We start from the raw sequence: 107939 nt of genomic DNA, 5'->3' as shown, positions 1-107939 counted from the left end.
TAGTTGCTGACCCGCTCATAGCGGAGCGAGGTCCAGCCGTTGGCGTCGGAGAAGATCTGGCCGACTGTCGCCGTCCCCGTGGCATCGACCCGCTGGGCCTGGAGCCGGATCTTCGTCGGCTTCTTCACTTTGATCAGCTCGCTGATCGGTGCGGTCTGGTTGCTGCCCGTCTCCGCGTCACCCGTGTTGAGGTCGATGATCTGGTTGACGAGTCGCTCGCTCTCCGGCACGGCTGTGCCGGACGTGACGTTCCACAGCCGTGCGGTGATGAACGTGTTGATCGGGGGAACACCTGAGAGACGCCCGCGGACGTCTGCGTCGAGTGCGTAGGTACCGCGTCTGGGGAGGGTGACCTCCAGGGGAGTGTCGGTCCAGGCGCCGGCAGGCAGGTTGACCTGGGTGTGCAGATGTCTGATTCCTGTGACCGCTGATGATGCGCCACTCGTGCCGGTGTCGCTCTGCGCGGCTACCGCGGCACTGGCGCCCACAAGCAGTGTTGCCACTGCGACGGTGGTGAAGCGGGTACGCATGGTCGGCATGGTTCCTCCTCGATAGAGGCCGATGGGATGTGCCTCTGACAAGGTAGAAATCCATACATAAAGGAGATAGAGACCAAAAGCGTGAAAACGGCTCCCGAGCCGGCAGCTCACGCGCGGGCGCGCGCCCCCTGAGCCCAGTCCGCTGACCGAGCGGGCACATCGATCGCCCGGTCGACGATGCTGGACGAGCCACTGGCATCACGGGCACCGGACCCGAGGAACGGAGAGTTCATCCGTGCGTCACCCGCCCGGGACCCACCGCTTCCGCCGCCGCAGCCCCGCCCCCGTCAGCCTCCGCACCAGCTCCCGCGAACCGACCTCCACGGCGCCCGCGCGCACCGCGTCCCCGTAGCGGTGCGCCGGTATGTCGTAGTGGTCCCGCTCGAACGCCCGCGCCGGGCACCCGATGCCCGACGCGAACGCGTGCAGTTCCTCGTACGACACATCGCTCACCAGGTGCGACCACATCCGCCCGTGCCCCGGCCACGTCGGCGGATCGATGTATACGGCCATGTCACCCGGCCCCCAGAACCGCGCCCAGCGACCCCACCGGAGCCACCACCACCGCCGCCTTCCCACACACCCAGTGCGGATCGGCACCCAACTCGGGCTCCACCTCCAGCGCGTGCGGCCCGCCCTCGGCCGCCAGCTCCGTGCGGGACTCTCCGCAGACGGGGCAGAGCGGCCACCGCCCGTGGGTCTCCAGGAGGGCGTCCTGTACGTCCTGGGCGATCAGCCCGACCACGTACTCGACCCCCTCCGGCCACTGCTCCACCCACCAGCGCCGATGCGCCACGGCGTCCTCCACCAGTGAGACGACCTCGGCGCGCGCGACGTCACCCGCCGCGAGATCGGCGAGGACCAGGGCGCGTGCGGTGTGCAGCGCCTGTTCCAGAGGGTTCATGTCTTCCATGCCCCCATTGTCGTACGAGGCACCGACAGGACCGGCAGCACGGGCAGCACCGGCACCTCGCGCCCCCTGCGGTCTTGACGCCCCCACGCCCTGAAATTATCTTTCACCTGTGACCAGTGACGTGAAGGAAATTTACAGCGGCGGCGCCCCTCCGGCCCCCGCCGCCCTCGCGGCTAAGGTGCGCACCCTCGCACCCTCCATGACGCGTTCCATGCAGCGCGTCGCCGAAGCCGTGGCGGCCGACCCCGCGGGCACGGCCGCCCTCACCGTCACCGGACTCGCCGAACTCACGGGTACGAGCGAGGCCACCGTCGTCAGGACCGCCCGCCTCCTCGGCTACCCCGGCTACCGCGATCTGCGTCTCGCCCTCGCCGGCCTCGCCGCCCACCAGGAGTCCGGTGCGGCCCCGGCGGTCACCGCCGACATCGCCGTCGACGACCCGATAGCCGATGTCGTCGCCAAGCTGGCCTACGACGAGCAGCAGACCCTCGCCGACACGGCGGCCGGACTCGACACCGTCCAGCTCGGCGCCGTCGTCAGCGCAGCCGCCGCCGCGCGCCGTATCGACATCTACGGCGTCGGCGCGAGCGGTCTCGTCGGCATGGACCTCGCTCAGAAGCTCCTGCGTATCGGCCTGATAGCCCACGCGCACAGCGATCCGCACCTCGCCGTCACCAACGCCGTCCAGCTCCGGCCGGGCGACGTCGCCATCGCGATCACGCACTCCGGCTCCACGGGGGATGTCGTCGAGCCACTGCGCGTCGCGTTCGACCGGGGTGCGACGACGGTCGCGATCACCGGCCGCCCGGACGGCACGGTGTCGCAGTACGCGGACCACGTCCTCACCACGTCCACGGCCCGCGAGAGCGAGCTGCGGCCGGCTGCGATGTCCAGCCGTACAAGTCAACTCCTCGTCGTGGACTGCCTGTTCGTAGGCGTCGCACAACGGACGTACGAGACGGCCGCACCCGCTCTCGCCGCGTCCTACGAGGCACTGGCGCACCGCCACGCGCCGCGTACGCGCTGACCGCGCACAACGCACAACGCACAACCGCACCACACACAACGGGGCTTCCTCAGGTTTCTGCCAGCTCGCCAGAAAGAGCCGCTTCTCCATGACCTCCATGCCCACTGACGCCTCCTCCTCGTACGGCGAACTCCGCGCCGAACTCGCGACCCTCACCACCGAGGCGTTCCGCCCCGAACTCGCCGAGATCGACCGCCGTTCCACCGAGGACATCGCCCGCGTCATGAACGGCGAGGACCAGACCGTCCCGGCCGCCGTCGCCGCGCACCTCCCCCGTATCGCCGCTGCCATCGACGCCACCGCCGAGCGGATGGCCCGTGGCGGCAGGCTGATCTACGCGGGCGCGGGCACGGCCGGACGCATGGGCATCCTGGACGCCAGCGAGTGCCCTCCCACCTTCAACACCGACCCGTCGGAGGTCGTCGGCCTGATCGCGGGCGGCCCCGGCGCGATGGTCAAGTCCGTCGAGGGCGCCGAGGACTCCAAGGAACTGGCGGCCTCGGACCTGGACGAGCTGAAGGCGGACGTGAACGACACGGTCGTCGGCATCTCGGCGTCGGGCCGCACCCCGTACGCGGTCGGCGCGGTCGAGCACGCGCGCGCACTCGGCGCGCTCACCATCGGCCTGTCCTGCAACGCGGACAGCCCGCTCGCCGCTGCCGCCGAGCACGGCCTGGAGATCGTCGTCGGCCCCGAACTGCTCACGGGATCAACGCGGTTGAAGGCCGGTACGGCGCAGAAGCTGGTCCTCAACATGATCTCGACGATCACGATGATCCGCCTCGGCAAGACGTACGGAAACCTGATGGTCGACGTCCGTGCGTCCAACGAGAAACTGCGGGCCCGCTCCCGCCGCATCGTCGCGCTGGCGACGGGCGCGCCGGACGAGGAAATCGAGGCGGCACTGGCGGCGACGGACGGCGAGGTGAAGAACGCGATCCTCACGATCCTCGGCGCGGTCGACGGCACCACGGCGGCGGACCTGCTGGCGGAGTCGCACGGCCACCTGCGGGCGGCGCTCCAGGCGTCCCGCAACTCGGACAACCAAGGACACACGCGCACATGACCACTACCGACACACCTCCCATATCCCGCGCCGAGCTGCGCGGTCGCGCGACCGGCGCCGGCGTGATGGCCTTCTTCGGCCTGGGCTGGCTGGCCTGCGGCGTCACGGACATGCCGCTCACGGCTGGCCGGGCGGTGTTCGCGGTCGGCGTGGTCGTCTCGATCACCTTCGCCGTACTGGGCTCCCGTATGAGCCGCAGGGCGGCCGACGCCCCGACGACGGGCGAGCCGACGGCGGCCCGCAAGAAAAAGGTGGGCGTGCGGTTCGCCCTGGTGGTCGTGGCGGAGTGGGTGGCGATTTTCGCGATCGCCCGCGTCCTGGTGTCCACGGACCACACGGAGGCGATCCCGGCGTTCGTCGCGGCGGTGGTGGGCATCCACTTCTTCCCGCTGGCCCGCCTGTTCGGGGTCCGGGCGTACCACGTGACGGGCGCGGCGATGTGCACGTCGGCGCTGGCGGCGGCGGTACTGGCCCCGCTGACGTCAACACCCGCCCTGTGGACGGCACTTCCGGGCTTCGGCTCGGCGGCGGTGCTTTACGGGACGGGCGTGCACCTGCTGCGGGCGGGCCACGGTGTCGGACGTGACGGAGACCAATAACCCACTCGCGGATGCCCTGGAGGTTCGGGAGGCAGAGGCCCTGGCCGCCTACCGGGAGAGCCAAGCCAACAGCGTTTCGCTCGGCGTCCCGCACGACGAGGCGTTCCGCCGCGTCTTCGGCGAGGACGCCACGTGATCCGCCTCAGCCGGGAAAGGTCGCGGTCTCCAGCGTCGTCCCGAACGGCTCGGGCAGGTACGCGGCGGATGCAACTGGAGTACGCGGTGAAGTTCGACGAAATCCTGGGCACGGCGGGCTTCTTCGAGCGGAACTGCGGTGCGGCGACGAAGTCGAAGTACCCGGATCACTTCGCCGACGCGGCGGAGGCCGAGGCGATCGCGACGGCGATCAAGGAGTACTCCCCGCTGCTGATTCCAGGTCTGTTGCAGACGGAGGCATACGCGCGAGCGGTGTTCCACGCGTATCAGCCGACGGCAATGGAGGAAGTGATCGACCAACTGGTGGCGGCGAGGCTGGATCGAGTCAAGTTGCTGTCCGATCCAACGACTCCCCTGTTTTGGGCAATTCTGGACGAGGCGACGCTGCGACGCCAGGTCGGAGACGCAGCGGTGATGGCGGAGGCGTTGCGCCACGTGGCGAATCTGATGCGACAACGCCGAGCCATCGTGCAGGTACTTCCGTTCAACGCAGGTGCACACGCTGCGATGGAAGGCAGCCTGAAGCTAATGAACTTCTCCGACGCCCCACCGCTCGCCTATCTCGACGGCCTGGGCTCAGGCCAACTACTGGACGATCCAGCCTCGGTGGCGCGGTACGAGCTGATTTACCATCTGCTCGGTGCCAGTGCCTTGTCACCGCAAAAGTCTCTGGCCCTGATCGAGCGGTTGGCGGAGGATTGCGACCATGAAGTCGAGCAGCAATGAGTACGACCTGAGCGCGGCGACCTGGCACAAGTCCACCTACAGCGGCGGCAGCGGCGGCAACTGCCTGGAGATGGCCACCTGGCACAAGTCCACCTACAGCGACGCCAGCGGCGGCGACTGCCTCGAAGTCGGCACCTGGCGCAAGTCCACCCACAGCGACGCCAGCAGCGGGAACTGCCTCGAAGTCGCCGACGGCCACGCCGACATCGTCCCCGTACGCGACTCCAAGTCCCCCGAGATCCCCGGCGTCATCTTCCCCGCCCCGGCCTGGTCCGCGTTCGTAGCAAGCCTCAAGACCGGTTCTCCGGTGCGTTAGGACCTCCCGTGCCCAGGCGGTCCTCCATGACCGCTTCGTCCCCAGGGACTGGCGGTGCGCCGGCGCGCCGCCTGGGAGAGGTCTGCGGCCATGGCTGAGAACACCGCTGAAACCTGGCCCGAACCACCCATCCCCCGTCCGCTCGCCCTGGGACACCGTCGACTGGGAGAGCGTCCCCGACTGGGACTACCGCGAGGACCCTCCGAGGTAGGGCTCACTCAGGTAGCGCTCGGCGTGTCCGTGAGCAGTTCGGTGGCCGTACGCGCCAGGCGGGTGAGGGTGGCCCGATCGGCCGCGGGCCAGGTGGCGAACGGCTCCGCGACGGTTGTGGTCACCGCGTCGCGGAAGCGTGTCATCAGGGCCGCCCCCTCGTCGGTGAGGACGACGTGGGTGACCCGGCGGTCCCTCGGGGCGGCCTGGCGTCGTACGAGCCCGCGCCGTTCGAGGCGGCCGACCAGGCCCGTGATGTTTGTCTTGTCGCAGTGCAGGAGGCTCGCCAGCTCGCCGTGCGTGCGTGCGCCGGGTTCGATCACGCAGAGAAGTTCGGCCTGTTGCGGTGTCAGTCCGAGCCGCCGGCTCTCGGTCGCCTTGACGCCTTCGATCAGGTGGCTCAACCCGGCCAGTGTGTCCGTCAGTTCTCGGTCTTCCGGTGTGGGGCCCATGGACCCGACCTTACCTTGACAGTTGATGACCTCTACTATTTAGTCGATGATGTCGATTGTAGATGTACTCAACCTTTTGGAGCGTCATGCCGTACGCGTCGGGCAGGGCCGCACTCGTCACCGGGAGCTCGCGCGGCATCGGCCGGGCCATCGCGCTGCGCCTGGCCGCCGACGGTTTCGGCGTGGTCGTCAACTACCGCAGTGACGCGCGGGCGGCATCCGACGTCGTCCGCGCGATAGAGGCCAAGGGCGGGCGGGCCACCGCCGTCCGGGCCGACGCCACCGATCCCGCTCAACTGCGCACGCTCTTCGACGCCGCCCACCGTCACCACGGCGGCATCGACGCGTTCGTGCACAACGCGGGCGGCTATGTGGGAGGCGCCGTCGCCGAGTCCACCGACGAGGACTACGAACGCGCCTTCGCCGTCAACGCCCGAGCCGCCTTCACCGCCTTCCGGGAGGCCGCGCACAGCGTGCGCGAGCACGGCCGCGTCGTCTACATCTCCTCCGCGGCCACCCGCGTGAGCCCGGCGGGCCAAGCCCTGTACGCGGCGGCCAAAGCGGCCGGCGAGCAGTTGATCCGTACGTTCGCGCGCGAGGTCGGCGCACGCGGGATCACCGCCAACAGCGTGCTGCCCGGCCCCACCAATACCCGGACCTTCGCCGCGTCGTCCGCCCCTGTGGACCAACTGGTGGCTCGGACGCCGCTCGGCCGGCTCGGCGAGCCCGAGGACATCGCGGACGTAGTCGCGTTCCTGACCTCCGACGACGCGCGGTGGGTCACCGGGCAGAGCATCACCGTCGACGGCGGCCTCAGCTGAGCGGAGACCCCGCGCCGTTACGCCACCGAGCGAGCCAGGCGGTCGACCGGTTCCAAGCCTGGTCGGCGTTCGTAACGGGTCTGAAGACCGAGTCCCCCCTCGGCTACCCTCTGGCCCATGGCACTTGAATGGGAACAGGTCATCATCGACTCCACCGACCCCGTCGGCCTCGGTCAATGGTGGCGCGAGGCGCTCGGCTGGAGCGTGGTGTACGAGTCGGCCGAGGAGTACGAGATCAGGCCGACGCCCGACCGGATGCCCGGCCTGCTGTTCGTACCCGTACCGGAGGGAAAGACGGTCAAGAACCGCCTCCACTTGGACTTCCGCCCCGACAACCGGGACGCGGAGGTCGAGCGCCTGCTGGCACACGGCGCCCGCCACGCGGACATCGGGCAGAAGGGCGACGAGTCGTGGGTGACTCTCATGGACCCTGAGGGGAATGAGTTCTGCGTGCTCGGGGCGCGTACCGGGGGCTAGCCCAGCGCACCGACCGCGTACTCATCGAGGTGGCGCTCCTCGAACTCAGCTGCGTACCGGCGGCCTGCCTGCGCGCACTGCGGGCATGTATGCGCGCGAAGCACATTCGCCGACCGGACGTCTCAACTCCACCGGACTGTACGGGGTTCCGATGTGTGGAACGGTAGGATCGGCGCCGCACGCGAGGGAAAGAAGCCACGTGACGGGCAAGAAGGTTTTGGCGTTAGGCGTGGTGACGTTCCTCGTCGGCGCCGGGGCGATGTTCGCGGTGACGGTCGTGGTGGACGACGATCCGAAGATGACGGTCCAGTCGGAGTCGGACATGCCGGAGACCCGTGAGGGGCTCATCGCCGCCTGGACGGCCGAGCTGGAGAAGGCGGGCAAGGAGAAGCCGGACGGCTGGGAGATGCTGACCACGGGAGAGATCCGCGGCCGGTACCTGTCGCAGATCTTCATCAACGCACCCGACGCCGAAGACATCGACCCAGACATGGTGGTCCAGCGGGACTGACCTGCGCAACGACGAAGGGGCCCACAGCCGCCGGGACTGTGGGCCCCTTCGAGGCACGATGCGCCCTATACGTCTCAATACGCAGGCCGTACTCTGTGCGGAAATCGGAACCCGCCGTTGGCTGTTGGCACGTGAGCCCACACTCAGGGAGCTGTTCATGCGCATCTCTCGTCTGATCCCGACCGTCTTGGCCGCCATCCTCATGAGCACCACCGCAGGACTCACCACCGCCACCGCAGCGGCGGCCGAAGACCCCTGCGGTTACTTCGAGAGGACCGGTGCGGCCCTCTACAACCACTGCACCAACGACGGTTCATGGATTGTCATCCAGGTGAACGCGACGTTTCCCATCCCGGACTCCAAGAGATGCGTCTCTCCCGGCACGACGACACTCGGTCCGACCACCAGGATCCAAGGCGCTTGGTACATCAATCTGCTGTGCACGCCTTAGCCAGGACTCTGCGGACACGCCGACCCCGCAGAGATGAAGGATCCCCTGCGGGCCGCGGTCCTCGACGCGGGATGGACCTGGCGCGGAGTGCTGTTCAAGCTGTCCACGTGTCCGAGCCGTCGGATACGTATTCGGCCCGCCGTTCGGCCGAACAACAACGTCGGCCTTCAGGACCAAAAACAGGTCTTGAAAGCCGACGGGCCCAGCGGCTGAGCGTTGTGCCGAAGCTGTCGCTCAGGCGGTGATCGGGCCCAGGGGGATGTCCGAGACGGTGATGCTGAGCTTGTCGATACCGCCGCCGGTGAGGACGGGCACGCCATTGGCGCCCGGTTCGAACGTGGCGGTCAGGCCTTCCAGGGAGCCACCGACGGAGAGGCCACCCGCGACGCCGTCGAGGTCGGCGTCGGATATTTCGCGGGTGTCAATGCGGGAGGTGTTGCTCATGATGACGAGCGTCCTTCGTTAGTCGGTTGCAATGCGTAACGCAGCGCAGCGGGAACCCTTGCACGACCCCGCCGCGCATCAGATTGCACGTTCGCGTTGGACATGATGAATCAAACGCCCCGCCCTTCACTCGCCTCACACACCCGGTCCGACTTCTCCCTGAGTCCCTAACGCAACTACACGGCAACGGCCGGGCAAGCGCTGACATCCCCGGTGAGGGGGAAGGGCGCATTCCTGGCATCGGCGCGGGGCGCTGCGTACGGGGTTGCACCTTCCGTAGCGGCATGTGGTCCGGTGGACCTACGTCCCGGTCCCTTGAGGAAAGGTCCCTGCCTCATGCATTCGTCTTTCATGTCACCCCGCCAGGTCAAGATCGGTGACGCGGCTGCCTTCGCCGGCAGCACGCCACGGGCGATTCGCCACTACCACGCGATCGGCCTGCTCCCCGAGCCTGAGCGGGGCGGCGACGACCGCCGCCGCTACGGGTACGAGGACATGATCCGCCTGCTGTGGATTCGCAAGATGGCCGACGCCGGGATCGCCCTGGACGACATCCGTGACGCCTTTACCGCCGGCACGGCTTCCGCCGGTGCGGACAGCGGAGACAGCGACGGTATCGCGGGCACCCTGGAGCGGTTGGAGGAAACCCTCGCCGAGCAGGAGGCGGAATCGCGGCGGCAGCGGACCGCCGTGCAGCGGATGCGTACCGAAGGCAGCCGGATGGGTCTGCTCTCCGACTTCGTCACCGAACGCCTCAAGAGCCTGCCCGAGGGCTCCTTGCGTCAGGCGGACCTGGACACCCTGCTGGTCACCGAGCGGATCTTCGGCCCTCTCGGCGCGGCCGTCCAGGCCACCCGCCTCATCGTCCTGGCCACGCATCCCACTCTGCGGGAGGACTCCGACCGCATCGACGACGCCGAGGAGGCACTCGACGACAGCATCGCCGTCGATGATCCACGGGTAGCTCAAGTAGCCGCCGAGCGGCACGCCTTCGAAAGCGCCCTCCACGCCGCCATCGAGGAGTCCGGCCCGGACAAGGACGACGACGCCCTCTTCGACGCCTGGGACACTTTGCACCCTGCCACCGCCGATGACGGCGGGCGGGAGGCTGACTCCATGAGCGCGTTCGAAGCCATCGGCAAGATGCCCTACGACTTCTCCCCAGCCCGCCTGCGCTGTATGGAACTGGCCGAAGAGTTGTCCGCCCAAGACTCACCGGCTTGATACAGACCCGACCCGTACGACCCGCGAGAACCCGATCTCCGCGTCAGTCCCATTGGGCGTCCACGTAACCGAGCCGGCGGTTCATCGCGATGGCGGGCACGTTCGCCAGGTGGTGGAACGTACGGATCGTGTCCACGCCGCAGAGGTGGGCGAAGCCGATGCCGTACGTCTTCATCGCGAAGGAGATGCCCCGGGGGTCGTAGGAGGGGACGGCTATCCGGCGTTCGAGGTATTCGTCGAAGGTGTAGAACTCGCCGCGGTCCGGGATGTCGGCGGAGCACTCCTTGTTGAGGTCGTAGAGCTGACGCCGGTGCCGAGCGGTGTCCCCCAACTCGGCCAGCGTGGTCAGGCGGATGCCGGTGTCTCGGCAACGTTCCACGTACGTGTTGAAGCGCGCCGCGTCGAAGGTGCGTATGTCGAGTTCGAGCTTGACCCAGTGAACGGTCATGTTGCTGGAACCTAGCAATCACCGCGTGCGCGGGGCAGGCAACTATCCGGCCGGGTCCGTCGTCCTCCGGGTATGACACACCCGAACCCCGATCCGCCCCGGTGGCCGCACTGCGGCGATGGCCGTACCGCCGCGGACCCGGTGGGCTGCCGCGGTCGGCAGATCTCGCCGCACGCCCCGTGTCTCGCGCACGCGCTGGACATGGACCGCGACGCCTACCTGGCCGGTCTGGACGCCGGCGCCGACGTCGACCACCGCGCGACCGCCTTCAGCGGGGACCTGTTGGACCGCCTGCTCATCGCCCTGCGCGACCCAGTGACCAGACACCCGCGCCTGGGCACCGCGCGGTTCGAGGAAGCCATCTTCGAGGGTGGCGCCAGGTTCCGGGAGGTGACGTTCGAGCGTGCCAGCTTCCGGGCAGCCACGTTCAAGGGGGACGCCGTGTTCGGGGCGGTGGTCTTCAAGGGCCGCGCCGGGTTCGAGTCCGCGACGTTCGAGCGCACCTCCCACTTCGGAGCGGCCACCTTCGAGGGCCACGCCGAATTCGGGTCGGCGACGTTCGGGAACACCGCCATGTTCAGGATGTCCACCTTCAAGCGCGAGGCGGGGTTCGGGGCGGCCGTCTTCAAGGCCGCCGCCATGTTCGGGACGGCCACCTTCGAGGGCGACGCCAACTTCGTTGAGGTCACGTTCAAGGGCGACGCCAGCTTCCGGGCGGCTGACTTCAGGAGCGAGGCCGGTTTCGGGGCAGCCACCTTCGAGCGCACCGCCGTGTTCCGCGTGGCCACCTTCAAGGGCGACGCCAACTTCGTTGAGGTCACGTTCAAGGCCAACGTCAGGTTCGGGGCGGCGGACTTCGCGCGCGACGCCACATTCGTGCGGACCCTCTTCGAGCGGGTGGTCGACCTCGGGCCGTTCCGGTGCGCCGGGCAGGTGGATCTGTCCGAGGCGGAGTTCAGCGGACCCGTATCCCTCCAACTCGCCGCCCGCCACCTCGTGTGCCGACGCACCCGCTGGTCGTCGACCGCCGAGTTGCGGCTGCGGTACGCCACCGTGGACTTCGCACACGCCGTCTTCGAATACCCCCTCACCATCGCCGCGGAGGCCGACCCCTTCCCCGACACTGCCGATGTGCCCGGCGACCCAGCCGTACGACTCACCTCGTTACGTGGCGTGGACGCCGCCCATCTCGTCCTCGCCGACGTCGATCTGTCCGAGTGCGTGTTCACCGGGACCGTGCACCTGGACCAGCTGCGGTTGGAGGGGAACTGCTCCTTCGGCGGTGTCCCGCCCCTCCGGAGCCGGCGCCGTACCCTCGCCGAGGAGCACCACTGGCGCGCACGCCGGGCGCGAGCGGCGGCCCGGGGCTGGAACGGCGGCGCGGCCGAGTCCGGCTCCCCCAACGTCGGACCCGCCCAACTCGCCCCCGTCTACCGCGCCTTGCGCAAGGCCCTGGAAGACGGCAAGGACGAGCCCGGCGCCGCCGACTTCTACTACGGCGAGATGGAGATGCGCCGCCACGACCGCGCCGGTACCAGCCGTGGGGAGCGCGGACTGCTGCACGGGTACTGGCTGTTGTCCGGTTACGGCCTGCGGGCCTCCCGCGCGCTGGCATGGCTCGGCGCCGCGATGCTCATCACGGTGCTGCTGCTGATGGGGACCGGGCTGCCCCAGGACTCCCCGAAGCAGGAAGCGGTCGGCACCGTGCCGGCCGGGGGCGGGAGGGTCACCTTCGAGATCGACAAGGCGGACCCGCGGAACCCCACCGGGGACAGGTTCACCACCGAACGCTTCGAGAAGGCCCTGAACGTCACCCTCAACTCCGTGGTGTTCCGCTCCAGCGGACAGGATCTGACCACGACCGGCACCTACATCGAGATGACGTCCCGCGTGGCGGAGCCCGTACTGCTTGGCCTCGCTGTCCTTGCCGTACGCAACCGCGTCAAACGCTAACGCAGCGGCACGGCAACGGCGTTGTACGTCGTCTCCGGCGTCGGCGGCGTCGTGAAGCGGGCGTTGACGAGGTAGAGGCGATTGCCGAGGCGGGCCGCCGTCGTCGGGACGTCGAAGCGGGGGTCGGTGATCGAGCGCCGGAGCGTCGCCGTACGGGCGCCGGCGTCGAGGTCGAACACGGTGATGAGATTGAGCCGGTTCTGCACCACGTACAGCGTGCTGCCCACGCGCAGCAGGCCGTCGCCGTTGACGACGTCGGCCGCGCCCCGCAAGGCGATGTGCGTGGCGTGCCCGGTCTTCGGATCCACCCGGAACAGCTTGCCCGCCGGGCTGTTGACGACGATCAGCGCGCGGCCGTCGGGGGTCGTCTCGATGCCGTTGGCGCTGATGCCGGTGGGCGCCTGCTCCCAGTCGCCGCCGAGGGGGACGGTGCGCAGGTCGTCCGTTTCACGGTGTCGGCCTCCGCGCGGCACCGTGTAGAGGACGGGGGCGTACGAGTTGGTGAACCAGGCCCGGTCGCCGTACAGGATCACGTCGTTGACGAATCCGGTGGTGGTCGGTTGATACGTGGCGGTGAGCCGGTTCGTACGGGTGTCGAGCACCCGGATGGAGCCGCTCACGCCGCCCGAGATGTAGAGCAGCCCGTCGCGGTCGAGCTTCAGACCGGTGGCGGCGCCGCCGGTCGCGCCCGCCAGGACGGTCCGGCCCTCGCCGGTGCGCAGGTCGGCACGGCGGATCGAACCGTCCGCGAGGGAGCCCATGTAGGCGTACGGGCCGCTGCCGATGGCGATGCCCTCGGGGCGGAAGCCGTTGGGCAGCGGGAAGTCGGCGGGCCAGGAGGTGCGAGCGCGTGCGGTGCCCGTACCGAGCGCGAACGTTGCCGCTACCGCACCACCGAGCAGGGCGCGGCGTGAGGGCAGAGAAGGTGTCAGAGACATGACGTCGAGCCTCCGGGGCTTCGGGGGTGCCTGGGGACAGGGACAACTCCGGTGCGCTATGCGCACGTAACGCGCCGCACCGGCCGCCGAGTTCCCCGAGCGGGAATCGGCTCCGGCCCGGCTGTAGCCTCGGCGGCATGTCAGCGAATGATCGGGAGACCGTGTCCGGCGAGGCGTCCGACGAGGTGACGGCGTGGCTGTCGGCGAACGCCGTACCCCTGAGCGGCGGCCTGACCGCCGGCGCGCCCACCACCGACCTCCAGCCGCTCGGGAAGGTCCTCGACGGCGTACGGGTCGTGGGGCTCGGCGAGTCCACGCACGGCACACGTGAGTTCTTCCAGCTCAAGCACCGGCTGCTGGAGTACCTGGTCACCGAGCTGGGTTTCACGGTGCTGGCGATGGAGGCGAGCGCGTCCGCCGGGCCGGCCGTCGACGCGTACGTACGGGGAGGTGTCGGCGACCCCGCGAAGGTGCTGGCCGGGCTGGGGTTCTGGACCTGGCGGACCGAAGAGGTCCTGGACATGCTCAAGTGGATGCGCGCGTACAACGACGGGCGCCCGGAGGCCGAGCAGGTCCGTTTCGTCGGCATCGACCCGCAGCGCTCCGGTGATTCGCTGGCGGTGCTCGAAGCGTTCCTCACCAGCGTGGCGCCGGAGCGGCTGCCCGCCCTGCACTCGAAGCTCGGCGTGCTCGCCACCGCGTATCCGGGCTCGCGGCCCGACCCGCAGCAGAAGTTGATGCACGAAGCGGTGAACCTGCTGGAGTACGTGCGCGACTACGACGAGCCCGGCACCCCGGCCGGGGCCGTGGCGGTGCGGCACGCGCGGATCCTGGTCCGGGCGGCCGATCTGGTGACCCGCAACGGACAGCACCCCGACCCGGAGCGGACGGTCTCCGCCGCGCGCGACCGGTACATGGCGGAGGCGGTCGGGGACATCCTGGACGACGCGGACCACCCCGACGCGAAGGTGGTGCTCTGGGGCCACAACGGCCATGTCGCGAAGGGCCGTTCGGCCGACTCCACGACCGCGCCCGCGCCCGCGTCCCTCGGCGGGCACCTGCGCGAACGCTACGGCGACGCGTACTACGCCCTCGGCCTCCTCTTCGGCGAGGGCTCCTTCCGCGCCCACCGCATCTGGCCGGGCCCCTGGAGCGGCGTCGGCGGTCTGACGGGCCGTATCGCCGAGGGCAACCCCATCGGCCCCGCCCCCGCGAACACGGTGGAGGCCCAACTCGCCACCGCCACACCGGCGGACCACCTGCTGGACCTGCGCCACGCCGGCGGCGAGGACGCGCCGCGCGCCGTACGGGAGTGGGTCGACGCGACGCACGAGACGCGGACGTTCGGCGCGCTGGTGACGCGGTGGGTCTACCGCCGGAGCGTCTCGCCGGTGCGTCTGTCGAAGGAGTACGACGGTGTGGCGTACGTGGCGGTCTCGACGGACTCGCGCCCGATCGCACCGTAAGGCCCGAGGCTCAAGTCCCGCGCTCCGAGCCCTTTTCCAATAAGGAAGTGGGAGGAGGTCCCTCCTACCTACCCCGTCTCAACTGAGCCGCATACCAGGCGTGATGACTTTTCGTGACCGGCTTGCCACTTGACGTGTCGACGGTCTAGCGTTCCGGATAGCGAACAAAAAACGGCCCCCGCGGTGCTACCAACACCAGCGAGGGCCTGACCGATCAGATCGAACACCCAATGAAAGCGATCCAATGGCTGGACCTCAGCTTAGTGCTGCCGCGCGCACCGCGCACATGACACCGCCGACCACTCACCCGTCGGCGAACCCCGGCTACGGAAAGCGTTCGACCCCCGGCCAACAGCCCGCCGCCCCCGGCGACTTCGCGCACCTGCCCGACCGCGAGGCGGGCATCGCGCTCTACCTCGACCGGCTGCCTGACGGCGCGGACATCTCCGTCAAAACGCTGGCGCAGATCCTCCCGTACGGCCAGTGCGCGCTCCGCACCGCGCTCCGGTGCCTGCGGCGCACGGGCCATCTGCGGATCGGCCGCGAGCACGTACGGGGCTCTGGGAGCCCGCGATGGGTCACGCGTACGTGGTTCTCCCGTACGCCCCGCGACAACGAGTGGTGGGCGGCGTTCGCGTCGGGCGACATCCCGTCGTTACCGGCCGACCCGGCCCCGCGCCCGACGCGCTCACGCGCGTACATCCTGCTGGCGGCCCTGCGGCGCACCGCGCCCGTACTCGCGCTCTCCGCGATCGACTGCGCGGCGCTGGAGCCGCTGGCGGCGGAGTGGTTCGCGCGGGAGGCGACGGAACGGGAGGTGCTGCACGCCCTGGCATCGGGCCTGCCGCCCGCGGTCCACAGCCCGGCGGCCTTCACGCGGGCCCGCCTGATCTCAAAGCTCCCGCCGGAACCGGTCCGCCTCCCGAAACCGGCGCTGCGCATCCTCGAATGCGCGAGGTGTGGTGCCCCCGGCCGCCCGGAAGCCCTCCCGAACGGCGAATGCGCCCCCTGCCGCGGCGAGCCCACCCCCGTACGCCCACAGCCACGCGCGCCGCTCCCCCCGCAGAACGTCCGCGCCTGGGCCGCCGAGGCCCGCGCGGCGGCACTGCGCCCACCCGAAAGGACACAGGTATGACCCTTCAACCCACCCGTCCGAGAAGCAAGGCACGATGTAGGGGAGGAGGCGACGCCATGACCCCCAGCAGCACTGAAGACGCCCAGATGTCCGTCAAGGAGTTCGAGCAGATCGCTCACCACACCCCTGAGACGGTGACGCTCGAATTCATCAACGGAAAGTTGGAGGTCAAGCACGTGCCGGACGGGGCTCACGACGAGATCATCATGTGGGTCGCCGACCAATGCATGCAGTCCAGGGCGGAACTCCGGCTGTACCGTGAGCGCGGGCTCAAGGTCGAGACGTACCGCAATGGTCGAGCCCGTCCTGATGGAGCCCTCGCGCCGCGCGGGCACTTCGCCAACCACGGCGAGTGGTCCGATCCGGGCGGCGTGCTCATGGTCACCGAAGTGACCTCGTACGACGGCGACACCCACAGCCGCGACCGCAAGGAAAAGCGCGACGGCTACGCGGCAGCCGGCATCCCCGTCTACCTCCTCATCGACCGCGACTCCAACGAGCTTGTCGTCTACACGGAACCGCGAAACGGCGCATACAAGGCCCGTCGCTCGCACCCGTTCGGCGCCACCGTCACGCTCCCCGACCCCGTCGCCATCACCCTCGACACCGACGAGCTGAAGAACTACATCAGTTGAACGCCCCGAGGGCGGCACCCCCTCTCGGGAGTGCCGCCCTCGGTTCGTCAATCCGTGCTGGACCGTCGATCAACCAGAGGCTGATCAGAAGTCCATGTCACCGCCCGGCATGCCGCCCGGCGCGCCGCCCGCCGCGGCCTTCTCCGGCTTGTCCGCGATGACGGCCTCGGTGGTGAGGAACAGCGCCGCGATGGACGCCGCGTTCTGCAGGGCGGAGCGCGTGACCTTCGCGGGGTCGATGATGCCCTCGGCGATCATGTCCACGTACTCGCCGGTCGCGGCGTTCAGGCCGTGACCGATCTTGAGGTTGCGGACCTTCTCGACGATGACGCCACCCTCAAGCCCCGCGTTGACCGCGATCTGCTTGAGCGGGGCCTCCAGCGCGAGCTTGACGGCAGCCGCGCCCGTCGCCTCGTCGCCGTCCAGCTCCAGCTTCTCGAACACCGAGGAAGCCTGGAGCAGAGCCACGCCACCACCGGCGACGATGCCCTCCTCGACGGCGGCCTTGGCGTTGCGCACCGCGTCCTCGATGCGGTGCTTGCGCTCCTTCAGCTCGACCTCGGTCGCGGCACCGGCCTTGATGACGGCCACGCCGCCGGCCAGCTTCGCCAGGCGCTCCTGGAGCTTCTCGCGGTCGTAGTCCGAGTCCGAGTTCTCGATCTCGGCGCGGATCTGGCTCACGCGACCGGCGACCTGCTCGCTGTCACCGGCACCGTCGACGATGGTGGTCTCGTCCTTGGTGATGACGACCTTGCGGGCGCGGCCCAGCAGGTCGAGACCGGCGTTCTCCAGCTTGAGGCCGACCTCCTCGGAGATGACCGTGCCGCCCGTGAGGATGGCGATGTCGTTCAGCATCGCCTTGCGGCGGTCACCGAAGCCCGGAGCCTTGACGGCGACGGACTTGAAGGTGCCCTTGATCTTGTTGACGACGAGGGTGGACAGCGCCTCGCCCTCGACGTCCTCGGCGATGATCAGCAGCGGCTTGCCCGACTGGATGACCTTCTCCAGGAGCGGCAGGACGTCCTTGACGCTGCCGATCTTGGAGTTGACGATCAGGATGTACGGGTCGTCGAGCGACGCCTCCATACGCTCCATGTCGGTGGCGAAGTACGCCGAGATGTAGCCCTTGTCGAAGCGCATGCCCTCGGTGAGCTCAAGCTCAAGACCGAAGGTCTGCGACTCCTCGACGGTGATGACGCCTTCCTTGCCGACCTTGTCCATCGCCTCGGCGATGAGCTCGCCGATCTGGGTGTCGGCGGCGGAGATGGAGGCCGTCGAAGCGATCTGCTCCTTGGTCTCCACGTCCTTGGCCTGCTCAAGAAGCGCACCGGAGACGGCCTCGATGGCCTTCTCGATACCGCGCTTGAGGGCCATCGGGTTGGCGCCGGCGGCCACGTTGCGCAGGCCCTCGCGGACCAGGGCCTGGGCCAGGACGGTCGCGGTGGTCGTACCGTCACCGGCGACGTCGTCCGTCTTCTTGGCGACTTCCTTGACCAGCTCGGCGCCGATCTTCTCGTACGGGTCCTCGAGCTCGATCTCCTTGGCGATGGACACACCATCGTTGGTGATCGTGGGGGCGCCCCACTTCTTCTCGAGGACGACGTTCCGGCCCTTGGGGCCAAGGGTGACCTTGACGGCGTCGGCGAGCTGGTTCATCCCGCGCTCGAGACCGCGCCGTGCCTCCTCGTCGAACGCGATGATCTTGGCCATGTGAAGTGGTCCTCCCGGACAGGGGGTGGATTTCTCCGGACCGTGCCCGCGCCCGCGACGGACGGCCTGAGAGCCTTGCGGTTCCTTGCCCCACAGACTCCCGGACCTCGCTGACCCGGTCCATAAGTTGTCACTCTCACCTGCAGAGTGCTAACGCCAATGATTAGCACTCGACCCCCGAGAGTGCAAGCGGCTCCCGGGCAACCACGACCACGCGCGGACCCACGCGCACGCACGAGGGGTCCGTATCCCCTGCCGGGATACGGACCCCTCGTGTGTGAGTGCGTCGCTGGCCGATCGCGCCGGGATCAGACGGCGAGCTTGACCATGTCCGCCTGCGGACCCTTCTGGCCCTGCGAGATCTCGAACTCAACTCGCTGACCTTCTTCAAGGGTGCGGTAGCCGTCCATCTGGATCGCGCTGTAGTGGACGAAAACATCCGCACCACCGTCGACCGCGATGAAGCCGTAGCCCTTCTCCGCGTTGAACCACTTGACGGTGCCCTGAGCCATGCCCAACTCCCCTATTACTGGCCCCTGCGCGGGACCGCACTTCGCGCCGGAACGCGTCGACCGCGGCTGAATGTATCTGCCCAACTGCCCTCTGCAACAGGTCAATCGGACGAGAATTCTGGGCAGGCCGGAACACGCAAAGGGGTGAATTGCCGGGCGACCAGGGCAAGTCGGGCCGGGCAAAGCGCAAGGAACCGCGCAAACAACGTCGACACTTCGACCGCATCTTGTCGCGATCGCATATGCGCGAGGCACATTCGGAGCGCGGGCGGTGGCGGGGCTACCCCGACTGTATCGCGTTCAACCTCATGGAATTACCCCCTCCGCTTCTCTTGCGGAGGAGGCAACGCCGTTCACTGTGCGTGGTGCTGAGCCGCGTTCAGCCGCCGGCGACAGCCGGGATGATCGAGATGCCGGCGCCGTCCGGCGTGGCGGTCTCCAGTCCCTGCTCGAAGCGGACGTCGTCGTCGTTCACGTACACGTTGACGAACCGCCGCAGCTTGCCCTGGTCGTCCAGGACGCGGGCGGCGATGCCCGGATGGTTCGCCTCCAGGGACTCGATGACCTGGGAGACGGTCGCACCCTCGGCCGGAACCTCGGCCTTGCCGTCGGTGTACGTACGGAGGATGGTGGGGATACGGACGTTCACGCTCATCGGTTTCTGCCTTCCGGGAAGTTGCGGGTCGGTGAGCTGCTCAACGCGCCAGACCCGCCGCGCGGAACGCGTCGAGGCTCGGCGGAATCGTCGCGGTCGGCCCGGTCGTCGGCGCGACGGCGTCCAGCGTCTTGAGCCCGTCACCGGTGTTCAGCACGACCGTGGTGAGCGAGGGGTCGAGCAGACCCGCCTCGATCAGCTTGCGCGTCACCCCCACGGTCACCCCGCCCGCCGTCTCGGCGAAGATGCCCTCGGTCCGCGCGAGCAGCTTGATCGCGTCCACGACCTGCTCGTCGTTCACGTCCTCCACGGCGCCGCCCGTGCGGCGGGCGATGTCCAGGACGTACGGGCCGTCGGCCGGGTTGCCGATCGCCAGCGACTTGGCGATCGTGTTCGGCTTCTGCGGCCGTACGACGTCGTGGCCGGCCTTGAAGGCGACCGACACCGGCGAACAGCCCTCGGCCTGCGCGCCGAAGATCTTGTACGGCTTGTCCTCGACCAGGCCGAGCGCGATCAGCTCCTTCAGCCCCTTGTCGATCTTCGTCAGCTGCGAGCCCGACGCGACCGGGATGACCAGTTGGTCGGGCAGCTCCCAGCCCAGCTGTTCGCAGATCTCGTACGCGAGGGTCTTGGAGCCCTCGCCGTAGTACGGGCGGAGGTTGACGTTGACGAAGCCCCAGCCCTCACCCAGCGGGTCGCCGATCAGCTCGGAGCAGAAACGGTTCACGTCGTCGTAGTTGCCCTCGATACCGACGAGTTCGCCGCCGTAGATCGCGGCCATGACGACCTTGCCCTGCTCCAGGTCGTGCGGGATGAAGACGCAGGAGCGGAAGCCGGCGCGGGCGGCGGCGGCGCCGACGGCGCCCGCGAGGTTGCCGGTGGAGGAGCAGGAGAGGGTGGTGAAGCCGAAGGCGCGGGCCGCCTCGACGGCGATGGCGACGACGCGGTCCTTGAAGGAGTGCGTCGGGTTGCCGGAGTCGTCCTTCACGTACAGGCCGCCGGTGACGCCCAGTTCACGGGCGAGGTTGTCGGCCTTGACGAGCTTGGTGAAGCCGGGGTTGATGTTCGGCTTCGACGCCACGTCGGCGGGGACGGGCAGCAGCGGGGCGTAGCGCCAGATGTTGTCGGGGCCGGCGGCGATGCGCTTCTTCAGGTCCTCGGGGTCGCCCGTCGGCAGGTCGTAGGCCACTTCGAGCGGGCCGAAACAGCTCTGACAGGCGAAGATCGGGCCGAGTTCGAAGCGTTCCCCGCATTCGCGGCACGAGAGGGCGGCGGCGGGTCCGAGGTCGACGGTGCCGACGGCGGCATCGGCGGTGGTGTTCTGAGCAGTCTGCACAGCCATGAAGGCGAGGCCCTTTCCTCATCTTCCTCGCGACGCGTCTCGCCGCAAGACGGAATTGGCACCTTCCCCACCGTGACCTCGCGGTCGGCGGGAGGGTTGCCGGGGCTTCAACGGGCCGTTCCCTCTGCCCCTCTGGATGAGCGGTATTCGATTGTCAGCGTGAGGACCCCCGACATGCGACGGTCATCCGCGTTGTTCAAGACTGTAACCGAACCACCGGACGGTTGAAGGGCTCGTCCGATCCGCGAGATGGAGATCACGTGCTGCAAGAGGTGGAGCGCTGGCTGGCCCGGCGGTCCTGGTCGGCGGCCGACCGGCCGGTCGACGCGCTGGTCGCGGCCAAGAAGTGCGCGCAGGTCAGCGTGGTGCTCCCGGCCCTGAACGAGGAGGCGACGGTCGGCCGGATCGTGTCGGTGATCCGGCGTGAACTGATGGCGGGCCCGGCGCCGCTCGTCGACGAGCTGGTGGTGATCGACTCGGGCTCCACCGACCGCACAGGGGAGGTCGCGGCGGCGGCCGGGGCGCGGGTGGTGCACCGGGACGACATCCTGCCGAGGCTGCCGGCCGTGCCGGGCAAGGGCGAGGTGCTGTGGCGCTCGCTGCTGGTGACGAGCGGCGACATCGTCTGTTTCGTGGACGCGGATCTGAAGGACTTCTCGGCGGATTTCGTGTCGGGGATCGTGGGGCCGCTGCTGACCGAGCCGCAGGTGCAGTTCGTGAAGGCGATGTACGACCGCCCGCTCGGCGACGAGCCGGGGCAGGGCGGCCGGGTGACGGAGCTGGTGGCACGTCCGCTGCTGAATCTGCACTGGCCGCTGCTGGCGGGGTTCGTGCAGCCGCTGGGTGGTGAGTACGCGGTACGGCGCTCGCTGCTGGAGCGGCTGCCGTTCCCGGTGGGGTACGGGGTGGAGCTGGGGCTGCTGGTGGACGCGCTGCACACGGTGGGGCTGGACGCGCTGGGCCAGGTCGACGTCGGGGTGCGCAGGCACCGGCACCAGGACGGGCAGGCGCTGGGGCGGATGGCGGCGGCGATCTACCGGACGGCGCAGCTGCGGCTGTCGCGGGGGCATCTGGTGCGGCCGGCGCTGACGCAGTTCGAGCGGGGCGAGGGGGGCTTCGAGCCGCGTACGCACGCGGTGGACACGGAGGAGCGGCCTCCGATGCGGGAGATGGCGGAGTACGAGGCGCGGCGCGCGGCATGACCGCTTCATTCGTATGATTTACGTATCGATTTGCCTATATTGCCCGGTATGTCAATGACTGCGACCGCTGCGATGACTGTGCTGGCCGTGAGCCCCCTGAACCCGGAGCAGCTGTGGCTCCTCGGCGGTATGGCGCTCGCCCTCGTCGGTGCGGGGGTGGTGGCGGTGGCTGCGGCGCGTGGCCGGGGGCGTGGCTGAGCCACGCTGATCCACGCCGTCCTGAACCGTACGTTTGAGCGTTTCCGCGAAGGGCTAGGTTTCGCCTCATGGTCTCCGAGAACGTCTCCGAGTTGGTCCCTGAGCAAGCCGCACAAGCCGCCCAGGTCCTTGTCGCGTCCAACCGCGGCCCCGTCTCGTACAAGCTCGGCGACGACGGCACGCTGACCGCCGGGCGCGGGGGCGGCGGACTCGTCTCCGGCCTCTCGGCCATCGGGTCCGACACGAACGCCGTGTGGGTGTGCGCCGCCCTCGGCGACGGCGACCGCGAGGCCGTACGGCGCACGGGCGGGCGGCTCGACACCGCCGACACGGGCGGGCAGCGGGTGAGGATGCTCGGCATCCCGCCGGAGGTGTACGCGGACGCGTACAACGGCGTCGCCAACTCCACGCTCTGGTTCGTCCACCACCTGCTCTACCAGACACCGCTGGAGCCGGCCTTCGGCACGGAGTTCCGGGCCCAGTGGGCGTCGTACGAGACGTACAACCGCGCTTTCGCGGAGGCCCTGGCCGACGAGGCGGCCGACGGCGCGGCCGTGCTGATCCAGGACTACCACCTGGCGCTGGTGCCCGGCATGCTCCGGGCGCTCCGCCCCGATCTGCGGATCGGGCACTTCTCGCACACGCCGTGGGCGCCGGTCGACTACTTCCGGCTGCTGCCCGACGACATCGCGCGCCAGCTGCTGCGCGGCATCCTCGGCGCCGACCGCGCCGCGTTCCTGACCCACCGCTGGGCCGGCGCGTTCCTCGCGTGCTGTACGGAACTGCTGGGCGGGGCGGGCAACACGGCCGTCGGGGTGCACGGCCTGGGGGCCGACGCGGACTTCCTGCGGGAGCGCGCGCACCGGCCCGACGTGGACGAGCGGCTGGCCGAACTGCGCGAGCAGATCGGCGAGCACGACGGGGCACCCCGCATGGCGATCGTGCGGGTGGACCGCACGGAGCTGTCGAAGAACATCGTGCGCGGGATGCTCGCCTACCGGCAGCTGCTGACCGACCGGCCGGAGTGGCGCGAGCGGGTCACCCATGTGGCGTTCGCCTATCCGTCCCGGCAGGACCTCGCGGTCTACCGCGACTACACGGCGCGGGTCCAGGAGGTGGCCGACGAGATCAACTCCACGTACGGCACGCCCGGTTGGACGCCCGTCGTGCTGCACGTGAAGGACGACTTCGCGCGCTCGCTCGCCTCGTACCGCCTCGCGGACGTGGCGCTGGTGAACCCGATCCGTGACGGCATGAACCTGGTCGCGAAGGAGATCCCGATCCTCTCGGAGGGCGGCTGCGCGCTGGTGCTGTCGCGCGAGGCGGGCGCGTACGAGGAGCTGGGCGAGGACGCGCTGGTGGTGAACCCGTACGACGTGACGGCCACGGCGGCGGCGCTGCACGAGGCCCTGACGATGGACGACGACGACCGCACGGCCCGTACGAAGCGCCTGGCCGCCGCTGCGACGGCGCTGCCGCCGCAGCGGTGGTTCCTGGACCAGCTGGAGGCGCTGCGCGCCCTGTGAGCGGCGGCGGCTCACCAGGCGACGGGGCGGTAGTCCTTGAGCAGTACGCCGTGGACCGGGCTGCCCGCCTGGCCCTGGACGATCGGGTGGTAGACGCGCGCCGCGCCGTCCACGATGTCCAGCGGCGGGCGCCAGCCGGTGGCGGCGTGCCGCTCCCTGGCGGGCAGGGGTTTCTCGTCCGTGACCCAGCCGGTGTCGACGCTGCACACGTGGATGCCGCGCGTCGCCAGGTCGGCGGCGCTGGTGCGGGTGAGCATGTTGAGTGCGGCCTTGGCCATGTTGGTGTGCGGGTGGCGGCTCGTCTTCTTGTGGACGGTGAACCGGCCCTCCACGGCCGACACGTTGAGCACATACCGCCGTGGGTGCGGTGACGCCGCGAGCAGGGGCAGCAGACGGTCGGCGAGCAGGAACGGGGCCACGGCGTTGACGAGTTGGACCTCCAGCAACTCGGCCGGGTCGACATCGCCGAGCCGGGCGGTCCAGGAGTTCTCGGCGGCGGTCTCGGTGAGCAGACCCGCCTCGTCCACGGCCGGCAGCACGGCGGTGGCAGGCAGCACGGCGGTGGCTGTCGCGCGCCGTACGAGCCCGGCGGCCCAGGGCCCGGCCTCGACCTCGGTGTTCCCGGTGCCGGGGACGGCGAAGTCGGGCGCGGTCCAGACGGCGGGCAGGGCCGCGTGCCGTTCGGGCGCGGCCTCACCTGCCGCCAGGGCGGAGTAGGCGCGCGGCGAACGGCGCAGAGTCTGGGCCGCGTTGTTGATCAGGATGTCCAACGGCCGTGCCTCGGCCAGCAGATGGTCGGTGAAGGCCAGCACCTGCCGGGGGTCGCGCAGGTCCAGCGCGGCGACGCGCAGCCGGTCCCACCAGTCGGCGGCGTCGGGGGCCGCCGCGAAGCGCCGCACCGCGTCCTGCGGGAAGCGGGTGGTCACGGTCAGGTCGGCGCCGTCGCGCAGCAGCATCAGCGCCAGCTGGTACCCGATCTTGACGCGCCCGCCGGTCAGCAGCGCGCGGCGCCCGGTCAGGTCGGTGCGGGCGGCGCGCCGGGCGAGGTTGTCGCGGGCGCAGCCGGGGCAGAGCCGGTGGTAGAAGTGGTGGATCCGCAGGTAGTGGTCCTTGCAGATGTAGCAGCGTTGCGGACGGCCCAGCTCACCGACGAACAGGTCGGCCTGCTCCGGATCCCCGCCGGGCGGCGGGGCGTCCATCGTGCGGTCCGTGGCGCCCATGACGGTGCCGGCCTGGATCTTGGCGTCCGCGGCGGCGCGTGCTCCGCGCGTGGCGGAACGGCGCTTGCGCCGCCCGTCCCGGAAGAGCCCGCTCGCGGCCCGCTCCAGCTGCTCGCGCCGGGGATCCTCGATCGACAGGTCCCGCGCCTCGTCCAGCAGCTCCAGCGTCGCCCGTATCCGGTCGTCGTCCATCGAACCCTCGCCCCCGTTCACACCGAAGGACCATGATGCGCGAGCCGGACACGCGGTGTCTTCCGCGTTTCGGGCCGGGCCGCGCGGTCGGTCCTCAGAGGCGGGCGGCCACCGACGCGAGGAAACCGGTCAGCGCTCCCGGACCCGGCAGCACCAGGTCGGCCTTCTCGGCGAGTTCGGGGACCTCTCCCGCACCGCTGCACAGCAGCAGTCCCGGATGGCCCTTCGCGCGCAGGGAGTTGACGGCGGCGTAGGCCGCCAGGTCGCCCAGGTCGTCGCCGCCGTACACGACCGTCTCGGCGCCGATCTCGCGGACGTACTCCTCCAGGGCCACGCCCTTGTCCATGCCCGGTGGGCGCAACTCCAGGACGAGGCGGCCCGGTTCGAGCAGCAGCCCGTGCCGCCGCGCCAGGTCGGCGAGCGGTTCGCGCAGATCGTCGAACGCGCCCTGGGGGTCGGTGGCGCGGCGGGTGTGGACGGCGACCGCCTGGCCCTTGTCCTCGATCCACGCACCGTGCCAGGACTCGAACCGTTCGAGGAGTCCGGGGAGTTCGGTGCGGGCGGCGGCGACTCCGGGGTGCGGCGGCGGGGTGCGTACGGTGCCGCTGACCGCGTCCCAGCGCTCCGCGCCGTAGTGGCCGAGCACGACGAGGTGTTCCAGGCCGGGTACGCCGGCGAAGCCGCCGTACCGCACCGCGACAGCGGCCGGGCGGCCGGTGACCACCGCGACGGACGCGACGTGCGGGGCGAGGGCGACGAGGGCGGGGACCGCGCCGGGGTGTGCGCGGGCGCGTTCGGGGTCGGGGACTATGTCGGCGAGCGTGCCGTCGAAGTCGAGCGCGACGACGGCCTTGCCGGGCCGGGCGAGAAGCGCGGCCAGGCCTTCGGCGCCGGCGGCGGTGACGGGGGTCGGCAGGGGGTTCGCGTGGCTGCCCATGCTCCGACCCTATCCGCGTGACGCGTCCGGCGGCGGCGAAAGCCTCCGCGCAGCCGCTCAGCGGCTCAGCGGCGGGCGCGGCGCGCGTCCCTGATCCGGCGGAGGCGGTTGACGGTCACCGGGTCGTGGACAAGGGCCAGCGGATCGTCGATGAGCACGCCCAGCAGTTGGTAGTAGCGGGTCGGTGAGATGCCCAGCTGCTCGCGGATGACGCGCTCCTTGGCGCCGGGGCCCGGCCAGGTGCGCTGCTCCACGGCGAGGACGGCGCGGTCCCGGTCGGTCAGTTCCGACCGTCCGGGGGAACCGCGCCCGTCGTCCGCCGTGTTTTCTTGCGTGGTCATATGAATTGACACGCTACTCGGCGTTCTCCGCCGTGGTCGCGTCTCTCCCGATCCTCGCCAGAATCTCCGACGGCACCGCGCCGGGCTGCACCGTCTTGCCGATGTTCTTCTTGATGTCGTCGCTGACGCCCGCCCACGACGTCTTGCCGAACGGGTACAACTCGGCGGTCGGCAGCGCCTCCAGAAACTGGCGCAGCTCCTTGTGCTCCTCGTCCGCCACCATCGTCTCGGAGGCGGAGTAGGTGACCGGCAGCAGGTCGTACTGCCCGACGAAGTCCATCACGTTCTCGTCCTCGAAGGTGAAGTCGAGGAATTTGCCCGCCTGTTCGCGGTGGCCGGGCTGCTTGAAGGCCATGATCCAGTCGGCGACACCCATCGTCGCCTTGGACTTGCCGTTGATGCCGGGCAGCGGCACCATGCCCAGCTCGATGCCGGCCTTCTCGGCCTCCTGCATCATCGTCGGGTGCCCGTTGAGCATGCCGACCTTGCCGCTCGTGAACGCCTTGAAGGCGTCGGCGCGGTCCAGTTCGCCGGGCGGTACGGGGCCGGTGAGGCCCTTGCCGACCAGCTCCTTCTGGAGCCATTCGAAGGTCGTGGTGTTCGCGTCCGACTCGACCGCGTACGAGCCGTCGACCGGGTCCGTGTAGCCGCCGCCACCGCTGAGCATCCACATCATGGTCTCGGCCTGCGCCTCCTCGGCGCCGAGCGGGAGGGCGAACGGGGTGGGTACGTCCTGGTCCTTGAGCGCCTGGGCGTCCGACTTGATGTCGGCCCAGTTCTCCGGCGCGGAGAGACCGGCCGCCGCGAAGAGGCCCTTGTTGTAGAAGAGCAGCCGCGTGCTGGCGACGAACGGCATCCCGTACTGGGTCTGGTCGACCTTTCCGGCGTCGGCGAAGCGGGAGAGGAAGTTCGCCTGTGTGGGGACGGAGAGCAACTCGTCGGCGCTGTACAGCTCTTGCTTCTTCACGTAGTCGGCGTAGGCGCCGATCTGCGCGATGTCGGGGGCCTCGCCCTCCCTGACCATCGTCGCCACGTCGGCGTCCACGGTCTTCCAGGAACGGACGTCGACGTCGACCTTGATGCCCGGGTTGTTGGCCTCGAACTCCTTGGCCAGGCCGTTCCAGTACTTCTCCGAGCTGTTGGCGGCACTGTTGCCGTAGTCCGCCGCGACGACTTTCAGGGTGACGTCACCTGAACCGCCGGAGCTGCCACAACCGCTCAGCGCCAACGTCATGCCCAGTGCGGCCATCGCCGCGGTATGCCCGAGGAAGCGCTGCTGCACAGCTCTGTTCCCACCCTTGTATTCATACGGCCGTCTCCACGGCGTCTGCTGTCCTGGTCGCTCCCCCGCGACGTGCTGCGTTGACGAGCAGCGATTTTTCCCCATGGGTTGTCGGAGGTCTACACCAGCTCCGTATCTCTTCGGCAACTTCCCGTTTGCCGTGGGTTTGACGAAGGCTTTGTATGGCCGGGCAACAATCGCACACAGTGGACTAGACCTTTCTTGGGTTTTCGCGCGAGAATGCACGTGTGAGACATGTCATCGCCCTGGATGTGGGCGGCACCGGTATGAAGGCCGCCCTGGTCGGGACGGACGGCGCGCTGCTGTACGAAGCGCGCCGGGCCACCGGCAGGGAGCGCGGCCCCGACGCGATCGTCGAGACGGTCCTCGACTTCGCGGCGGACCTGCGCGCCTACGGCATCGAGCACTTCGGCGAGAGCGCGGTCGCCGCCGGGGTCGCGGTGCCGGGCATCATCGACGTCCGGCGCGGGATGGTCCTGTACGCGGCGAACCTCGGCCTGCGTGACGTACCCCTGCGGGATCTGCTCCGCGAGCGGCTGGGCGACGTACCGGTCGCGCTCGGGCACGACGTACGCACCGGCGGGCTCGCCGAGGGGCGGATCGGCGCGGGCAAGGGCTCGGACCGGTTCTTCTTCGTACCGCTCGGCACCGGCATCGCGGGCGCCATCGGCATCGACGGCGCGATCGAGGCGGGCGCGCACGGCTACGCGGGTGAGATCGGGCATGTCGTGGTCCGACCCGACGGGCCCGTGTGCGCGTGCGGGCAGACCGGCTGCATGGAGACGATCGCGTCGGCGGCGGCCGTGACGCGGGCGTGGGCGGCGGCCAGCGGCGATCCCGAGGCCGACGCGGCCGACTGCGCGAAGGCGGTCGCGTCGGGCGACCCGAGGGCCGAGGCGGTCTGGGCGAACGCGGTCGACGCGCTCGCCGCCGGGCTGGTCACCGCGCTCACGCTGCTCGACCCCCGAAGGCTGATCATCGGTGGCGGTCTCGCCGAGTCCGGGGAAACGTTGTTCACACCCCTGAGGGCCGCGGTCGAGGAGCGGGTCACGTTCCAGAAGCTGCCCGAGATCGTCCCGGCGGCCCTCGGGGACACCGCCGGATGCCTGGGCGCGGGGCTGCTCGCCTGGGATCTTCTCTCCACGGAGGTATCCGCCTGATGGCCGCACGCGCCGAAAGCACCGTTCTCGCCGGCAGCACTGTTCTGACCGGCGGCCGGGTGGTGCTGCCGACCGGGGTCGTGGAGAACGGACGGGTGGTCGTCGAGGGCGGCCGTATCTCCTCCGTAGGAGGAGACGCGGACGCGGACGCGGTCACGGTCGCACCGGACGCCGAGGCCGGGGCGATGGACCTGACCGGCCACTGGGTGGTGCCCGGCTTCGTGGACATGCACAACCACGGCGGCGGCGGTGCCTCCTTCACCTCGGGCAGCGCGGAGGACGTCCTCAAGGGGGTCCGTACGCACCAGGAGCACGGCACCACGACGCTCGTCGCCTCCACCGTCACCGGCGAGATGGACTTCCTGGCCCAGCGCGCCGGATTCCTCTCCGAGCTGGTCGAACAGGGCGACCTGGCGGGCATCCACTTCGAGGGCCCGTTCATCTCACCGTGCCGCAAGGGCGCGCACAGCGAGGAGCTGCTGCGCGACCCGGAACCGGCGGAGGTGCGCAAGCTCCTCGACGCGGCGCGTGGCACGGCGAGGATGGTGACGCTCGCGACTGAACTGCCGGGCGGCATCGACTCCGTACGGCTGCTGGCCGAGCACGGCGTGATCGCCGCGATCGGGCACACGGACGCGACGTACGAGCAGACCGTCGCGGCCATCGACGCGGGGGCGACCGTCGCGACGCACCTGTTCAACGCGATGCCGCCGCTCGGGCACCGCACGCCGGGACCGATCGCGGCGCTGCTGGAGGACGAGCGGATCACCGTCGAGCTGATCAACGACGGCACGCATCTGCACCCGGCGGCGCTGGAGCTGGCATTCCACCGCGCGGGCGCGGACCGGGTCGCCTTCATCACGGACGCGATGGACGCGGCCGGTTTCGGCGACGGGGTCTACCAACTCGGCCCGCTGGAGGTCGAGGTCAAGGACGGCGTCGCGCGGCTCGCGGTGGGCGGCTCGATCGCGGGCTCGACGCTGACCCTGGACACGGCGTTCAGACGCGCGGCAACGATCGACCACCTCCCGATCCCCGACATCGTCCGCTCGATCTCCGCCAACCCGGCAAAGCTGCTGGGCGTCTACGACCGAGTGGGCTCCCTGGAACCGGGCAAGGACGCGAACCTGGTGATCCTGGACGCGGACTTCGCGGTGGTCGGTGTGCTACGCCGGGGCGAATGGGTGGTCAGGCCCCAACTGGGCTGAGACGGGGACGGGTTGCGGGGTGACTCCGAGGAGGACGGGCACCACACCCGGCGCGGACCCTGCGGGCCCGTCGGCGGGCCGAGGATTCCGCCCCGGCAGGCCCGAGCGTGGCACGTTTGGCATGATCAGGGCGGTAGTCCGGTTTCGGACGCATCCCCGAGGGAGGGCACGGCGCATGATTCTCACCGTCACGCTCAACACCGCCCTCGACATCACCTACCGCACCGCCGGCCTCACCCCGCACACCACCAACCGCGTCGCCGAGGTATCCGAGCGGCCCGGTGGCAAGGGCATCAACGTCGCCCGTGTGTTGTCGGCTCTCGGGCACGAGACCGTCGTGACCGGGTTCGCCGGTGGGCGGACCGGGGACGCGCTGCGCGAACTGCTCGCCGCCGAGAGCCCGTCCGACGCGCTCGTGGGCATCGCGGGCACCACGCGCCGCACCATCGCCGTCGTGGACGAGGCGACCGGCGACACCACGCAGCTGAACGAGCCCGGCCCGACCGTCACGCCGGCCGAGTGGGCCGCGTTCCTCGCCTCCTACGAAGGGCTCGCCGCCCGCGCGGACGCCGTCGCGCTGTGCGGCAGCCTGCCGCGCGGCATCCACGTAGGGGCGTACGCCGATCTGGTGCGCGTCGCGCGGGCCGCCGGGCTGCCCGTGCTGCTCGACACCAGCGGCGAACCGCTGCGCCGGGGCATCGCCGCCCGTCCCGACTTCGTGAAGCCCAACGCCGACGAGCTGGCCCAGCTCACCGGCTCGCGCGAGCCGCTGCGCGCGACCCGTGACGCGCGCCGGCGCGGCGGCCGGGCCGTGATCGCCTCGCTCGGCGCCGCCGGGATGCTCGCCGCGACACCGGACGGTTCGTGGCAGGCGGCCCCGCCGAGAGCCGTACGGGGCAATCCGACCGGCGCGGGCGACTCGGCGGTGGCCGGGCTGCTGTCGGGGATCGTGGAGCGGCTGCCGTGGCCGGACAGGCTCGCGAGGGCGGTCGCGCTGTCAACGGCGACGGTCCTGGCTCCGGCGGCGGGCGAGTTCGACCGCGAGGCGTACGCGGACCTGCTGCCCCAGGTCGCCGTGACGGAACAGTCGAGCAGTTGAAGCAGTCGGAACAGGGGGCACAGTCACATGCCACTCGTCAGCACCGGTGAACTCGTCTCGGCCGCGGCGGCCGAAAGACACGGCATCGCCGCGTTCAACGTCATCACGCTGGAGCACGCCGAGGCCATCGCCGCCGGCGCCGAACAGGCCGGCCACCCGGCGATCCTCCAGATCTCCGAGAACGCCGTGAAGTTCCACGGCGGCCGGCTGTCGCCCGTCGCCGCCGCCACGGCCGCCGTCGCGCGCGCCTCAAGCGCCCCGCTCTCGCTCCATCTCGACCACGTCGAATCCCCCGACCTGCTGCGCGCCGCCGACGGCGAGGGCTTCAGCTCGGTGATGTTCGACGCGTCCAAGCTGACCTACGAGGCGAACGTCGCCGCCACCGCCGAGGCCGTCGCCTGGGGCCACGCGCGCGGCATCTGGATCGAGGCCGAACTCGGCAAGGTCGGCGGCAAGGACGGCGAACCGCCCCTGGGCGCCCACGCCCCCGGCGTCCGTACGGACCCGGCCGAGGCGAGCGCGTACGTACGCGCCACCGGCGTCGACGCGCTGGCCGTCGCCGTCGGCTCCTCGCACGCGATGACCGACCGCACCGCGGCCCTGGACCACGAACTGATCGGCGCGCTTCGCCGGGCCGTCCCCGTACCGCTGGTGCTGCACGGCTCGTCGGGCGTCCCCGACGCCGAGATCCGGCAGGCGGTCGCGGCGGGCATGGTCAAGATCAATGTCGGTACGGCGCTGAACACGGCCTTCACCGGCGCCGTCCGCACCCACCTCGACGCCGACCCGAAGACGGTCGACCCCCGGAAATACCTCGTCCCGGCTCGCGAGGCGATGACCGGGACGGTGGCGGCGTTCCTGAAGGTGATCAGCGGCTGGGAGACCGGCCGGGGAGCGCTGGAAGGGCAGTCGGTCCCGGCCCCGCTACCTGGGCGGTGAGACCTCAAGCCAGTCGAGGATGGCATCGCACTGATTGCCCTGCTCGCAGGAGATCTTGATCTCGTTGGTCCCCTTCTGGAGGTTGACCGGCGCCCAGGTGGTCTGCCAGTTCTTCTCCCAGTCGGGGTCGTCCGACTTGATGAAGTTCTTCAGGCCGAGCGGCGAGCTGTTGGCCTTGCCGTTGACGGTCAGCGTCGCGTTGGCGTCCTTGGCCGGGATGGAGTAGCGCACGTTGAGCGCGTACTCCCCGGCCGTGTCGATGTCGGCGGTCCAGGTGACCGAGGCACCGACGGCGTTGAAGCCGGTCACATACGCGCCGTCCGCGCCCTTCGCGCCCTTGATGTCCTTCGCCAGCACCGCCGGCGCCCCGAGCTTCAGCGTCGCCGCGTCCTGCTTCGGCAGCTCGACCTGCTTGTCCTTGTCCTTCGGCTTCTTGCCGCCGTCCTCGCTCGGAGCCGCCGACTCGCCCGTGGTCGGGCCGTCCGTCGGGCCGCCGTCCGCGTTGTCGGTGCCGTCACCGTTGGAGAGCAGCGCGGCAGCGATTCCGATCACGACGACCGCCACGACGGCGACCGCGCCGATCAGCAGGCCCTTCGTGTTGGGTCCGCCGCCGTTGCGCCCGCCACCGCCGTCGCGCTGCGCGGGGACCGAACGGGTGGGGGCACCGCCGGTCTCGGGGGCCGCGTAGTGCGCGTCGGGGGACTGGCCATAAGCGGCCTGGCCGTACTGCTGCTGGCCTCCGTACTGAGGCTGCTGCCCGTGCTGCCCGTAGGGCTGCTGTTGCTGCGGGACCTGACCGTACTGGCGCTCGCCGACCGTCCTGACCTGGTTGTACGACGTTCTGGGCACACCGGGCTGAGAAGCGGGACCGGGGTAGCCGTAGCCGCCGCGCCGGGCCTGCGCACCGTTGGCGGCCGTCTGTCCGTCCTCGTACAGATAGCCGAACGGATCGTCGTCCTCGGGCTTACCCGCGCCGCCGTTGTTCCCGGCCGTCATCCCTGGGTCACTCCTTACCATCTCGCCAGCGTCGCCGACCGGCCGAGCCTACCTCGATTGGGCAAGCATACGGACGGACCTTGACCGGAGTGGGCGGTTGCCCGGTCCCCCGGTGAACATCGCTGGACATCGTTGGACATCGGGGAATCGCCGTACAGAGAGATTGGACACGGCGCGGCGGGCCCCGCCCCGGCACCCCGCCGACGTTATCCCGCCCGGCGGTGGACCGTTTTCCGCGAGCGCTTCTCGATGTACATCCGCTGGTCCGCGGATTTGAGCACTTCCTCGACCGTCATGCCGCAACTCGCCCAGCCGATACCGAAGCTGGCGCCCACGCGGACCGCCCTGCCGTCCACCCTGATGGGCGGGATGATCGCGTTCCGCAGTCGAACGGCCAGGTCAGCGGCGTCCGTCGCGCCCAGGCCGTCGGCCAGGACGACGAATTCGTCGCCACCGAGGCGCGCGACGGTGTCGCCGTCCCGTACACCGGTGTTCAGTCGGCGGGCGACCTCGATGAGGACGGCGTCACCGGTGTTGTGGCCGAAACGGTCATTGATCGACTTGAAACCGTCGAGGTCGCAGAAGAGGACCGCGAGGCCCTTGCTCCCGTCGTCGGGGTCGGCGCCCGGCGCGACGATGTGCACGTGGTGGTCGAGCGGCGCGATGGCGGAGGACGGATCGTAGCCGTCTCCTTGGAAGGCGCGCTCGGGGACGGGGTCTCCGTAGGAGTCGTACGCCGGCTCGTAGGGCTCGTACGGCTCATAGCCCTCGTAGGGCTCGTACGCCTCGTAGCCGGGCCCGTAACCCGGCTCGTAGCCCGCGCCGGGGTGGGGTACGGGCGCGTACGCGGCGCCGCTCGTCCCGTTGTAGCCGGTGCCGGGCCCCTGGCCGTACGGGACGACGCCGCCGTAACCGCCCTCGTCGTAACCGCCGTTGCCCGCCACGCCGTTGACGCCGTTGGTGCCGTACGCGCCCTCGTATCCGCCGAACGCCTTGTCCACGGCCTGCGCCGCCGACTCCCGCATCGCTACGGCGCCGGGGCGCTCGCAGAGGCGGGCGCTGAGACGGGCGCGCAGCTCGGCGCTGTTGGGCAGGCCGGTCAGGGAGTCGTGCGAGGCGCGGTGCGCGAGCTGGAGTTCGTTGCGCTTGCGCTCCTCGATGTCCTCGACGTGGGTGAGGAGGAAGCGGGGGCCGTCGGTGGTGTCGGCGACGACGGAGTTGCGCAGCGACACCCACACATAGCTGTTGTCCCGCCGGGCCAGCCGCAGTTCGGCGCGACCGCCCTCGGCCGAGGTGCGCAGCAGGGTGCCGATGTCCTCGGGGTGGACGAGGTCGGAGAAGGAGTAGCGGCGGATCGCGGAGGCGGAGCGGCCGAGCAGCCGGCACAGCGCGTCGTTCGTCCGCAGCAGCCTGCCGTGCTGGTCCCCGCCCATCTCGGCGATGGCCATCCCGCTGGGCGCGTACTCGAAGGCCTGCCTGAACGACTCCTCACTGGCCCGCAGCGCCTGCTGCTCACGCTCCAGCCGGACCAGTGCGCGCTGCATGTTTGCTCTGAGGCGGGCGTTACTTATCGCAATGGCGGCCTGGGACGCGTACATCTGGAGCGCTTCACGCCCCCAGGGCCCCGGACGGCGCCCCCCGCGCGGCCGGTCGACGGATATGACCCCGAGGAGCTCCCGTCCGCCCCCAGGGGCGTACATGGGGGCGTAGAGGCGGTCCTGGGGGTGCCACTCGTCCTCGAAGCGCGGATCGGGTCCCTCGGTGTACCACTGGGGGACGTCGTCCTCCAGCAGGATCCAGCCCTCGGTGTGGGGGATGTACCGCAGGTCGCCCCAGCTCTCGCCCATGCTGAGCCGGCGCTCCCAGGAGGCGCGCGCGCCGACGCGGCCGGTGATCAGCGCCTCGGCGGCGGCGTTGCCCGCGAAGGCGGCGACGACCAGGTCACCGTCGGGCTGTACGAGGTTCACGCAGGCCAGCTCGTAGCCGAGACCTTTGACTATGCCGTCGGCAACTGTCTGCAGGGTGTCTGCCAGGCTGCGCGCGGTGTTGAGCTCGCCGACAACGTCGTGCAGCTGCCGCAGGGTCGCAAGGCGGACGTACGGCTCCGACTCGGTCTCCATCGTTCGCTCTCCCCGAGACCTCGACAGCAACTCCAGAATTCTCATCGGCTCGCTTGATGCGGTATCCCGGCCACTGAATCACAGCGAGCTGTGCACTCGGTACACAGGGTCAACAATTCTTCGGCCCTGTGAGCCAAGTCACATAAGGGGAGGGCGAGTTGGATGGGGGCGTGGGAGCGCTCCAGAGCTTTCATGAACGCAAATAGCAAGGTCGGAGTCGTGCGGAAGGAGGCGCGCGGAGGAGCGCACTGTCAGCGCGCACTCCGGCGCACGACGCTGTGCGGGGCCCCTGGATGTCCCGCTGGACCTAGGTCTCGACTGGTCCCGTGGCCCGATGCGGGCCTGCTGCCGCCGCAGCTAGCGTGGGCGCCGTGCTGCAGAAGACAACCCCCTCGCGTACCGATGCCGTCCCCCATCCTGAGGGGGTGAGTAACGACGAGTTCCGTGCGGCGCTCTCCCGGCTGGCCGCGGGAGTGGTGCTGGTCACCGCGTACGACCCGGACGACGGCCCCAAGGGCGCCGACGCGGGGATGACGGCCACCGCCTTCATGTCCGTGTCCCTGGACCCACCTCTGGTGGTGGTGAGCCTGCGCACCGGCTCCCGTATGGACGACCTGCTGGACGAGCAGCCGATGTGGGCGGCGTCGATGCTCTCCGAGCACCAGGTGCAGATCGCCGGGCGCTTCTCGATGAAGGGCCGGATCAGCGACCGGCTGCTGTTCGAGGACATGTCCTACCGGCGCGGCGAGGTGAGCGGGGCACCGCTGATCGACGGCGCGCTGACGGTGCTGGAGTGCCGTACGGAACAGCGGATCGTGACCGGTGACCACACGCTGGTCGTGGGACGGGTGCTGACGGCGGCCGTGCCGGGCGGGACGGGGGACGCGGGGCCGCTGACGTACTTCCGGGGGAAATACCGGCAGTTGGGGCAGGGCTGAGCAAGTCCGGGCAGGCCGGGCAGGCCGGGCAAGTCTGAGCAGGGCTGGGGCGAGCTGAGCAGGTCTGAAGCGGTTCCGGCGGGCGGTCCCGGCCGGCCGACTACGACCAATCCCGGCCGGTGCGCCCGCGCTTGGTCTCCGCGCGCTGCTTCTTCTGGCGCAGCCTGCGCTCGTTGATACCGCGCGGGATCTTCGTCGCCCGGCGCGGACGCGGCGGCGGAGCCGTCGCCTCGGCGAGCAGCGATGCCATCCGGACCAGGGCCGTCTCGCGGTTGCGCCACTGGGAGCGGTGCTCCGACGCCCGTACGGTCACGACGCCGCCCACCAGCCGGTTTCCCAGGCGCTCCAGCGCCCGCTCCTTCCACACCGGAGGCAGCGCCTCCGTCCTGCCGAGGTCGAAGCGCAGCTCCACCTGCGAGTCGCTGGTGTTGACGTGCTGTCCGCCGGGTCCCGACGAGCGCGAGAAACGCCACATCAGCTCGGCCTCCGGAAGGGAGACGGAGCCGCGAATGACGTGCGGGGACCCGGACATGTGTCCATGGTCCCGTGTCCGCACAGACAAATCAAAGGCGTTAAGGAACCTCTGACTCCTCTGTCTGCGTTATGCCGGGTGACGGTAGCTTCGGAAGCCGATCGAAGCCCGCACACGAAGCTCGTAGCAACGAAAGGGACCATCCCCATGGCTGTAAGCCTGTCCAAGGGCGGCAACGTCTCGCTCACCAAGGAGGCACCGGGCCTGACAGCCGTCACGGTCGGCCTCGGCTGGGACGTCCGCTCCACCACCGGTACGGACTTCGACCTCGACGCCTCGGCGATCGCGGTCAACGCCACCGGAAAGGTCGTCTCCGACGGCCACTTCGTCTTCTTCAACAACAAGTCGACGCCGGACCAGACCATCGTCCACACCGGCGACAACCGCACCGGTGAGGGCGCGGGCGACGACGAGGCGATCAACGTCAACCTGGCGGGTCTGCCGGCTGACGTCGACAAGATCGTCTTCCCCGTCTCCATCTACGACGCGGAGACCCGCAGCCAGAACTTCGGCCAGGTCCGCAACGCGTACATCCGCATCGTGAACCAGGCCGGTGGCGGCGAGATCGCCCGCTACGACCTGAGCGAGGACGCCGCCACCGAGACCGCGATGGTCTTCGGCGAGCTGTACCGCAACGGCGCGGAGTGGAAGTTCCGCGCGGTCGGCCAGGGTTACGCGTCGGGTCTCGTGGGCATCGCCACGGACTTCGGCGTCAACCTCTGAGTCTTCTGAGCTCTCCGAGTTCTCTGAGTTCTCCGAGTCCGCTGACTCGCTGACTCGCCGTCTGAGCGCGAGAGGCCTCCGGCTGCTGCCGGGGGCCTCTCGCGTGAGACGCGTCCGCGCGGCGTCGTGACACCATCGGGCGCGTGCTTGACATCGGCTACTCCCTCTCCCGTCGCTTCCCCGATCCCCCGCAGACCGACTACCGCCTCGCCGACGTCCGGACCCTGCGGCACGATCTCTTCTGCGGCGACGTGTACCTCGCCGACACCAAGGCCGACCGCGAGGTGTCCACAGGCTGGGGATGGGTTCCGGTGCTGGACTTCGCCTGGGCGCTCTGCGACATCGTGGAGCAGGTCGACCGCGACCCGCGCGGCAACCGGTCGGCCAACAGGCAGTACGCGGAGCTGGACTTCACCGAGTCGACGGACCGGCTGCTCTTCGAGCGGCGGTTCGGCTGGGTGGACGTGACCGCCGACTGGATGCCTGCCGACGAGGCCCCTCTCACCTTCGGACACCGGCTGCTGCGCCGCGAGTCGCGCGACTTCCTGCATGACCTGCTGGCCGATCTCGGGGACATGCACGAGGGTCTGATGGACAACCCGGTGATCTGGGACCTCCAGGCCCGCTTCCCCCGCGTCTGACCACGACCGCTCTGTCCGGTCCACCGCAAGAAACATGACATAGGACGGCATCGTCCTACGTGGGGTGAGATGAGCGAATCCTCGCTCCCCAGTTGGATGTTTTCGGATTGGCGGGAGTACATCAGTGGGAACCGGGCAGGCGCAGCTCTGCCGGGTCGCCACCAGGAACCGATGCCAGGTTCACCCCCCACATGGCTGAGCCCCCGGAGCACATTGAAGGCCCCGACCCGCCCCCCACGGTCGGGGCCTTCCACTCGCCCGGCCCCGGCCCCCGACACTTAACCCCCCGGCGCGTCCTCCACCCGTACGCCGATCTGCGCCGCGAACGCGGGCGCCAGATCGAGCAGTTGCGCCGTACTGATCACCGCCCCCGCCAGTCGGTCGACCCCGCGTGCGATGCCCAGCTCGGCGACGGCCCGAAGGTCCACGTCCTTCATCCGCACGCCGCTGAGGTCCGCCTCCTTCAGGACGCAGTCACGGAACTCGACACGCTCCAACTCCGCTCCCCCGAAGTCCGGTTCGGCGAGGACGCAGCCGTCGAACACCACGTCCTTCAGCTTCGCCTTCCGCAGATTCAGATAGTCGATCTTGCCGCCCCGGATCAGCACCCGCTCGAACACCGCGCCATGCAGCTGCACCCCGCCCAGCCGCGCGTCCACCACCTCGACATCGCGCAGCGAGGCACCCCCGAGATCCGTGCCCACCCCCCGGATGGCCTCAAGAACGCAGTCGATGAACCGGGCCCGGCCCAGCTCCGTCCGGTCGAGCCCGCACTCGCGCAACGCGCAGTCGATGAACCGGGCCCCCGGTCCCTCCTGGTCAGCCAGATCCAGTCCGGCGAACTCCTGCCCGTCGTAGTCCCCGTCGGGCTCCAGCTCCCCCTCGTACGGCACCAGCGGCGGCAGCCGCACCTCCGGCCGCCGGGCCGCCACACTCCTGCCCTTCGTCCCCGTCTCGACTGTCTTGCCTGTCTTCGTCCTCCGCACCATGCCCCCATCGTGACGTACGCCACTGACAACGCCCCGGATCCGGGCTCCCCGCTGTCACAATCCGCCCCCTCTACTCCGTCCACTACTAAGGAGACCCATGCACAGAGAGACCGTGAACGAGCGAAGGGGCAACAGCCATGGACCACATCACCGTCGTCGGCGGCGGCTTCGCCGGACTCACCGCGGCCATCTCGGCGGCCGAGTCGGGCGCCAGAGTGACCGTCTTCGAGGCCCACCACACCTTCGGCGGGCGGGCCCGTACCTCCGAGGGGCCGTACCGCGCCAACGAAGGTCCGCACGTCTTCTACCATCGCGGCCCGCACTGGGCCTGGCTCCGGCAGCGTGACCTCCTCGGTCCGATGGCGCGCGTACCGGCGATCGAGGGCGCCCGCCTCCGCTTCCACCGCGACGGCGCCCTGCGCAAGGCCCCGCCCTTCGGGCTCCTGAAGGCGAGCCGCAGCAGGGCCGAACGGGCGCCCGTGGACGTCGACTTCCACACCTGGGCCACCGAGCGCCACGGGCACGACGCGGCCGTCGCCGCCGCCCGTTACGCCGCGGTCGCCCTCTTCCACCACGACCCCGGCTCGCTCTCCGCCGCCTTCGTCCAGGAACGGCTCCGGCGCGCCGCCACCATCCCGCCCGAGGCCCATATCGCGATCGGCGGCTGGAGCCAGGTCATCGAGCGGATGCTCGCGCGGGCCTGGAATCTGGGCGTACGCGTCGAGACCGTCGCCCGCGTCGACACCCTCCCGGAGGACGGGCCGGTGATCGTCGCGACGTCCCTCGACTCGGCCAGGCTGCTGCTGCGTGACGACGGCCTGCGGTGGGAGAGCGGGCGCACCGCGCTGCTGGACCTCGGGCTGACCACGCGCAGGGGCGACCCGTTCATCATCTGCGATCTCGACGCGCCAGGCTGGCTGGAGCGGTTCACCGCCGCTGCCCCCTCGCTGGCACCGGCCGGTGAACAACTGCTCCAGGGTCAATTCCCGGTCGGACCCGGTGAGTCGGGGACCAAGGGCATCGCGCGCGCGGAAGCCCTGCTCGACCTGGGCTTCCCCAACTGGCGCGAACGGGCGGTGTGGCGGCGCCAGTCACTCGCCGCCGGTCGTACGGGCGCGGTCGACCGGCCGGGCACGACCTGGCGCGACCGGCCGCGCATCGACCGGGGCGACGGCGTCTTTCTCGTCGGCGACCAGGTCGCGGCGCCGGGCGTGCTGTCCGAGGTGTCGTTCAACAGCGCCATCGAGGCCGCCTCGCTCGCGGTGCGCAGGATCGACGCCGTACGGCTCCGCCACTCCGCTTGACCTCAAGTCCGCTTGAGGTCGGAGGCTGGCTCCCGTACCGACCGCCGGAACGCGACGCACCCGGACACCACGAGGGAGCCAGCCATGCACGCCATCCGCCTCCATGCCTTCGGGCCTGCCGAGAACCTGGTCCACGAGCGGACCGACGACCCCGTGCCCGGCCCCGGCCAGGTCCGGATCGCCGTCGCCGCGGCCGGGGTCCACGTCCTCGACACCGCCCTGCGCCAGGGCATGACGGGGCCGTACCCCACGCCGGTCGAGCTGCCCACCATCCCCGGCCGCGAAGTGGCGGGCACGGTCGACGCGCTGGGCGAGGGCACCGACCCGAGCTGGCTCGGCAGGCGGGTCGTCACCCACCTCGGCATGGTCCCCGGCGGTTACGCGGAACTCGCCGTCGCCGATGCCGCCCGGCTCCACGAGATCCCCGGCAACCTCGACGCCGCCGAGGCCGTCGCCATGATCGGCACCGGCCGCACCACCATGGGCATCCTCCAGTTCACCACCCTCGGCCCCGAGGACGTCGCGATCGTCCCCGCCGCCGCGGGCGGCATCGGCACCCTCCTCGTCCAGTACGCGAAGAACGCGGGCGCCACCGTCATCGGCCTCGCCGGGGGGCCCGTCAAGGTCGCGCGCGTCACCGAGAACGGCGCCGATCTCGCCGTCGACTACACCCGGCCCGACTGGCCCGAGACGGTCCGCGCCCACCTCGCGGGCCGCCCCGCCACCGTCGTCTTCGACTCCGTCGGCGGCGACACCGCCCGCGCCGCCGTCGACCTCCTCGGCAAGGGCGGCAGGCACATCGTCTTCGGCTGGTCCGGCGAAGGCATCCTCGACGGCGAGCCGCTGAGCTACACGGAGGAGGAGCAGGCGGCGCGCGGCATCACCTCGGAGGGTGTCCTCGGTCCGGTGATGATCCAGAAGGCGGGCGGGGACGTACGCGCGCTGGAGGACCGAGCCCTGTCCGAGGCCGCGGCGGGCCGCCTCCGCCCCGCCGTACATCGCTTCCCGCTCGCCGACGCGGCCGGCGCGCACCGCGCGCTGGAGACGCGCGCCACGATGGGCAAGGTGGTCCTGGAGCCGCCGTCGCCCCGGTCCGACGCCGACGACGACGCAGGCGCAAGCGCCTGAGGACGTACGGGCCACAGCGCGGCCGGGCCGGCAACCGAACAGGAACCGGCCGACAGCCCGGCAGGTCTCAACCGGATCAGACCTGATCGGACCGCGATCGAACACCGACAGGACCGCGACCGGAACCGATCAGACCCCGCTCAGGCCGACGAGGGGCCGGGCCCCTCCGGCCTGTCGTCCACCCGCTCGGCCACCCGCCCGGCCAGCCGGTCGAGTCCGCCCCTGATCAACTGCCCGTACCCGTCGTCGCCCAGCGTCCCCACGGCGTCGAGCCCGCGCGCCAGATGCTCACGAGCCAGGTCCCACTCACCGAGCCGCCGGTACACATCCCCCAGGTTGAGATGCAGCGACGGGTAGAACGCGGCCACCGGGCTCGCCACCCCCGCGCGCCGCGCCCGCTCGTCCGAGACCAGGTCCGCCGCCTCCAACGCCCGCAGGTCCCAGACCAGTTCCTCCCGCGGATCGTCCTGGACGTCGGCCATGGAGTGGGCCAGCGCGCATATGTGGAACGGGTCGCCGTCCTCGCTCAGCCCGTCCCAGACTCCGGCGAACACCCGCCGGGCGGCGTCCCGTTCGCCGCGCTGCCCCAGCTCCATGCCACGACCTATCGCGGCCATCACGGGATCGGGCTGCTGAATCGTCTCGGACATGTGGTCCCCCAGATGGATCGGAGTCATCCTCACTCGTCACCGAGCGTAACGGCACCCACTGACAATGCCGCTGACGATCCCCACCTCACGCACCAGCGGCACCGGTCGCACCCGCCGCCCCGCCCAGGCTCGCCAACTCCCCGTCCGTCAGCCGGAACACCGTCCACCCGTCCTGCGGCCGTGCCCCCAGCGCCCGGTAGAAGGCGATCGACGGTTCGTTCCAGTCCAGCACCGACCACTCCAGCCGCTCGTACCCGCGCTCCACGCAGATCCGCGCCAGCTCCGTCAGCAGCGCCTTCCCGTGACCGCCGCCGCGCAGCTCCGGACGGACGTACAGATCCTCCAGGTAGATGCCGTGCACCCCGCGCCACGTCGAGAAGTTCAGGAACCACAGCGCGAACCCCGCCACCACACCCCCGTCCGTCTCCGCGATGTGCGCGTACGCGGCCGGCCGCTCCCCGAACAGCGCCTCACGCAACTGCTCCTCGGTCGCCCGCGCCTCATCAGGGGCCTTCTCGTATGCCGCCAGTTCACGGATCATCGCGTGGATCACCGGAACGTCAGCGGCCGTCGCCGTACGAATCATGACCGCAGCCTGCCCTTTCGACGGCTACCGCGCCAACAGCGCCCGGCCCACGGCCGTCTGCGTCGGCGACAGCGCCCGCTTTCCCTCGCGAAGGTCCCAGAGGCAGTTCTGCAGCACCCGCCCCAGCGTCCACGCCCGCGCGCGCCCCCGGTCCAGCCCCATGACCTCCGTCATCAGGTCGAACCTCCAAAGGATGTCGCCCGCACTGCCGCCCGCAAAGCCGCCCGCACCGCCGCCCTCGTCGAACCGGTTGACGATCGCCGGCAGCAGCTCGAACCCCGGATCCCCCGCCAGCGGCTTCGGGTCGATCGCCAGCCACGGCTCACGGCCCTCGCACCCGGCCACCGGTACGGGAGCCAGCACGTTCTCGAAGTGCAGGTCCCAGTGCAGCAGCCGGTCCCCCGGCTCGCCCACCACCTCCCGTACAGCGCCCGCGCAGCCCAGGAGCAGCCGCCGCTCCGCCCCGTCGGCAAGCGCCCGCGCCGACACCGGCGCCTCGTCGAGCATCGCCCCCGCGATCTCCCCCAGCCGGCGCAGACCCGCCGGTGCGGGCACCGCCGTCAACCGGGCCAGCAGCCCGGCGATGACCGCCACCCCGTCCCCTACGGGGACCAGGCTCAAGTCCCGTGCCGGGTCCAGCCGCTCCAGCAGCAGCGTGCCCGACTCCTCCTCGTACTCCAGCAGCCGCACCGCGCCGTCGCCGTCCCACACCCGCAGCGCCACCGGCTCTCCGGCCGTCTCCGCGTCGAGGTTCTGCAACTTCAGCACCGCGGGCGTACCGTCCACCCGCTCGACCGGCAGCACCAGCGCGCACATGCCGTGCATCGCGGAGCCCGTACGCCGCAGCCCCCACCTCTTCAGGAAGTGGGCCGCTCGCGCAGGGAGCGCGGCGATGAACGCACGGTCCTGTGTCCTCGCCAACTCCGCCGGGATCTCCACGACACCAAGCCTACGAGCGCGCCGCGGCCGGCAGGCCGCCCCCGCACCCCTGACCTGGACACAGGCGCGGAGCGCGGTGTACGAACACCCTCATGAGCAGCACGATCAACGGCGGCATCTCCTTCTGGTACGCCCAGGACGGCATACCGGCGCCCCGCGAACCCCTCCCCGGCGACACCACGGCCGACGTCTGCGTCGTCGGCGGCGGCTTCACCGGCCTGTGGACGGCCTACTACCTGAAGAAGGCCGTGCCCTTCCTCAACATCACCGTCCTGGAAGGCAAGTTCTGCGGGTACGGCGCCTCCGGGCGCAACGGCGGCTGGCTCTACAACGGCATCGCCGGCCGCGACGCCTACGCCCTCAAGCACGGCCACGACGCCGCCGTCCGCCTCCAGCGGGCCATGAACGACACCGTCGCCGAGGTCATCCGCGTCGCCGCCGACGAGACGATCGACGCCGACATCCACCAGGGCGGCGTCCTCGAAGTCGCGTACAACCCCGCACAGCTCGCCCGGCTCAAGGACTTCCACACCACCGAGATCGCCTTCGGCGAGAGTGACCGCACCCTGCACGGCGCCCGCGAGACCGCGGAGCGCGTACGGGTCACCGGAGCCGTCGGCTCCACCTGGACCCCGCACGGCGCCCGGCTGCACCCCGTCAAACTCCTCAAGGGCCTCGCCGAAGCCGTCGAAGCACTCGGCGTCACCATCCACGAATCGACGCCGGTCACCGAGATCAAGCCCAAACACGCCATCACCCCGTACGGCACGGTCCGCGCGCCCTACATCCTGCGCTGCACCGAGGGCTTCACCGCCGCGCTCAAGGGCCGGCGCCGTACCTGGCTCCCCATGAACTCCTCGATGATCGCCACCGAACCGCTGCCCGCCAGGATCTGGGACACCATCGGCTGGGAGGGCCGCGAAGCCCTCGGCGACATGGCACACGCCTACATGTACGCCCAGCGCACCGCCGACGACCGCATCGCCATCGGCGGCCGTGGCGTCCCCTACCGCTACGGCTCCCGCACCGACAACGACGGCCGCACCCAGCCCGCCACCATCGCCGCCCTGCGCGACATCCTGGTCCGCCTCTTCCCCACCACGGCGGGCGCCCGCATCGACCACGCCTGGTCCGGCGTCCTCGGCGTCCCCCGCGACTGGTGCGCCACGGTCACCCTCGACCGCGCCACCGGCCTCGGATGGGCGGGCGGCTACGTCGGCTCGGGCGTCGCCACGACCAACCTGGCGGCCCGCACCCTGCGCGACCTCATCCGACAGGACTCGGGCCAGTCCGGCCCCACGGACCTCACGACCCTGCCCTGGGTCAACCACAAGGTCCGCAAGTGGGAACCGGAGCCCCTGCGCTGGCTGGGAGTCCACGCCCTCTACGCGGCCTACCGCACGGCGGACCGCCGGGAGGCCAGATCCCACACCCCCACCACCCCGCGCCTGGCCCGCACGGCCAACCGCGTCTCGGGCCGCCACTGACCCGACACGAGTCGTCAGGGCTGCTTCATCAGGGCTGCTTCATCAGAGCTGCGTCGTCAGAGGTGCGAGGAGACAGCGGGCATCAGGTCCTGGAAGGTGCGGCCGTGGGCGGGGGCGCCGATGGCCGTCATCTGCCAGCCGGCGCCGGAGCGTTGCACCTTGGCCATGATCTGCGCGGTGTGGTGCCCGCCTCCGGTCAGGGTGTAGCGCGCCAGTTCCTGCCCGGTCGTCTCGGTCGGTCGATGACGTACGGGTACGGAGGGGCGGCGTTCGAGGGGCAGCGTTCAGAGGTTGACGCCGAAGTCCTGGACGATGCCGCTCAAGCCGGAGGCGTAGCCCTGCCCGACCGCGCGGAACTTCCACTCGGCGCCGTGCCGGTACAGCTCGCCGAAGAGCATCGCGGTCTCGGTGGACGCGTCTTCGCTGAGGTCGTAGCGCGCTATCTCCGCCCCGCCCGACTGGTTGACGACGCGGATGTACGCGTTGCGTACCTGCCCGAAGCTCTGGCCCCGGGTGTCGGCGTCGTGGATCGACACCGGGAAGACGATCTTCGCCACGCTCGCGGGTACGGCGGCGAGGTCGACCTTCACGGTCTCGTCGTCGCCCTCGCCCTCGCCGGTGAGGTTGTCGCCGGTGTGCTCGACGGAACCGTCCGGGCTCCTGAGGTTGTTGTAGAAGACGAAATGCCCGTCGGAGAGCACCTTGCCGGTCTGATCGCAGAGCAGCGCGCTCGCGTCCAGGTCGTGGTCGGCCCCGGTGGTGGTCCGGACGTCCCACCCGAGGCCGACAAGGACCGCGGTCAGGCCGGGGGCCTCCTTGCTCAGCGAGACATTTCCGCCCTTGCCGAGGCTCACACCCATCGTGTTCCCTCTCTCCGCTCGTCGTGTACCGGCAGCCGTCCGCGTCGTCGCGTTCGTGCCGCATCCTGAAATCTACAACACTGTAGAGATGGGTTGCTGCGGGATCCGCCGCGATCGGCGAGAGTGGAACGTCTTCCGGACTCGCGGGCGCCATGCACCGGAGGTCCTGGTGGAACAGCTGAACTCGGGAAGGAGATCAAGTCGTGGCCGGAGAGCGGGACGATCACGGGCAGGCGCCACGCGCCAGGAGGCGTGCGCAGGGCGAGCTGGAGGCGCTGGTGCTGTCGGCGCTGGGGGACGCGACCACCCCGGTGCCCGTCGGCTGGGTGCAGCGGCGGCTCGGGGAGGACCTCTCGTACAGCACGGTCATCACGATCCTGACGCGACTGCACGAGAAGCGGGCGGTGACCCGCACCGGCCCCGGGCGGCCCGTCCTGTGGCAGTCGGTCGCGGTGGACGAGGCCGACCTCACGGCGCTGAGCATGCGCCGACTGCTCGACCGGCAGGACAACCGTGACGCGGTGCTGTCCAGTTTCGTATCGGCGTTGTCCTCCGACGACGAGGACCTTCTGCGGTCCCTGCTGAACGACGCAGGAACCGGCTCGTCCGCCGCGCCCACGGCCGAACCGGACGAATGATCCATGGGCGTCTTCGTCTTTCTGCCGCTGGTGCTTCCGCTGACCGCGCTGCCCATCGCGCGCCTCGCCGAGCGGCATCTGCACCCGCGCCGCGCGGCCCGGCTGCTGACGACCGTCGCGGTGATCCTCGCGTCGTGCAGCACGCTGTGCCTGGGACTGCTGATGGTCGTCGGCACCGCGCAGCTGCCCGGCAACCCGCTGCCCGACGGCTGGTCGGACCCCGAGGTGCGAGAGGCCGTGCCGCACGACCAGTTCTTCGGCAAGGCGGCCATCGTCGCTCTGCTGGTGGTGGCGACGGCGTGCGCGTGCGTCGTGGTACGGCAGCACCGGTTCCACGCCCTCGCGCATCGCACACTCGGCTCCTCGCCGACCCGGTCCGAGGTCGCGGTCCTGCGTGACGCGTCCCCGTACGCGTACGCGCTGCCCGGCGCTCCGGGCCGGATCGTGGTGTCCACCGGCATGCTGGCGTGCCTCGACCCGGCGGAGCGCGAGGCCCTGCTCGCGCACGAGCGCGCGCACCTCGCGGGCCGCCATCACCGCCTGCTGCTCGCGGTTCGGCTCGCGGGCTGCGCCAACCCCCTGCTGCGCCCGCTGATGTCCGCCCTCACCTACAGCACCGAACGCTGGGCGGACGAGGAGGCCGCCCGCGTCACGGGCGACCGGCGGACGACCGCCCACGCCGTGGGCAAGGCCGCGCTCGTCTCCCGGCGCGCTTCTCACCCGCCCCTGCCCGCGTTCGCGGCCGGACCCGTCCCGCGCAGGGTGGCCGCCCTGCTGGGCCCGGTGCCGCCGGAGCGGCGCTGGCCGCCGGCGCTCACCCCGGCCGGGGTGGCCGCGTACGTCGCGGCGGCGGGTACGGCGCTCTCCGCGCTCTCCGCGCTCGATGCCTCGATCGCACTCTTCCTCGTACTGAAAGCGGCGACCCCGCTCTAGGCCGTGTCCGGGGCTCCTCTACAACTATGTAGAGTTTCGCGAGGTGCGGTTCGGTCCGGTGGTCGGGCGGGCCGCGGCCGGACGCTGGAGGGTCGGCATGGGTGGGGAACGCAGGAAACCGCGGGTTCGCGCGGCGCGGAACGCCGGAGGAGAGCCGGCCGCGCGGCTCACCCGGCGCGGCAGGCTCCTCGTACGCGGTGGCGCGGTGCTGGCCGTTCTGCTGGTGGCCGCGGGCGGTGCGGGTCTCTGGGCGTATCAGAGCCTGGACGGGAACATCCACTCGGCCGACATCGACAGCAAGCTCGGCGGCGACCGGCCGGCCAACAGCAGTCCGGGATCGAAGAACATCCTCGTGGTCGGCTCGGACTCGCGCGACGGCGACAACGGGAAGTACGGCAAGGGCCTCACCACCATGCAGTCGGACACCCTGATGGTCATGCATGTGGCGGCGGACCGGGAATGGGCGACCGTGGTGTCCCTGCCCCGCGACTCCTGGGTCCGGATACCCGCCTGCGACCGCGGCGACGGCACCATGTCGACGCCGCACCAGTTCAAGATCAACGAGGCGTTCGCGGTCGGCGGCACCACCGGCGAGGTCGCCGGAGCCGCGGCCTGCACCATCAAGACGGTCGAGGAGAACACGGGCCTGCGCATCGACCACTTCATGTCGGTCGACTTCCAGGGCTTCAAGGGCATGGTGAACGCTCTGGACGGCATAGAGGTGTGCCCCGAGGCGGCGATCCACGACACCAAGGCACATCTCGACCTGGAGGCGGGATGCCAGACCGTCAAGGGTGAGAAGGCACTCGGCTACGTCAGGACCCGCTACAGCGTGGGAGACGGTTCCGACATCGGCCGCATAGGCCGCCAGCAGGAGTTCATGGAGGCGCTCGCGGCCAAGGCGCAGAAGAAGCTGACCAGTCCGACGGCTCTGTACGGCTTCCTCGACTCGGCGACGGAGTCGCTCACCACGGACAAGGAACTCGCCGGCATCAAGCCCCTGACGGCCCTCGCCTCCGAACTCAAGGGGATTCCGGGCGACCGGCTGACCTTCCTGACCGTGCCCAACTACCCCCGCGAGGCCGACGTACCCGCCGACAAGGCGAATGTGGTGTGGCAGTACCCCCAGGCCGCCGACCTGTTCTCCGCTCTGGCGAAGGACCGCGAAGTGGACAAGAAGGCGGTCGAGTCCGACAGCGAGAACCCGCTCTACGCGGCGGCGGTCCGGGTCCGCGTACTCAACGGAACGGGCCGGGCGGGCGAGGCGGCGAAGGCCGCTGATCTCCTGCGCGCGGCCGGCTTCACCGTCGTGGGGACCGGCAACGCGCCCGAGGACACCGACGACACATCCGTCACGTTTCCCGGCGGGCTGGAGCGGCACGCGCGGGCGCTGGCCTCCCGACTGCCCGGAACAACCGCCTCCGGGGACGCCGAGGCCGCGCAGGGTGAAGTGACTCTCACCATCGGCGGCGACTTCGAAGGGGTCCGCTGAACTCCCTCGGTCCCTCCGTCCTCCTCAGGTCTGCCGACACCGACCCACCCGACAGAAAGCTGTGGTCCGTCATGGATGAACCTCCCGGCGCAAGCATCGCCGTCGCAGGCCCACCCGGCCGCAGGACGGAGGCGTCGCGATGAGCGCCGTACTCCTCCTGCTGCTCGCCCTGGCGCTCACCCTCGCCTGCGCCGTCTTCGTGGCCGCCGAATTCGCCCTGACGACCGTCGAACGCGGCGAGCTGGAGCGTGCCGCCGAGGCCGGTGAGCGCGGAGCGGGCAGCGCTCTCAAGGCCGCGAAGCGGCTGACCTTCCAGTTGTCCGGCGCCCAACTGGGCATCACCGTGACCTCGCTGATCATCGGCATGCTGGCGGAACCGTCGCTGGCCGTACTGCTGCGCGGCCCGCTGGAGGCCGTCGGCCTGCCTTCGGGCGGAGTGTCGACGACCGCCACCCTGCTCGGCGTCGCCGTGTCCACCGTGGTGCTCATGGTGATCGGCGAGCTCGTGCCGAAGAACTGGGCGATCTCCAGTCCGCTCGCCGTCGCGAAGGTGGTGGCGACCCCGCAACGGGGCTTCACCGCCGCCTTCGCCCCGCTGATCCGGCACCTGAACAACGCCGCGAACCGTCTCGTACGCCGCATCGGCCTGGAACCCGCCGAGGAGCTGGCCTCGGCCCGTACGCCGGACGAACTTGTCGCGCTCGTGAGGCACTCCGCCCGCGAAGGCGCCATCGAGAAGGACTCCGCCGAACTCTTCGTCCGCACACTCCACCTGGGCGAGCTGACCGCCGAGAACGTGATGACCCCGCGCGTCGACGTAAAGGCCCTGGACGCCCATGCCACCGCCGCCGACGCGGCGAACCTGGCCCTGGCGACAGGACTGTCCCGTTTCCCCGTGCACCGCGACGGCCTGGACGAGATCGTCGGCACCGTGGACATCCGTGACGTGCTCGCGCTGGACGAGGAGGTACGGGGCAGCACCCCGGTCACCGCGCTGGCGACCGAGCCGCTGCGCGTACCCGACTCCCTGCCCGTGGACCGGCTGCTGCGCCGGCTGAGGCAGAGCCGCACCATGGCCCTCGTCATCGACGAGTACGGCGGTACCGCGGGCATAGCCACGGTGGAGGACATCGTGGAGGAGGTCATCGGCGAAGTCCGCGACGAGCACGACCCGCACGAGCGCCCCGATCTGGTGGAACGCGAGCCCGCCGCGGACGGCCGCGCCGTCTGGGAGGCGGACGGCGGCATCCGCCTGGACGAGCTCGAACGCATCGGGTTCGAGGCGCCCGAGGGCCCTTACGAAACCCTCGCCGGGCTGATCGCCGACCGGCTGGAACGAATCCCCACGCTCCAGGACCGGTTCGAAGTCCAGGGCTGGCAACTGGCCGTGCTCCACGTCGAGCGCCACCGTGCGGACCGCGTCCGCGTCACCGCCCCCCAGCCCCCCGAGCCGCACCAAGCGCATCAGCCGCACCAGCCGCCCCTGGCCTCACCGAACGACACGGAATCGTCATGACAGCCATTCAGCTGGCCATCGGAGCTTTCACCCTTCTCACCAACGCCTTCTTCGTCGGGGCCGAGTTCGCCCTCATCTCCGTAAGGCGCAGCCAGATCGAACCGGCCGCCCTCAAGGGCAACGCGCGCGCCAGGAACACCCTGTGGGGGGTGGAGCATCTGTCGGCGGCGATGGCGACGGCCCAGCTCGGCATCACCATCTCCTCCCTCGTGCTCGGCGCGGTGGCCGAGCCTGCCATCGCCCATCTCCTGGAGCCGCCGTTCGAGTCCATAGGTGTGCCCGACGGCCTGGTCCACCCCATCGCCTTCGTGATCGCGCTGACCCTGGCCACCTATCTGCACATGCTGATCGGCGAGATGATCCCCAAGAACATCGCGCTCGCCGCCCCGGCGCGCACCGCGCTGGCCCTGGCTCCGTCGCTGGTCGCCCTGACCCGCGCCCTGCGGCCGGTCATCTTCGGTATCAACGCCTTCGCCAACGTGCTGCTGCGGCTGATGAAGGTCGAACCGAAGGACGAGGTCGCCGCGGTCTTCACCGACGACGAACTCGTACGGATGGTCGAGGGCTCCCGCAACGCGGGCCTGATCGACCGGGCCGGCGGGGAGCGGCTGCGCGACGCCCTGGAGCTCGGCACCCGGCCCGTCGGCGCGGTGATGGTGCCTCTCGGCAGCACGGTCACGGTCGAGCACGGCATCACGCCTCGCCAACTGGAACGTGCCGCGGCCGGCTCGGGTTTCTCCCGTCTCCCGGTCACCGGGCCGAAGGGGGAGGTCCAGGGATATCTGCACGTCAAGGACGTGCTCGGGGTGGTGGAACGCGACCGGCCGCTGGCCCCCACCGCCCTCCGCCCGGTGGTCGTCGTGGAAACCGACACACCTCTCGACGACGCCATGACCGCGATGCGGTCCGCCGGAACCCACCTGGCGGCTGTGACCGGCGGCGACAAGGGCGCCGTGCTCGGCTTCGTCACCATGGAAGACCTGCTGGAAGAACTCGTCGGCCCCGCGACGAGCGACGCCTGAGCGCCCGCACGAGAGAAGAAGCGACATCGCGATGTCCGAACGGACCTCCTCCCACTTACGCCGTGCCGTGGCGGTCCGCACGCGCCGTATCACCGAGTCGGCGGCGTTCACCGCCGCGGTCTTCGGTCTGATCCTCGGCAACGCCGTACTGCTGGGAGCCGAGACGTACACCGGTGCCGTGGAGCAGTGGCACAGCACGCTGAAGACGGCCGAGCACGTCTTCCTCGCGGCCTTCACCGCCGAGATCCTGCTGCGCGCCGCCGCCTCGGCCGACCGGCCGAAGCAGTTCTTCCGCGACCCGTGGAACATCTTCGACCTCGCGGTGGTCGGACTGGCGTTCCTGCCCTTCGCGCGCGAGAACGCGACCGTACTGCGGCTCCTGCGGCTGGCCCGTGTCGTACGCGCGGCCCGCTTCCTCCCGCAGCTGCGCATCGTCATCGTGGCCGTCGGCAAGAGCCTGCCGGGCACGCTGAGTTTCGTACTCGTCGGCGCACTGCTCCTGTACGTCTACGCGATGACCGGCTGGGTCTTCTTCGCCGCCGAGGACCCGGAGCACTACGGCTCGCTGGGCCGCGCGGCCCTCACCCTGTTCCTCCTCATCACCCTCGACGGCCTCGGCGACGCGGTACGGGCGGGCCTGGAGATCTCCCGCTGGACCATCCTCTACTTCGCGTCCTTCGTCCTGCTCGGCTCGTTCCTGCTCGTGAACCTGCTCATCGGCGTCGTCATCAACTCCCTTCAGGAAGCACGGGAGATGGAAGCCGGGAGAGGGTCGGCGCCGCCACGGCGCGCAAGCACCCCCGACACGGCGGACGACCTCCGGGAACAGCTCGCCACCGCGAGACGAGCCCTGGACACCATCGAGGCCGAACTCGAAAACCCCAGGTCACGATCAAGGTGACCTGGGGTTCCTGTGGAGCCCCCTGTCGGATTCGAACCGACGACCTACGCATTACAAGTGCGTTGCTCTGGCCAGCTGAGCTAAGGAGGCGTGCGGTGAAACTATAACCGGCGCCGATCACCGGTCGGCCGGGAATTTCACAGCGGTCCACCTACTGACAGATCTTGAAACGCGAGGTAGCGTCACCTCAAGTTCATCCAGGTGGACTAGACCCATCCCGCGCCCTCCGGCGCGGGAGCCATTCCTTTACTCGGATCGTCCGGCACGTTCCTGCCGGTGAAGGGACCACATCACCATGGCCACTGTTCAGTTCGACAAGGCGACCCGTGTGTATCCGGGTTCCACCAAGCCCGCCGTCGACCAGCTCGACCTCGACGTCGCGGACGGCGAGTTCCTCGTGCTGGTCGGGCCCTCCGGCTGCGGCAAGTCGACCTCCCTGCGCATGCTCGCGGGTCTTGAGGACGTCAACGGCGGAGCCATCCGCATCGGTGACCGCGACGTCACGCACCTGCCGCCCAAGGACCGGGACATCGCGATGGTGTTCCAGAACTACGCGCTCTACCCGCACATGTCGGTCGCCGACAACATGGGCTTCGCGCTCAAGATCGCCGGTGTCAACAAGGCCGACATCCGTAAGAAGGTCGAAGAGGCCGCGAAGATCCTCGACCTCACCGAGTACCTGGACCGCAAGCCGAAGGCGCTCTCCGGTGGTCAGCGCCAGCGTGTGGCCATGGGTCGCGCCATCGTGCGTGAGCCGCAGGTGTTCCTCATGGACGAGCCGCTGTCGAACCTCGACGCCAAGCTGCGTGTGTCGACCCGTACGCAGATCGCCTCGCTCCAGCGCCGCCTGGGCATCACGACGGTGTACGTCACGCACGACCAGGTCGAGGCCATGACCATGGGCGACCGCGTCGCCGTCCTCAAGGACGGTCTGCTCCAGCAGGTGGACTCGCCGCGCAACATGTACGACCGGCCCGCCAACCTCTTCGTCGCCGGCTTCATCGGCTCCCCGGCCATGAACCTGGTCGAGGTCCCGATCACCGACGGTGGTGTGAAGTTCGGCAACAGCGTCGTCCCGATCTCCCGCGAGGCGCTTTCCGCCGCGGCCGACCGTGGTGACAGCACCGTCACCGTCGGTGTCCGCCCGGAGCACTTCGACATCGTGGAGCAGGGCGGCGAGGCCGCGAAGACGCTGTCGAAGGATGCCGACGACGCCCCGGCCGGTCTGGCCGTCACCGTCAACGTCGTCGAGGAGCTGGGCGCCGACGGTTACGTCTACGGCGACGCGCAGGTCGGCGGCGAGCACAAGGACCTGGTGGTCCGCGTCAACGGCCGTGCCGTTCCCGACAAGGGCGCCAAGCTGCACGTCGTGCCGCGGCCGGGCGAGACGCACGTCTTCGCCTCGTCCACGGGTGAGCGCCTCAGCGACTGACCTGAAGAACGTACTAACGGCCCCGCACTTCGGTGCGGGGCCGTTTGCTGTGTGCCGCTCAGACGGTCAAATCCCCCGGCACACAGGCCATTTCGAATCATGTACGTCAACACCCGATTCGAAAAACCCTCTCGAACCATCCCTCGGCCGAGTGACTAAATGTCGCCAAATCATCACTGACCGCTACGCTCGCCTCCGTGACCCACTCTGCCCGCCGAATCGGCCGAAGTCTCGCCCTCGTACTGCCCGTCGTCCTCGTGCTCTCCGGAACCCTGGCGGTCGCGACCGTCCCGTGGGCGGCGAAGAACCCCGAGGCACAGATCCTCACCGCGTCCTCGGACAAGGCGTCCGTACGCGCCAAGTCCCGCGCCCCGCAGGACGTTCTCCGCGACAAGCTGCTCGTCGAGCTTCAGGAGAAGGACCCGGGGATCGCCCTGACCCACCTCCAGCGCCAGATCGAGGAACGCCCCTCGCTCGCCAAGCACTGCATGTCCCTGGCCCGCGCGCTCGGCCGCGCCGCTGTCGCGCACTACGGACCCACCCGCGCGCAGTCGTTCTCCCGCCCCGTCTGCGACACCTCGTTCGCCTACGGGGTGTCCCAGCAGACCGCGGGGCACTGACCACCGGCTCCCCGACCGCCCCGCCTATCGTTCACGGCATGATGACGTTTCCGACGCAGGCCGTGGTCCTCGCGGGCGGCCAGGGGTCGCGGCTGCGCCCGTACACCGACGACCGTCCCAAGCCGATGGTCGAGATCCCCGGCACGGGGACCCCGATCATCGGCCATCAACTCGCCTGGCTGGCCGCCGAGGGCGTCACGGACGCCGTGGTCTCGTGCGGCCATCTCGCCGAAGTGCTCCAGGAGTGGCTGGACGGCTCCCAACTCCCGCTGCGTGTCACGACCGTGGTGGAGAAGGAACCGCTGGGGCGCGGCGGCGGCCTCAAGTACGCCGCCGCCCGGCTGCCGGAGCCCGGCCGGCCCTGGTACGCCACCAACGGCGACATCTGGACCCGTTTCTCGCTGCGCGACATGGCCGCGTTCCACGCCGAGCGCGATGCCACCGCGACGCTCGCCCTCGCCCGGCCGCGGATTCCCTGGGGGGCCGTGGAGACCGACGAGTTCGGGCATGTGCTGGACTTCATCGAGTCGCCGCCGTCGCCGTATCTGATCAACGCCGGTGTGTACGTGTTCTCCTCGGCGTTCGCGAACCTGCTGCCCGACCGCGGCGACCACGAGCGGACGACCTTTCCCCGGCTGGCGCGCGAGCGGAGTCTGGCGGGCTTCCCGCTGCCGCAGGGCGCGTACTGGCGGGCCATCGACACCGCGAAGGACCTCACGGAGGCCGCCAAGGAGCTGGCCGCCGCCACGCGTTGAGCCTGCGGCAGCCCTGAGGCGGTCCTGGGGCGGTCCTGGGGCGGTTTCAGGGGCCCTGACGGGTTCCGGGCGGTCCTGGGCGGTCCTGCGCGGTCTCGGAGCCGTACGCGGGCGTACACGAGGGCGGCCACCCGATCCCCGTCGGGTGGCCGCCCTCACGCGTCGCGTACTCCCCCGCGTCAGCCGAGCAGGCCGCCGATCGGGTTCTGGGCCCCGCCACCGCCGCCGGTGGACGAACCGCCTCCGCCGCCCGTGGTGCCGCCGCCGTCGCCGACGCCGCCGGTCGAGCCGCCGCCCGAGCCGCCGCCCGTCGAACCACCGCTCGTGGCGGGGCCCTGGCTGCTCGACGGCGGTGGTGCCTGCTGTGACGTCTGCGGCGGTGCCTGGCCGGTGCCCTGGGACTGGCTGGGCCGCCCGCCCGTGCCGGTCGCGCCGGGCGCGCGGGCGGTGTCCTCGCCGGACTTCGGCGGCTGGGACGCCGGGCCACTGGTCTGGCCGGCCGTCGGCGCCGTGCTGCCGCCGCTCGGCTTGGCCTCGCCGGTGGGCGTGCCGGACGCGCTGCTCTTGCCGGACTTCTGCGGGAGCGGTGATCCGGGCAGCTGGTTGACCGGGTTGTTCGGTCCGGGCACGGTCACCATGTCCGTGGACCGTACGGCTCCGCCGAGCATGGAGCCGATCAGCAGGGTCAGACCGATGACGACGGTCGCGACGACCGCGCCACGGCGCAGCACACGCCGCCGCAGGTCCCTGATGTGGGAGCGCGGGCCGAGCTTGCGCCAGGCCTCGCCCGCGAGGCGGCCGTCCATCGAGTAGACCGGGGCGCCCGCGATGATCAGCGGGGACCAGGCGGCCAGGTAGATGATGTCGGGCGCGTCGTAGGCGGGGACGGTGCGCCAGCTGACGGTGAGGATCAGCGCCGCCGAGAGCAGCGCCCCGAAGCAGGCGGCGAGCCGCTGCCAGAGCCCGAGGACGGTCAGCACACCGGCGACGACCTGGAGGAACGCGACGCTGAGCCCGGCGCCGACGGGGTGCGAGACGGCGAAGTCACGCAGCGGTTCGGCGAGCGCCCACGGTTGCAGCGAGGTGAGCCAGGTGACCATGGAGCCGCGCTTGCCGCCGTCGAAGTAGACGGGGTCGCAGAGCTTGCCCATGCCCGCGTAGATGGAGATGAGACCGAGGAAGACGCGGAGCGGCAGGAGCACCACTCCGAGGTTCATGCGGCGGCCGGGGTAGTAGGCGTGCCGTACGGCGGCGTCGGAGGCCGCGATGTCGTGCCGTGCTCCGCGCGGGTCGCGGTCGCGGTCATGCTCGCCGTCGCGCCCGAAGTCGCGCCCGAAGTCGCGCTCGTACTCACGGTCGTCGCGGTCGTCGTGTCCGCCGCGGTGGCGTGCGCCGCCCGTGCCGCCCGTGCCGTACGTGTCGTACTCCGGGGCGTCGTACGCGCCCACGGCCTGCCGCATGGGAGGCAGCAGCGGGGTGTCGGAACCCGCGCCGCCGCGGTGCGGTACGCGGGGCGTCGGCATGGTGTCGTCGCCCAGGTCGATCCGCGGGATGACCTGGGTGGAGCCGGTGGCCCCCATGTCGTACGGACCGCCCGGCGCCTCGGCGAGGGCCGCGCCCCCGCCCGACGCTGTCGCGGAGGAGTTCCGTACGGCCTGGAGGAGCCCGGTGGCTCCGAGGTCACCCGGTGCCGACCTGCCGCTCCAGACGACGGGGGTTCGGCGGCGTGCCGCGCCTCCGCGGCCGCTCATCGCGGGGATCCGCGCGGTGTCCGCCGTGGCGCGTGCGGGGCTGGGGCGCTGGTTCGATGCGAGCTTCACCCGGAAGCTGGCGTGGTTCACGATGACCTGCGCGGGATCGCAGTCCACCTTGACCATGCTCAGCGGGGGCTGTTCGTCGAACCCGGGCCGGGGCGTTCTGGTGTCCACACTCATCTAACCGAGTGACTTGTGTTTAGGACACTGCCTTGACGGCCGGTAAATGTCCGAGACCCGTCAAGAGTGCCGGGATCGGCACATCTGTACGTAGATCACGCCATCCGCCCCAGCCGGCATCCGCCCCACGGCCGCTGCCCCCGCCCGGCCAGGCCGCTCAGGAGCGCCGGCGAGCCGCCTCGTACAGCACCACTCCCGCCGCGACACCCGCGTTCAGCGATTCGGCGCCGCCCGGCATCGGAATCCGCACCCGGTAGTCGCACGTCTCGCCGACCAGCCGGGACAGGCCCTTGCCCTCGCTGCCGACCACGATCACGACCGGGCCGCCGAGCGCCGGGAGGTCGCCGACCTCGGTGTCGCCGTCGGCTGCGAGACCGACGACGGCCAGGCCCGCCTTCTGGTAACTCTCCAGCGCGCGCGTCAGGTTGGTGGCGCGGGCGACCGGCGTACGGGCGGCGGTGCCGGCCGAGGTCTTCCACGCGCCGGCGGTCATCCCGGCGGCGCGGCGCTCGGGTACGACGACGCCGTGACCGCCGAAGGCGGTGACGGAGCGGACGACGGCGCCGAGGTTGCGCGGGTCGGTGATGCCGTCGAGGGCGACGATCAGCGGGTCCTCGCCGTCGTCGAAGGCGGTGGCGGCCAGGTCCTCGGGGTGCGCGTACTCGTACGGCGGGACCTGGAGCACCATGCCCTGGTGGTTGAGGCCGTTCGTCATACGGTCCAGCTCGGGCCTGGGAGCTTCCATCAGGTGGATGCCACCGCGGTCGGCGGCGAGCTGAAGTGCCTCGCGCACACGCTCGTCGTTCTCGATGTACTGCTGTACGTAGAGAGTTGTCGCCGGTACGCCGTCGCGCAGCGCCTCGAAGACCGGGTTGCGGCCGACGACCATCTCGCTGGTGCCCTTGCCGCCGCGGCGGGCGACCTGGCGGCGGGCGGTCAGCTTGGCCTTGGAGTTGGCGACGCGGTTCTGCACATGGCCCTTGCGGGCGGACGCGGGCGGCGTCGGGCCCTTGCCCTCCAGGCCGCGGCGCCGCTTGCCACCGCTGCCGACCTGCGCGCCCTTCTTGTTGGACGTGCGGCGGTTCCTGCGTTGGCTGTTCCCGGCCATGACCTACCTGTTTCGTAGCTTTCGTCGGTTCGTGAGAAATTCACTTCGTTCACGCGAGTGTGCCGCCCGGCGGCCGGACAGCACAATCGGGGCCCGGTCGGGCCCACGGCATCCCGCGACCCGGCCTCTTCAGGAGGCCGTGGTGTTCGCCCCGCTCAACGCGGGCCCAGCGTCCACCGGGGGCCGGTCGGGCCGTCCTCGATGACGAGTCCGGACTGCTGGAGCTGGTCGCGGATGGCGTCCGCCGCGGCCCAGTCCTTGCGGCCCCGCGCCGCCTCGCGCTGGTCGAGCACCAGCCGTACGAGGGTGTCGACCACCCCGTGCATGCTGTCCCGCCCGTCGGGGCCGTCCTCGCCGGCGCCCGCTCCCGTCCAGTGTGCGTCCAGCGGGTCCAGACCGAGAACTCCGAGCATCGCGCGGACCTCGGCGAGACGGGCGACCGCCGCCTCCTTGTCGTCGGCGGCGAGCGCCGAGTTCCCCTGCCGGACGGTGGTGTGGATGATCGCGAGAGCCCCCGGGACACCCAGGTCGTCGTCCATGGCCTCGGCGAAGGCGGGCGGCACCTCGCCCGCGGGCTCGACCGTGTGGCCGGCCAGCTCGATGACGCGCTGGACGAAGCCCTCGATCCGCCCGAAGGCGGACTCGGCCTCGTGCAGGGCCTCCTCGCTGTACTCGATCATCGAGCGGTAGTGCGGGGTGCCGAGGTAGTAGCGCAGGACGATGGGCCGCCAGTGCTTGACCATCTCGCTGACCAGGACCGAGTTGCCGAGCGACTTGGACATCTTCTCGCCGCTCATCGTGACCCAGGCGTTGTGCACCCAGTACCGGGCGAATTCGTCGCCGTACGCCTTGGCCTGCGCGATCTCGTTCTCGTGGTGCGGGAAGACCAGGTCGAGGCCGCCGCCGTGGATGTCGAAGGCGCTGCCGAGGTACTTGTGCGCCATGGCGGAGCACTCCAGGTGCCAGCCGGGCCTGCCGCGGCCCCACGGGGTCTCCCAGTCGGGCTCGCCGGGCTTGGTGGCCTTCCACATCGCGAAGTCGCGCGGGTCGCGCTTGCCCGTCTCGCCCTCGCCGGAGGGCTGGCGCAGATCGTCGATGTCCTGGTTGGAGAGCTGGAGGTACTCGGGGAAGGACCGCACGTCGAAGTAGACGTTGCCCTCGCTCGCGTAGGCGTGACCGCGCTCGATGAGGCCGCGCATCATCTCGATCATCTCGGGGACGTGGCCGGTGGCGCGCGGCTCGTAGGTGGGCGGCAGGCAACCCAGGACGTCGTAGCCGGAGTTGAAGGCCCGCTCGTTCTCGTAACCGATCGCCCACCAGGGGCGGCCCTGCGCCGCCGACTTGGCGATGATCTTGTCGTCGATGTCGGTGACGTTCCGTACGAAGGTCACGTCGTAGCCGCGGTGGGCGAACCAGCGCCGCATGATGTCGAAGTTGAGCCCCGACCTGATGTGCCCGATGTGCGGAGCGGCCTGCACGGTGGCACCACAGAGGTAGATCGAGACACAGCCCGGAACGAGCGGGGTGAAGTCACGGATCTGCCGGGAGCCGGTGTCGTACAGCCGAATAGTCACGCGACAAGGGTAGTGCTCCGGAGGCAGTGCCAAGGGCTCCTTGGGGTCATGGGACACCGAAGCGTGACGTGGGGCGCGCCGGACGGCCCTCGTCAGCGGCTTTCGCATGGCGGCCGGACGGCCGCCGGGCCGCTGTCCGGCATCGGACAGCGGCCCGGCGGAGGCGGGAGCACCGCTCCCGGCGGCGTCAGATGCGGCCGACGACCTTGCGCGGCGTGACCCGGACGATGACGCGCTCGCCCTCCGCCGCCCCTGCCGGGTTGAAGTCGGCGTACAGCTTGCCCGTGTACTTCATGGACAGCTCGTCGATGAGTTCCTGTCCGCCCTCGGTGGTGAGGGTGGCCGAGCCGCGGATCTCGGCGTAGCTGTACGGGGCGTCGAACGGCTGGAACATGACCGTCACCCTCGGGTCGCGGCGCAGGTTCAGCTCCTTGCGGCGGCCGACGGCCGTCGAGATGAGGATGTCGTCGCCGTCGCGCTTCACCCATACCGGCGAGACCTGAGGGCTGCCGTCGGGCTGGATGGTGGCGATGGCGACGAAGACGGTGCCGTCGAGGAGCTGCTTCAGCTCGTCGGAGAGAACAGCGGCTGCCATGGATGGTGCCTTCCTGAGGAGGGGGTCACTGGAGGGGTTCACTGCCGTACGGGTGCCCGGCGATGCTCCCTCAACCAGCGTCCGCCGTACGGGTTTTCGGGCCGGGCTCGGATCGGTGGTCAGCGCGCGCGGACCAGCAGCGCCGTGGCGATCGCCGCCAGGCCCTCGCCACGTCCGGTCAGCCCCAGCCCGTCGGTGGTCGTGCCGGACACGGAGACGGGCGCGCCGACGGCTTCCGACAGCGCCTTCATGGCTTCGTCGCGCCGCTTGCCGATCTTCGGCCGTACGCCGATGACCTGGACGGCGACGTTGCCGATGGCGAAGCCCTCGGAGCGGACGATCCTCGCCGCCTCCGTAAGGAGGGTGACGCCGGACGCGCCCGACCACTCGGGCCGCGAGGTCCCGAAGTGCGCGCCGAGGTCGCCGACGCCGGCCGCGGAGAACAGCGCGTCGCAGGCGGCGTGGGCGGCGACGTCGCCGTCGGAGTGCCCCGCGAGGCCGTAGCCCTCGTTCTCGGGGCCGTCCCACAGCAGGCCTGCGCACCACAGCTCACGCCCGGCCTCGAAGGCGTGCACATCGGTACCGATGCCGATCAGCGGCAGACCGGCGGGCGCCGGTCCGGTGGACTCAGAATCCATCCTTGGCCCTCCTGCGGGCGAGTACGGCCTCGGCGAGCACCAGGTCCAGTGGCCGGGTCACCTTGAACGCCTCCTCATGGCCGGGCACGACCACAACGGGCTCACCGAGCTGTTCGACCAGCCCGGCGTCGTCCGTGGCGCCCTCGCCGGCGAGCGGCACGCTCAGGTGCGCGCGTACGAGCGTGGCCCGGTCGAAGCCCTGCGGGGTCTGTACGGCGCGCAGCCGGGCCCGCTCGGGCGTGGCCACGACCGGCTCGGGCTGGTCCTTCTCCGCGGGCTCGACCTCCTTGACGGTGTCGGCGAGCGCCACCGCGGGGACGACGGCGGGCGCACCGGCCCGAACGGCGTCGACCACCGCGTCCACGGTGTCGACCGGCACGAGCGGCCGGGCGGCGTCGTGGACGAGGACGCTGGTGACGTCCTCCGGCAGCGCCTCCATACCGCGCCGCACGGATTCCTGGCGGGTCTCGCCGCCGGGTACCACGAGGTAGTCGGTGCGCACAGGCAGTGAGTGCTCACCGAGGAGCAGCTTGACCGCCGCGGTGTCTTCGGGCGGTGCCACCACGACCACGAGGGAGACCGCGCGGGAGGCCGCCATGGCCCGTACCGCGTGGACCAGCATCGGGGTGCCGCCCAGGGTGCGGAGCGCCTTGGGGGCGCCGGGGCCGAGCCGTATGCCACGGCCCGCCGCGGGGATCACGGCGGCTGTGCGGTGTGGGCTCGATTCGTCTGACATCGGTTGCACTCCGGCAGGTTTGTTTCCTCGGCCGACATGGGTATGGCCACAGCGTGCCGGGCGCGGCACCTTGACCGGACCCTTCCGTGACGCTGGTCGAGATCAGCTGCGCCAGCTGCCCCGGGCCCGGCACACCAGGATCGGGCGGGGAATTCGGTTGGCGTGACGGGGTGTCACAGCCGAGTAGATCTTAGGGCCAGACGGGCCTCTTGAAGAGATCGCGGTTGTGTCAGATTGTGAGATTCCCCGGCCTGAGGATTCTCCGGGCATGCCGCAGTGCCCGACGACACAGCATAGGAATCACTGCTGGTCAGCGGGCACCGCGGCATTGATTTATCCGGGTCAGGACCCGGTCAGGACGCGAGAACCTCGTCGAGCAGGGCCTCGGCCTTGTCCTCGTTCGTGTTCTCCGCGAGAGCCAGCTCGCTCACCAGAATCTGGCGCGCCTTGGCGAGCATGCGCTTCTCACCTGCGGAGAGTCCACGCTCTCGTTCCCGACGCCACAGGTCACGGACCACTTCGGCGACCTTGATGACATCGCCGGAGGCGAGCTTCTCAAGATTTGCCTTGTAGCGCCGGGACCAGTTCGTCGGCTCTTCTGCGTACGGCGCCCTCAGCACCTCGAAGACCCGGTCCAGTCCATCCTGACCGACCACGTCGCGCACTCCGACGAACTCCGCATTGTCTGCCGGGACGCGAACCGTCAGGTCGCCCTGGGCGACCTTGAGCACCAAGTAGGTCTTGTCCACGCCTTTGATCTGACGAGTTTCGATAGCCTCGATCAGCGCGGCCCCGTGATGGGGATAGACCACGGTGTCGCCAACCTTGAACGTCATGTGACAGGTACCCCTTCCGTGGCTATCCAGGGTAACACGGGAACGGCTTCTTCTGAATGGCGTTTTCGCAGGTCAGGGCGCATCTCGGGGCTTGACAACAGCAATAGGAACGTGCTGCGAGCGGCTTCCGGAAGGGGGTATTCGCAGGTGGGAGCGGCTGCGAAGCCGGACGGAAACACGCACGTTCCACCCCTCCGCACGCCGTCCGGAGGGGGTGAACATCCACATTTGTCGGGTTCCAGAGGCTGAACTTCCCATGCTCCGTTCGGATGTCGGTCACGCGTACGAGCAGAGCGCGGGAAGAAGTACCGGCGGAAGTGGCGACGGAAGTGAGGCAGAAGTGCGGGCGGAAGTGGGAACTCAATCCGAATTTGATCACCTGAGTCCGCGCGGACAGGTTTCCGAAGACGTCGGGCGCTATTCGTAAGGAATGTGTGTCGGGTCGGGGAATTGATCACCGGACTTATGTGAACGACGTACCAAACATGGCTCACCGCGACCCAGTTCCGTCATGCGCCGGGCCGGGACCCGGTGCGCCAGGCGTCGTTGAGGGCGGGTCGGGTGCGAGGGCGCCACAGGGGCTCGGTAACCTGGGCCCGCTGAACCCGCGTTATGCCGTATGCCGTCCCCAGCCCGCCCGTACGTCCAAGGAGTTGCCGCCGCCGTGAGCCGCAGCCTTCGACGCGGTACCCTCGCCGCGTCTGCCATCGCGTTCTCGATCGCCTCGCTCGCCGCGTGCGGTGCCGGCATCGAAGCGCAGACGCTCGGCGTCCGACCTGACAACGCCTCGACCTCGATCGGCGACATCAGCGTCCAGAACGCCACGGTCGTCACTCAGCCGAAGACCACCGACAAGGGCCCCGCCGCCATCACGGCGACGGTCTTCAACAACGGCCGCAGCCAGCAGACGCTCGACGCGATCACGCTGCCGGGCAGCGGCCTGACGGTGACGATCACCCCCGCGAAGGGCAAGGGGCCGCTCACGGTGCCCGCCAACGGCTCGGTCCTGATCGGCGGCAAGGGCAACGCCTCCGCCGTGATCGAGAGCGGAGACGAGGCGGCGCGGGACGGCGACGCCCAGCGGGTCGTGTTCAAGTTCAGCGACACCGGCGACGTCGAGCTCGACGCCTTCGTGGTGCCCGCGACGGGCCCCTTCGGCGACTTCGGACCGAGCGCGCTGCCTTCACCGACCGGATCCCCCTCGGGATCACCGTCGGGCAGCCCCTCCGACGGCGCGTCCGGCGCGCCCGCGGACGACGAGACGGACAGCGCGACGGACGGCGAGAGCGGTACGCCCGGCGGCGACGCCGAGGGCACCGTCGAAGGCGCGGACCAGGGCACCGACCAGGGCGAGTCGGCCGACCCGACGGACGCCGCGTCGGCCTCCTCGAACACCGAGCACTGAGCAGCGGACTGCTGGCGCAGATCCCGGTTTTACGCAGGAAAGGGCGCCGCACCGGTATTCCGGTGCGGCGCCCTCACACGTATCGCCTGGCTGTCGGTCTACGGCTCGAACTTGTAGCCGAGCCCGCGCACCGTCACCAGATACCGCGGCGCACCCGGATCGGGCTCGATCTTGGCGCGCAGCCGCTTGACGTGGACATCGAGGGTCTTGGTGTCCCCCACGTAGTCCGCGCCCCAGACCCGGTCGATCAGCTGCATACGGGTCAGCACCCGGCCCGCGTTGCGCAGCAGCATCTCCAGCAGGTCGAACTCCTTCAGCGGCAGGTCGACCTTGCCGCCGGAGACCGTCACGACGTGTCGGTCCACGTCCATCCGGACCGGCCCAGCCTCCAGCGCGGCCGGCGTGACCTCCTCCGGCTCGCCCCTGCGGCGCAGCACCGCGCGGATGCGCGCCACCAGCTCCCGCGAGGAGAAAGGCTTGGTCACGTAGTCGTCGGCTCCTATTTCCAGGCCGACGACCTTGTCGATCTCGCTGTCCTTGGCGGTCACCATGATCACCGGGACATTGGACTTGCCCCTCAGCTGCCGGCACACCTCGGTGCCGGGCAGACCGGGCAGCATCAGGTCGAGCAGGACGAGATCGGCGCCATTGCGTTCGAACTCGTCGAGCCCCGCGGGCCCGGTGGTCGCGATCGCGACCTCGAAGCCTTCCTTGCGGAGCATGTAGGAAAGGGCGTCGCTGAATGATTCCTCATCCTCGACGACGAGCACTCGGGTCACGGAAGGACCTCCGGGGCAGGGACCTCAGTCGATTGGTCAAGATCGTTGACGTCGTGGTGAAAGCGGCGCTGGGCGACTTCGTCCGGGCCGGTGGGTGTACGGTCCCGTCCGGCACCCGCCACGGGGAGCCTCAGGGTGAAGGTGGAGCCCTGGCCTTCGGAGCTCCACATCGTGACCTCCCCGCCGTGCGAGGCGGCCACGTGCTTGACGATGGCCAGGCCGAGGCCCGTACCACCGGTGGCCCGGGAGCGGGCCGGATCGACACGGTAGAACCGCTCGAAGACGCGTTCGCGGTCCTTCTCGGAGATGCCGATCCCCTGGTCGGTGACGGCTATCTCGATCAGATCCCCGCCGGGCTCGGCCACCTGCCGGGCGGCGATGCCCACACGGGTGCGGGCCGGGGAGTAGTTGACGGCGTTCTCGACGAGATTGCCGAGGGCGGCGGCCAGCTGGCCGCGGTTGCCCCAGACTCGCAGATCGGCCACGCCGCCGGCGGCCATGGTGATCTGCTTGGTGGACGCGGCATGCCGGGACCTGTCGATGGCCTCGGCGACCAGTTCGTCCACCCGTACCGGCTCGGCGTCCTCCAGCGGGTCGTCGTTCTGCACCCGTGAGAGGTCGATGAGTTCCTGTACGAGATTGGTGAGCCGGGTCGCCTCGATCTGCATGCGGCCGGCGAAGCGGGTGACCGCCTCGGGGTCGTCGGAGGCGTCCATGACGGCCTCGGAGAGCAGGGAGAGCGCCCCGGTGGGGGTCTTCAGCTCATGGCTGACGTTCGCCACGAAGTCACGCCGGACCGCTTCGATCCTGCGCGCCTCCGTAAGATCCTCGACCAGGAGCAGGACGAGACGGGAGCCGAGCGGTGCCACCCGCGCGGAGACCGCCAGGGCCTCGCCGCGACCGGTGCCGCGCCGGGGGAGATCCAGCTCCACCTGGCGTATCTCACCGTCGCGACGGGTGTCGCGGGCCATGTGCAGCATCGGGTCGACGGCCAGTTTGCCGCCCCTGACCAGGCCCAGCGCATACGCGGCGGAGCTGGCCTTGACCACCGAGTCGCTCTCGTCGAGCACGACGGCGGAGGAGCGGAGAACGGAGAGCACGGTGTCGACGCCGGGCGGAAGACCCGCTTCCGTATGCAGTGAGCTACGGGTGGGCCTGGCCTGGTCGCGCTCGCTCCAGCGGAACGCCAGCATGGCGATCACGCCGGTACACGCCCCGGCGATCGCTGCCAATGCGGCGACTGCCGCGTTCACGTCCATGCACCCAGGTTATGCGCGGTGAGCGACACTCTCCCAGCCGTAGAGGTGTCTCCTCGAACACTCGTCGCCCAGAGTTCACTGTGGAGAAAGTGCCGGTTCACTTGGGAGGGAGCATCCGGACTTCTGACGGCCCGAACGTGGGAGCGTGGGGGTACGACAGCCCCCGCCCCCTGGCGGTCGGTCGGCGTCCGTGCGACGACAACAGTGCTGTTCGGGGGCCTGTCGACGTACTCGAACACCCCGGACCACCAGCAGGAAATTCCAGAGAGGGACACCCATGCGGGACGCGTACCACGAGGAACTTGACTCGATCGGCGAGGGCCTGGTCGAGATGGCCCGGCTGGTCGGGTCGGCGATCGGGCGCGCCACCACGTCCATGCTCGACGCGGACCTGAAGCTCGCCGAGAGCGTGATCGCCGCCGACCAGAAGGTCGACGACCTCCAGCACGACCTGGAGGCCAGGGCCATCGCGCTGCTCGCGCGGCAGCAGCCCGTCGCCACCGATCTGCGGATCGTGGTCACGTCGCTGCGGATGAGCGCGGACCTGGAGCGCTCGGGCGACCTGGCGCAGCACGTCGCCAAGCTGGCGCGGCTCCGCTTCCCGGTCCACGCCGTGCCGCACGACCTGCACGCGACGATCCTGGAGATGGGGCAGCTCGCGCAGCGGCTGATGGCTAAGTCGGCCGAGGTCATCATCACCAAGGACGTCGATCTGGCGCTCCAGCTGGAGCAGGACGACGACGAGATGGACCTGCTGCACCGCACGCTGTTCCAGCACCTGATGGACGACCGCTGGAAGCACGGCATCGAGACGGCGGTGGACGTGACGCTGCTCGGCCGGTACTACGAGCGGTTCGCCGACCACGCGGTGTCGGTGGCCAAGCGCGTGGTGTACCTGGTGACGGGTGAGCACGCGGACGAGATCCAGCAGGCGGAGGTGCCGGTCGAAGGGGCCTGACGGCCGCGCGGGTTCCGTGCGCGGGTTCCGTGCGCGGGTTCCGTGCGCGGGTTCCGCGCACCGGGGCGCGTGGGGCGCGTGGGAGGTGGCACCGAGCGGCGTTTGCGCGCATGCGCCGTTGATGCGCCTGCCACGGTGGGGTTGCAATGGGCGCAAACGCCACCCCGTACGCCCGTGCACACCTCCGAGGAGGAACCATGGCCGAGTCCCCCATGACCGAGACCCAGCAGGAAGCGCCCGTCGAGCGGGTGCGGCTCCCGATCCTCGGCGCCTGCGGCTGCGGCTCCAGCTGCGGCTGCGGCTGCCAGTCGGGTGGGCCGTGCGCCTGCGGGGGCAGCTGCGGCTGACAGCAGACAGCAGACAGCTGACACTGACAAGGGCCCGGTCCGGTGGTGAAGACCTCCACCCGGACCGGGCCCTGCTACGCGCTCGCGTACTACTTCCGCTTGCCCTGGTTCTTCACGGCCTCTATCGCCGCCGCCGCCGCGTCCGGGTCCAGGTAGGTGCCGCCCGGCTTGAGGGGGCGGAAGTCGGCGTCCAGGTCGTAGGAGAGCGGGATGCCCGTGGGGATGTTGAGGCCCGCGATGTCCGCGTCCGAGACGCCGTCCAGGTGCTTCACCAGCGCGCGCAGGCTGTTGCCGTGCGCGGCGACCAGGACCGTACGGCCCGTCAGCAGGTCCGGGACGATGCTGTCGTACCAGTACGGCAGCATGCGGACCACGACGTCCTTCAGGCACTCCGTGCGCGGGCGCAGCTCCGGCGGGATCGTCGCGTAACGCGGGTCGTCGCTCTGCGAGAACTCCGTGCCGTCCTCCAGCTCCGGCGGCGGCGTGTCGTACGAGCGGCGCCAGAGCATGAACTGCTCCTCGCCGAACTCCGCGAGCGTCTGCGCCTTGTCCTTGCCCTGGAGTGCGCCGTAGTGCCGCTCGTTCAGGCGCCAGGAGCGGCGGACGGGGATCCAGGAGCGGTCGGCGGACTCCAACGCCAGTGTGGCGGTGCGGATCGCGCGCTTCTGCAGCGAGGTGTGCAGGACGTCGGGGAGCAGACCGGCGTCCTTCAGCAGCTCACCGCCGCGCACGGCCTCCTTCTCGCCCTTGTCCGTGAGGTTGACGTCCACCCAGCCGGTGAACAGGTTCTTCGCGTTCCATTCGCTCTCGCCGTGGCGGAGGAGGATCAGCTTGTACGGTGCGTCGGCCATGGGCCCGAGCCTAATCGAACGTTCCCGATTGACGTCTGCCGTCAATTGACTGGTGGCCGGGGGACGCGCGTACGTAAGTTGCGGTTGGCCAGTCGGCCACTTACGCCGCCAGTACCGGTCCCTGAGAGCCGGTCCGCCGGCCCTCGGGGGGATGCCGCATGTCGATCGCCGGGCTCAGACGCGCCGTGGGTGAGAGCGTCAGAAGAAGCGTGTCGGGGCTGCCCCGTGAGTTCTGGTGGCTGTGGACGAGCACGCTGGTCAACCGGCTCGGCGGCTTCGTCGCCACCTTCATGGTGCTGTATCTCACCATGGAGCGCGGCTACTCGGCGTCGTACGCCGGTCTCGTCGTCGCGCTCCACGGCCTCGGCGGTGTCATCTCCTCGGTCGGCGCCGGGGTGATGACCGACCGGCTCGGGCGGCGGCCCACGCTGCTGATCTCGCAGTCCTCGACGGCGGCGTCGGTCGCGCTGCTCGGCTTCATGGAGGATCCCGCGGCCATCGTCGCCGTCGCGTTCCTCGTCGGCCTGACCTCCAACGCCTCGCGCCCCGCCGTGCAGGCGATGATGGCGGACATCGTGAAGCCCGAGGACCGGGTGCGCGCCTTCTCGCTCAACTACTGGGCGATCAACCTGGGGTTCGCGATCTCGTCGGTCGCGGCGGGCTTCATCGCCGAGTACAGCTATCTCGCCGGGTTCCTGGGTGAGGCGGCGATGACGCTGGCCTGCGCCGTACTGATCTTCGTCAAGCTGCCCGAGTCCCGGCCCGAACACGTCCTCGTGGACGGGAAGCGGGAGGTGGATGTCGGGATGCGGACGGTCCTGCGGGACGGCCGCTTCATGAGCGTGGTCGGGCTGGCGTTCCTCGTCGCGCTGATCTTCCAGCAGGGGTTCGTGGGACTGCCGGTCGCGATGGGCAGGGACGGGTTCAGCAGCTCCGACTTCGGGATGATCTTCGCGTTCAACGGTGTGCTGATCGTGGCGCTCCAGATCCCGGTCACCCGATTCATCGAGCACCGTGACACCCGCCGGCTGCTGGTCATCTCCTCGGCGCTCGCGGGATACGGCTTCGGGCTGACCGCGTTCGCCGGGTCGATGGCCGTCTACGCGCTGGCGGTGTGCGTGTGGACGCTGGCCGAGATCGTCAACGCCCCGACGCAGACCAGCCTCGTGGTCCGGCTGTCGCCGGTCCACGGGCGGGGCCGCTACCAGGGCATGTACACGATGTCGTGGTCGGTGGCCGGTCTGGTCGCGCCGCTGATGTCCGGCTTCCTGATCGACCGGTACGGCGCCGACTGGCTGTGGGGCATCTGCGCGGTGCTCGGGACGGTGGCGGCGGCCGGTTACTGGCTGCTGATGCGGGGGCTGCCGGATCCGTCGGAGGACGCGAAGGTGGCGGGGGTGGACCCGGTGGGGGTGGACCCGTCAGCCGTGGACCCGGCGGCGGTACGGCCGGAAGCCGCCGAGCTGCGCTGAGCCGGGAGCGGGGAGCCGGGAGCGGGGAGCCCGGTCAGGTGTCAGGTGCCAGGGGTCAGGTCGCCGTACTCCCGTACACGCTCCGTACGTTGTCCTTCGGCGCCGGTCTGGTCCGCCCCGCCGGGCCCTCGGCGAAAGCCCGGAGCACGTTCTCGGTGGTACGGGTGACAAAGGCACCGGTCCTGGCGTCCATCCGGTGATTGCGGCCGTTCTCCCGTGTCCCCGCCATGAGCCCTTCCACCCACCGCATCGTCCCGGACGCGAAGACGCCCGCGCCGCTGGACACCGTGTAGTACGCGGAATCCGCATGGCTGTCGCGGCCGTTGCAGACCAGCGGCGAGTGCGCCACGATCTCCAGCGACGCCGGTGTGGGCTGACCCGGTGTCACCCGGTCGTACTCCACCCCGACCAGGTGGTCGAAGGAGTCGCCGCGCTTCACCCCCGTCCCCTCGAAGATCCAGTGGTCCGCGCCGTGGACGACGTACGGGGCGTCCGTGGGGAACCCTTCGTACAGGACACCGGTCATCGAGGACTCCGGGTCGGCGGAGGGCGACACCCGGAAGTCGGTGGTCGCCATGGTGCGGTGTTCGACGAGGTACGGATCACCCACGTAGTCCGTCTTGTAGCAGACCACCGTACGGACGGGCCCCTTGCCGCCCGCGTGCTCCAGCCTGATCCGGCGGAAGCACGTGTTGGCGCCCAGGAAGGCCAGATTGGTCCCGGTGTCGCGGGCCCGCGTGAAGTGCCGCCGCTGCTCGGGGGTCCAGTACTCGTCGTGGCCGAGCGAGATCGCCGCCTTCGCACCGCGCAGCACCGACGGGGAGAGATGGACGTCGATGCCGGTCGTGTACGCGAGCGGAATGCCGAGCCGTTCCGCGAGGACGACCAGGGCGCGTTCGTGGACGAGGAACTTCTCGGCACCGTTCTTGTCGTAGGGCCGGTCGAAGGAGACGGCGAGCGAACGGGCCCCGTACGAGCCGTTCTTGCCCTCGTAGAGGTTGTAGCCGCCCCACTTGTTGTACGCCTGCCAGGTCGCGGGTGCGTGCATCAGGACGGTCCTGCCGACGGCGCTCTTCGAGCGGACGATGAGCGGGACGTACCGCTGGTGTCCGTTCGAAGCGTCCAGCCGCAGCAGGTACGCGCCCTCGGGCCAGCCGTCGGCGCGCACGGTGAGCGTGCGCTCCCAGTCGGCCCGTACCGTCTGGGTGTACTTGACCATCCGCGGATCGCCCTGGACCTGGCCCGCCACCCGGTCGGAGCGCCAGACCAGCCGGGCGCGGGCCCCGTCGTACCAGCCCATCCGGTACGCGGAGACCCTGAAGCCGGGTGCGGTGGTCGAGACGTGCAGCCCGAACTCCTCGCCCGGCCGGATGCTCGCCCTGTCGGTGTACCCCTGGACCGCGTCGGGCGGGCCCACCGAGCGGATGCGCCAGTCGGGGTTGCCGGGTCGGCCGCGCTCGGCGTCGGCGGTCAGGTCGGTGCCGGCATCGGAATCGGTATCGCTGCCGACATCGGTACCCGTATCGGCTGAGGGATGAGCGGCGCCCTCTCCCCCGCCCGGCGAGGAGTCGCAGCCGGCCAGGGCCCCGACCGCCATCCCGGCGGCCCCGGCGGCGGCCCCCAGGAAGTGCCTGCGATCCAACCGGTTCCGGCCCATGGCACCCGTCTTCCGCTCCGACCCGCGCTTCGTCGCGTGTCAGAACGATCGTCCGGTGGCACGTGCGGCCCGGCGACCCGGCGGGACCGAATGTGGGTACGTGAGGTGCGGGTCAGACGGGTCAGACGGGTCGCGGACCCTCGCCGGGCCGCGTCAGATGCGTGAAGGCGTCGAGATTCCTCGTGGACTCACCACGGGACACCCGCCACGCGTACTCCTTGCGGATCGCGCTCGCGAACCCCAGCTCCAACAGCGTGTTGAAGGAGCCGTCGGCCTCTTCGAGTACGGCCCCGAGCAGCCGGTCCAGCTCCTCCTCGCCGACGGCGGACAGCGGCAGCCTGCCGGAGAGGTAGATGTCGCCGAGCCGGTCGACCGCGTACGCCACCCCGTACAGCTTGAGGTTGCGCTCCAGGAGCCAGCGGTGGACGGCGTCCTCGTTCTCGTCCGGGTGACGGACGACGAAGGCGTTGACGGAGAGGGAGTGCCGGCCGACGCGCAGCGAGCAGGTCGTGGAGAGCTTGCGGGTGCCGGGGAGCGTGACGACGAAGGAGCCGGGCTCGGGGCTCTCCCACTCCAGACCGGAGTCGAGCGCGGCGGCGGACTTCAGGCTCTGCTCCACGAGCTGCGTGGCATGGTGCGTGGCGTGCTGCGCGCCGTGGGCGGTTCCGTTTGCTCCGGCCGTTCCGCTTGCTCCGGCCGCTCCGGCTCGCGTTTCGTCAGCCATGGTGCGAGCGTACGCGACCTCGGTGATCATGCACGGCGGCCGTGTAGACGTCCGCCGTCGCCGACGCGGCCGTGTCCCAGCCGAAGGACTGCGCGTGCCGCGAGGCCGCATGCCCCATCCGGTCCACCAGCTCGGGCCGGTCCATGAAGCGGGCGAGCGCCTGTGCGTACGCCTCCGGCTCGTGGCCGGGGATCAGGAAGCCGGTCTGGCCGTTTCGTACCGCCACGGGAAGGCCGCCCACCGCAGCCGCGACCACCGGGGTCCCCACCGCCTGCGCCTCGATGGCGACGAGGCCGAAGGACTCGCTGTACGACGGCATGACCAGCACGGACGCCGCCCGGAACCAGTCCGCGAGCCCCGCCTGGCCGACCGGCGGCCGGAACCGTACGACATCGGCGATACCGAGCCTGGCCGCCAGCTTGTGCAGCCCTTCGGGCTTGGCAAGACCGCTGCCGCTCGGGCCGCCCACGACAGGGACGACCATCCTCCTACGGAGGGCGGGTTCGCGGTCCAGCAGGACGGCCACGGCCCGCAGCAGCACGTCGGGGGCCTTGAGGGGCTGGATACGGCCCGCGAAGAGCGGTACGAACGCGTCCTGCGGCAGCCCGAGACGGGCCCGCGCCGCCGCGCGGCCGTCGGCCGGGCGGAAGAGATCCAGGTTCACACCGGGGTGGACGACGGCGACCTTGCCGGGATCCGCTTCGTAGAAGCGGACGAGTTCGTCGGCCTCCTCCGAGGTGTTCGCGATCAGCCGGTCGGCGGCGCGCACGATCTGCGTCTCACCGATGACACGGGCCGCGGGCTCGGGAGTGTCGCCCTCGGCGAGCGCGGCGTTCTTGACCTTGGCCATGGTGTGCATGGCGTGGACGAGGGGCACGCCCCACCGCTCGGCGGCGAGCCAGCCGACATGCCCGGAGAGCCAGTAGTGGGAGTGGACGAGGTCGTAGTAGCCGGGGCGCTGGCCGGCCCAGGCCTGCATCACACCGTGCGTGAAGGCGCACAGCTGCGCGGGCAGCTCCTCCTTGGCCAGGCCCTCGTACGGACCGGCGTCCACGTGCCGAACGAGCACACCCGGCGCCAGCTCGACGCTGGGTGGCAGCCCGCCGGTGTTCGAGCGCGTGAAGATCTCGACCTCGATATTGATCGCGGCCAGGCGCTTGGCCAGCTCGACGATGTACACGTTCATGCCGCCCGCGTCGCCCGTCCCCGGCTGGTGCAGCGGGGAGGTGTGGACGCTGAGCATGGCGACGCGCCGCGGTTTGCGGGGATGGCCCGGAATCCGGAGCCGGGGTGACACCAGGGTGCCGGCAAGCCTGGACACGTACTGGCTCACGTCGACGGCCTCTCGCTCGGAGCATGGCGAATAGAGGGTTGTGGCGCCCTCTGCGCACGGGAACGCCGGAATCCGTCCTTTCATTTCCGGCTTTGCCGAATCGTTGCCGTTATCTGCTGAACCCTTGGCGTCGTTAGGCTCACCCGCATGCCCGCGCGCCCTCCCTCCTCGCCCCGCCGCCCCGTGGGCACGGTCACGCGCGGCACCACCAACCCGAACCGGCTGCGCCGCATGGACCGCTGGATCGCCGCCGTACACGGGCCGGTGCTGCGCCGTTCGGCCGACCCCGTCGCCGTCGACCTCGGGTACGGCGCGGCGCCCTGGACCGCCGTCGAGCTGCTGCGGCGGCTGCGCGCGGCCGAGCCGCGCACGGAGGTGGTCGGCGTGGAGATCGAGCCCGCGCGGGTCGCGGCGGCGCTTCCTTACGAGGAGGACGGGCTCAGCTTCGTCCACGGCGGCTTCGAGACCCCGCTTCCGGATGGCCGCCGACCGCTGCTGATCCGGGCGGCGAACGTCCTGCGGCAGTACGAGGAGAGCGAGGTCCCGGCGGTCTGGGCCCGGCTCCGCGCACGGCTCGCCCCGGACGGGCTGCTGGTGGAGGGAACGTGCGACGAGATCGGGCGGCGCCATGTCTGGGTCGCCCTCGGTACGGAGGGTCCGCGCACGGTCACCTTCGCGACCCGGCTCGGCTCGCTCGACCGTCCTTCGGACCTGGCGGAGCGGCTGCCGAAGGCGTTGATCCACCGCAATGTGCCGGGGGAGCCGGTTCACGCGTTCCTGCGGGACTTCGACCGGGCGTGGGCGGCGGCGGCCCCGTACGCCTCGCTGGGCGCGCGCCAGCGGTGGATCAGGGCCGTACAGGACTTGTCGGCGGACTGGCCGCTGGCAGGACCGGCGGCGGGCGGCGGCAGAAGCAGATGGCGGCAGGGTGAGGTGACGGTGGAGTGGGCGGCGCTGGCGCCGGGTTCTGGCGAAAGGGACGCGTTCAAGGGAACGTGAGCGGGGGGCCGTTCGTCCCTCACGGGTAGACGCGACCGTCAACCGGCGGTGCCCTCTGTCGTTCCGGGGATCGGCATGGCACGATCGCGTCGGCGAGAACAGTTACTGACAGTAAATCAAATGTACTCGACCGTACATGTTCAGTCCGGAGGGGGAGCTTGTGAACCGACGCCGCCGTGTCAGAGCCGCGATCACGGTCGTCTGCGCTCTGTCGGTGCTCACATCACCGGCGCTGCTGAACCAGGCGTACGCAACTCCGGCGTCCCCAGCCTCGCCCGCATCCCCAACCTCGCCGAGCGACCCACCCGTCGCGCCCCGGCCGTTCGACCGGTCCCTGCCGCCGGGGGCCGACGGCAAGTCCTCCGGCGCGGAGGACTCGAAGCTCGAAGCGATCCGCAGGAAGATCGACGGGCTGTACGGCGAGGCCACATCGGCCACCGACGCGTACAACCTCGCCGAGGAGCGCGCCGACAATCAGTCGGCCGAACTGGTCAGGCTGGCAAGCGAGATCGTCAACGGCCAGGTCCGCATCGACAAGCTCAAGCGACAGGCGGGCGCCGCGGCCCGCGCGCAGTACCGCGCGGGCGGGCTGCCGCCCGAGGCCCAACTGCTCCTCACCGACGACCCTCAGCTGTTCCTCGACGGCGCGGGCCGGGTCCAGCGGGGCCAGAAGGCGACCAAGGACCTCCTCGGCCAAATGACCAAGGCCCAGGACGACTTGACGGCGTACACAAAAAAGGCCGGCGCGGAGTGGACCAAGCTTGAGGCGAGCCGGGTCAAGCAGGCGAACGCGAAGAAGAAGATCAACCAGCGGATAAAGGCCGCCAAGAAGATCGAGGCGGGGCTGGAGAAGGAGGAGCGCGACCGGCTGCTGATGCTGGAGCAGCAGGACGCGGCCAAGGCGCAGGCGGCCTGGCTGGGTTCGGGCGCGCTCAAGGACATCAACGGCGGGGCGAGCGCCCAGGGCAAGAAGGCGATCGCGTACGCGACGGCGCAGATCGGCAAGCCGTACGTGTGGGGCGCCGAGGGCCCGTCATCGTTCGACTGCTCCGGGCTGACGTCCGAGGCGTGGCGGGCGGCCGGCAAGGTCATCCCGCGCACGTCACAGGAGCAGTGGCGGCTGCTCCCTCGTATCCCCGTCTCGCAGATGCGGCCTGGCGACCTGGTCATCTACCACCAGGACGCGAGCCATGTCGGGATGTACGTGGGCGACGGCTCTATCGTCCACGCACCGCGGCCGGGCCGGCAGGTGACGCTGACGGGGGCGGGCTCGATGCTGATCCTCGGGGTCGTCAGGCCGGACAAGTAGGACAGGGGCGTAGGGCGGGGAGCCCGCCGCCCTCCCACGTGATGTTTGTCATGCCCGTTTCGGCCCTCTCCGGCGGGCCGATCGTGCCGGATGCGTGGCGGGAAGCGGCATATGGCGCGTGATCTCCTCCGCCCGTCGTTCGGTACGCCATTCCTTTCGGACGTCGGCTAACGCTAGGGTCCCGGTCGGGGTGGGACGTCGATCGGCGCCGCACCGCGCCCTCGGGGGGAGGGAAGGACTCACAGACCGATGGCCGTACCTGTACCTGTACCGGTGCCGCGACAGCGCACCGGCTCGACAGTCGAGAGTGCGCCCGCCCCGGAGACCTCCGGCGGAGGCGGCGACCTCACGCTCCTCGTCATCGAGGACGACCCCGCGGGCACCTTCAGTGCACCGGAACTCCCCGACGCGGCAGGCACCCGCGTCCGTATCCGCAACGCGCGCAACCTCACCGAGGCCGAGCGGCTGCTCACCGACGACATCCACTGCATCCTCGTGGACCTCGCGCTGCCTGGCCGGGCCGCCGACGACCGCGACGGCCTCGCACCGCTCAAGCATGTGCTGCGGCTCGCGCCCCGCCACGCCGTTCTCGCGCTGGCCGCCGAGGGCGACAGCGAGCGTGCCGCCGCGGCGGTGCGCGTGGGCGCGCAGGACTATCTCTTCCGCGACGAGCTGGACAGCCGGCTGCTGAGCCGTGCCATCCGCTACGCCGTGGAGCGCAAGCGCGCGGACGTCGCACAGCGCCAGCTCACCGAGTCCCGGCTGCGCGCGCAGGAGAACGCCCGCCTGGAGCGCGGTCTGCTGCCCACCCCGCTCCTCCAGGGCTCGAAGCTGCGTTTCGCCTCCCGATACCGGCCCGGCCGCTCCCGCGCGCTGCTCGGCGGCGACTTCTACGACACGGTCCGTACGCCCGACGGCACGGTCCATGTGATGATCGGCGACGTCTGCGGCCACGGCCCGGACGAGGCCGCGCTGGGTGTGGAGCTCCGGATCGCCTGGCGGGCGCTGACCTTCGCCGGGCTCAGCGGGGACGTCCTGCTCTCGACGCTCCAGAAGGTCCTGGAGCACGAGCGGGAGAGCGAGGAGATCTTCGCGACCCTGTGCACGGTCGACATCGCGCCGGACGGACGGCGGGCGGGGCTCTGTCTGGCCGGCCACCCGTCCCCGCTGGTCGTCCGGGCCGGCCGGGCTCCCGAGCTGCTGCCGTACGACGGGGGCGGCCCCGCGCTCGGCCTGCTGCCGCGCGCCCGCTGGCCGCGCCGCGAGGTCGGGCTGGGTGAGGCGTGGAGCCTGATGATGTACACGGACGGGCTGATCGAGGGCCGTCTCGGGGCGGACACGAAGCAGCGGCTCGGCCAGGAGGGCATGGTCGAGATGATCACCGGCCTGCTGGCGCGGGGGCTGAGCGGCGAGGAACTGCTGGAGGCCGCGGTGGCTCAGGTGCGGCAGCTGAACGGCGGCGAGCTGACGGACGACGTGGCGGTGCTGCTGCTGGACCGCGGGCGGGTGGCCGAGCAGGCGCCGGTCACGGCCTGAGCGGGAGCCGTATGCCCCGGCGGCCTCCGCCCCGGTCCCGGCCTCGGCCCCGGCTCAACGACCGCCGTTGTACGGCCCGTACGGCCCGTCACTGCTGGAGCCTCCACCGCGGCGCCCACCTCCGCCACCGCCGACCTGCCTGACGGCGGGGCGCACATCGACGAAGTACACGATGATCGCGATCAGCCCGATGATCGGCAGGAAGGACAGCAGCGGGAAGATCATGCTCACGACGAAGGCGATCGCGAGAATGATCAGCCAGAACGGCTTGGTCTGCTTGTCCGCGGCGCGGAAGGCGTCCTCACGCCGGATGAACGCGTCGACCAGCGCGAAGAGGCCGAACACGGTCAGCGGGATACTCAACAGAGCCACAAGCCCGTCGAAGCCGGCCATCAACACGTTGCCCACCGCCCATTTCTCTTCGAGTCATCTGCCGACAAGGTACTCGTACAACGGACCGGACACCTCTGTGGTGCCCGGTCCTTCGCACTACCTGCCAGCTGCTACTTGCTCGCGGGAGGCGTGGCCTTCTTCGCGGCGGCCGGCTTGCGGGCGGCGGGCGCCTTCCGCGCGGCGGGCTTCGGGCCGGTGGTCTTGGCCACCGGCTTGGCCGCCTTCGTCTCGCCCTTGGCCGCGGGCTTGGCGGAGGCGGACTTCGCCGCGGCCGGCCTGGCCGCCGGCTTGGCGGCCCGCTTCGTCGCGGGCTCGACGGCGATGGCGATCTCCGTCATCTCGTCCGCGGCGTCGCCCCGCCAGGTCCGTACGGACTGCTCGCCGCGCTCGGCGACCTTCTCGTACGTCTCACGGGCCCTGACCGCGTACTCCGCGGCCACGCCAACGCCCCGGAGCGCCAGGTCCTGAGCGGTCTCGCCGAGCTTCTTCAGATCGGTGTCGAGCGACCCGAGCACCTCGGTGACCTTGGTCTGAACTGTCGTCTGCGCTTCCCTGGCCTGCGAGGCGACCTTGTCCTGGACGAGCTTGGGGTCGGTGTTGCGCACCGCCTCGATACGGCCAGGGGCCTCCGCGCGGATCTGCTCGATCAGTCCGGGAACCTTCTTGGCCTGCTCGACGGCGAGATCCGCCGTACCGGCCGCGAAGTAGAGGGGGGTCGGGTCGCTGAGCGTCTTGCGCAGGTCATCGGCGATGGCCATGGCTGTGGTCCTCCGGATCGGATCAGTGTGAGGGTGGGGTGACAGCACCGCCGCCGGCCGCACCGGGCGCGTCCCCGTCGGCGTCCCCGCTACCGGTACCGGCGCCCTTACCGGCCGGTTCCGTGGTCGCCGTCGCTTCCGCACTCGCGGTGCCGAGCCCGTTCTCCTTACGGAAGGACTCGTAGATCTGCAGGAGCACCTGCTTCTGCCGCTCGTTCATCGACGGGTCGGCGAGGATGACGGCACGCGTCTCCAACTCCTCGCGCTCCCGCTCGTCGAGCATCCCGGCCTGCACGTACAGCGTCTCGGCGGAGATCCGCAGCGCCTTGGCGAGCTGCTGCAGGATGTCCGCGCTCGGCTTGCGCAGGCCGCGTTCGATCTGGCTGAGATACGGATTGGACACCCCGGCGGCCTCGGAGAGCTGCCGCAACGACAGCTGCGCGTTGCGCCGCTGCTCGCGCAGGTACTCACCGAGATTGCCGACGTTGAGTGATGCCATGACTCCACAGTGCCCACTCTTGCTAACTATTGCAAGCACCCGCTTGCAAAAGTGTTCCACACAACACGCATGCCACTCGGGCAGGGAATTCCTCCGGCGCGGTGGGTCGTTGATCGTGGGTCGCGAGTAGTTTGCGCATACGGCATAGCATGTTGCCCATGACGCAAGACGACGACGGCGATCTCGACAGCCTGGTACGCAAACGGATCCGCGCCCTGCGCATGGCGCAGGGCTGGTCCCTGGACGAGTTGGCCACCCGCGCCCGGCTCAGCCCCTCCACGCTCAGCCGGATCGAGAACGGGCAGCGCCGTCTCGCGCTGGACCAGCTCCTCACCCTCGCCCGTGCCCTGGACACCACGCTCGACCAACTGGTCGAGACGGCCGCGGACGACGTCATCTCCAGCCCGGCCATCGACGCCGCCAACCAGCTGATGCGCTGGCCCGTCCGGGCCGATCCGGGCATGGCCGTCATGCGCCAGCGCCTGACGGACCCGCCGCCCGACAGCCCCGCGCGCATGCGCGCCCATCCGGGCCGCGAATGGCTCGTCGTCCTGTCCGGTACGGCCGTACTGCTCCTGGGCAACCGGCGGTTCCGGGTGGAGACCAACCAGGCCGCCGAGTTCCCCACGATGCTCCCGCACGCCATCGGCGCGGAGGGCGGGCCCTGCGAAATCCTGGGCATCTTCGACCGCGACGCCCGTCGCGGTCATGCGACCGGCCCGTCGAGTTGAGCGGCGGGGCGGCGTTGCGCGGCGCGCATGCCAAGCGCCCGCCTTCTTGCTCTTCCGGAAAGCGACCGGGCCGCAGGCCCACGACCCTCTTAGCGTGAGCGGCATGACGCACACACCCCCGCACGCAGGGCACACCCACGCCCACGCCGACGACCACGCCGACGACCACGATCAGGCGGAAATCCTCGACCTGGACGCCGAAGTGCTCGCCGAGCACATCGCCTCCATCACCGCCTGGCTCCCCGTCAAGGCCGACCCCCGCCACATCCTGGATCTGGGCAGCGGCACCGGCGCCGGCACCCTCGCGCTGCTCGCGCGCTTCCCCCGGTCCGAGGTGACCGCCGTCGACACCTCGGCCGGCCATCTGAACCGCCTGCGGCACAAAGCCGAGGCAGCCGGTCTCGCCGATCGCGTACGTACCGTCCAGGCCGACCTCGACGGGGACTGGCCTCGGCTCGACGCGCCCGAACTCGTCTGGGCATCAGCCTCCATGCACCACATGGCCGACCCCGACCGCACCCTGCGCCAGGTCCACGACACGCTCGCCCCCGGCGGGCTGTTCGCGGTGGTCGAACTGGCCGGCTTCCCGCGTTTCCTGCCCGAGGGCGCCCCGGCGGACCGTCCGGGACTCGAAGAACGCTGCCACGCCGCACTCGACCGCCACCATGCCGAGCACATGCCCCACCGCGGCGCCGACTGGGGACCCAAGCTGACCGCCGCCGGCTTCACCGTCGAGGGCGAACGCACCCTCACCGTCAATCTGGGCCCGCCCCACACCGAGACCGTCGGCCGTTACGCGCTCGCCGGCCTGACCCGCCTGCGCGGTGGCGTCGCCGAGGCCCTGACCAGCGACGACCTCACCGCCCTCGACCAACTGCTCACCCCCGACGGCCCCCACAGCATCCTGCGCCGCGACGACCTGACGGTCCGCACCGAGCGCACGGTATGGGCGGCACGCCGCTGAGCCAGCGCCAGCGGCAGCGGCAGCGGCGTCAGACGCTCTGCTTCTCCTGCCGCCGCACCTCCCCGGCCTGCTGCTTCTCCTCGACCTGCGGCTTCTCCTCCCTCTTCTCCAAGGCCTCCTTCAGCTCCTTCGCTCCGGGAGTCGGAGCACCCTCGACGGCTTCCGAGACCGCCTCGATGGCGTGCTCCGCCTCGGCGGGCGTGGCGCGTTCCAGGAAGCGGAGCAGCTCGACGGGGAAGGGCAGGACGAGCGTGGAGTTCTTCTCGGCGGCGACGGCCACCACGGTCTGAAGCAGCCGCAGTTGGAGCGCGGCGGGCTGTCCGGCCATCTGCTGGGCGGCCTCGGAGAGCTTCTTCGACGCCTGTAGCTCGGCGTCCGCGTTGATCACGCGTGCGCGGCGCTCACGGTCGGCCTCGGCCTGGCGGGCCATCGACCGCTTCATGGTTTCGGGCAGCGACACGTCCTTGATCTCGACCCGGTCGATCTGCACGCCCCAGCCGACGGACGGGCTGTCGATCATCAGCTCCAGGCCCTGGTTCAGCTTCTCGCGGTTCGAGAGCAGATCGTCCAGATCGCTCTTACCGATGATCGACCGCAAGGACGTCTGCGCCATCTGCGACACCGCGAACTGGTAGTTCTCCACGCGGATCAGCGCGTCGGCCGCGTCGACGACCTTGAAATAGATGACCGCGTCCACACGCACGGTGACGTTGTCACGCGTAATGCCGTCCTGTGCGGGGACGGGCATCGTCACGATCTGCATGTTGATCTTGTGCAACCTGTCCACGCCCGGAACGATCCACGTGAATCCGGGCCCCCGGATACGCTCCCGCAGCCGACCGAGCCGGAAGACCACACCGCGCTCGTACTGCTTGACGACCCGCGCGGCCGACATCACGAAAATGCCGCACAGAATTATCGCCGCTATGACCGCTACGACCAATGCCTCCATGATGGACCCCTGACTCAGGACCGAGGTGTCAATAACAACGATATGCCTCGAATGCCCGGATGGTCGATCGCCAAGGGGTCGTACGGCGCCGGTCCAGTCGGCGACGTACGGCGGCTGAAGGCGGCTTACGGCGGCTTACGGCTTACGCGCGACGAATCCCCACTGGTCGACGGGCTGGGGGGCGGGTTCGGCCGGGTGCCAGAGGGAGATCGGGCCCACGGGCGCCAGCAGGTCGAGGCCGGTGCCGGTCAGCTCCAGTTCGGCCGCCGTGCGGAGGTGGATCGGTGGGCCGCCGCCCGCCGCGTACGCCGCTGCCGCCGCCCGCATGTCGGCGGAATCGACCGAGTCGCAGGTGGCGAAGTAGCTGCCGGGCGGCACGGCGCTCATATAGCGCCGGGCGATCTCTCCCGCCTCCGCGGGGTCCTCGATGTGGCCGAGCATCGACAGCATCAAGACCGCGACCGGCCGGTTCAGGTCGAGGGTCCTGGCGGCCTCGCCGAGGACCTTCGTGACGTGGCGGACGTCGCCGTCCAGGTAGGCGACGGCGCCTTCGGGCGTTCCCAGGTTCGCCAGCGCGCGGCCGTGTTCGAGGACGGTCGGGTCGTTGTCGACGTACACGATCCGCGCGCTCTTCTCGACGGCCTGTGCCACCTGGTGGGTGTTCGGCTCGACGGGCAGGCCGGTGCCCAGGTCGAGGAACTGCGCGATGCCGGCCCGCGCCGTGTGGTCCACCACCCGTTCCAGGAACGCCCGTGAGGCGCGGGCCGCCGCCGGGACGACGGGGAAGCTGAGACCGATCGCGTCGGCGAGTTCCTTGTCCGCCTCGGTGTAGATCCGGCCCCCGCCCAGACAGCACCAGGTACCGGCCGAAGAAGGGCCCGTCGGCTGAGGGCCGTGCTCACTCATATCAGCCACTCGCTTCACTGTCGGTCGCGCTCAGTCGCGTCCATCCGTGCGAACGGTTCTCTTTGACAGGGTCGCCGAGGGACGTCGTGACGTCCAGGTTCTTCCGCGTCCCGGCGGCTGAACGCCTGTCTGAAAATGCCACGAGTGCCCTCACGCGTCGAGCACCGCCACTTCCACCCGCCCCGGACGGTCCCGGCCATCTACCCGCACAACCCGGCCGCCGCCCCGCATAATGCGTGGCCGGCTCCCTCCCGCTCCGGCACAGTGAGCCCGTGAACAGCCCCCGCGCCGCATTCATCCCCGGTCTCGAACTGTCACGGATCCTGTACGAGGAGGCGGTACGGCCCGTCCTCGACCACGCCTATCCGGGCCTGCGGTACGCCGCCGCACGCGTCGGCTCCGGGTCCGAGGTGCTCGGGTTCGACACGGCCAGGTCCGCCGACCACGAGTGGGGACCCCGGCTGAATCTGTTCCTCACGCCCGGCGAGGCCGCCGAGCACGGCGCCGATCTGCGCCGGCTGCTCGCCGAACGGCTGCCGAAGCACATACGCGGCTGGCCCACGCACTTCCGGCACCACGACCCCGAAGACCCCATCGGCCAGATGGAGTTGACGCAAGGGGCGGTCAACCACCGGGTCTCGGTCGATGACCTCGGCGACTGGCTCGGGACCCAGCTCGGGGTGGCCGCCACGGCCGTGACGGCGACGGCGGAGCCGTCCGTACGCGACTGGCTCGCGATGCCCCAGCAGCGCCTCGCGGAGGTGACCGGCGGCGCGGTGTTCCACGACGGGCTCGGATCGCTCGACGCGGCGCGGGCGCGGCTCGCGTGGTACCCCGATCAGGTGTGGCGCTATCTGCTGGCCTGTCAGTGGCAGCGGATCTCCCAGGAGGAGGCCTTCGTCGGCCGCTGCGCGGAGGCGGGCGACGCGCTCGGGTCGGCGGTCGTCGCGGGGCGGCTGGTGCGTGACCTGATGCGGCTGTGTCTGCTGCTGGAGCGGACGTACGCCCCGTACGGCAAGTGGCTGGGCAGCGCCTTCGGGCGGCTCACGGTCGCCGGGGAACTGACGCCGTCGCTGGCGGGCGCCCTGGCGGCGACGGAATATCCGGAGCGGGAGCGGCATCTCTGTGACGCGTACGAGTACGTGGCCGCGCTCCAGAACGCGACGGGGCTCGCGGAGCCGGTGGACCCGGCGCGCCGGCCGTACCACGACAGGCCGTTCCTCGTCCTGCACGCCGAACGCCTCGCGCGGGCGGTGGCGGCGACCGTCACCGATCCCGGACTGCGCGGGCTGCCGCTGACCGGCGGGGTGGATCAGTGGGCGGACAGCACGGACTTCCTCGGGCTGAGCGGCCCCCGGCGTGCCGCGGTCGAAGCAATCGACGCGGTCGCCCGTACGCGGTCCCGCCCCGCTTGATCCCCTGGACGACCGCCTTCCCGTCAGCCCCGTCCCCCGAGCGCGCGGAAGAACGCCCGTACGTCCGCCACCAGCAGCTCCGGCACCTCCATCGCCGCGAAGTGGCCGCCCCGGTCGTAGGAGGTCCATCGCGTGATGTTGTTCGTCCGGTCCGCGATATGGCGCAGCGGGATGAAGTTGTCGTGCGCGAAGTCGGCCAGCGCGGTCGGGACCGGGGACGGGTCGGGCGGCGAACCCCAGTAGGCGGCGTGCGCCCGCTCGTAGTAGATGCGGGCGGACGAGCCGGCGGTGCCGGTCAGCCAGTACAGCATCACGTTCGTGAGCAGCCGGTCGCGGTCGACGGCGCCGTACGGGCGACCGTCCGTCGTGTCGGCCCATTCGTGGAACTTCTCCGCGATCCAGGCCAGTTGACCGACCGGCGAGTCCGTCAGGCCGTACGCCAGGGTCTGCGGGCGCGTCGACTGGATGTCGGCGTACCCCTGGCGGTCGCGGGCGAACTCCCGCCCCCGCTCCCAGGACGCCCGCGTGCGCCGGCGCTCGTCCGGGCTCAACGGGGCCAGTTCGGCCTCGGTCGGCTCATGGGTCTGGCCGCCGCCCGGCAGCAGATTGAGGTGTACGCCGACGACCTCGCCGGGCCGGATTCGGCCCAGCTCACGGGAGATGGCCGCTCCCCAGTCGCCGCCCTGCGTGCCGTACCGCTCGTAGCCGAGACGTTCCATCAGTACGCCGAACGCGGCGGCGACCCGCCGGAACTCCCAGCCCGTCTCGCGCGTGGGCCCGGAGAGCCCGAAGCCGGGAATGCCCGGCAGCACCAGATGGAACGCGTCGGCGGGGTCGCCGCCGTGCGCGCGGGGGTCGGTGAGCGGGCCGGCCACGTCCGCGAACTCGACGATCGAGCCGGGCCAGCCGTGCGTCATGATGAGCGGCGTCGCGTCCGGTTCCGGCGAGCGGATGTGCGCGAAGTGGATGTTCGCCCCGTCGATCGTGGTGGTGAACTGCGGCCACCGGTTCAGCTCCGCCTCCGCGGCCCGCCAGTCGTACCCGTGCCGCCAGTGGTGCGCCAGCGCCCGGAGTTGGTCGAGCGGAATGCCGTACGCCCAGCCCGCCCCCGGCAGTTCGTCGGGCCAGCGGGTGCGGTCGAGGCGGTCGTGGAGATCGTCCAGGTCACGTTGCGGGATGTTGATACGGAACGGTTCGGTGCTCATGTCCGCGATGCTAAGTCGGTCGCGTGACGACGCTGTTCCGTCCTACCGTCACCGCATGGACCACCAGAGCGGCAGGGCCTCGGCAGTGACCCACGCACGGACGCTGTGGACCGAACTCGCCGGTGTCCCGGCCGGGTTCACCACCCCCAGTAGCGTTGTGGTCGCGCCCGGGTCGCTGCTCTGTCCGCCGGGGTGGGCCGGGATCGTACGGATCGGGGACGCCGCCCTGGCCACCGCGCCGGACGCGCGGACCGCCGAGGCGCTGGGGCGGGCGGTGGGGAAGCTGTCGTACGCGGAGCTGGTCGATCCGGTCCGGCTCGGCGAGGCACTGAGCGGCGGTACGGCCCCGGTGCTCGACGTGCTGGGGCCCGCCGCCCTCTTCTACGGAGGTCAGGGCCGGGGCCGGGACGCGTTCGTGCCCGCGTTTCCCGGCGCGGCGGGCGTCACCGTCGAGCGGGCGGCGAGCGACGCCCCCGCGCTGACCGCGCTGCTGGCCGCCGCCGGGACGGCCGACGCGGACGAGAGCGGTCTGGACGAGATCACCTCACCGGCGTTCCTGCTCCGCCGTCGCACGCACGGTGACGTCGTGGCAGCGGCCGGCTATCTGACCTGGCCGCGGTCGGTCGCCCACATGTGCGTCCTGGTCTCACCGCACCACCGGGGCCGGGGGCTGGCCCGAATCGTCGCCTCGGCGGCGGTGTCGCACGCGCTCGTCGCCGGTCTGCTGCCGCAGTGGCGGGCCCGGCCGTACGCCTCGCGGCGGGTGGCCGTGGGGCTCGGCCTCCAGGAGCTGGGTGCTCAGCTCAGCGTGCGGATGTAGGTCGTGCCGGGACGGCCGTTGAGTTCGATCGCGCCGGTGGTCACGAAACCCGCACGCGCCAGCACGGCGCGTGAGGCGGCGTTGTCGTCGGTCGTCTTCGCGCGCAGCGCCGTCAGGCCGTACGTCTCGGCGGCCAGCACGCAGACCGCGCGGACGGCTTCCGTGGCCAGGCCCTTGCCGGCCGCCTTCTCCGCGATCCGGTAGCCCAGCTCGGCCACGCCGTCCGCCACGTCGACCAGGTTGACGCGCCCGAGCACCTCGTCCGTCGCGCCGCCGTCACCGTCACAGCTCACCAGCACATGGAAGTAGCAGATTCCGGCACTCTGTTCGGTGAGCAGGTCGCCGAGCCGCTGGGCGAAATCGGTGAAGTACGAGTCACCCCGGTCGGGGATGGACGCGGCGAAGTACGCCCGGTTCTCCTGCTCGAAGGCGAGCAGTGCCGGCACATGGTCGAGGCGGAGCAGCTGAAGTCCGGGCATAACCGCACGCTACCCGGCCGTGACCGGGTCATGGCACCCGATTTCGCCCTGGACCGCACGTCAGGGGCCCGACGGGGGTGGGTGGCCGCGCCCCCGGCGCCGTATATCGGTGGGCCCGCCCCACACCCGCGAGTACCGTTCCGTCGCGTGACAGCAGACCTCGACCACGAACTCGTCGACGCGGCCACCCGCCTCGTCGTGGCCCACGCCAAGGGCGACGACCACCACCGTGGCCTGCGCCGCCCGCGACCGGGACGGCCGGATCGTCACCGGTCTGAACGTGTACCACTTCACCGGCGGTCCCTGCGCGGAGCTGGTGACCATCGGTGCGGCGGCGGCCGTCGGCGCGTACGACCTCGTCACCGTCGTGGCCGTCGGGAACGAGGGACGTGGAGTGCTGCCGCCGTGCGGGCGCTGCCGGCAGGTGCTGCTCGACTACTTCCCGCGGATCGAGGTCGTGGTGAAGACGGAGAGCGGCCTGCGGACCGTGCCGGTACGGGAGTTGCTGCCGTACGCGTACGAGCTGGCCGAGCGAGATGCCGACCCCGCGTGATGCACGCCCACGAGGTACCGACCGACGTGGCCCTCGTGCGCCGGCTGCTCGCCGCGCAGTTCCCGCAGTGGGCCGGGCTGCCCGTCGAGCCCTTCCCGTCCGGCGGCACCGTCAACGCGGTGTACCGGCTCGGCGACGACATGGCCGTACGGCTCCCCCGTATCGAGGGCGGCGTGGACGACGTGGCGAAGGAGGGCCGCTGGCTGCCCCGGCTGGCCCCGCGACTGCCCGTCCCCATCCCCGTCGTCCTCGGCGAGGGCAGACCCGCCGAGGGGTACCCGTGGCCGTGGTCGGTCAACCGCTGGCTCGACGGGGTGCACCCGGAGGCCGGGCGGCTCACCGAACCCGGTGCGCTGGCAACGGACTTGAGCGACTTCGTCCTGGCGCTGCGCCGTATCGGGACGACCGACGCGCCACCCGCCTACCGGGGCGGACCGCTGTCCGGGGAGGACGACGAGACGCGCCACGCGCTCGCACAGCTCCGGGCGCTCGGCGGGATCGTCGACACCGACGCGGCGACGGCGGCGTGGGAAGCCGCCCTGCGCGCGCCCGAGTGGGAGGGCCCGCCCGTGTGGGTCCACTCCGATCTGATGCCGGGGAATCTGCTGATCGACGGCGACAGCGGCCGGCTCTGCGGGGTCATCGACTTCGGCACCGCAGGCGTGGGCGAGCCCGCCTCCGACCTGATCCCCGCCTGGAACCTCCTCCCGGCCGGCGTACGGGACGGCTTCCGTGCCGCCCTGGACGCGGACGACGCGACCTGGGCGCGTGGTCGCGGCTGGGCACTGTCGATGGCGCTGATCCAGCTGCCGTACTACCTGCACACGAACCCGTCGATCGCGGCGAACGCGCGCCACGTGATCGCGGAGGTGCTGGCCGATCACGCGTCGCGTCACGAAGGCCGGTTCAGATAGCGGCTCACGCTCTCCGGGTGGATGACGAGCCGCACCCAGTCGGCGGCCAGCATCCCGGCCAGGGCGTCGGCGCGGGCCGGGTCGGCGAGATCCCAGTACTGGGCGGCCAGACGGGCGCAGAGGTCCTGTGCTCCGCCCGGTTCCACCGTGGTGCGTCCGGCGACCGACAGCCAGCGCTCGGTCTCACCGACCGGGGCCGCCACGACGATCGAGGCGCGGGGGTCGCGGCGCAGGCGGCGCACCTTGAGCGTGTCCGGGCCGGTGAACAGCTGGATCGTGCCCTCGGCCGTGGCCTCGAACCACACCGGCCGGGGCTGGGGCGGTACCGGGCCCCCGGCCACGGACAGGAAGCCGTGCAGGGGGCGTCGGAGGAATTCGAGGTCCTCGGCGGTCAGCGAACCGGCGTCGGCGCCGCTCGTCGGGGTGTTCGTCGGGCCGGTCATCGCCCCCACGCTCCCGCCGCCGCGGCCCGCACCGCGTACTCCTCGAAGGTCCGGGGCGCCCGGCCCAGGACGGTGGCGAGGTCATCCGTCGTCGCCGCGATCAGTCCGCGTTCCATCACGACGAACATCTCGGCGACATGGTGGGCGTCGGTCTCGCTCAAGCCCTCCTTGACCAGCGTCGCGGCGTAGTCGGCGACGGAGATCCGCCGGTACGTGAGGGGTCGCCCGGACGCTCGGGCCATCAGCTCGACGGCCTCGGCGAAGGTGATCGCGCGCGGGCCGGTCAGCTCGTAGATCCGTCCGGCGTGCCGGCCGGGCTCGCTCAGCACCGTGGTCGCGGCGTCGGCGACATCGTCCACGTCGATGAACGGCTCCGGGACCGCGTCGGCCGGGAGCGCCAACTCCCCTGCCGCCAACGGGGCGTGGAAGACGTCCTCGTCGAAGTTCTGGTTGAAGTTCGACGGCCGCAGGACGGTCCACTCCAGCGCGGAGGCGCGCACGGCGTCCTCGGCGGAGCGCATGTCCAGCCCGAACGTGGAGTCGCCCCAGGTGTCGGAGCCGTGCCCGGAGAGCAGGACCAGCCGCCGCACACCGGCGGCCTCGGCCCGTGCCACGAAGTCGTGGACCGGTCCGGGCACGGTAGGGGGTACGACGTACACGGCGGCGATGCCCCGCAGGGCCGCGTCCCAGCCGCCGGGGTCGGACCAGTCGAACCGGGTACTGCTGGATCGGGAGGCGGCGTGCACGGGAGTGCCGCGCATCCGCAGCCGGGCGGCGACCCGCCGGCCGGTCTTGCCGGTGGCGCCGAGGACGAGGGTGGTGTCGTTGCTCATGACAGCGATTCAACGGCAGCCGCTCGGACGAATCCATGGGCGAGAAGCCGGATCGCATGTGTCATCGTCTAATCTCGCTGAGATGGACGTGTTCAGTGACCTCATCCGTGGGGTGCGGGCCCACGGCTCGCTGTTCGGCAGCTCGACCCTCTCCCCGCCCTGGTCGCTGCATTTCGTGGACGGCGCGCCGCTGACGCTGTGCACCGTCCTCACCGGTGCGGGCTGGATCGTGCCGGAGGGCCGGCCGCCCGAGCCGCTTCGCGCCCGCGAGACGGTCGTCGTACGCGGCCCCGCGACGTTCACCTTCGTCGACGAGGTCGGCACCACGGCCGAACCGGTCGCGTGCGGCGAGCACTGCGCGACACCCGACCAGGGCGGCACCCGGCACCGGCTCGGCTGGCACGACGACAACAGCGGCTACCCCGGTGCCGACACCGGTGCGACGACGCTGATCGTCGGCGCGTATCCGGTGCGCGGGGAGATCAACCAACGGCTGCTGGACGCCCTGCCCGTCGTCCTGCGCGCGGGCTCCGGGGGCGCGGCCGACTCCGTGCTGGACCACCTCGCCGCCGAGGCCGCCGTCGACACACCGGGCCAGCAGGTCGTACTCGACCGGCTGTTGGACTGGATGCTGGTCTGCACGCTGCGCGAGTGGTTCGACCGGCCCGGCGGCAAACCCCCGGCCTGGTGGGCCGCCCAGCGGGACCCGGTGGTCGGCGACGCGCTGCGCCTGCTGCACGCGGAACCGGCGGCGCCGTGGACGGTCGCCGCGCTGGCCGAGCGTACGGGGGTGTCGCGTGCGACGCTGGCCAAGCGGTTCGCGGACCTGGTGGGCGAGCCGCCCCTGACCTATCTGACCCGCTGGCGCATGACGCTCGCGGCGGACCTGCTGGTCGAGCAGCGGGCCGCGACGGTCGCGGACGTGGCGCGCACCGTGGGGTACTCCGACCCGTTCGGGTTCAGCGCGGCGTTCAAACGGGTCCGCGGCACCAACCCGACCGATTTCCGCCGGGCCGCGACTGCCGCGACCACAGCGACCGCCGCGCGCTGACCAGTGGCTACCACCTCGCCTTCGGCGTCGGTGCCGGGCTGCTGGTGGCCGCGTTCGTGGTGGCGTATGAGGTGCTCAGGCCTCGTACTCGGTGAGGTCGATGGAGTGGACGGTCAGCGCGAAGCCGTGCTCCGGGTGCTTCGTCTCGCGGTCCAGGACCATGTCCAGCTTGCGCAGCACGTTCTCGGACCGCTCGTTCCCCAGCCGGTTGACGGCGACGACCCGCTCCAGGCCCCGGTCCTGGAGCGCGAACTCCAGAACGGCCTGGGCGGCCTCGGAGGCGTAACCCTGGCCCCAGAACGGAGCGCCGAGCCGCCAGCTGATCTCCACCTCGGGCAGCAGCTCGGGCAGGTCGTCGCCGGGCACGGACAGGCCCGCGAAGCCGATCAGTTCACCGGAGGCGAGCAGTTCGATCGCGAAGAGCCCGAAGCCCTCCTCGTCCCACTCCTCCTCCCAGCGCTCGATGTCCTCGGCCGTCTCGTCGAGGTCGCGGACCGAGCCGTCGCCGATCCAGCGCATGACCCGCGGGTCCGAGTTGATCTCGGCCATGGCGGCGAGGTCGTCGTCGGTCCAGCGGCGGAGGAGGAGGCGGGGCGTACGGATCTCGGTCATGCGCCCCATCCTGTCAGGGCGGTCAGGGGTGCACGCGCGCGTAGTCGGCGCTGCGCCACGCGGCGCGGAAGCCGTCGTACGTGTCCCCCTGGTCCCCCTGGTCCTCCTCGTCTCCTTCGTCCTGCGCGCCCCAGATCCGTACGGTGTCCGTCCCCCAGCCCGGCTCCCCCGTCGCGGCGAAGTCCGCCCACGCCCGCACCATGCGACGCGACAACTCGTGATCCTCGGCCGTCGGCGGGCCGCCGATGAGGAAGGCGACCTCGGGCGCGTCCAGAACGCCGAAGGTGAAGGGGATGTCGGCGCAGTGCCATGGGCGTACGACTCCGCCTTCCGTGACGCGCTTCCTGGCGAAACGGGAGAGATACGTCCTGCGGCCCGCGTGGGCGTGCCGGTCGGCGAAGCGGCTGCTGTACTCGCCGAAGGACATGTCGCCGAAGATCGCGAGATACAGGTCGAGCACCGGCGCGTCCGGGCGCAGCGCCCGGTACGCCGGTACGAGATCGCCGGGGAGCCCGAAGTCCCGTGCGAACGTGCCCAGTTCACTGTCCGTCAAGATCTTCTTGCTGCTGCCGACCGCGTCCAGCAGCCAGTACTCCTCCGTCGTATGACAGACCAGCAGATCGACATCGGCGCGGTCCGCCGGATCGACGGCAAGGGGGTCGGCGGGCAGCAGGACCCCGTCGGCGACCGGGCCGTACAGCACCGGGTCGTAGTAGCGCGGGCCCGCCGCGGGGTCGGCGCGCAGACGGTCGGCCACCCGGTCGGAGGCGCGGACCAGATCGTCCGGTGAGGCAGCCGTCAACCCGGCCGCCGTGACCGGGACTTCGGCGGCGTCCGCCACCAGGCGCGTGGTGTCGGCGGCGAGTTGGCGCGAGTAGACCGGGCCGACCAGGCTGTGGGCGACGGCGCGGTGGAACAGCCCGCGCGCCCGCTCCATCACCGTCAGACAGGCGACGGACGTCGCCCCCGCCGACTGCCCGGCGACGGTGACGTTGGCGGGGTCGCCGCCGAAGGCCGCGATGTTGTCGCGCACCCACTCCAGGGCGGCGATCTGGTCGAGCAGCCCTCGGTTGTCCGGGAAGTCGGAGCCGTCGGCGTCCGGGATGTGGCCGAAGCCCTCGAAGCCGAGCCGGTAGTTGAGGGTGACGACGACCAGTCCGGCGCGGACCAGCGCCGTACCGTCGAAGTCGGGCTGGGCGGACGACCCGAAGGTGTAGGCGCCGCCGTGAATCCAGACGAGCACGGGCCGCTTCGCCGTCCCGTTCCCGTCCGTGTTCGTCCACACGTTCAGACTCAGCACGTCCTCGTCGCCGGGCGACCACGCCGGCGCGCCCGGCAGTTCCGCGGACTGCGGCGCGACCGGCCCGAAGGCGACGCAGTCCCGCACGCCCCGCCATGCGGGCGCGGGCCGGGGCGCCTTGAAGCGGTCGGGGCCGAACGGCGGTGCGGCGTACGGGATGCCGAGCACCGCGACGACGCCGGAAGCGGTCCGACGGCCCCGTACCTGCCCGTTCACGGTCAGAAAGAGATCCACTCCCGCACCTTACGCAACACCGCTGTCCCCGCCCCGCTCCCGCACCAGCACGTCGATGCCGTCCAGCATGCGTTCCAGCCCGAACGCGAACTCGTAGTCGGGGCTCTCCGGTTCGTCGGGTACGTCCATCACCCCCGCCGCCAGCATCTCCGCGACGGCCGGGAAGCGCGCGGGGTCGGCCAGCTTCTGGATCGTGCGCCCGTATCCGGCGAGCACGTCCTCCGCCGACCTGCCGCTCGCCGTGACGGCGGCGGCCAGGTCGGCCATCAGCGTCGCCTCGTGCCGCACATAGCCGTTGACCATCAGAATCACCGACAGCTTCTCGCCCCAGTCGAGCCGGGTCCCCCCGAGTGCCACCAGCCCCCACTCCCACCAGGCCACCATCCGGGGTGTGGCGGGCGGGCTGGAGACGGGGATACGGAGCGCCCACAGGTTCTCGTTACAGATCCGGCGCATCGCCCACGCCCACTCCGCCATCGCCGTACGCCAGTCGGTACCCGGCACGGGCGGCGCCGGCGGATCGCCGATGATCGCTTCCTGCATCAGCACGTACAGCTCGTCCTTGGCCGCCACGTACCGGTACAGCGACATCGGCGAGACGCCGAGCTTCTTGGCGACGCGGCCCATCGAGACCGCGGGCAGCCCCTCGGTCGCGCCGACGGTGACGGCCGTGTCGACGATCCGCTGGAGGCTGAGCGCGGGCTTTCGCCCCTTGGTCGGGCGTTCGCGCAGTCCCCAGGCGGCCTCGATGCTGGGCGGCAGCCCCGTGCCGCCGTTGTCTTCCGTCACGTCTCCGCCTCCGCCTTCCCCCGCTCACGCTCCCGCTTGACGCCATCCTAGTTATGCGTAACCCTTACACATCAAGCGTAAGCTATACGCATAAGAGTGCGACGGAGGAGCGGCGGTCATGATCAGAGCCACCGGCCTGGAGAAGTCCTACGGACGCGGCGACGAGCGCGTGAAGGTGCTCGACGGCATCGACCTGTCCGTCGAGCGCGGCACGGTCTTCTCCCTGCTCGGCCCGAACGGCGCGGGCAAGACGACAGCCGTACGGATCCTCGCCACGCTCGCCGACGCCGACGCCGGCACGGCCACGGTGGCGGGCTACGACGTACGGACCCAGCGGCGCCAGGTGCGCCGGGCCGTGAGCCTGACCGGCCAGTTCGCCTCGGTCGACGAGAAGCAGACCGGTGAGGAGAACCTGCGCATGATGGCCCGCCTCGGCGGCCTGTCGCGCCCTGCGGCGCGCCGCCGGGCCGCGGAGCTGCTGGAGCGGTTCGATCTCACGGCCGCGGGGCGGCGGCTCGCGGGCACCTACTCGGGCGGTATGCGGCGGCGGCTCGATCTCGCCGCCGGACTGGTCGGAGAACCGGAGGTGATCTTCCTCGACGAGCCGACGACCGGGCTCGACCTGCGCAGCCGGCAAGAGCTGTGGCAGGTGGTCCGCGGTCTGTCGGCGGGTGGCTCCACGGTCTTCCTCACCACCCAGTACCTGGAGGAGGCCGACCAGTTGTCGGACCGTATCGCCGTGCTCGACGGCGGCCGGCTGGTCGCCGAGGGCACCGCGACAGAGCTGAAGGGCCGGGTCTCCGGCCACCGGCTCGACCTGGTGGCCGCCGACGCGGCGGCGTACGAACGCCTCGAACCCCTCGCCGTACACCGGTCGCCCGACACGCTCACGCTCGGCCTGCCGACGGACGGCTCGGCGACGCACGTACGGGCGCTGCTGGACGAGATCGATCCGCGACGCCGGGACGTCGTGAGCTTCGCCGTGCACAGCGCGACGCTCGACGATGTGTTCATGGCCCTGACCGGCCGCGGAAAGACCACCAAGGAGCCGACCCATGTCTGACGCCGCGACGATGTCCCCGGCCGGCCGGGCGCTGAACAACTCCCTTGTCATGACGGCCCGTTCGATCCGGCTCAGCAGCCGCAACGTGGACGCGATCTTCACCTCGCTGATGCTGCCGATCATGCTGATGCTGATCTTCGTCTATCTCTTCGGCGGCGCGATCAGGACCGGTACGGGCGAGTCGTACGTCTCCTACGTCGTGCCCGGCGTCCTGCTCCTCTGCGCCGGCTTCGGCTCCTCCGGCACGGCGGTGGGCGTCAGCGAGGACATGAAGGGCGGCATCATCGACCGGCTGCGCTCACTCGACGTCGGCGGCGCCTCGATCCTCGCCGGCCACGTCGTGTCGAGCACCGTCCGCAACGCCGTCTCGACGGTCCTGGTCCTCGCCGTGGCCCTGCTGATCGGCTTCCGCCCGTCCCCGACCCTCCCGGCCGCCCTCGCGGCGGCGGGCCTGCTGCTCGCCTTCATCGTGGCGATCTCCTGGCTGGCGGCGGCGGTGGGACTGCTCACCAAGTCCCCGGAGGCGGCGGGCGCGTTCTCGTTCTTCATGATGTTCCTGACCTACCCGAGCAGCACGTTCGCCCCGATCGACACAATGCCGGACTGGATCCACGCGTTCGCCTACAACCAGCCGGTCACCCCGGTGATCGAATCCCTCCGCGGCCTCCTCCTGGACCAGCCGGTGGGCTCGGACCCGTGGGTGGCGCTGGCCTGGTGCACGGGGATTCTGCTGGCGGCACTGGGGCTGTCGGGGCGGCTGTTCAGGAACCGTACGGCGTGAGCGAGTGCCGGTACGCGGACACGATCTGTCGGGGCGTCGGTACGGAGACGAGCCCCAGCGGCTCCCGCGCCATGTCCAGGACGCGCTGGATCCGCCGGTCCTCGTGCGCACCAGGTAGTCCGGGGTGTGTGGCCGCTCTCGGACGGCTCCGCCGAAGCGCATCCTGAACGGCTGCGAAACAACGTCCATCACCTCGCCGACGAAGTCCAGAGCGAGCAGGAACCGAGCCTCTTCCATGCTCTCCGCCCCGTGCAGACTCAACCGACCGCGTCAGCTCTTCACTGGTGGTCCGCCACGTCACAGACCACCGCGACTTTCACCCCGGGGCCAGGTCGAGCCCGGCCCGGCCACCGGAGACATCGACCGGCGCGAGCAGGCCGCCCACGAGCACCGGTGCGACCACAGCGCGTCAGCAAGCACCGCCTGGCCCAGTTCCTGCGTGATGAACTCAGGCTGGAGCTGTCCCAGGACAAGACTCTGATCACTCATGCCCGCACCGGGGCAGCGCGATTTCTCGGTTACGAGATCACGATCCAGCACAATGACACGAAGAAGACCGGCCGTTACCGACGCTTCAACGGTCAGATCGCGCTCCGTGTTCCCCGGGACGTGATCAAAGCCAAGTGCGCCCCATATCTTGCCCGCGGAAACCCGCAAAGGGAAAGGCTCTGATCAACAGCAGTGATCACGCGATCGTTGCGACGTTCCGGGCCGTTTACCGGGGGCGTAGCCCAGTACTACCTGCTTGCCGGAGATGTCTTCCGGCTGCATCGGCTGCGATGGGTCATGGAGACATCCATACTCAAGACCCTTGCGGCCAAGCACCGTTCGTCGGTGTCGAAGATGGCCGCCAAGCACAAGGGCCGAATCAACACCCCCAACGGGCCCCGAGTCTGTTTCGAGGCACGTATCGAGCGGAAGAACAGGAAACCGCTGGGCGCGCGTCATGTTGCATCGGCGTCGCAAGACGGTAGTGGCCTGCGACACTTGCCATGGCCGCATCCACTCAAAACGGCCTGCCAAATCACTCACGCAGTAGTCACTGGAGAGCCGGATGACCGGGAAACCGTCATGTCCGGTTCGGCGGGAGGTCGCGCGGAACAGGACCTGCCACGGCAGGCACCTCGCCGCGCGGCCGACCCAACCGCCTGGCTGCATGGCTTCGAACGACTCCGCATCCGCTGGGAAGCCCGAGCCGACATCCACGAAGCGTTCCTCGAGCTCGCCTGCTGCCTGATCACCCACCGCCAGGTCCACTCATTGTGTTAACGGGACGGACCGGCTGCTTTCTGCTTCCCCTTCCTCTGCACCACGTTGCTGGATTCGGCTTCGCCCCGCTGGGCACTCGCGCTGCCAGTGGCAAGGCCGGTAGAAGCGTGGGCGGCGACCTGATCGGATTGCTTCGCAAGGGCGATGTATTGCTCAGTGTATTGCTTGAGCAAACGGTCCTTTTCCGGGTTTACCTCGAACGTAGTACCGTCCGAAAGGCGCATAGTAACCGCCGACATGGACCGCTCATCGCCATTGTTATAGATGTGCTCGGCGTACTTCTCGTAGTGCGCGGGCCACTGGTGGCTGGATTCGGCTTCGGCCTGCTGGGCACTCGCGCTGCCAGTGGCAAGGCCGGTAGCGTATTCGGCGACCTGATCGGATTGCTTCGCATTGGCGATGTATTGCTCAGTGTAATACTCAAGCCAACGGTCATTTTTCGGGTCTGCCTCAACCGTAGAACCGTCCGAAAGGCGCATAGTAACCGCCGACATGGACCGCTCATCGCCATTGTTATAGATGTACTTGGCGTACGGCTCGTAGTGCACGGGCCACTCCATCACCCCCAATCCCTGTTCTTCGTCCTTCAGCTTCGCAGGATCTTTGTGTTCTTCCTGATGATGCATCGTGCTAACGCCGGTCGCCAATCCGGCCGCAAAAACTCCCGCTCCGTCGACCGTCGAGGTGACCTCGGAATCCTGAGGCCCCAATACGCCGTACCCGCCCGCCGCCCCGGCCCCTAGCCGCACAACGTCTGAGCCCACGTTGACCCAGTCGACCGGTTTACCTTTTCGGTGATTATCAAGCTCGGTTACGAGTCCCTGGGCCCCCAGGATCGCTCCGGCAAGGGTTCCCGTCGCTTTCAGGCCGAGCTTGGCCGTCTCGTTCGACGTCATGACCTGAGATCCCTGGATCAGGCTTGGAGCCGCATCGATCAAGGCCCTTATGACGCGCCGCCCGTTTTTCTTGACTTGCTGCGAGACCCACTTGCCCGCACTCTCGCTCCAGCGAGCGATCTGGCTGCTTTCGTCGATCGTAAAGAACTCTCCCGGGTTCTTCTTGTTGTCTTTGTTGCTGTTTACGACGTAAACAGCGGCAACGGCGCCCTCGTGAACCTGTGGCGCCGTCTGGGGAACCTCATCACTTGACAGCGTGAACGTATTGTTCCTGTGAAGCCGCACGGCCGTGAAGGACTCAGCGGCGCTGTGCCAGGAATCCTTACTGCTGTTCCTTGAATCAGGTGAGCCATCGCGCGGTTGTGCTGGTGTGCCCATTTCACCCTTCCTTTCGGGGGCGAGATTCTCCCTACGGAGCCTGGCGGCGGCGCCAAGTGCAGCGTCGTCGACCGGATACGTTCTCCGGTCGACGATCACTACGTTCCTGACGAGGTTTCGGTTCACCACCTTTCGGCCTCGGATCCCCGTTCTTCGCATCCGCGCTACCTCAGAGTTGACAAGATGCAGTCGTCGTCTCGTGGCCCTTCGACCAAGATCTGCTCGGTGACCAGCAGCTTTGGGGTGGTTGCCGACGGGCCGGCGGTACGAGGAGCCGGGACCACCCTGCCGGTGGTTGAGCAACGGGGAAAGGGTGTTCAGGGGGCTTGATCCGCTTCGCCGGACGTCCCAGTACAGGGTTCATCACCGGAGGCACCTCCGTCATGAAGGCCATACGGAGCGGGTGGGTATATCGCTGGAACGCCCGTTTACAGCGAGCGTGATCCGGTGAACCACATGCGGTACGTGTACGTATTGTCCCCGCATCCGAACTGAAGCCGCCGAGAGAAGGCAGGACAGCCAATGTCCACTGAGACCGTCGAAGTCTCCGCCGACAAGCGGGGCACCGCTCCCCTCGAGGAGACCGACGCGAAGACGGAAGGCGCGGCTCCCCAGGAGAAGCCCCCGAACCCACCGCAGTTCATCCTCTATCTGCGAGGGCTCGAATACGCCAGCACCCTGCGGCAGCTGACTCTGTGGGCCCACCATGTGCTGCTGCCCGTCTACGGCCGCGAGATCACTTCCACGGCCCCTTGGTGCTCCCGCTGGTGGGAACACCCGGAGGCTGTCGCCCAGATGCATGGCCTGTGGCTCGCCTGGGGTGACCTGACCGGTCCTGGGTCCGGATTGTGCGGGCCCGCGAACTGGCACCGTGACTATCTGGGACCGGTGATGAACTCCCTGCGGGACCCGATGGGACCCTTCGCCGGCTGCAAGCCCGGCGCCCACCGGGGGAAGGAGAAGCCACCCGTCGACGCCCTCGACCCGTTCGGGCCGCCTCCGGGACCGCCGCCCCCGCCTTCGCCGCACGCTCCGGCCTGACGAAGGCGCTACGGCGTCACGGACAGGCGAGACCGACTACGGTGACGGGGCTGAGCTGACCGGTCGCACCGCCGGGCTGTGCGGGCCCGCCAACTGGCACCGCGGCTATCTGGTCCCTGTGATGAACAATCTGCGGGACCCGAGGGGCCGTTCGCCGGGTGTAAGCCGAGGGCCCACCTCGCGAAGGAGTCTCCCCCTGTCGACGCCGTCGACCCCTTCGGCCCGCCGTCCCCGGAGTGACGGCGGCACCGCGGCCGCCGATCGCGTCACGCGCCATGTCCAGGACGCGCTGGATCCGCCATGCCACCGCCGACAGCCGCCGCGCGCTCGGCCCGGTGCCGTCCTCCCGGGACTCCGCCGCGAGGACCCGCGCGCCTCCAAGGCATACGGGTCGACGGAGGCCAACTGGTTGAAGAAGACGCCGAGTTGGCCGAGGTGGTGCCGGAACAGCGGTCGGCCGCCCGGCCATCCGGATCCCAGTGTCCGGCCCTCGATGAAACCTCGCAGGACGGCGTCGCCTTCGATCCGTACGACTTCGGGTATTCGGTCGATCCGGCCGTGCAGCGCCATCAGGAGGTCGCCCTCCGAGGCGAGGTCCCGACGGTCGAACCAGAGTATCCCCGGCCGGGAACCCGCAGATTGGCCCGGTCATAGCGGCCACCGAGCGCGTTCCCCTGTGGGAGCGGAATGGCGTACGCCTCGTGGTGGTAGCCCGTGAGCGGTCCTACGACCGCACGGCCTCCGCCACTCGACCCGACCGCCCGCCGACGTACGTCGGACACCGCGTCAACTGTCATACCGGGTCGGTCATGTTCGGGTGGGTCCTCGCTCCGTCCGTCGGGTTGGAGGGGCACGAAAGCGGCGCCTCTGTCCACCATCCTGCCCTCAACCAAGCGCGTTCAGCCGGGGAGCGCGGCCAGCAGCTCCCTCATCGACTCCATCACCACGGGCGCGCCCGCCGCGGCGAGAGACTCCCGTGCGGCCGGCTTGCGGTGGTAGCCGATGAAGGGCATGCCCACCGCCCGGGCCGTGGCGAGATCCGACCGGGAGTCGCCGACCATCACATGCCGCTCGGGCCCCCCCGCCGCCGGCACCATCGCCAGCCGGAGCGCGTGCGGATGAGGCTTCATCAGCCGGGTGTCCGGATCGCGGCCGATGACCGGACCGTCGAAGCTGTCGAGTACGCCCAGCCGCTCCAGGACGCGGGTGACCGCGACCGGGTGGTTGTTGGAGGCGACGGAGAGATGCCGGCCCAGTCTTCGCCACTCCCGGATGAAATCGGTGGCGCCGTCGGTCTCCGTGCCGTGTTCCGCCGCCTTCCACTCCGCGCTGTCGAGTGTGTCGCGCATCTCCAGGGCGACCCTGCGCCATGCGCCGGTGCCGGGGTGCCGGTCGTGCGCCGTCAGGATCCGATGAGGGTCCTCGACGCCCTCCAGCTCGGGCAGGACGGTGCCGTTGACCCGTGCGATGTCGAGGAGTTCGGCGGCGATGGCGGGAGCGACGCTGTCCGGCGATCCGTCGGGCCGGGCGAAGAACCGTACGACCGGCCCGTCAAGATCCAGAACGACGCATCTCGCCTCGCTGAGCAGACGCTTCAGAGCACGGTGCCGGCCGGAGGAAGCCTGCGGGAGAGAAACCACGGTCAGAAGTCCGCCTCGGTCGCCAGGTGCTCCCAGCGCGAGTCGAAGAACTTCTGCGCCCGCACCACGAAGCCCATCCGGCTGGACGCGGAACCGGAACCGGAGTCATGGCCGGAGCCCGAGCCGGGTGCGGAGTCGGCGCCCGCACGGTACGGATGCAGCAGTGAGGCCGACCCAAGACCGATCGCGTCCTTGATCGTCATCACTTCCCCGGTCTTCTCCCACATGACGTCGTGCTCCGTGATCTCGTAGAGCCCCTGAAGGGCCAGATTCCCGTTCAGGATGTACAACTTGAAGTCGGGAATCGAGGACACGACCCTGACGTCGACCGTTACCTCCGGGACGAGATTCTTGGCCTGGAGATCGAACAGCGCCTGCCGGATCTGCGACACGCTCCGGTAGAGGATGCCCTGAAGCCGCTGGAGCGGCCGGGGGTCGTCGGGATCGTCGACATTCCTCGGCACCCACAGCCTGGCGCGGGTGTCCGGCAGCATCAGACGGGCCGTGATGCTCGACGGAGCAGGCGTCGTACGGTCCTCCTGGATGCGCTGCGCCTGGTCGGAGATACGGTTCGCCAGCACCTCCGTGGTCATCGAATACACGTCGAGCGTCACCGCGCGCGCCTTGAACGCCTTGTCGAGTGACGGCCCCAGCATCACCGCGGGCACGCTCTCCGAGGCGACGGCCTCACCCTCCGCCTCCGCGGGCGCCGCACCGCCGGGCAGTCCGGGGGCCACGAACGTCCCGCTTCCGCGCCGGCTCTCGATCAGCCGCTCCTCGCGCAGCACGTCGAGCGCCTTCAGGACGGTCGACCTGGACGCGCCGAAGCGTTCCACCAGCTCCTCGTTGGTCGGAAGCCGTCCGGTCGCGCGGAAGTCGCCGCGGTTGATCGCGGCACGCAGACCGTCGGCGATCGTCGCGTACCGGTACCGGGGTTCGTCGTGACCTGACTCTCGATGCACCACCCCGCAACCGTACAACCACGGTTCAGTTGCGTGTAGATGGGTCGGACAACCTTCCGAACTCGTCCGGCCTTGCCCGACTAAAAGACATACAACTACACAAGTTTGCAATGTACTTACGAGCGGGCATGAACAATACAGTCAACTACACAAAGTTGTACGGGAGTTGATCGGCTTACTTCCCCGGCAGTCCGCCCGAAGGAGAACCGTCATGCCCCTGGTAGCCCTCGTCCTCGCCACCTTCGCCGTCGGCTTCGAACAGCTCGTCGCCTGGCACTTCGGTGCCATGGGCATCGTCGCGCTGATCCTGCTGACCATCGGGGTGAAGGCCAAGAACCCCACCTGCGCGGGCATCGGCGCGGTGATACTGGCCCTGCTGCTGATGCGACCCGGTACCGGCTGACCCCGCCCCACCCGTCGGAGCCGACCCGTCAGAAGATGTCCGGGCACCAAGGCCGTCGGGACGTGCGGAACAGCGCGTCCGTGCGCGCCGCCGCGCCCGGTGTCTCCTCCGTCACCGTGCCCAGCGCCGCCAGCCGGACCGCCGACTCGTCACCCAGGTACAGCGCCCCCAACTCCCGGACGTCCAGCGTCAGATCGGCCGACTCGGTGGTCGGCGCGCAGCTCGTGCCGGAGGGGTCGGTGTCGAGCCGGTAGCGGCCCGAGGCGAGCGACGAGCGGTCGTGGATGTCCAGCACCAGCGTGCCGGAGGCCGCGTACGTACGGGACTCAAGCGCCCGTACGGTGTCGAGGATCCGCACCCACAGGAAGTCCGCCTGCGTGACGATCCCGGCCGCGCGCGGGTCGGGGAGGAAGAACGGCAGCAGGTCGTCGGGGGCGCGGTAGCCGGTGCGGACCGTACCGATCCAGTCGACCGAGCAGACGTAACCCCACAGCGCCCGCTCCGCCGCCGTCGTCACGGCGATCGCGTCCACCACCGTCGCGGTGTTCAGCGGCTGCTTGGCATCGCCCCACACCTCGTCCGCCCGGTAGGTCAGCAGGCCCTCGACCTCACCCGACGCGGAGCGGTACAGCGCGTGGAACGGCTCGACCCACGGTGCGCCGTGCGAGGTCGCCGTGCCGGTGAAGACCCGCCACCAGCGCTCGTCGCGGCTGACCAGGCCGTGCCTCAAGGAGCGCAGCCGGTCGTGCAGTTCGGGGCCCAGCTTCCGTACCTCCGCCCCGTCGACCAGGTCGACCCGCCCGCCGTCGTCCGGCTGTCCGGACCGGCGCGGGTCCAGGCCGGCGCGGTGCACGTCGATCGACCAGTCGGTGATCCAGGCGGCCGGGCCGAAGCCGTACCGCCCGTAGATCCGGTACTCCGCCGCGATCAGCGTGGACACGACGTCGCCGCGCTCCTTCGCCTCCGCCAGACCGTCGTTGATCATGCGGCTGAGCAGCCCCCGGCGGCGGTGCGTGGCCGAGACCGTGACGTTGGAGACCGCGTCGGCCGGCAGCCGGGCGCCGCCGACGGCGGTCAGCTCCTGCGGGAAGGTGCGGTACGTCGCCACGCAGCGGCCTTCGTCGAACGCGCCCCGCGTGCGGCGCGCGTCCATGTACGTCCTGCGGTCCGCGATGTCCTCCTCGGTCACCGCGGGCGGCCTGAGGAAGCCGGTGTTCAGGGCGCGGAGCCAGTCGGGGAATTCGGATTCGCTGATCAAACGGACGTCGATGGCCATGCTCCGTACGCTAAACACAGGAGGGGCGGAAAGTCCTCCCGATTTCCCCCGACCCGCCAGCGACACAGCGCACGGTCAGAACACCGCGCGCACCTCGCCCACCTCCGCGTCGCCACCCAGCAGCGGCGCCCGCCCGATCCGGGTCACCACCGGCCCCTCGACCCCCAGCCGCCCCAACGCCCGTGCCAGCACCGGCCCGAGCGCCCGCAGACCGCCGTCGTCCACCTTGAACGCCAGCGCGCGGCCGTCCGCCAGCGCCACCGCCTGCACGGCCTCCGCGCCCATCTTCGCCAGCGCGCCCGGCACCTCACGCATCAGCCAGGTGTCGGCCCTGCGTGTGCCGGCCACATACTCCGGGTGGGCCCGCATCGCGTCCGCGACCCGACGCTCTGGGGTGCCGGGCTCGGCGATCACGAAGTGGCGGAAGGAGCGGGCGAGGCCGGTGAGGCTGATGGCCATCAGCGGGGCGCCACAGCCGTCCGTACCGACCGCCGTGACCCGCTCCCCCGACGTCTCCTCGACCACCTCGGCGACAAGCCGCTGCAATGGGTGGGACGTCTCCAGATACGTACCGAGCTGCCAGTCGTTGCGTACGCAGGCCGCCAGCATCGCCGCGTGCTTGCCCGAGCAGTTCATGGTGACCCGGTCCCTGACCCGCCCCGCCGCCAGATACGCCTCGGCCTCGACCCGGTCGAGCGGCAGGTCGGCCGGGTTCAGCAGATCGTCCGCCGTCAGTCCCGAATCGGCGAGCATCCGCTGGACGAGATCGAGGTGGAAGTCCTCGCCGGAATGGCTGGCCGCCGCCAACGCCAGCCGCTCACCGGACAGTTCGACCCCGGCGCGCAGCACGGCGGCGGCCTGGAGGGGCTTGTTGCTGGAGCGCGGGAAGACCGGCGCGGCGACGTCGCCGAGCGCGAACTCCACGCTGCCGTCGGCTGCGAGCAGCACCAGCGAGCCGCGGTGTCTGCCCTCCACGAAGCCGGACCGCACGACCTCGGCCAGGACCGGGGACACGGCGGCCGGACCGGGGCGCGGTACGGGGCCGGAGCCGACACCGGAGCCGACGTCCGAGCCGACGTCGGCGGTGATCCTGCTCGTCGTTCTGGTCGTGGTCCTGCGAGTCGTCATGAATGGGCCTTCCGGGCGCGGACCGCTCCGGAAGGCAGCCACGGCATTACGTGAGCAGGTCGTCTACTTGGGCTTCGCCTTCACGGTACCTGCGCGCGATCTCCGCGCTGCACTCGTCCGCCGTCCGCTGGAGCACCTGCCGGCGCTGCGAAACCTGCTGCTCATGACGGACAAGACGCCCCATCGCGGCGTGCAACTCCTCATCCGTACGGGCCGCGAGGTCCGACAGCTCCACCTCGGCGAGCGCTTCCGCGGCCAGCAGCCGGAACTCCTCGTTCCGCGGTGTGGAAAGAGTCACATGCCGGGCCGAGGACCGGTGCGGGGAGGGAGTGTCCGCCAGGATCTCGGACAGCCGGTCCACGACGGGCGTCTCGGGCGCCGCCCGGCGCGCCAGCTCCGCCCGCAGGATGTCGATACGACCCTGAAGCAGCCGCCGCAGATAGCTGAGGTCGGCCTCGTCGCGCGTCGCGTCCCGCCGCAGGGCGCGCAACTCGGGCAGCCGCAGGGCGTTCTCACCGCCCCGTGCCCGCTGCGCCGGAGGCCTGACCGTCGCCGCGCCGGCACCGGCTCTCCTGCCGGAGGCCGTACTGCCGATGATCGGTACAGGACCGGGCGACTGCCCGGCGCCAGATGCACCAGATGTGCTCATGCGCGCTTACTTCCCCTCGCTCCGCCTGCGTGCATCGTGCCACTCCTGCACGTGCACATGCAGGCGATCTGCACCCGTTCGGCCCTGGATGGGCGTAGGGCAGCGCCTGGATAGGGTTGGTCCGTATGCGAGCAGTGGTGCAGAGAGTCGACGGCGCGAGCGTCGCCGTGGTGACCGGGTCGGGGACCGAGACGGTCGGGCAGATCGTGGGCGAGGGGCTGTGTGTGCTGGTGGGAGTCACCCATGAGGACACGAAGGAGAAGGCGGCCCAACTGGCCCGAAAAATCTGGACACTACGGATCCTCGCGGGCGAGAGGTCCTGTTCGGAGGTGAACGCCCCGCTCCTGGTGATCTCCCAGTTCACTCTCTACGGGGACGCCCGCAAGGGCCGCCGGCCGACCTGGAACGCCGCAGCGCCGGGAGCGGTGGCCGAACCGCTGGTGGACGAGGTCGTCGCACGGCTGCGCGATCTGGGGGCGAGCGTACAGACGGGCCGGTTCGGAGCGGACATGCGCGTCTCGCTCACGAACCACGGCCCGTTCACGGTGCAGTTGGAGATGTGACCGATCCGGCGGGACTGATCCGGCAAGGGCCGGGGCGGCTCAGGCCTCCACGACCACTTCCTGTGCCGCCGCCGTGGCCCCCGCCATCAGCGCCGCGTCCAGCGGCACATTGCGCTTGACCAGGGCCAGCGCGATCGGCCCCAGCTCATGGTGGCGGGCCGACGTCGTGATGAAGCCGAGCTGGCGGCCCTCCTCGCCGTCGGCCGCGAGCCGTACGGGCGTACCGTGCCCCGGCAGCACCACCTCGCTGCCGTCCAGGTGCAGGAAGACCAGCCTGCGCGGCGGCTTCCCCAGGTTGTGGACGCGCGCCACCGTCTCCTGGCCCCGGTAGCAGCCCTTCTCCAGATGGACGGCGCTGCCGATCAGGCCCAGCTCGTGCGGGATGGTCCGGTGGTCGGTCTCGAAGCCGAGCCGGGGCCGGTGGCTCTCGATACGCAGCGCCTCGTACGCGAGGATCCCGGCCGGCGGGCCGTTGTGCAGGGCGTACGACTCCAGGTCGGCGCGCGGCAGGAAGATGTCACGGCCGTACGCCGTCTCCCGTACGACGGCACCGTCCGGCGCCTCGGCGATGGAACCGGCCGGGACATGGACGACGGCGAAGTCGTCCGTGCGGTCGGCGACCTCCACGCGGTAGAAGAACTTCATCGACTCCAGGTAGGCGATCAGCGCCTCCTGCGTGCCCGGCTCGACATGCGCCCACACCGTCTCGCCGTCGTCCACGAGATACAGCGCGTGCTCGATGTGGCCGTTCGCGGAGAGGATCAGCGCCTCGGTCGCCCGGCCGGCGGGCAGCTCGCTGACGTGCTGGGTGAGCAGCAGATGGAGCCAGCTCAGCCGGTCCTCCCCGGTGACGGTGACGACCCCGTGGTGCGAGAGGTCCACCAGGCCCTTGCCGTCGGCGAGCGCGCGTTGCTCCCGGAACAGATCGCCGTAGTGCGCGGCGACACCTTCGTCCTGACCTTCGGCGGCCACGGCACCGGGCAGGGAGAGGAGCGGGCTGGTCGTTGACTGTCGCTGCATGACAACAAGCGTACGACTTGGTGTTCTGTCCACGGAGGTTGGTGACAGTGATCACGGTGGGGTGCGTCCGGCCCGCTGCGTCGTAGCCGACGGCCGGCCCTGCTGGGCGAGGCCGGGATGGCCGACCGCTCCTCCCGGCCCCACCACCAGTCCGCGCCGGACACCGACCCGTACCGAGGGGCGGATCATCAAGGTTCACGGGGCAGTACGGCTAAGCCCTGTCCCCCTTCGGGTCTCCCGTCTCCGGTCGCGCCGCGGCCAGGCGGGAACTCACCAGGAGCAGGCAGAGGACCGAGACCCCTGCGACGGCACCGGTGAGGAGGAGCAGCGGGTTCAGCGGACGGGCTGCGCCGACCGCCTCGGTCGGCCCCGCCGCCGATACCGGATCCTGCTCCGGGTCCCGATCCGGATTCTGAGCCGTATTCTCCCCGGGAGTGGTCGGTGACGGCGAACCGGAAGCGGCGGACGAGGGCGACGCGTGCCCCGCCCCATGGCTCTTGTCCGATGAGGCGCTGGGCGCGCCGCCGGGGGCCCGGCTGGGGGTGACCGGGGCGGGGGTGGCCGTCTCATGGTTGTGCGTCGGCGCGGTGGTCGCGGGACGAGTGGTCGGTGCGGCGGGCGGCGCCTTCACGATCAGCCGGCCGGTCATACCGGGGTGCACAGTGCAGAGGTAGTCGTACGTACCCCCGTTGGCCAGGGTCCGGCTCCAGCTACCGCCCTTGTTCAGCATCGGGGAGTGGAACGCCGGTGCGCCGGACGAGTTCTTGACGTCGTGCGGCGCGGTGTCCCGGTTGGTCCAGGTGACGGTGGAGCCCGCCGGAACGGTGAGCATACGGGGGGAGAAGGCGGATCCGGACATGGCGACCTGATACCCCGCCGCGTGCGCGGGTGTGGCGGGTGCCGCGATCAGCGTGCTCGCGGCCACGACCTGGGCGGCGAGCAGGACGCGAATGAGGACGGTGGCGCGGGACCGGCGGGCGGGGGTGGTCCTTCGGGCGGGGGTGCTCACGTGAACTCCGCGGCGACGAGCAGACGCAACTGGTCTGCGGGGCGGGATCGGGGCAGGGCGAAACCGGTGGCGGCGCGCAGGAGGCGGTAGGGAACGCGCAGGGTTCCGGTGACGAGCAACCGGTCGTCGGCGTGTTCGACGACACGCAGCGCCAGGGCGGCGGGGACGGGTTTACCGCGAAGGGACAGTTCGCCAGGAAAGTTCAGACGGTCCTTGGCGTCGGTTTGTCCGGTCGGGTCAGCCGGTCCGGTCGGGTCAGCCGGTTCGGCCGGTTCGGCCGAATCGATGCGGTCGCTCGCGAAGACGAGCGGGGACCGCCGGAGTGGACCGCCACCGAGTTCGAGGCGGAGGCCGGACAGGTCGCCGGTGCCGGTGCCGGTGCCGACGACAAGTGTCGCCTCCGACGCGGTAAGACGGCGGCGCAGCGTGACGAGGGGCCCCAGACGGGCGGTGAGTTCGACGACGCAGCGGCCGGGATCGGCGGTGTACGTGCCGGGGGCCGGCAGCCGGGCCGGGATGTCGGCGGGGCGCGGATCGGTGGGAAGGGACAGGGTTTCGGCGGTCATCCGGGCACCTCTTGGGGGCAGCGGAAGGGACAATGAGTGCCGTGGGGGGGGGGGCCGCCCGGGGGCCGGGCCGCCCCCCCCCCCCCCCCCCCCCCCCCCCCCCCCCCCCCCCCGCCCCGAACAAAAACACCGGGGGGGCCC

The 107939-nt window shown here is 70.5% G+C and carries 115 protein-coding genes, 1 tRNA gene, 3 pseudogenes and 1 riboswitch (1 of these 120 only partly in view); of the genes and pseudogenes, 60 read left to right on the top strand and 59 right to left on the bottom strand.

Annotated features, from left to right (window positions below):
* The 3 genes from ACIBLA_RS24545 to ACIBLA_RS24535 all read right to left on the bottom strand — a co-directional run.
* Window positions 1–539, bottom strand: the 5' portion of a protein-coding gene (locus ACIBLA_RS24545) for a hypothetical protein (protein WP_363241183.1). The gene continues 1 nt to the left of window position 1, outside the view; 539 of the gene's 540 nt are visible here — the first part of the coding sequence; the start codon lies at window positions 537–539; only part of the stop codon is in view: it crosses the left edge, with 2 bases visible at window positions 1–2.
* A 240-nt stretch (window positions 540–779) separates the two neighbouring features.
* The gene (locus ACIBLA_RS24540; RefSeq protein WP_363241182.1) at window positions 780–1052 is read right to left on the bottom strand and encodes a DUF4031 domain-containing protein; all 273 of its coding nucleotides are present in this window, start codon (window positions 1050–1052) and stop codon (window positions 780–782) included.
* A 1-nt stretch (window position 1053) separates the two neighbouring features.
* On the bottom strand, window positions 1054–1452 hold the full coding sequence (locus tag ACIBLA_RS24535; protein ID WP_363241181.1) for a hypothetical protein: 399 nt from the start codon (window positions 1450–1452) through the stop codon (window positions 1054–1056).
* 109 nt (window positions 1453–1561) lie between these two features.
* Between ACIBLA_RS24535 and ACIBLA_RS24530 the strand changes: the two genes are divergently transcribed.
* The 6 genes from ACIBLA_RS24530 (at window position 1562) to ACIBLA_RS24505 (ending at window position 5342) form a co-directional block, all read left to right on the top strand.
* Window positions 1562–2479: a MurR/RpiR family transcriptional regulator gene (locus ACIBLA_RS24530; protein WP_363241180.1), complete on the top strand. Its 918-nt coding sequence runs from the start codon at window positions 1562–1564 to the stop codon at window positions 2477–2479.
* Window positions 2480–2567: 88 nt separating this feature from the next.
* Window positions 2568–3545: an N-acetylmuramic acid 6-phosphate etherase gene (gene murQ / locus ACIBLA_RS24525; protein ID WP_399199870.1), complete on the top strand. Its 978-nt coding sequence runs from the start codon at window positions 2568–2570 to the stop codon at window positions 3543–3545.
* Window positions 3542–4144, top strand: a complete 603-nt coding sequence (locus ACIBLA_RS24520) for a hypothetical protein (RefSeq protein WP_363241178.1) — start codon at window positions 3542–3544, stop codon at window positions 4142–4144. Before murQ ends, ACIBLA_RS24520 begins: the two co-directional genes overlap by 4 nt.
* Complete coding sequence (locus ACIBLA_RS24515; protein ID WP_363241177.1) at window positions 4128–4280, top strand: hypothetical protein; 153 nt, start codon at window positions 4128–4130, stop codon at window positions 4278–4280. Before ACIBLA_RS24520 ends, ACIBLA_RS24515 begins: the two co-directional genes overlap by 17 nt.
* 68 nt (window positions 4281–4348) lie before the next feature.
* Window positions 4349–5026, top strand: a complete 678-nt coding sequence (locus tag ACIBLA_RS24510) for a DUF5753 domain-containing protein (RefSeq protein ID WP_399199868.1) — start codon at window positions 4349–4351, stop codon at window positions 5024–5026.
* Window positions 5007–5342, top strand: a complete 336-nt coding sequence (locus ACIBLA_RS24505; RefSeq protein WP_399199865.1) for a DUF397 domain-containing protein — start codon at window positions 5007–5009, stop codon at window positions 5340–5342. The genes ACIBLA_RS24510 and ACIBLA_RS24505 overlap by 20 nt, the downstream gene beginning before the upstream one ends.
* Window positions 5343–5560: 218 nt before the next feature.
* On the opposite strand, the gene ACIBLA_RS24500 is transcribed toward ACIBLA_RS24505, so the two are convergent.
* A complete protein-coding gene (locus ACIBLA_RS24500) occupies window positions 5561–6004 on the bottom strand; it encodes a MarR family winged helix-turn-helix transcriptional regulator (protein ID WP_399199864.1) in 444 nt (147 codons plus the stop codon).
* Window positions 6005–6066: 62 nt separating this feature from the next.
* On the opposite strand from ACIBLA_RS24500, the gene ACIBLA_RS24495 reads away from it, so the two are divergent.
* The 4 genes from ACIBLA_RS24495 (at window position 6067) to ACIBLA_RS24480 (ending at window position 8264) form a co-directional block, all read left to right on the top strand.
* Window positions 6067–6825 (top strand): SDR family oxidoreductase, encoded by a 759-nt coding sequence (locus ACIBLA_RS24495; RefSeq protein WP_399199863.1) that lies wholly within the window; start codon window positions 6067–6069, stop codon window positions 6823–6825.
* Between the two features lie 117 nt (window positions 6826–6942).
* Window positions 6943–7302, top strand: coding sequence for a VOC family protein (locus ACIBLA_RS24490; protein WP_363241172.1), 360 nt, complete (start codon window positions 6943–6945; stop codon window positions 7300–7302).
* Between the two features lie 199 nt (window positions 7303–7501).
* Window positions 7502–7813, top strand: coding sequence for a hypothetical protein (locus ACIBLA_RS24485; RefSeq protein ID WP_363241171.1), 312 nt, complete (start codon window positions 7502–7504; stop codon window positions 7811–7813).
* A 157-nt stretch (window positions 7814–7970) separates the two neighbouring features.
* Window positions 7971–8264, top strand: coding sequence for a DUF6355 family natural product biosynthesis protein (locus tag ACIBLA_RS24480; RefSeq protein WP_363241170.1), 294 nt, complete (start codon window positions 7971–7973; stop codon window positions 8262–8264).
* 234 nt (window positions 8265–8498) lie between these two features.
* Here the strand turns inward: ACIBLA_RS24480 and ACIBLA_RS24475 are convergent, their stop codons facing one another.
* A complete protein-coding gene (locus tag ACIBLA_RS24475; protein WP_363241169.1) occupies window positions 8499–8708 on the bottom strand; it encodes a hypothetical protein in 210 nt (69 codons plus the stop codon).
* Between the two features lie 336 nt (window positions 8709–9044).
* Between ACIBLA_RS24475 and ACIBLA_RS24470 the strand changes: the two genes are divergently transcribed.
* The gene (locus tag ACIBLA_RS24470; protein WP_399199862.1) at window positions 9045–9932 is read left to right on the top strand and encodes a MerR family transcriptional regulator; all 888 of its coding nucleotides are present in this window, start codon (window positions 9045–9047) and stop codon (window positions 9930–9932) included.
* Between the two features lie 43 nt (window positions 9933–9975).
* Here ACIBLA_RS24470 and ACIBLA_RS24465 read toward each other — a convergent pair whose 3' ends face one another.
* The gene (locus ACIBLA_RS24465; RefSeq protein ID WP_363241167.1) at window positions 9976–10380 is read right to left on the bottom strand and encodes a GNAT family N-acetyltransferase; all 405 of its coding nucleotides are present in this window, start codon (window positions 10378–10380) and stop codon (window positions 9976–9978) included.
* Between the two features lie 72 nt (window positions 10381–10452).
* Between ACIBLA_RS24465 and ACIBLA_RS24460 the strand changes: the two genes are divergently transcribed.
* Window positions 10453–12333 (top strand): pentapeptide repeat-containing protein, encoded by a 1881-nt coding sequence (locus tag ACIBLA_RS24460; RefSeq protein WP_399199861.1) that lies wholly within the window; start codon window positions 10453–10455, stop codon window positions 12331–12333.
* Here ACIBLA_RS24460 and ACIBLA_RS24455 read toward each other — a convergent pair.
* A complete protein-coding gene (locus ACIBLA_RS24455; RefSeq protein WP_363241165.1) occupies window positions 12330–13271 on the bottom strand; it encodes a superoxide dismutase in 942 nt (313 codons plus the stop codon). The genes ACIBLA_RS24460 and ACIBLA_RS24455 overlap by 4 nt on opposite strands.
* 137 nt (window positions 13272–13408) lie before the next feature.
* On the opposite strand from ACIBLA_RS24455, the gene ACIBLA_RS24450 reads away from it, so the two are divergent.
* From ACIBLA_RS24450 to ACIBLA_RS24440, 3 genes are all read left to right on the top strand, one after another.
* Window positions 13409–14737, top strand: coding sequence for an erythromycin esterase family protein (locus ACIBLA_RS24450; protein WP_399199860.1), 1329 nt, complete (start codon window positions 13409–13411; stop codon window positions 14735–14737).
* Between the two features lie 244 nt (window positions 14738–14981).
* Window positions 14982–15872 carry a hypothetical protein gene (locus ACIBLA_RS24445; protein WP_363241163.1) on the top strand — a complete coding sequence of 297 codons (891 nt, stop codon included), beginning with the start codon at window positions 14982–14984 and terminating at the stop codon, window positions 15870–15872.
* Between the two features lie 56 nt (window positions 15873–15928).
* Complete coding sequence (locus tag ACIBLA_RS24440; protein ID WP_363241162.1) at window positions 15929–16507, top strand: Uma2 family endonuclease; 579 nt, start codon at window positions 15929–15931, stop codon at window positions 16505–16507.
* Window positions 16508–16591: 84 nt separating this feature from the next.
* Here the strand turns inward: ACIBLA_RS24440 and groL are convergent, their stop codons facing one another.
* From groL to thrC, 4 genes are all read right to left on the bottom strand, one after another.
* Window positions 16592–18217, bottom strand: a complete 1626-nt coding sequence (gene groL, locus ACIBLA_RS24435; RefSeq protein ID WP_363241161.1) for a chaperonin GroEL — start codon at window positions 18215–18217, stop codon at window positions 16592–16594.
* A gap of 308 nt (window positions 18218–18525) precedes the next feature.
* Window positions 18526–18729, bottom strand: a complete 204-nt coding sequence (locus tag ACIBLA_RS24430) for a cold-shock protein (RefSeq protein ID WP_005315736.1) — start codon at window positions 18727–18729, stop codon at window positions 18526–18528.
* Between the two features lie 379 nt (window positions 18730–19108).
* Window positions 19109–19384 carry a ubiquitin-like small modifier protein 1 gene (locus ACIBLA_RS24425; protein ID WP_363241160.1) on the bottom strand — a complete coding sequence of 92 codons (276 nt, stop codon included), beginning with the start codon at window positions 19382–19384 and terminating at the stop codon, window positions 19109–19111.
* Window positions 19385–19424: 40 nt separating this feature from the next.
* On the bottom strand, window positions 19425–20726 hold the full coding sequence (gene thrC, locus ACIBLA_RS24420; RefSeq protein ID WP_399199858.1) for a threonine synthase: 1302 nt from the start codon (window positions 20724–20726) through the stop codon (window positions 19425–19427).
* Window positions 20727–20741: 15 nt separating this feature from the next.
* Window positions 20742–20869, bottom strand: a riboswitch (SAM riboswitch).
* Between the two features lie 117 nt (window positions 20870–20986).
* On the opposite strand from thrC, the gene ACIBLA_RS24415 reads away from it, so the two are divergent.
* The 3 genes from ACIBLA_RS24415 to ACIBLA_RS24405 all read left to right on the top strand — a co-directional run bounded on the left by ACIBLA_RS24415 (window position 20987) and on the right by ACIBLA_RS24405 (window position 23652).
* Window positions 20987–21928, top strand: a complete 942-nt coding sequence (locus ACIBLA_RS24415) for a glucosyl-3-phosphoglycerate synthase (RefSeq protein ID WP_399199857.1) — start codon at window positions 20987–20989, stop codon at window positions 21926–21928.
* 54 nt (window positions 21929–21982) lie between these two features.
* Window positions 21983–22126: a hypothetical protein gene (locus ACIBLA_RS24410; RefSeq protein WP_363241157.1), complete on the top strand. Its 144-nt coding sequence runs from the start codon at window positions 21983–21985 to the stop codon at window positions 22124–22126.
* A 68-nt stretch (window positions 22127–22194) separates the two neighbouring features.
* Entirely contained in the window at window positions 22195–23652 is a 1458-nt protein-coding gene (locus tag ACIBLA_RS24405; RefSeq protein WP_399199856.1) for a trehalose-6-phosphate synthase, read from the top strand.
* A gap of 11 nt (window positions 23653–23663) precedes the next feature.
* Here the strand turns inward: ACIBLA_RS24405 and ACIBLA_RS24400 are convergent, their stop codons facing one another.
* The 4 genes from ACIBLA_RS24400 to ACIBLA_RS24385 all read right to left on the bottom strand — a co-directional run bounded on the left by ACIBLA_RS24400 (window position 23664) and on the right by ACIBLA_RS24385 (window position 27591).
* Complete coding sequence (locus ACIBLA_RS24400; protein WP_399199878.1) at window positions 23664–25064, bottom strand: SDR family NAD(P)-dependent oxidoreductase; 1401 nt, start codon at window positions 25062–25064, stop codon at window positions 23664–23666.
* Window positions 25065–25158: 94 nt separating this feature from the next.
* Complete coding sequence (gene otsB, locus ACIBLA_RS24395) at window positions 25159–26001, bottom strand: trehalose-phosphatase (RefSeq protein WP_363241155.1); 843 nt, start codon at window positions 25999–26001, stop codon at window positions 25159–25161.
* 65 nt (window positions 26002–26066) lie between these two features.
* On the bottom strand, window positions 26067–26342 hold the full coding sequence (locus tag ACIBLA_RS24390; RefSeq protein WP_363241154.1) for a DUF3263 domain-containing protein: 276 nt from the start codon (window positions 26340–26342) through the stop codon (window positions 26067–26069).
* Window positions 26343–26355: 13 nt separating this feature from the next.
* Window positions 26356–27591 carry an extracellular solute-binding protein gene (locus tag ACIBLA_RS24385; protein WP_399199877.1) on the bottom strand — a complete coding sequence of 412 codons (1236 nt, stop codon included), beginning with the start codon at window positions 27589–27591 and terminating at the stop codon, window positions 26356–26358.
* 281 nt (window positions 27592–27872) lie between these two features.
* On the opposite strand from ACIBLA_RS24385, the gene ACIBLA_RS24380 reads away from it, so the two are divergent.
* From ACIBLA_RS24380 to ACIBLA_RS24365, 4 genes are all read left to right on the top strand, one after another.
* On the top strand, window positions 27873–28805 hold the full coding sequence (locus tag ACIBLA_RS24380) for an ROK family protein (RefSeq protein ID WP_363241153.1): 933 nt from the start codon (window positions 27873–27875) through the stop codon (window positions 28803–28805).
* Entirely contained in the window at window positions 28805–30013 is a 1209-nt protein-coding gene (gene nagA, locus ACIBLA_RS24375; RefSeq protein ID WP_363241152.1) for an N-acetylglucosamine-6-phosphate deacetylase, read from the top strand. The genes ACIBLA_RS24380 and nagA overlap by 1 nt, the downstream gene beginning before the upstream one ends.
* Before the next feature lie 175 nt (window positions 30014–30188).
* Window positions 30189–31112 (top strand): 1-phosphofructokinase family hexose kinase, encoded by a 924-nt coding sequence (locus ACIBLA_RS24370; RefSeq protein WP_399199855.1) that lies wholly within the window; start codon window positions 30189–30191, stop codon window positions 31110–31112.
* A 27-nt stretch (window positions 31113–31139) separates the two neighbouring features.
* Entirely contained in the window at window positions 31140–32051 is a 912-nt protein-coding gene (locus ACIBLA_RS24365) for a ketose-bisphosphate aldolase (RefSeq protein ID WP_399199853.1), read from the top strand.
* On the opposite strand, the gene ACIBLA_RS24360 is transcribed toward ACIBLA_RS24365, so the two are convergent.
* Together ACIBLA_RS24360 and cdgB are read right to left on the bottom strand one after the other, a co-directional pair.
* Window positions 32037–33047 carry a CBM35 domain-containing protein gene (locus ACIBLA_RS24360; protein WP_363241149.1) on the bottom strand — a complete coding sequence of 337 codons (1011 nt, stop codon included), beginning with the start codon at window positions 33045–33047 and terminating at the stop codon, window positions 32037–32039. The genes ACIBLA_RS24365 and ACIBLA_RS24360 overlap by 15 nt on opposite strands.
* Window positions 33048–33253: 206 nt before the next feature.
* Window positions 33254–35167: a diguanylate cyclase CdgB gene (gene cdgB, locus ACIBLA_RS24355; RefSeq protein ID WP_399199851.1), complete on the bottom strand. Its 1914-nt coding sequence runs from the start codon at window positions 35165–35167 to the stop codon at window positions 33254–33256.
* A gap of 371 nt (window positions 35168–35538) precedes the next feature.
* Here cdgB and ACIBLA_RS24350 point away from each other — a divergent pair, with 371 nt between their 5' ends.
* Entirely contained in the window at window positions 35539–36105 is a 567-nt protein-coding gene (locus tag ACIBLA_RS24350) for a flavin reductase family protein (protein WP_363241146.1), read from the top strand.
* Between the two features lie 100 nt (window positions 36106–36205).
* On the opposite strand, the gene arfB is transcribed toward ACIBLA_RS24350, so the two are convergent.
* On the bottom strand, window positions 36206–36637 hold the full coding sequence (arfB, locus tag ACIBLA_RS24345; protein WP_363241145.1) for an alternative ribosome rescue aminoacyl-tRNA hydrolase ArfB: 432 nt from the start codon (window positions 36635–36637) through the stop codon (window positions 36206–36208).
* Between the two features lie 147 nt (window positions 36638–36784).
* Between arfB and ACIBLA_RS24340 the strand changes: the two genes are divergently transcribed.
* Both ACIBLA_RS24340 and ACIBLA_RS24335 read left to right on the top strand, forming a co-directional pair.
* Complete coding sequence (locus ACIBLA_RS24340) at window positions 36785–37360, top strand: TerD family protein (protein ID WP_363241144.1); 576 nt, start codon at window positions 36785–36787, stop codon at window positions 37358–37360.
* A gap of 143 nt (window positions 37361–37503) precedes the next feature.
* Window positions 37504–38001 carry a hypothetical protein gene (locus ACIBLA_RS24335; protein ID WP_363241143.1) on the top strand — a complete coding sequence of 166 codons (498 nt, stop codon included), beginning with the start codon at window positions 37504–37506 and terminating at the stop codon, window positions 37999–38001.
* 278 nt (window positions 38002–38279) lie between these two features.
* On the opposite strand, the gene ACIBLA_RS24330 is transcribed toward ACIBLA_RS24335, so the two are convergent.
* Window positions 38280–38990 carry a pentapeptide repeat-containing protein gene (locus tag ACIBLA_RS24330; RefSeq protein ID WP_399199850.1) on the bottom strand — a complete coding sequence of 237 codons (711 nt, stop codon included), beginning with the start codon at window positions 38988–38990 and terminating at the stop codon, window positions 38280–38282.
* Window positions 38991–39127: 137 nt separating this feature from the next.
* On the opposite strand from ACIBLA_RS24330, the gene ACIBLA_RS24325 reads away from it, so the two are divergent.
* Together ACIBLA_RS24325 and ACIBLA_RS24320 are read left to right on the top strand one after the other, a co-directional pair.
* Complete coding sequence (locus ACIBLA_RS24325) at window positions 39128–40294, top strand: NAD(P)-binding protein (RefSeq protein WP_399199849.1); 1167 nt, start codon at window positions 39128–39130, stop codon at window positions 40292–40294.
* Between the two features lie 84 nt (window positions 40295–40378).
* Window positions 40379–41422 (top strand): zinc-binding dehydrogenase, encoded by a 1044-nt coding sequence (locus ACIBLA_RS24320; RefSeq protein WP_363241140.1) that lies wholly within the window; start codon window positions 40379–40381, stop codon window positions 41420–41422.
* Window positions 41423–41562: 140 nt separating this feature from the next.
* Here the strand turns inward: ACIBLA_RS24320 and ACIBLA_RS24315 are convergent, their stop codons facing one another.
* The 3 genes from ACIBLA_RS24315 to ACIBLA_RS24305 all read right to left on the bottom strand — a co-directional run bounded on the left by ACIBLA_RS24315 (window position 41563) and on the right by ACIBLA_RS24305 (window position 43597).
* Window positions 41563–42072 (bottom strand): hypothetical protein, encoded by a 510-nt coding sequence (locus ACIBLA_RS24315; RefSeq protein ID WP_399199848.1) that lies wholly within the window; start codon window positions 42070–42072, stop codon window positions 41563–41565.
* Between the two features lie 85 nt (window positions 42073–42157).
* Complete coding sequence (locus tag ACIBLA_RS24310) at window positions 42158–42658, bottom strand: GNAT family N-acetyltransferase (protein ID WP_363241138.1); 501 nt, start codon at window positions 42656–42658, stop codon at window positions 42158–42160.
* Window positions 42659–42682: 24 nt separating this feature from the next.
* Window positions 42683–43597 carry an aminoglycoside phosphotransferase family protein gene (locus tag ACIBLA_RS24305; RefSeq protein ID WP_399199847.1) on the bottom strand — a complete coding sequence of 305 codons (915 nt, stop codon included), beginning with the start codon at window positions 43595–43597 and terminating at the stop codon, window positions 42683–42685.
* Between the two features lie 92 nt (window positions 43598–43689).
* On the opposite strand from ACIBLA_RS24305, the gene ACIBLA_RS24300 reads away from it, so the two are divergent.
* Complete coding sequence (locus tag ACIBLA_RS24300; protein WP_363241136.1) at window positions 43690–45084, top strand: FAD-dependent oxidoreductase; 1395 nt, start codon at window positions 43690–43692, stop codon at window positions 45082–45084.
* A 56-nt stretch (window positions 45085–45140) separates the two neighbouring features.
* Here ACIBLA_RS24300 and ACIBLA_RS24295 read toward each other — a convergent pair.
* Window positions 45141–45317: pseudogene (locus ACIBLA_RS24295) on the bottom strand (TerD family protein); the annotation flags it as partial.
* Window positions 45318–45368: 51 nt separating this feature from the next.
* Complete coding sequence (locus ACIBLA_RS24290) at window positions 45369–45944, bottom strand: TerD family protein (RefSeq protein WP_399199846.1); 576 nt, start codon at window positions 45942–45944, stop codon at window positions 45369–45371.
* 203 nt (window positions 45945–46147) lie between these two features.
* Here ACIBLA_RS24290 and ACIBLA_RS24285 point away from each other — a divergent pair, with 203 nt between their 5' ends.
* The 6 genes from ACIBLA_RS24285 to ACIBLA_RS24260 all read left to right on the top strand — a co-directional run bounded on the left by ACIBLA_RS24285 (window position 46148) and on the right by ACIBLA_RS24260 (window position 52446).
* Complete coding sequence (locus ACIBLA_RS24285) at window positions 46148–46582, top strand: BlaI/MecI/CopY family transcriptional regulator (RefSeq protein ID WP_399199844.1); 435 nt, start codon at window positions 46148–46150, stop codon at window positions 46580–46582.
* 3 nt (window positions 46583–46585) lie between these two features.
* Window positions 46586–47515, top strand: a complete 930-nt coding sequence (locus ACIBLA_RS24280; RefSeq protein ID WP_363241132.1) for a M56 family metallopeptidase — start codon at window positions 46586–46588, stop codon at window positions 47513–47515.
* Window positions 47516–47612: 97 nt separating this feature from the next.
* Window positions 47613–49007 (top strand): LCP family protein, encoded by a 1395-nt coding sequence (locus ACIBLA_RS24275; protein ID WP_399199842.1) that lies wholly within the window; start codon window positions 47613–47615, stop codon window positions 49005–49007.
* Window positions 49008–49146: 139 nt separating this feature from the next.
* A complete protein-coding gene (locus tag ACIBLA_RS24270) occupies window positions 49147–50523 on the top strand; it encodes a hemolysin family protein (protein WP_363241131.1) in 1377 nt (458 codons plus the stop codon).
* Entirely contained in the window at window positions 50520–51545 is a 1026-nt protein-coding gene (locus ACIBLA_RS24265) for a hemolysin family protein (protein ID WP_399199841.1), read from the top strand. The genes ACIBLA_RS24270 and ACIBLA_RS24265 overlap by 4 nt, the downstream gene beginning before the upstream one ends.
* A 31-nt stretch (window positions 51546–51576) precedes the next feature.
* Window positions 51577–52446, top strand: a complete 870-nt coding sequence (locus tag ACIBLA_RS24260; RefSeq protein WP_399199840.1) for an ion transporter — start codon at window positions 51577–51579, stop codon at window positions 52444–52446.
* A 13-nt stretch (window positions 52447–52459) separates the two neighbouring features.
* On the opposite strand, the gene ACIBLA_RS24255 is transcribed toward ACIBLA_RS24260, so the two are convergent.
* Window positions 52460–52536 (bottom strand) — tRNA-Thr (locus ACIBLA_RS24255).
* Between the two features lie 205 nt (window positions 52537–52741).
* Between ACIBLA_RS24255 and ACIBLA_RS24250 the strand changes: the two genes are divergently transcribed.
* From ACIBLA_RS24250 to ACIBLA_RS24240, 3 genes are all read left to right on the top strand, one after another.
* Complete coding sequence (locus ACIBLA_RS24250; RefSeq protein WP_363241128.1) at window positions 52742–53878, top strand: sn-glycerol-3-phosphate ABC transporter ATP-binding protein UgpC; 1137 nt, start codon at window positions 52742–52744, stop codon at window positions 53876–53878.
* 197 nt (window positions 53879–54075) lie between these two features.
* Window positions 54076–54498 carry a hypothetical protein gene (locus ACIBLA_RS24245; protein ID WP_363241127.1) on the top strand — a complete coding sequence of 141 codons (423 nt, stop codon included), beginning with the start codon at window positions 54076–54078 and terminating at the stop codon, window positions 54496–54498.
* 38 nt (window positions 54499–54536) lie between these two features.
* On the top strand, window positions 54537–55253 hold the full coding sequence (locus tag ACIBLA_RS24240) for a nucleotidyltransferase family protein (RefSeq protein ID WP_363241126.1): 717 nt from the start codon (window positions 54537–54539) through the stop codon (window positions 55251–55253).
* Window positions 55254–55432: 179 nt separating this feature from the next.
* Here the strand turns inward: ACIBLA_RS24240 and ACIBLA_RS24235 are convergent, their stop codons facing one another.
* The 7 genes from ACIBLA_RS24235 to ACIBLA_RS24205 form a co-directional block, all read right to left on the bottom strand.
* Window positions 55433–57187, bottom strand: a complete 1755-nt coding sequence (locus ACIBLA_RS24235) for a DoxX family membrane protein (RefSeq protein ID WP_399199839.1) — start codon at window positions 57185–57187, stop codon at window positions 55433–55435.
* 157 nt (window positions 57188–57344) lie between these two features.
* Complete coding sequence (gene rlmB / locus ACIBLA_RS24230) at window positions 57345–58295, bottom strand: 23S rRNA (guanosine(2251)-2'-O)-methyltransferase RlmB (RefSeq protein WP_399199838.1); 951 nt, start codon at window positions 58293–58295, stop codon at window positions 57345–57347.
* A 155-nt stretch (window positions 58296–58450) separates the two neighbouring features.
* A complete protein-coding gene (cysS, locus tag ACIBLA_RS24225) occupies window positions 58451–59869 on the bottom strand; it encodes a cysteine--tRNA ligase (RefSeq protein ID WP_399199837.1) in 1419 nt (472 codons plus the stop codon).
* A 187-nt stretch (window positions 59870–60056) separates the two neighbouring features.
* The gene (locus ACIBLA_RS24220) at window positions 60057–60464 is read right to left on the bottom strand and encodes a PPOX class F420-dependent oxidoreductase (protein ID WP_363241122.1); all 408 of its coding nucleotides are present in this window, start codon (window positions 60462–60464) and stop codon (window positions 60057–60059) included.
* A gap of 119 nt (window positions 60465–60583) precedes the next feature.
* Complete coding sequence (ispF, locus tag ACIBLA_RS24215; protein ID WP_363241121.1) at window positions 60584–61102, bottom strand: 2-C-methyl-D-erythritol 2,4-cyclodiphosphate synthase; 519 nt, start codon at window positions 61100–61102, stop codon at window positions 60584–60586.
* On the bottom strand, window positions 61092–61838 hold the full coding sequence (gene ispD / locus ACIBLA_RS24210; RefSeq protein ID WP_399199834.1) for a 2-C-methyl-D-erythritol 4-phosphate cytidylyltransferase: 747 nt from the start codon (window positions 61836–61838) through the stop codon (window positions 61092–61094). Before ispD ends, ispF begins: the two co-directional genes overlap by 11 nt.
* Before the next feature lie 353 nt (window positions 61839–62191).
* Window positions 62192–62674, bottom strand: coding sequence for a CarD family transcriptional regulator (locus ACIBLA_RS24205; protein WP_003953493.1), 483 nt, complete (start codon window positions 62672–62674; stop codon window positions 62192–62194).
* Between the two features lie 664 nt (window positions 62675–63338).
* On the opposite strand from ACIBLA_RS24205, the gene ACIBLA_RS24200 reads away from it, so the two are divergent.
* Window positions 63339–64079, top strand: coding sequence for a DUF461 domain-containing protein (locus ACIBLA_RS24200; RefSeq protein ID WP_399199832.1), 741 nt, complete (start codon window positions 63339–63341; stop codon window positions 64077–64079).
* Window positions 64080–64177: 98 nt separating this feature from the next.
* Here ACIBLA_RS24200 and ACIBLA_RS24195 read toward each other — a convergent pair whose 3' ends face one another.
* Both ACIBLA_RS24195 and ACIBLA_RS24190 read right to left on the bottom strand, forming a co-directional pair.
* Window positions 64178–64858: a response regulator transcription factor gene (locus ACIBLA_RS24195; protein WP_030353388.1), complete on the bottom strand. Its 681-nt coding sequence runs from the start codon at window positions 64856–64858 to the stop codon at window positions 64178–64180.
* Window positions 64855–66117, bottom strand: coding sequence for an ATP-binding protein (locus tag ACIBLA_RS24190; RefSeq protein WP_363241118.1), 1263 nt, complete (start codon window positions 66115–66117; stop codon window positions 64855–64857). The genes ACIBLA_RS24195 and ACIBLA_RS24190 overlap by 4 nt, the downstream gene beginning before the upstream one ends.
* Before the next feature lie 277 nt (window positions 66118–66394).
* Here ACIBLA_RS24190 and phoU point away from each other — a divergent pair, with 277 nt between their 5' ends.
* Window positions 66395–67075, top strand: coding sequence for a phosphate signaling complex protein PhoU (gene phoU, locus ACIBLA_RS24185; protein ID WP_363241117.1), 681 nt, complete (start codon window positions 66395–66397; stop codon window positions 67073–67075).
* Window positions 67076–67272: 197 nt separating this feature from the next.
* The gene (locus tag ACIBLA_RS24180) at window positions 67273–67422 is read left to right on the top strand and encodes a hypothetical protein (protein WP_363241116.1); all 150 of its coding nucleotides are present in this window, start codon (window positions 67273–67275) and stop codon (window positions 67420–67422) included.
* A gap of 89 nt (window positions 67423–67511) precedes the next feature.
* Here ACIBLA_RS24180 and ACIBLA_RS24175 read toward each other — a convergent pair whose 3' ends face one another.
* Window positions 67512–68273 carry a phosphoglyceromutase gene (locus ACIBLA_RS24175; protein WP_363241115.1) on the bottom strand — a complete coding sequence of 254 codons (762 nt, stop codon included), beginning with the start codon at window positions 68271–68273 and terminating at the stop codon, window positions 67512–67514.
* A gap of 158 nt (window positions 68274–68431) precedes the next feature.
* Between ACIBLA_RS24175 and ACIBLA_RS24170 the strand changes: the two genes are divergently transcribed.
* Window positions 68432–69745 (top strand): MDR family MFS transporter, encoded by a 1314-nt coding sequence (locus ACIBLA_RS24170; protein WP_399199831.1) that lies wholly within the window; start codon window positions 68432–68434, stop codon window positions 69743–69745.
* 55 nt (window positions 69746–69800) lie between these two features.
* Here the strand turns inward: ACIBLA_RS24170 and ACIBLA_RS24165 are convergent, their stop codons facing one another.
* The 3 genes from ACIBLA_RS24165 to mshA all read right to left on the bottom strand — a co-directional run bounded on the left by ACIBLA_RS24165 (window position 69801) and on the right by mshA (window position 73459).
* Window positions 69801–71402 carry a N,N-dimethylformamidase beta subunit family domain-containing protein gene (locus ACIBLA_RS24165; protein ID WP_399199830.1) on the bottom strand — a complete coding sequence of 534 codons (1602 nt, stop codon included), beginning with the start codon at window positions 71400–71402 and terminating at the stop codon, window positions 69801–69803.
* A 121-nt stretch (window positions 71403–71523) separates the two neighbouring features.
* Window positions 71524–72126 (bottom strand): YbjN domain-containing protein, encoded by a 603-nt coding sequence (locus ACIBLA_RS24160; RefSeq protein ID WP_363241111.1) that lies wholly within the window; start codon window positions 72124–72126, stop codon window positions 71524–71526.
* Window positions 72119–73459: a D-inositol-3-phosphate glycosyltransferase gene (gene mshA / locus ACIBLA_RS24155; protein WP_363241110.1), complete on the bottom strand. Its 1341-nt coding sequence runs from the start codon at window positions 73457–73459 to the stop codon at window positions 72119–72121. The genes ACIBLA_RS24160 and mshA overlap by 8 nt, the downstream gene beginning before the upstream one ends.
* 147 nt (window positions 73460–73606) lie before the next feature.
* Between mshA and ACIBLA_RS24150 the strand changes: the two genes are divergently transcribed.
* The 3 genes from ACIBLA_RS24150 (at window position 73607) to ACIBLA_RS24140 (ending at window position 77303) form a co-directional block, all read left to right on the top strand.
* Complete coding sequence (locus ACIBLA_RS24150) at window positions 73607–74458, top strand: class I SAM-dependent methyltransferase (protein ID WP_399199828.1); 852 nt, start codon at window positions 73607–73609, stop codon at window positions 74456–74458.
* A gap of 160 nt (window positions 74459–74618) precedes the next feature.
* Window positions 74619–75767, top strand: coding sequence for an NlpC/P60 family protein (locus tag ACIBLA_RS24145; RefSeq protein ID WP_399199827.1), 1149 nt, complete (start codon window positions 74619–74621; stop codon window positions 75765–75767).
* Between the two features lie 249 nt (window positions 75768–76016).
* The gene (locus ACIBLA_RS24140) at window positions 76017–77303 is read left to right on the top strand and encodes a SpoIIE family protein phosphatase (protein WP_363241107.1); all 1287 of its coding nucleotides are present in this window, start codon (window positions 76017–76019) and stop codon (window positions 77301–77303) included.
* Window positions 77304–77357: 54 nt separating this feature from the next.
* On the opposite strand, the gene ACIBLA_RS24135 is transcribed toward ACIBLA_RS24140, so the two are convergent.
* The 3 genes from ACIBLA_RS24135 to ACIBLA_RS24125 all read right to left on the bottom strand — a co-directional run bounded on the left by ACIBLA_RS24135 (window position 77358) and on the right by ACIBLA_RS24125 (window position 78953).
* Entirely contained in the window at window positions 77358–77702 is a 345-nt protein-coding gene (locus ACIBLA_RS24135; RefSeq protein ID WP_399199876.1) for a DUF2516 family protein, read from the bottom strand.
* Window positions 77703–77806: 104 nt separating this feature from the next.
* Window positions 77807–78454 carry a hypothetical protein gene (locus tag ACIBLA_RS24130; RefSeq protein ID WP_363241106.1) on the bottom strand — a complete coding sequence of 216 codons (648 nt, stop codon included), beginning with the start codon at window positions 78452–78454 and terminating at the stop codon, window positions 77807–77809.
* Window positions 78455–78476: 22 nt separating this feature from the next.
* Window positions 78477–78953: a helix-turn-helix transcriptional regulator gene (locus tag ACIBLA_RS24125; protein ID WP_363241105.1), complete on the bottom strand. Its 477-nt coding sequence runs from the start codon at window positions 78951–78953 to the stop codon at window positions 78477–78479.
* Window positions 78954–79111: 158 nt separating this feature from the next.
* Between ACIBLA_RS24125 and ACIBLA_RS24120 the strand changes: the two genes are divergently transcribed.
* Together ACIBLA_RS24120 and ACIBLA_RS24115 are read left to right on the top strand one after the other, a co-directional pair.
* Window positions 79112–79684 carry a helix-turn-helix domain-containing protein gene (locus ACIBLA_RS24120; protein WP_363241103.1) on the top strand — a complete coding sequence of 191 codons (573 nt, stop codon included), beginning with the start codon at window positions 79112–79114 and terminating at the stop codon, window positions 79682–79684.
* Between the two features lie 103 nt (window positions 79685–79787).
* Window positions 79788–80648, top strand: coding sequence for a class I SAM-dependent methyltransferase (locus ACIBLA_RS24115; protein ID WP_399199826.1), 861 nt, complete (start codon window positions 79788–79790; stop codon window positions 80646–80648).
* A gap of 28 nt (window positions 80649–80676) precedes the next feature.
* Here ACIBLA_RS24115 and ACIBLA_RS24110 read toward each other — a convergent pair whose 3' ends face one another.
* Window positions 80677–81600 carry a slipin family protein gene (locus tag ACIBLA_RS24110; protein ID WP_363241099.1) on the bottom strand — a complete coding sequence of 308 codons (924 nt, stop codon included), beginning with the start codon at window positions 81598–81600 and terminating at the stop codon, window positions 80677–80679.
* Between the two features lie 135 nt (window positions 81601–81735).
* Window positions 81736–82506, bottom strand: a complete 771-nt coding sequence (locus ACIBLA_RS24105) for an SAM-dependent methyltransferase (RefSeq protein WP_399199874.1) — start codon at window positions 82504–82506, stop codon at window positions 81736–81738.
* Between the two features lie 272 nt (window positions 82507–82778).
* Between ACIBLA_RS24105 and ACIBLA_RS24100 the strand changes: the two genes are divergently transcribed.
* The gene (locus ACIBLA_RS24100; protein ID WP_399199825.1) at window positions 82779–83921 is read left to right on the top strand and encodes a DUF4037 domain-containing protein; all 1143 of its coding nucleotides are present in this window, start codon (window positions 82779–82781) and stop codon (window positions 83919–83921) included.
* A 23-nt stretch (window positions 83922–83944) separates the two neighbouring features.
* Here ACIBLA_RS24100 and ACIBLA_RS24095 read toward each other — a convergent pair whose 3' ends face one another.
* Window positions 83945–85126 (bottom strand): epoxide hydrolase family protein, encoded by a 1182-nt coding sequence (locus ACIBLA_RS24095; RefSeq protein ID WP_363241097.1) that lies wholly within the window; start codon window positions 85124–85126, stop codon window positions 83945–83947.
* A gap of 55 nt (window positions 85127–85181) precedes the next feature.
* Between ACIBLA_RS24095 and ACIBLA_RS24090 the strand changes: the two genes are divergently transcribed.
* Window positions 85182–85946, top strand: coding sequence for a GNAT family N-acetyltransferase (locus ACIBLA_RS24090; protein ID WP_363241096.1), 765 nt, complete (start codon window positions 85182–85184; stop codon window positions 85944–85946).
* Here the strand turns inward: ACIBLA_RS24090 and ACIBLA_RS24085 are convergent.
* A complete protein-coding gene (locus ACIBLA_RS24085; RefSeq protein WP_363241095.1) occupies window positions 85925–86425 on the bottom strand; it encodes a GNAT family N-acetyltransferase in 501 nt (166 codons plus the stop codon). The genes ACIBLA_RS24090 and ACIBLA_RS24085 overlap by 22 nt on opposite strands.
* Before the next feature lie 229 nt (window positions 86426–86654).
* Between ACIBLA_RS24085 and ACIBLA_RS24080 the strand changes: the two genes are divergently transcribed.
* Together ACIBLA_RS24080 and ACIBLA_RS24075 are read left to right on the top strand one after the other, a co-directional pair.
* Window positions 86655–86978, top strand: a complete 324-nt coding sequence (locus tag ACIBLA_RS24080; protein WP_399199824.1) for a cytidine deaminase family protein — start codon at window positions 86655–86657, stop codon at window positions 86976–86978.
* Window positions 86978–87892: an aminoglycoside phosphotransferase family protein gene (locus ACIBLA_RS24075; protein ID WP_363241092.1), complete on the top strand. Its 915-nt coding sequence runs from the start codon at window positions 86978–86980 to the stop codon at window positions 87890–87892. The genes ACIBLA_RS24080 and ACIBLA_RS24075 overlap by 1 nt, the downstream gene beginning before the upstream one ends.
* Here ACIBLA_RS24075 and ACIBLA_RS24070 read toward each other — a convergent pair.
* Both ACIBLA_RS24070 and ACIBLA_RS24065 read right to left on the bottom strand, forming a co-directional pair.
* Window positions 87871–88335 (bottom strand): pyridoxamine 5'-phosphate oxidase family protein, encoded by a 465-nt coding sequence (locus ACIBLA_RS24070; protein ID WP_363241091.1) that lies wholly within the window; start codon window positions 88333–88335, stop codon window positions 87871–87873. The genes ACIBLA_RS24075 and ACIBLA_RS24070 overlap by 22 nt on opposite strands.
* On the bottom strand, window positions 88332–89168 hold the full coding sequence (locus tag ACIBLA_RS24065; protein ID WP_363241089.1) for an NAD(P)H-binding protein: 837 nt from the start codon (window positions 89166–89168) through the stop codon (window positions 88332–88334). The genes ACIBLA_RS24070 and ACIBLA_RS24065 overlap by 4 nt, the downstream gene beginning before the upstream one ends.
* 82 nt (window positions 89169–89250) lie before the next feature.
* Here ACIBLA_RS24065 and ACIBLA_RS24060 point away from each other — a divergent pair, with 82 nt between their 5' ends.
* Window positions 89251–90219, top strand: a complete 969-nt coding sequence (locus ACIBLA_RS24060) for a cupin domain-containing protein (RefSeq protein WP_399199823.1) — start codon at window positions 89251–89253, stop codon at window positions 90217–90219.
* A gap of 75 nt (window positions 90220–90294) precedes the next feature.
* Here ACIBLA_RS24060 and ACIBLA_RS24055 read toward each other — a convergent pair whose 3' ends face one another.
* Genes ACIBLA_RS24055 through ACIBLA_RS24045 form a run of 3 tightly spaced genes read right to left on the bottom strand, consistent with a single transcriptional unit; the run spans window position 90295 to window position 93154 of the window.
* Window positions 90295–90831 carry a GNAT family N-acetyltransferase gene (locus ACIBLA_RS24055; RefSeq protein ID WP_363241087.1) on the bottom strand — a complete coding sequence of 179 codons (537 nt, stop codon included), beginning with the start codon at window positions 90829–90831 and terminating at the stop codon, window positions 90295–90297.
* Window positions 90832–90853: 22 nt separating this feature from the next.
* Window positions 90854–92365 (bottom strand): carboxylesterase/lipase family protein, encoded by a 1512-nt coding sequence (locus ACIBLA_RS24050; RefSeq protein WP_399199822.1) that lies wholly within the window; start codon window positions 92363–92365, stop codon window positions 90854–90856.
* Window positions 92366–92374: 9 nt separating this feature from the next.
* A complete protein-coding gene (locus ACIBLA_RS24045) occupies window positions 92375–93154 on the bottom strand; it encodes a TetR/AcrR family transcriptional regulator (RefSeq protein WP_363241085.1) in 780 nt (259 codons plus the stop codon).
* Window positions 93155–93272: 118 nt separating this feature from the next.
* Here ACIBLA_RS24045 and ACIBLA_RS24040 point away from each other — a divergent pair, with 118 nt between their 5' ends.
* From ACIBLA_RS24040 to ACIBLA_RS24015, 6 genes and pseudogenes are all read left to right on the top strand, one after another.
* Window positions 93273–94217 carry an ATP-binding cassette domain-containing protein gene (locus ACIBLA_RS24040; protein ID WP_399199821.1) on the top strand — a complete coding sequence of 315 codons (945 nt, stop codon included), beginning with the start codon at window positions 93273–93275 and terminating at the stop codon, window positions 94215–94217.
* 10 nt (window positions 94218–94227) lie between these two features.
* Window positions 94228–94998, top strand: a complete 771-nt coding sequence (locus ACIBLA_RS24035) for an ABC transporter permease (protein ID WP_399199873.1) — start codon at window positions 94228–94230, stop codon at window positions 94996–94998.
* 393 nt (window positions 94999–95391) lie between these two features.
* Window positions 95392–95670 (top strand): hypothetical protein, encoded by a 279-nt coding sequence (locus ACIBLA_RS24030; RefSeq protein ID WP_399199820.1) that lies wholly within the window; start codon window positions 95392–95394, stop codon window positions 95668–95670.
* Between the two features lie 9 nt (window positions 95671–95679).
* Window positions 95680–95793: pseudogene (locus ACIBLA_RS24025) on the top strand (hypothetical protein); the annotation flags it as partial.
* Complete coding sequence (locus ACIBLA_RS24020) at window positions 95753–96037, top strand: hypothetical protein (RefSeq protein ID WP_399199872.1); 285 nt, start codon at window positions 95753–95755, stop codon at window positions 96035–96037. The pseudogene ACIBLA_RS24025 and the gene ACIBLA_RS24020, both read left to right, overlap by 41 nt.
* Window positions 96038–96144: 107 nt before the next feature.
* Window positions 96145–96267, top strand: a pseudogene (locus tag ACIBLA_RS24015) (IS5/IS1182 family transposase); the annotation flags it as partial.
* On the opposite strand, the gene ACIBLA_RS24010 reads toward ACIBLA_RS24015, so the two are convergent.
* Window positions 96264–97541, bottom strand: a complete 1278-nt coding sequence (locus ACIBLA_RS24010; protein WP_399199819.1) for a hypothetical protein — start codon at window positions 97539–97541, stop codon at window positions 96264–96266. The pseudogene ACIBLA_RS24015 and the gene ACIBLA_RS24010 overlap by 4 nt on opposite strands.
* Before the next feature lie 522 nt (window positions 97542–98063).
* Between ACIBLA_RS24010 and ACIBLA_RS24005 the strand changes: the two genes are divergently transcribed.
* On the top strand, window positions 98064–98582 hold the full coding sequence (locus tag ACIBLA_RS24005) for a DUF4913 domain-containing protein (protein ID WP_399199818.1): 519 nt from the start codon (window positions 98064–98066) through the stop codon (window positions 98580–98582).
* Window positions 98583–99481: 899 nt separating this feature from the next.
* On the opposite strand, the gene ACIBLA_RS24000 is transcribed toward ACIBLA_RS24005, so the two are convergent.
* Both ACIBLA_RS24000 and ACIBLA_RS23995 read right to left on the bottom strand, forming a co-directional pair.
* Window positions 99482–100222 carry an HAD family hydrolase gene (locus tag ACIBLA_RS24000; protein ID WP_399199817.1) on the bottom strand — a complete coding sequence of 247 codons (741 nt, stop codon included), beginning with the start codon at window positions 100220–100222 and terminating at the stop codon, window positions 99482–99484.
* A 2-nt stretch (window positions 100223–100224) separates the two neighbouring features.
* The gene (locus ACIBLA_RS23995; protein ID WP_363241081.1) at window positions 100225–101187 is read right to left on the bottom strand and encodes a winged helix-turn-helix domain-containing protein; all 963 of its coding nucleotides are present in this window, start codon (window positions 101185–101187) and stop codon (window positions 100225–100227) included.
* 208 nt (window positions 101188–101395) lie between these two features.
* Between ACIBLA_RS23995 and ACIBLA_RS23990 the strand changes: the two genes are divergently transcribed.
* Window positions 101396–101587, top strand: coding sequence for a hypothetical protein (locus ACIBLA_RS23990; protein WP_363241079.1), 192 nt, complete (start codon window positions 101396–101398; stop codon window positions 101585–101587).
* Window positions 101588–101615: 28 nt separating this feature from the next.
* Here the strand turns inward: ACIBLA_RS23990 and ACIBLA_RS23985 are convergent, their stop codons facing one another.
* From ACIBLA_RS23985 to ACIBLA_RS23975, 3 genes are all read right to left on the bottom strand, one after another.
* Complete coding sequence (locus tag ACIBLA_RS23985) at window positions 101616–102863, bottom strand: GNAT family N-acetyltransferase (RefSeq protein WP_363241078.1); 1248 nt, start codon at window positions 102861–102863, stop codon at window positions 101616–101618.
* A 75-nt stretch (window positions 102864–102938) separates the two neighbouring features.
* Entirely contained in the window at window positions 102939–103991 is a 1053-nt protein-coding gene (locus ACIBLA_RS23980) for an asparaginase (RefSeq protein ID WP_399199816.1), read from the bottom strand.
* A 46-nt stretch (window positions 103992–104037) separates the two neighbouring features.
* Window positions 104038–104640, bottom strand: a complete 603-nt coding sequence (locus ACIBLA_RS23975) for an ABC transporter substrate-binding protein (protein WP_363241075.1) — start codon at window positions 104638–104640, stop codon at window positions 104038–104040.
* Between the two features lie 125 nt (window positions 104641–104765).
* On the opposite strand from ACIBLA_RS23975, the gene dtd reads away from it, so the two are divergent.
* Window positions 104766–105203 carry a D-aminoacyl-tRNA deacylase gene (gene dtd, locus ACIBLA_RS23970; protein WP_399199815.1) on the top strand — a complete coding sequence of 146 codons (438 nt, stop codon included), beginning with the start codon at window positions 104766–104768 and terminating at the stop codon, window positions 105201–105203.
* 39 nt (window positions 105204–105242) lie between these two features.
* Here dtd and ACIBLA_RS23965 read toward each other — a convergent pair whose 3' ends face one another.
* The 3 genes from ACIBLA_RS23965 to ACIBLA_RS23955 all read right to left on the bottom strand — a co-directional run bounded on the left by ACIBLA_RS23965 (window position 105243) and on the right by ACIBLA_RS23955 (window position 107798).
* Window positions 105243–106223, bottom strand: coding sequence for a YgfZ/GcvT domain-containing protein (locus ACIBLA_RS23965; protein WP_399199814.1), 981 nt, complete (start codon window positions 106221–106223; stop codon window positions 105243–105245).
* Between the two features lie 211 nt (window positions 106224–106434).
* Window positions 106435–107232 (bottom strand): cupredoxin family copper-binding protein, encoded by a 798-nt coding sequence (locus tag ACIBLA_RS23960; RefSeq protein WP_399199813.1) that lies wholly within the window; start codon window positions 107230–107232, stop codon window positions 106435–106437.
* The gene (locus ACIBLA_RS23955; RefSeq protein WP_399199812.1) at window positions 107229–107798 is read right to left on the bottom strand and encodes a hypothetical protein; all 570 of its coding nucleotides are present in this window, start codon (window positions 107796–107798) and stop codon (window positions 107229–107231) included. The genes ACIBLA_RS23960 and ACIBLA_RS23955 overlap by 4 nt, the downstream gene beginning before the upstream one ends.
* Between the last annotated feature and the right edge of the window lie 141 nt (window positions 107799–107939).

It is taken from the genome of Streptomyces sp. NPDC050433 (assembly GCF_044458565.1).
GTDB lineage: Bacteria > Actinomycetota > Actinomycetes > Streptomycetales > Streptomycetaceae > Streptomyces.
This window is presented reverse-complemented; position numbering and strand designations above follow the sequence as displayed.

What these genes read in the sequence shown, in the direction of transcription:
- ACIBLA_RS24540 (WP_363241182.1), bottom strand. Translation starts at nt 1,052, where the DNA reads ATGGCCGTATACATCGATCCGCCGACGTGGCCGGGGCACGGGCGGATG.
- ACIBLA_RS24535 (WP_363241181.1), bottom strand. Translation starts at nt 1,452, where the DNA reads ATGGAAGACATGAACCCTCTGGAACAGGCGCTGCACACCGCACGCGCC.
- murQ (WP_399199870.1), top strand. Translation starts at nt 2,568, where the DNA reads ATGACCTCCATGCCCACTGACGCCTCCTCCTCGTACGGCGAACTCCGC.
- ACIBLA_RS24520 (WP_363241178.1), top strand. Translation starts at nt 3,542, where the DNA reads ATGACCACTACCGACACACCTCCCATATCCCGCGCCGAGCTGCGCGGT.
- ACIBLA_RS24510 (WP_399199868.1), top strand. Translation starts at nt 4,349, where the DNA reads ATGCAACTGGAGTACGCGGTGAAGTTCGACGAAATCCTGGGCACGGCG.
- ACIBLA_RS24505 (WP_399199865.1), top strand. Translation starts at nt 5,007, where the DNA reads ATGAAGTCGAGCAGCAATGAGTACGACCTGAGCGCGGCGACCTGGCAC.
- ACIBLA_RS24500 (WP_399199864.1), bottom strand. Translation starts at nt 6,004, where the DNA reads ATGGGCCCCACACCGGAAGACCGAGAACTGACGGACACACTGGCCGGG.
- ACIBLA_RS24495 (WP_399199863.1), top strand. Translation starts at nt 6,067, where the DNA reads ATGTACTCAACCTTTTGGAGCGTCATGCCGTACGCGTCGGGCAGGGCC.
- ACIBLA_RS24490 (WP_363241172.1), top strand. Translation starts at nt 6,943, where the DNA reads ATGGCACTTGAATGGGAACAGGTCATCATCGACTCCACCGACCCCGTC.
- ACIBLA_RS24480 (WP_363241170.1), top strand. Translation starts at nt 7,971, where the DNA reads ATGCGCATCTCTCGTCTGATCCCGACCGTCTTGGCCGCCATCCTCATG.
- ACIBLA_RS24475 (WP_363241169.1), bottom strand. Translation starts at nt 8,708, where the DNA reads ATGAGCAACACCTCCCGCATTGACACCCGCGAAATATCCGACGCCGAC.
- ACIBLA_RS24470 (WP_399199862.1), top strand. Translation starts at nt 9,045, where the DNA reads ATGCATTCGTCTTTCATGTCACCCCGCCAGGTCAAGATCGGTGACGCG.
- ACIBLA_RS24465 (WP_363241167.1), bottom strand. Translation starts at nt 10,380, where the DNA reads ATGACCGTTCACTGGGTCAAGCTCGAACTCGACATACGCACCTTCGAC.
- ACIBLA_RS24460 (WP_399199861.1), top strand. Translation starts at nt 10,453, where the DNA reads ATGACACACCCGAACCCCGATCCGCCCCGGTGGCCGCACTGCGGCGAT.
- ACIBLA_RS24455 (WP_363241165.1), bottom strand. Translation starts at nt 13,271, where the DNA reads ATGTCTCTGACACCTTCTCTGCCCTCACGCCGCGCCCTGCTCGGTGGT.
- ACIBLA_RS24450 (WP_399199860.1), top strand. Translation starts at nt 13,409, where the DNA reads ATGTCAGCGAATGATCGGGAGACCGTGTCCGGCGAGGCGTCCGACGAG.
- ACIBLA_RS24445 (WP_363241163.1), top strand. Translation starts at nt 14,982, where the DNA reads ATGGCTGGACCTCAGCTTAGTGCTGCCGCGCGCACCGCGCACATGACA.
- ACIBLA_RS24440 (WP_363241162.1), top strand. Translation starts at nt 15,929, where the DNA reads ATGACCCCCAGCAGCACTGAAGACGCCCAGATGTCCGTCAAGGAGTTC.
- groL (WP_363241161.1), bottom strand. Translation starts at nt 18,217, where the DNA reads ATGGCCAAGATCATCGCGTTCGACGAGGAGGCACGGCGCGGTCTCGAG.
- ACIBLA_RS24430 (WP_005315736.1), bottom strand. Translation starts at nt 18,729, where the DNA reads ATGGCTCAGGGCACCGTCAAGTGGTTCAACGCGGAGAAGGGCTACGGC.
- ACIBLA_RS24425 (WP_363241160.1), bottom strand. Translation starts at nt 19,384, where the DNA reads ATGAGCGTGAACGTCCGTATCCCCACCATCCTCCGTACGTACACCGAC.
- thrC (WP_399199858.1), bottom strand. Translation starts at nt 20,726, where the DNA reads ATGGCTGTGCAGACTGCTCAGAACACCACCGCCGATGCCGCCGTCGGC.
- ACIBLA_RS24410 (WP_363241157.1), top strand. Translation starts at nt 21,983, where the DNA reads ATGACTGCGACCGCTGCGATGACTGTGCTGGCCGTGAGCCCCCTGAAC.
- ACIBLA_RS24405 (WP_399199856.1), top strand. Translation starts at nt 22,195, where the DNA reads ATGGTCTCCGAGAACGTCTCCGAGTTGGTCCCTGAGCAAGCCGCACAA.
- ACIBLA_RS24400 (WP_399199878.1), bottom strand. Translation starts at nt 25,064, where the DNA reads ATGGACGACGACCGGATACGGGCGACGCTGGAGCTGCTGGACGAGGCG.
- otsB (WP_363241155.1), bottom strand. Translation starts at nt 26,001, where the DNA reads ATGGGCAGCCACGCGAACCCCCTGCCGACCCCCGTCACCGCCGCCGGC.
- ACIBLA_RS24390 (WP_363241154.1), bottom strand. Translation starts at nt 26,342, where the DNA reads ATGACCACGCAAGAAAACACGGCGGACGACGGGCGCGGTTCCCCCGGA.
- ACIBLA_RS24385 (WP_399199877.1), bottom strand. Translation starts at nt 27,591, where the DNA reads ATGGCCGCACTGGGCATGACGTTGGCGCTGAGCGGTTGTGGCAGCTCC.
- nagA (WP_363241152.1), top strand. Translation starts at nt 28,805, where the DNA reads ATGGCCGCACGCGCCGAAAGCACCGTTCTCGCCGGCAGCACTGTTCTG.
- ACIBLA_RS24370 (WP_399199855.1), top strand. Translation starts at nt 30,189, where the DNA reads ATGATTCTCACCGTCACGCTCAACACCGCCCTCGACATCACCTACCGC.
- ACIBLA_RS24365 (WP_399199853.1), top strand. Translation starts at nt 31,140, where the DNA reads ATGCCACTCGTCAGCACCGGTGAACTCGTCTCGGCCGCGGCGGCCGAA.
- ACIBLA_RS24360 (WP_363241149.1), bottom strand. Translation starts at nt 33,047, where the DNA reads ATGACGGCCGGGAACAACGGCGGCGCGGGTAAGCCCGAGGACGACGAT.
- cdgB (WP_399199851.1), bottom strand. Translation starts at nt 35,167, where the DNA reads ATGGAGACCGAGTCGGAGCCGTACGTCCGCCTTGCGACCCTGCGGCAG.
- arfB (WP_363241145.1), bottom strand. Translation starts at nt 36,637, where the DNA reads ATGTCCGGGTCCCCGCACGTCATTCGCGGCTCCGTCTCCCTTCCGGAG.
- ACIBLA_RS24340 (WP_363241144.1), top strand. Translation starts at nt 36,785, where the DNA reads ATGGCTGTAAGCCTGTCCAAGGGCGGCAACGTCTCGCTCACCAAGGAG.
- ACIBLA_RS24330 (WP_399199850.1), bottom strand. Translation starts at nt 38,990, where the DNA reads ATGGTGCGGAGGACGAAGACAGGCAAGACAGTCGAGACGGGGACGAAG.
- ACIBLA_RS24325 (WP_399199849.1), top strand. Translation starts at nt 39,128, where the DNA reads ATGGACCACATCACCGTCGTCGGCGGCGGCTTCGCCGGACTCACCGCG.
- ACIBLA_RS24320 (WP_363241140.1), top strand. Translation starts at nt 40,379, where the DNA reads ATGCACGCCATCCGCCTCCATGCCTTCGGGCCTGCCGAGAACCTGGTC.
- ACIBLA_RS24315 (WP_399199848.1), bottom strand. Translation starts at nt 42,072, where the DNA reads ATGTCCGAGACGATTCAGCAGCCCGATCCCGTGATGGCCGCGATAGGT.
- ACIBLA_RS24310 (WP_363241138.1), bottom strand. Translation starts at nt 42,658, where the DNA reads ATGATTCGTACGGCGACGGCCGCTGACGTTCCGGTGATCCACGCGATG.
- ACIBLA_RS24300 (WP_363241136.1), top strand. Translation starts at nt 43,690, where the DNA reads ATGAGCAGCACGATCAACGGCGGCATCTCCTTCTGGTACGCCCAGGAC.
- ACIBLA_RS24290 (WP_399199846.1), bottom strand. Translation starts at nt 45,944, where the DNA reads ATGGGTGTGAGCCTCGGCAAGGGCGGAAATGTCTCGCTGAGCAAGGAG.
- ACIBLA_RS24280 (WP_363241132.1), top strand. Translation starts at nt 46,586, where the DNA reads ATGGGCGTCTTCGTCTTTCTGCCGCTGGTGCTTCCGCTGACCGCGCTG.
- ACIBLA_RS24275 (WP_399199842.1), top strand. Translation starts at nt 47,613, where the DNA reads ATGGGTGGGGAACGCAGGAAACCGCGGGTTCGCGCGGCGCGGAACGCC.
- ACIBLA_RS24270 (WP_363241131.1), top strand. Translation starts at nt 49,147, where the DNA reads ATGAGCGCCGTACTCCTCCTGCTGCTCGCCCTGGCGCTCACCCTCGCC.
- ACIBLA_RS24265 (WP_399199841.1), top strand. Translation starts at nt 50,520, where the DNA reads ATGACAGCCATTCAGCTGGCCATCGGAGCTTTCACCCTTCTCACCAAC.
- ACIBLA_RS24260 (WP_399199840.1), top strand. Translation starts at nt 51,577, where the DNA reads ATGTCCGAACGGACCTCCTCCCACTTACGCCGTGCCGTGGCGGTCCGC.
- ACIBLA_RS24250 (WP_363241128.1), top strand. Translation starts at nt 52,742, where the DNA reads ATGGCCACTGTTCAGTTCGACAAGGCGACCCGTGTGTATCCGGGTTCC.
- ACIBLA_RS24240 (WP_363241126.1), top strand. Translation starts at nt 54,537, where the DNA reads ATGATGACGTTTCCGACGCAGGCCGTGGTCCTCGCGGGCGGCCAGGGG.
- ACIBLA_RS24235 (WP_399199839.1), bottom strand. Translation starts at nt 57,187, where the DNA reads ATGAGTGTGGACACCAGAACGCCCCGGCCCGGGTTCGACGAACAGCCC.
- rlmB (WP_399199838.1), bottom strand. Translation starts at nt 58,295, where the DNA reads ATGGCCGGGAACAGCCAACGCAGGAACCGCCGCACGTCCAACAAGAAG.
- ACIBLA_RS24220 (WP_363241122.1), bottom strand. Translation starts at nt 60,464, where the DNA reads ATGGCAGCCGCTGTTCTCTCCGACGAGCTGAAGCAGCTCCTCGACGGC.
- ispF (WP_363241121.1), bottom strand. Translation starts at nt 61,102, where the DNA reads ATGGATTCTGAGTCCACCGGACCGGCGCCCGCCGGTCTGCCGCTGATC.
- ispD (WP_399199834.1), bottom strand. Translation starts at nt 61,838, where the DNA reads ATGTCAGACGAATCGAGCCCACACCGCACAGCCGCCGTGATCCCCGCG.
- ACIBLA_RS24205 (WP_003953493.1), bottom strand. Translation starts at nt 62,674, where the DNA reads ATGACGTTCAAGGTTGGCGACACCGTGGTCTATCCCCATCACGGGGCC.
- ACIBLA_RS24190 (WP_363241118.1), bottom strand. Translation starts at nt 66,117, where the DNA reads ATGGACGTGAACGCGGCAGTCGCCGCATTGGCAGCGATCGCCGGGGCG.
- phoU (WP_363241117.1), top strand. Translation starts at nt 66,395, where the DNA reads ATGCGGGACGCGTACCACGAGGAACTTGACTCGATCGGCGAGGGCCTG.
- ACIBLA_RS24180 (WP_363241116.1), top strand. Translation starts at nt 67,273, where the DNA reads ATGGCCGAGTCCCCCATGACCGAGACCCAGCAGGAAGCGCCCGTCGAG.
- ACIBLA_RS24175 (WP_363241115.1), bottom strand. Translation starts at nt 68,273, where the DNA reads ATGGCCGACGCACCGTACAAGCTGATCCTCCTCCGCCACGGCGAGAGC.
- ACIBLA_RS24170 (WP_399199831.1), top strand. Translation starts at nt 68,432, where the DNA reads ATGTCGATCGCCGGGCTCAGACGCGCCGTGGGTGAGAGCGTCAGAAGA.
- ACIBLA_RS24165 (WP_399199830.1), bottom strand. Translation starts at nt 71,402, where the DNA reads ATGGGCCGGAACCGGTTGGATCGCAGGCACTTCCTGGGGGCCGCCGCC.
- ACIBLA_RS24160 (WP_363241111.1), bottom strand. Translation starts at nt 72,126, where the DNA reads ATGGCTGACGAAACGCGAGCCGGAGCGGCCGGAGCAAGCGGAACGGCC.
- ACIBLA_RS24150 (WP_399199828.1), top strand. Translation starts at nt 73,607, where the DNA reads ATGCCCGCGCGCCCTCCCTCCTCGCCCCGCCGCCCCGTGGGCACGGTC.
- ACIBLA_RS24140 (WP_363241107.1), top strand. Translation starts at nt 76,017, where the DNA reads ATGGCCGTACCTGTACCTGTACCGGTGCCGCGACAGCGCACCGGCTCG.
- ACIBLA_RS24130 (WP_363241106.1), bottom strand. Translation starts at nt 78,454, where the DNA reads ATGGCCATCGCCGATGACCTGCGCAAGACGCTCAGCGACCCGACCCCC.
- ACIBLA_RS24125 (WP_363241105.1), bottom strand. Translation starts at nt 78,953, where the DNA reads ATGGCATCACTCAACGTCGGCAATCTCGGTGAGTACCTGCGCGAGCAG.
- ACIBLA_RS24120 (WP_363241103.1), top strand. Translation starts at nt 79,112, where the DNA reads ATGACGCAAGACGACGACGGCGATCTCGACAGCCTGGTACGCAAACGG.
- ACIBLA_RS24115 (WP_399199826.1), top strand. Translation starts at nt 79,788, where the DNA reads ATGACGCACACACCCCCGCACGCAGGGCACACCCACGCCCACGCCGAC.
- ACIBLA_RS24110 (WP_363241099.1), bottom strand. Translation starts at nt 81,600, where the DNA reads ATGGAGGCATTGGTCGTAGCGGTCATAGCGGCGATAATTCTGTGCGGC.
- ACIBLA_RS24105 (WP_399199874.1), bottom strand. Translation starts at nt 82,506, where the DNA reads ATGAGTGAGCACGGCCCTCAGCCGACGGGCCCTTCTTCGGCCGGTACC.
- ACIBLA_RS24095 (WP_363241097.1), bottom strand. Translation starts at nt 85,126, where the DNA reads ATGAGCACCGAACCGTTCCGTATCAACATCCCGCAACGTGACCTGGAC.
- ACIBLA_RS24090 (WP_363241096.1), top strand. Translation starts at nt 85,182, where the DNA reads ATGGACCACCAGAGCGGCAGGGCCTCGGCAGTGACCCACGCACGGACG.
- ACIBLA_RS24085 (WP_363241095.1), bottom strand. Translation starts at nt 86,425, where the DNA reads ATGCCCGGACTTCAGCTGCTCCGCCTCGACCATGTGCCGGCACTGCTC.
- ACIBLA_RS24075 (WP_363241092.1), top strand. Translation starts at nt 86,978, where the DNA reads ATGCACGCCCACGAGGTACCGACCGACGTGGCCCTCGTGCGCCGGCTG.
- ACIBLA_RS24070 (WP_363241091.1), bottom strand. Translation starts at nt 88,335, where the DNA reads ATGACCGGCCCGACGAACACCCCGACGAGCGGCGCCGACGCCGGTTCG.
- ACIBLA_RS24065 (WP_363241089.1), bottom strand. Translation starts at nt 89,168, where the DNA reads ATGAGCAACGACACCACCCTCGTCCTCGGCGCCACCGGCAAGACCGGC.
- ACIBLA_RS24060 (WP_399199823.1), top strand. Translation starts at nt 89,251, where the DNA reads ATGGACGTGTTCAGTGACCTCATCCGTGGGGTGCGGGCCCACGGCTCG.
- ACIBLA_RS24055 (WP_363241087.1), bottom strand. Translation starts at nt 90,831, where the DNA reads ATGACCGAGATCCGTACGCCCCGCCTCCTCCTCCGCCGCTGGACCGAC.
- ACIBLA_RS24040 (WP_399199821.1), top strand. Translation starts at nt 93,273, where the DNA reads ATGATCAGAGCCACCGGCCTGGAGAAGTCCTACGGACGCGGCGACGAG.
- ACIBLA_RS24035 (WP_399199873.1), top strand. Translation starts at nt 94,228, where the DNA reads ATGTCCCCGGCCGGCCGGGCGCTGAACAACTCCCTTGTCATGACGGCC.
- ACIBLA_RS24020 (WP_399199872.1), top strand. Translation starts at nt 95,753, where the DNA reads ATGTCTTCCGGCTGCATCGGCTGCGATGGGTCATGGAGACATCCATAC.
- ACIBLA_RS24010 (WP_399199819.1), bottom strand. Translation starts at nt 97,541, where the DNA reads ATGGGCACACCAGCACAACCGCGCGATGGCTCACCTGATTCAAGGAAC.
- ACIBLA_RS24005 (WP_399199818.1), top strand. Translation starts at nt 98,064, where the DNA reads ATGTCCACTGAGACCGTCGAAGTCTCCGCCGACAAGCGGGGCACCGCT.
- ACIBLA_RS23990 (WP_363241079.1), top strand. Translation starts at nt 101,396, where the DNA reads ATGCCCCTGGTAGCCCTCGTCCTCGCCACCTTCGCCGTCGGCTTCGAA.
- ACIBLA_RS23985 (WP_363241078.1), bottom strand. Translation starts at nt 102,863, where the DNA reads ATGGCCATCGACGTCCGTTTGATCAGCGAATCCGAATTCCCCGACTGG.
- ACIBLA_RS23980 (WP_399199816.1), bottom strand. Translation starts at nt 103,991, where the DNA reads ATGACGACTCGCAGGACCACGACCAGAACGACGAGCAGGATCACCGCC.
- ACIBLA_RS23975 (WP_363241075.1), bottom strand. Translation starts at nt 104,640, where the DNA reads ATGAGCACATCTGGTGCATCTGGCGCCGGGCAGTCGCCCGGTCCTGTA.
- dtd (WP_399199815.1), top strand. Translation starts at nt 104,766, where the DNA reads ATGCGAGCAGTGGTGCAGAGAGTCGACGGCGCGAGCGTCGCCGTGGTG.
- ACIBLA_RS23965 (WP_399199814.1), bottom strand. Translation starts at nt 106,223, where the DNA reads ATGCAGCGACAGTCAACGACCAGCCCGCTCCTCTCCCTGCCCGGTGCC.
- ACIBLA_RS23955 (WP_399199812.1), bottom strand. Translation starts at nt 107,798, where the DNA reads ATGACCGCCGAAACCCTGTCCCTTCCCACCGATCCGCGCCCCGCCGAC.